Genomic DNA, 97,947 nt, shown 5'->3' with positions numbered 1-97,947 from the left:
GCTGGTCTGGGAACACAAGAAACTGGACGCCCACCGGTGCTGTGACACTCAACCCCGAGCGCGACTCGGTGGTGGCGGCCCATGTCGGCGCCACGCTTATTCAGCCATTGGCTGCATGACTGAGGCGACAACTACCTTGACACGCGCCGATTGGCTCCGTGCCCATGACAGCTACTGCAGCTGCAGTGGTACGCCGTACTGCACAAACGCGGCCCAGATGCGCGGATCGCGGTTTTTTTCCCCGTACCGGCCCGCGGCAAAGTCGCGCTTGGTAAGGTTGAGGGCGGTGACAAGGTCAACCCCGCCGCGCGCCTTGGAAAGGAAGGCCGGCATGAAGGCCGCCGTGCCCGCATCGTCCACCGGCCACAGTGACATCAGTGTGTTGATGTTGCCCGCCAGCATGAAGGCGTAGGGCAGTCCCACCACGCCTTCGCCTGACTGGCTGCGGCCCAGGCCGGTGTCGCAAGCCGAAAGCAGCACCAGGTCGGTCCTGAGCTCGAGTGTGCTGATGTCCGAGTCGAGCAGGTAGGCCTGCTGCAGGCCGTCGCGTGTGGAGAGCACCAGGCTGCTGCGCCGGTCGTCCACATAGCCGTGTGTGGCGAAGTGCAGGATGCGAAAGTCCCGGAGTTCCTTGCTCTCCTGCATGGCCAGCACACGGGAACGTGCTGCATCGGTGCCGGTGAGCTGTCGCGCATCGGGAAAGAGCGGCTTGAGTGCTTCGGCTTCGCTGCGTGTGCCCGGCAGGGCGTTCCAGCGCAGCGATGCCATCCACGAGGGTACCGGGCCTGCCCCTGCAACGGCGGCCGCCGCATAGTCCGGGTCGGCGAACGACAGCAGACTTTTGCCACCGGCACGCGGCTGCCCGGCGCGGCGCGCCAGCTCTGCATGCACCTCCAGCGATTGCACATAAGAGACGTCAATCACGTCCAGCAACGGCCGTTCGCCAGCCCACAAGGTTTCAAACGGCAGCCGGGTCAGCAAACCATCCGGGCTCAGCAGCAGGCGCTTCGCCGGACTCCACTGCGCGTGCAGGGGCTCCAGCAGCACGCGGTACAGGTACTGCCCGATTTCCCGGAGGTCTTGCGCACGTGTAGCACCGGCCGGGGCAGAGGCCTGCGCCAAATAGCTTCCGTCGGCTGTCCGCCAGACCGGCAAGCTGCGCAGGCGCAAGCCAGCACCGTCGGTAAGCGGCACATCCACCCGGCTGGCGCCGCGGTTGGTGGCAGCGCCCGACATCAGGAGCGCGCGGTACAGCCCGAGGGTTTCTTCCTGGGCTGCAGACACGGCGATAAAGCGGCTGGACTGCCGGTGTCCACCCTTCACGCCAGGAGCCTCTGGCGGGTAGTGCTCGGCGTCGAAGCTGGCTACGCTGGCCACATAGCCGCCGGGCACCTGCAACCAGCTCAGATAGGCGGTATCGTGCGGCAGCGACATCAGGTCGCGTCGGACGCCTGTCGGGTTGGCCTTTCTCTGCAGCTCGGTGATGGCGGCAGAGCCGCCCAGCTTGCGTAGCCAGCTCTGCCCGGGTTTGCCGCCGTCGAGCTTGCGGGCCGCCAGGGTTTCCAGCAGGACCAGCCGGGCATCGACGGCGGCGTCGTCCAGCATCCGGTCCGCCAGTGCGATGATGGCCTGCGCTCGGGCGTCGGCGCCTCCGATCGCACCGAGCTTTCGCCGGCTGTCCTGCGCGGCCGCAACCACCTCGCGGTAGTGCAACTCGGCCGGGGCGTCGCGCACGCCAGCGAGTTCGCCCGCCAGGCTGCTCAGCCGCAGGCGCCGCAGCAGCGTCTGCGCCCGCATCGCTTCCAGCCGCCCAAGCTCGAGCTGGGTGCCTTGCTGCACCGCTGCCAGGGCGGCACTGCGGTGCAAGGCGTCGAAACGTGAACGGTTCTGCTGGGCGCCGAAAGAGCTGAAGTTGTCGGAGTCGTTGCCTGCAAGAAGATGGGTCTGCAGCGACGTCAGGAGCTCCAGACCCTGACGCTTCAGCGCCGGTTGGCGCAGCACCACCGCCGCCGTGGCCCAGCTCAATTGAACGTCGGTCTCCAGAAAACCGCCGAATTGGTCCAGCCGGGTCTGTGCCGCCCTGGCATGTGCCGCCAGCTCTTGCGCCTCTGGCTGCGCGAGAGCTTGCAGCACGCGCAGCGTCTCCAGGCGTGCGGGCGCGCAGTTGCCCTTGCACGCCGCGCTGCCGACGGCAAGCATCCTTGTCAATGGGGCGGAAGCGCCGACCATTGCCGGATCGGCGACCAGGGTGTCGGTGCCGTATTCAGCCAGGGCTTGGGAATATGCGCAATCCGCGGCGATCAATGCACCCAGCGTCTCCGACGCTTTGGCCAAGGGCTCGCGCAGGGCTTGCGAGCGGGCGATATCGATTCGCCATTGCTCATGCCGCTCCCAGCATGGCAAGGCCGCTTCGCCAGCCTTTCCTGGCAGCCCCGCCAGATACTGCTGCCAGCTCCGCGCAAGCTCGTCATCTCCCAGGCGCCAGGACAAACGCGCCAGCCGGTAGGCTGCCATGCGTTCCTGATTGGCATTGGGTTTGTCGCTGCCAACGGCTTCGATCAACGTCGTCAGCCAGAGTTCGCGCGCGGCGCTGAACTTGCCCGTCAGCTCGAAATAGCCGGCACGAATCCAGGCGGGCAGCTGGGGCAGGGCGGCCAGCGTGGAGGCCGATGGCGGTGTGCCCTGCGTCTTGAGCCATTCCAGGTACTGGTTGCGCTGGCCATCGTAGCGATCGAGGTAGGCCACAAAAAGCGCATCGTGGCCCAGTTGCATCCAGCGTATGGCTGTCTCGTGCAAGTACGCACTCAGCGGGCAATCGCCTGTGACGCCGCTCATGCCGCACAGTTCGGACACGGCGCTCAAGGTCGCGGCGCTGGCTTTGCTGGCGGGGGCATCGGCGCTTTCCCGCAGTGCGCGGGTCATGGTCCGGATCTGTGCGGCGAGCAGAGGCGCGCAGGCGGGCTTGTCGGCGGCACACACCTTGCCAAATTTTTGCAGGGCCTCGCTCCAGATACGTTCACGAAAGTAGGGCTTGCCGTCGGGGCTGTGCCCGCGTTCGGTCCAACGCAACGATGTGGCTGCCGGCAGGCGGTCCTGGTAGTCGCCCAGCACCTCGCGCAACAAGCCTGGCAGCTCACCCGTGACCTGTGCGGCCTGCGCGAGGGGAATGCGTTCCAGCGGCGCTGCGGCGTACGCCGGCGTCAGCAGGGGCGCAAGCAGCAGTGCAGTGAGCCAGGAGAGATGCTTTTTCATGGTTTGGATCGCTCCTGTCAACGGGCCGTGCAACTCATCAGCGCCGGCTGCTGGTTGGACCAGCTCGCAAAGCCACCCATGTGGCCCTCGCCGCCGCGGTCAAATTCAAGGCCCGACCAGAGCAGCGAAAGGGTGCCGACCTCGGGGCGAGCCGGGTCTGCCCAGTACAGGTTGAGGTATCGGGCACGGCAATTCTCGCAGGCGTCGCTGCGCTCCAGCGCAAGGCGGCGCGATCGGCCCCCGGGGTCCGTGTAGTCGGCGCCAATGCCGCCGGCGAACGACAGCTGGTGAAAGCCTGCCGCATCCTGCCAGCGGCATTGCAGCGGTTTGCAGCGGTTTCCCTGGCAGGCGAGGGTGACGCGGTCTTTGGCATTCACCGCCGATGGATGGACAGCCAGTTCACCGGCGCGCCAGGGCGTCGCGCTTGCTTGCGCGAAGGCAGGCAAGGCTGCCAAGGTCAAGGCCAGGGTGATGCCTATGATGGCGCCACGTGTTGCTGGGTTCATGCAGCCATCCTCCGTCTCGTTTTCTGTATGTTTCAGAGCCAGTCGCCGCTGAGCGTGAAGGGTGCCCAGAAATAGGGATGGGCCCAGGGCCGCGCTGGATCCGCGTCTTCGTAGGTTCTGGCCGCTTCGGCATAAGCACCCATGCGGTAGTGCAGGGCGGCCAGGTTGACGGTCAGGGTAGCTGTCAACGCATCATCCTGTCCACCCTCAAGCAGGGGCAGGGAACGACGATAAAAAGCCAGGGCGACGGTGTAACGGCCCAGTTTTTCACTGATCACGGCGGCGTCATTGAGCGCAAGCGCCAGGTCTTTTCGCTGTGCCGGTGTATCACGCGCGGCAACGTCAATCAACGTCTGCGTGTGCTGCAAGGCCGCATCGTGGCAACCCATCGCGAACAGCGTGGCCGTGCCGCTGCGGCCGGGCACCGCGGACTTGCCCGCCTGATCGCAGGCAGGGACGGCCGCGATGCCGGCGCCTTGCGCCAGCGTGCAGCACAAGGCAAGCGCCGCCGCAACCCGGCATCCGGGCTTGCTCACGGCTCGCATGACGGTGCAGCCGGGGCGCTGGCGGTCATTACTCGGAAGCGGTGATTTTCGCGCTGACCGCGACGGTCGTTCCAGGACTGGCGCATTCCAGTTTTTTGCGTGCCGCAGCCGTGGCGCTCCTGCACTCCGGCGGCATCTCCCAGGTGCGTTGCAGCGTGGCGGTGGTCGTGATTTTTTCGTGCGGCAAACCGTGCATTTCCAGCAACCTCGCGAGGCGCTCCGCGCGCTGGCCCGCCAGTGCCAGCCGGTACTTGTCGCTGCCGGTCTCATCGGCATGAGACTCAATGGTGATGGCGGTGATCGTGCCGCTGCGGCGAAGTTGCGCCGCGAACGAGGCGAGATGCTCTTCCCGCTCCGCCGACAGCTTGTTCATGCGTGGGGCAAAAACAAGTGCCATCGCCAGCGTGGTTTGCGCGGGAGGACGTCGGGGTGCAATGACCGTTGTAGGGCGAGGCGCCTCAATGCGGCTGATCAGTGCCGGTGGCGGGATGTCAGGCCCCGGCGAAGGTGGGGGCGCCACGGGTGTGGCGCAGGCAGCCAGCAGCGCAGGCAGGACGCAAAAAAGTGGGCCAAATTTCATGATCGAGGGGCTTTCATCAGCGTTGGGGGACGGCAACAGGTGGGACGCAAACCGACAGACTTGTCAGGACGACAAGCCCTGGCCGGATTCAGCATGCGGGGATCGCCCGGCTGCGGATGACAAAGTAAAAACGTTTGTCTGCGCCGCTCACGGTGAGCCCTGTTTCGGGCCCCAGCGCGGAGTTTTGAGAAAAACGCAGGCGAACCCTGCCCGCCGCGGCTTCGGCAGCCTTGTCGGTGGTCACGGCTTCTACCGCAACCAGCTTCAGTCCTCGGGCATCAGCAGGCGCGATGGTCCAGCCATCGCCCGGCGAACCGGGGAGGTCCAGCTCCAGACTGTCAAACATGGTGATGAACAGCGGCTCCGCCTGGTTGTTCTCGTTGCCACGGACAGTCTGGCCGCGCGGGGTCACCTTGGGGGGCTGGACGTCCAGCCGGATCAGGCCTTCGCGGCCGGCATGGCTGAGCTGGATATAAACCAGACCGCTGCCCTGCGCGCCGAAGCGGCGCCAGCTCATGGCGTCGGCACGGTTGCCACCCATCACGGCATCGGTCTCCGGCGCCACCCTGCCGCCGCCCTGGGCCGCCAGGGTGCGAAAGCGCGCTTCATCGAGAGCGAGAAGCACCGGCTGGGGCCGGTCCCGGGGCTCATCCACCAAGGTCAGAACCGCCCGGGCCGGCGCCAGCACCGAGATCAGGTCACCAGCCCGCAGGCTGCGCTCTTGGGGCAGATGGGGCGTTCCCGGCTTGCGGGAAGCCAGGCTTTCGAAGAGGACGACCTGTCCCCGGGCCGGCGGGTCGGCCATACAGGCGAACGCCGGTGCCGTGAGCATCGCGGCCCCCATGGTGATCAGCAAGGGAAGCAGCGATGTCTGGAATGTCATGGGTGTTTGCGGCGCTGCAGGATCGCGAGAATCCCCAAGGCCATGATGAAACAGTTTGTAAGATGACGGAGCTTAACGCCTTTTTTCACCCGCCGGGGTCGTCGCACCTCACATGCTTTGGTGCGCTGGAGCCCTAGGCGGAGTAGCCCAGCAGCGGCACTTCCAGCTGCGCCTGCCGCGCTACGCGAATGCAGTCTTTCATGTGTTCCTCGCCCAGATAACGGATGGCCGCATAACCGACGGTAGCGGCCACGATCTGGCCGGCGAAAGGCACATACTTGGCGAGCTGTTTGGTGGTCAGCCGCATGCCGATTTTGGTGGCGGCCTTGAGGACGAGGTCGCGTCTGATGAACTTGCCGATCAGCACCGAGCCGACCAGGGTGACCGCTTTCTGGACCTGGTCGCGCTTGGTTGGGTCGAGCTGCTCGAGCTGCTGCGGCGTGAGGCCAAACTCCCGGTTGATTTCAGGAATCAGCCGGGACAGCATGGCGGCATCGACCGCCCAGTCGAGACCGGGCACCGGCACGGCGCTGGCCGCGGCGGCGACCATGGCGCGTTTGTTGAGCAGCTTGCGGCTGCGGATCACCGCGGCCGCAAGGGACGCGTCGTCGGAGGCCATCTGGAGGGCGGTGGGCATGATTGCACTTTAGCGCGAAATGCCCAATGGGGTTAGAGCCGCAAGCCAAACCCCATTCACTCAACGCCGGCTCCATGCCGGCGTAACCCCGACTCAGGCCAGCGAGGTTTCGATCTGCTCGGTCAGTTCCAGCCAGCGCTCTTCCAGCGTGCCCAGTTCGGTGTCGATCACCTTCAGGCGCTTGCCGGACTGCGCCATTTCCGCCGGCTCGGTGGTGGTGGCCAGCGAGGCCTGCAGGCTGTCGCGTTCCGCGCTCAGCGACTGCATGCGGGCGTCGATTTTTTCCAGTTCCTTGCGCAGCGGTTTGGTCGTGTCCGACTGCTGCTGCCGGCGCTGCGCATCGTCCTTCTTGTTGGCCGGTTTTTTTGCATCAAAAGGGGCTGAAGCCGCCGCCACTGTTGCGCTGGAAGCTACTGTTTTGGTAGCAACTGCAGCCGGCGTCGCGGTGCTGGTGGATTTTTTGGCTTCTTCGCGCTGGCGCTTGGCTTCGTCGAGCAGGTAACGCTGGTAGTCGTCGAGGTCGCCGTCGAACGGCGCGACGCCGCCGCGCGAGACCATCCAGAACTCGTCGCACACGGCTCTCAAGAGGGCGCGGTCGTGGCTGACCAGCATGACCGTGCCTTCAAACTCGTTGAGCGCCATCGACAGCGCCTCGCGGGTGGCCAGGTCCAGGTGGTTGGTCGGCTCATCGAGCAGCAGCAGGTTGGGGCGTTGCCAGACGATCATGCACAACACCAGGCGCGCTTTTTCGCCGCCGCTCATGCTGCCGACGGCCTGCTTGACCATGTCGCCGCCGAAATTGAAGTTGCCCAGAAAGCTGCGCAAGTCCTGCTCGCGGGTTTGCTGGCCGCCGATCTTGCCGGCGGCGGTGACTTCCTTGACGAGCCGGATCATGTGTTCCAGCGGGTTGTCGGCCGGGCGCAGCACGTCGAGCTCCTGCTGCGCGAAGTAGCCGATGTTCAGGCCTTTGCCCTCCAGCATCTCTCCTTGAATAGGCGCCAGCGCACGCGCGATGGTCTTGACCACGGTGGACTTGCCCTGGCCGTTGGCACCCAGGATGCCTATGCGCTGGCCGGCCAGCACCGACTTGCTGACGTTCTGCACGATGACCGTGGGCGGTGTGCCTGCGGGTGCATCGGCCGGCGGCGGATAGCCGAAGTCAACGTGCTGCATCGAGAGCATGGGGTTGGGCAGGTTGGCCGGTTCCTTGAACTCGAAGGTGAAGTCGGCCTCGGCCAGCAGCGGCGCAATTTTCTCCATGCGGTCCAGCGCCTTGACGCGGCTTTGCGCCTGCTTGGCCTTGCTGGCCTTGGCCTTGAAACGTGCAATGAACTTCTGCAGGTGGGCAATCTTGTCCTGCTGCTTGGCATACGCGCCTTGCTGCAGCGCCATCTGCTCGGCGCGCAGGTCCTCGAACTTGCTGTAGTTGCCGCCGTAACGGGTCAGCTTGGCGCTTTCGATGTGCACGGTGACATCGGTCACGGCATCGAGGAACTCGCGGTCATGGCTGATGACCAGCATGGTGCCCTGGTAACGCTTGAGCCAGGCTTCCAGCCAGACCAGCGCGTCCAGGTCCAGGTGATTGGTCGGTTCGTCGAGCAGCAGCAGGTCGGATGGGCACATCAGCGCGCGCGCCAGCTGCAGGCGCATGCGCCAGCCGCCGGAAAAACTGTTGACCGGGTTGTCGAGCTCGCTGAGCTTGAAACCCAGGCCGAGGATCAGCGCCTGGGCGCGGGCCGGCGCGTCGTGCGCGCCCGAGTCGTAGAGTTCCATGTAGGCGTGCGCCATGCGGTCGCCGTCTCCGCTGGCTTCGGCGGCATCGACCTCGGCCTGCGCGGCCTGCAGCACCACGTCGCCTTCAATCACGTAGCTGGTGGCGCTTTGTTCGGTCTCGGGCATGTCCTGGGCAACCTGCGCCATGCGCCACTGGGCGGGGATGTAGAACTCGCCGCCGTCTTCATGCAGCGTGCCGTTGAGCATGGCAAACAGCGAGGACTTGCCCGCGCCATTACGCCCCACCAGGCCGACTTTTTCGCCGGGGTTGAGGGTGACAGACGCGCTGTCGAGAATCACTTTGGCGCCGCGACGCAGCACCACATTTTTAAGGGTAATCATTTAAACCAAGCAGACACAAGAAAAATAGCCAGTCGGCGCGTTGCGCCCCAGTGATGACCCGAGACGCAAGTCTCAAGCCAGTTGTTGGCGCGTGAGGAGCAGAACCTGGTCGGGGCCGGCGCTGGTTTCAAACCAGAGCGGTTCCAGGTGCGGGAAGGCGCGTTCAAAATTCTCGCGCTCATTGCCGATTTCCAGCACCAAAACGCCATTTTCGCTCATATGGCCGGCCGCGTTTAGAAAAAGGCTTCGAATGAAGTCCATGCCGTCCTTGCCACCGGCCAGCGCCAGGGCCGGTTCAGCCCTGAATTCGGCGGGCAGGGCGGCCATGCTGGTGGCATTGACATAGGGCGGGTTGCACAAAATCAGGTCGTAGGGGCCCGGGCAGGCGGCCAGCCCGTCCGATTCGATCAGGGTGATGCGGTCCTGCAACTGGTGCTTGTCCACATTGATGCGGGCCACCGCCAGGGCGTCCGGGCTGATGTCGGCCGCGTCCACCAGCACGTCCGGGTAACACATGGCCGCCAGCACGGCCAGGCTACCGTTGCCGGTGCAGAGGTCCAGCACGCGTTGCGTGTCTTCGCTGAGCCAGGGGTCGATGTTGCCATCCGCCAGCAGCTCGGCAATCAGGGAGCGCGGAATGATCACGCGTTCATCGACGAAAAAGGGCACGCCCTGCAACCAGGCTTCCTTGGTCAGGTAGGCCGCCGGCTGGCGCGTGCGGATGCGGGTTTCCAGAAGTGCCGCAACCTGCGCGGCATCGGCAGGACTGACGGGCTGGTTCTCCACCGCATCGAGCTCGTCCAGCGGCAGGCCCAGCTTCCAGAGCACCAGCCAGGCGGCCTCGTCAAAAGCCGTCAGCGTGCCCTGGCCGAAACCGTTGGTGTGGCTCAGGCCGGCAGCTTCGAGCCGGTCGGCCCAGTGGTCGATCAGGCCCAGCACCGTCGAGGGTGCGCCGGCTGTCACAGCGCGGCCAGGCGCTCCAGGACGCCCTTGTAGATGTTTTTGAGCGGGTCCAGCGAGCTGACCAGCACGTGTTCATCGATCTTGTGGATGGACGCGTTGATCGGGCCGAACTCGATCAGTTGCGGGCAGATGCTGGCGATAAAACGCCCGTCGCTGGTGCCGCCTGTGGTCGAAAGCTCGGTCTGCAGCCCGGTCTCGGCCCGGATGGACTCGCTGACGGCCTGCACCAGCTCGCCGGGCGTGGTCAGAAAGGGCTGGCCGCCCAGGGTCCAGGCCAGCGTGTAATCGAGCTGGTGTTGTTGCAGGATGGCTTCCAGCCGTGCTTTCAGGCTGTCGGCGGTCGATTCGGTGGAAAAACGGAAGTTGAAGTCCACCACCAGTTCGCCCGGGATGATGTTGGACGCGCCGGTGCCGCCATGCACATTCGATACCTGCCAGCTGGTGGCCGGGAAAAAGGTGTTGCCCTTGTCCCATTCGGTCGCCACCAACTCGGCCAGCGCCGGGGCAAAGTCGTGAATCGGGTTTTTGGCCAGGTGCGGGTAGGCGATGTGACCCTGCACACCCTTGACCGTGAGCTTGCCGCTCAGCGTGCCGCGGCGGCCGTTCTTGATCATGTCGCCGAGCTGGTTGACCGAGGTCGGTTCGCCGACGATGCAGTAGTCCAGCACCTCACCGCGCGCCTGCAACTGCTGGACCACCACGGCGGTGCCGTCCACCGACGGGCCTTCCTCGTCGCTGGTGATCAGGAAGGCGATGGAGAGGCTCGGTTGCGGGTTGGCAGCCAGGAACTCCTCGACGGCCACCACCATGGCCGCGATCGAGGTTTTCATGTCGGCGGCACCGCGGCCGTACAACACACCGTCGCGGTGGCTGGGCGTGAACGGCGGACTGGTCCACTGATCCAGCGGACCGGTCGGCACCACATCGGTGTGGCCGGCAAAGACCAGGGTGTGGGGTGCTATCGAATTGGAAGCTGCCTGCGTCCGTGCTGCCTGGGCTGCAGGGCTAAAACCCTTGAATTTTGCCCACAGGTTGGTGACGCGGAAGTGTTCTGGCCCGCTGACGATGGTTTCACATTCAAAACCCAGCGGCTGCAAACGCGCGGTCAGGATGGCCTGGCAACCCGCGTCGTCAGGCGTGACGGACGGGCAGGCGATCAGTTGTTCTGCAAGGCGGAGGGTAGAAGACATGGAACGATGCCGGACAGTATTTACAGGGGGGTGAAGCCGGTGGTGCCGTACTTCGAGTTGGAACCCGAGTCCGGGCGAACGTCGAGCGTGATTTCGGTGAAGGAGGCTTCGTCATCCGGGTCTTCTTCGGGCTCTTCTGCTGCCCTGGCGGCCATGGCAAAGTCGTTTTCCAGTCGCCACATCAGGTTGGTCGGCGAGTCGGAATGCAACAGGCCTTCCTTGCGCGTGACGGTGCCGTCGACGATCAGCTTGGCGATGTCCTGCTCGAAGGTCTGCGAGCCTTCGGCCATGGATTTTTCCATCGCCTCCTTGACGCCCGAAAAATCGCCTTTCTCGATCAGTTCCGAGATCAGCTTGGTGTTGAGCATGACCTCCACCGCCGGCGTGCGGCCGCCCGCCTGCGTGCGCAGCAGGCGCTGCGAGACGATGGCTTTCATCGCCGCGCCGAGGTCGCCGAGCATGGTGTTACGCACCTCGACCGGGTAAAAACTCAGGATGCGGTTGAGCGCCTGGTAGCTGTTGTTGGCGTGCATGGTGGCCAGGCACAGGTGCCCGGACTGCGCATAGGCAATCGCGGCCGACATGGTTTCGCGGTCCCGGATCTCGCCGATCAGGATCACGTCGGGCGCCTGGCGCAGCGCGTTTTTCAGCGCCACCTGCAGCGACTGCGTGTCGCTGCCGACCTCGCGCTGGTTGACCACCGACCTCTTGTTGGTGAACAAAAACTCGACCGGGTCTTCGATCGTCAGGATGTGGCCGGACTGGGTCGCGTTGCGGTGGTCCATCATGGACGCCAGGGTGGTGCTTTTGCCGGCGCCGGTGGAGCCCACCATCAGCAGCAGTCCGCGCTTTTCCATGATCAGGTCGGCCAGGATGGGGGGCACGTTGAGGCTGTCGAGCGGCGGAATTTCACCGGGCACATAGCGGATCACCACCGCATAGGTGCTGCGCTGCCTGAAGCCGCTGATGCGGAAATTGCCGACGCCGGCCAGCGGAAAGCCCATGTTGAGCTCGCCGAGTTCTTCCAGCTCCTCGATGCGCTCGGGCGGCAGCACCTCGGCCAGCAGGTTGCGCGGTGCCTCGGCCGGCAGGATCTGGCTGTTGATCGGAATCGCCTCGCCATTGATCTTGATGAGGGCCGGCGAATGGGCCGACAGATACACGTCGGAGGCCTTTTTATCGGCCATCAAACGCAGGATACGTTCCATCGTGCTCATGGTCTGCGCAGTCATCGTTGGTTCCGATCAGTCAGTCATTCAAAGGAGACAAAAAGCACAGCGGCGGCGTTTCCCCGCCTTCCCCAGCAGGGGCCGCGGGTCCGGCCTTGGCCTGTCCTGAGCCTGTCGAAGGGCCGGCCCGCAGGCGCAGCGCCCCCTCGGGGGGCAGCGAACTACGCGAAGCGAGGAGCGTGGGGGCCATTAATCCCGCAGGAGGTCGTTCAGGCTGGTGGTCGCGCGGGTTTTGGCGTCCACCTTTTTGACGATCACGGCGCAGTACAGGCTGTATTTTCCGCCGGCCTTGGGCAGGTTGCCCGACACGACCACAGAACCGGCCGGAATGCGGCCATAGGTCACGGTATCCGCCTCGCGGTCATAAATCGGTGTGCTCTGGCCGATGTAGACACCCATCGAAATGACGGAGTTTTCCTCGACGATCACGCCTTCCACCACCTCGGAGCGCGCGCCGATGAAGCAGTTGTCTTCAATGATGGTGGGGTTGGCCTGCAGGGGTTCGAGCACGCCGCCGAGACCGACGCCGCCGGACAGGTGCACGTTTTTGCCGACCTGCGCACAGCTGCCGACGGTGGCCCAGGCGTCCACCATGGTGCCTTCGTCCACATAGGCGCCGATGTTCACATAGCTCGGCATCAGGATCGCGCCCTTGGCGATGTAGCTGCCGCGGCGCGCCACGGCCGGCGGCACCACACGCACGCCGCTTTCCTTCATTTCCTGCTCGCTCAGGTGCGAGAACTTGGTCGGCACCTTGTCATAAAAGCCCAGGTCGCCGGCGCGCATCAGCACGTTGTCTTTCAGGCGAAAGCTCAGCAGCACGGCTTTCTTGATCCACTGGTGCGTGGTCCACTGGCCCACACCCTGGCGCGTGGCCACGCGCAGGCGGCCGCCGTTGAGTTCGGAAATCGTGTGCTCGACCGCATCCTGGATCTCTTTGGACGCAGCCTGCGGCGAGAGGTTGGCGCGGTCTTCCCAGGCGGCGTTGATGATGCTTTGGAGTTGGTCTTGATTCATTTTTTTTAGATCAGGTGGATTGGATAAATTGAACGATTCTTTCGGCAGCTTCCACACATTCTGCAGTTTCAGCCACCAGCGCCATGCGGATGCGCCCGGTACCAGGGTTGTGGCCCCGGGCTTCGCGGGCCAGGTAACTGCCGGGCAACACCACCACATTGTAGAGAGCGAGCAGTTCGCGTGAAAACGCAGGGTCGTTGTTGTCAAAACGTGCCGGAATCTGCGCCCACAGGTAGAAGCCGGCATCGGGCAGGGCCACGTCCATGACGCGGGCGAGCAGGGGGGTGACCTGGGCAAACTTTTCGCGGTACAGCGCGCGGTTCTCGATCACATGTTTCTCATCGTTCCAGGCGGCGATGCTGGCCGCCTGCACGATGGGGCTCATGGCGCTGCCGTGGTAGGTGCGGTAAAGCAGAAAAGGCTTGATCAGCGCCGCGTCGCCGGCGACAAAGCCGCTGCGCAGGCCCGGCACGTTGCTGCGTTTGGACAGGCTGGTCAGCGCGATGATGTTTTTGAAGTCGTGCCGGCCCAGCTGCGCCGCGGCCTGCAACGAGCCCAGCGGCGGCTCGTCGCGGAAATAGATCTCGCTGTAACACTCGTCCGAGGCAATCACAAAGCCGTACCGGTCGCTCAGTTCAAACAGCAGCTTCCACTCGTCCAGACCCATGACCGCGCCGGTCGGGTTGCCCGGCGAGCAGACAAACAGCAGCTGCGTTTTTGCCCAGACCTGCTGCGGCACGGCGGCCCAGTCCACTGCAAAGTTGCGCGCCGGGTCGCTGGGCGCAAACCAGGTGTCGGCGCCGGCCAGCAGCGCCGCGCCTTCGTAGATTTGATAGAACGGGTTCGGGCTGACCACAAGAGGTCGCGCCAGCCCGCCGCCGGGCCGCCCCAAGGCGGGCGACGCCCCCTCGGGGGGCAGCGACGCACACGAAGTGGCGAGCGTGGGGGCACTTCCCGTCGGGTCGATCACGGTCTGCGCCAGCGCGAACAGCGCCTCGCGCGAGCCGTTGACCGGCAGGATCTGCGTGGCCGGGTCCAGCGCCAGGCCGTAACGGCGCTGCAGCCAGTCGGCCATGGCCTGCCGCAGTTTGGGTTCGCCGGCGGTGGCCGGGTAGCTGGCGAGTCCGGCCAGGCTGGCGCTCAGGGCGGTCTTGATCAGTTCCGGCGTGGCATGCCGGGGTTCGCCAATGCCCAGGCTGATGGGGCGGTAGGCCGGGTTCGGCGTCACGTCGGCGTGAAGCTGGCGCAGCCGCTCGAAGGGGTAGGGCTGCAGGCGTTTCAACAATGGATTCATCGCCCGGATTATCCCGTGTGAACGCCACGCGGGCGGCGGCCGGCCAGCCTCCAAAGCTGCTTTGCTACGAAAAGGATAGCTTTCTTTGCACGACAGACAAGGGCTGGAGGCCATTTTGATGCATCAATTCCGGCACGACCCGGCCACGAAAGGGGGTGCCGCCGCCGCCACTGTGGCCCGCGTGGCGCCGGTCACCATTTTTTACAGCGGTCCGGGCGTCGGGCTCGGGTAACATTGCGGCCTGTGCATTGCCTGAAGCAAGCCGGGCATTCCAGAAAAATGCCATACAAATCAACAGCTTAGCTTCAAAGGTCTCCCAGCGCCAGGAAAAAAAACAGGGTCCGCCGTGCGTCTCAATTCAATCAAGTTATCCGGCTTCAAGTCGTTCGCGGAGCCGACCAATTTCGTGCTGCCGGGCCAGCTGATCGGTGTGGTCGGCCCCAACGGCTGCGGCAAGTCCAACATCATGGATGCCGTGCGCTGGGTGCTCGGCGAAAGCAAGGCCAGTGAGCTGCGCGGCGAATCCATGCAGGACGTGATCTTCAACGGCACCAACCTGCGCAAGCCGGCCAGTCGCTCCAGCGTCGAGCTGGTGTTCGACAATGCCGACCACCGTGCCGGTGGCCAGTGGGGCCAGTTCGCCGAAATTGCCGTCAAACGCGTGCTCACGCGTGACGGCACCTCCAGCTACTACCTGAACAACCAGCCGGTGCGCCGGCGCGACGTGCAGGACGTGTTCCTCGGCACCGGCCTGGGTCCGCGCGCCTACGCCATCATCGGCCAGGGCACGATCAGCCGCATCATCGAATCCAAGCCCGAAGAGCTGCGCCTGTTTCTCGAGGAAGCGGCCGGCGTGTCCAAGTACAAGGAACGCCGGCGCGAAACCGCCAACCGCCTGAGCGACACCCGCGAAAACCTGACCCGCGTCGAGGACATCCTGCGCGAGCTTAATGCCAACCTCGAAAAACTCGAGAAGCAGGCCGAAGTTGCGCTGCGCTACAACACGCTGCACGCTGACGCCACGCTCAAGCAGCATCAGCTCTGGTTCCTCAAACGCGCCGAAAGCGAGGCCGATCAGGCCAAGGTCAAGGCCGACGCCGCCAAGTCGGTCAACGACCTGGAAAGCCGCATCGCCGACCTGCGCCATATCGAAGCCGACCTGGAAACCATCCGCCAGGCGCATTACGCCGCCGGTGACCAGGTCAACCAGGCCCAGGGCAAGCTCTACGAAGCCAGCGCCGAAGTAGGCCGGCTCGAAGCCGAAATCCGTTTTGTGGTCGAAGGCCGGCAACGTGTCGAGCAGCGGCTGGCGCAACTCAAGGAACAGACCAGCCAGTGGGCCGCGCGCAAGGAAGAGGCCGCACTGGAAACCGAAACCCTGACCGAGCGTGCGATTCAGGCCGAAGAGCAGGCCGAGCTGCTGGCCGCGCAGAGTGAAGACCAGGCCGGCCAGTTGCCCGCGCTGGAAGAAGCACTGCGCGCCGCACAATCCAAAGCCAATGAGCAGCGCAGCAGCGTGGGCCAGGTGCAGCAGCAGATCCAGGTGCTGGCCGCCGACCAGCGCAACATCGAGGAACAGTCGCGCACCCTGAGCCTGCGCCACGAGCGCTTGACGGCCGACAAAAATGCCCTCAATGCGCCCGACGAAGCGCGCCTCGTCAACCTGAACACCCAGTTCGCCGCGGCCAAGGAAGCGCAGGACGAAGCCGAGGCCCGCCTGCACGAGCTGACCGACAGCGTGCCGCAGCTCGACGAAGACCGCCGCAACAAGCAGCACGCCGTCAACACCGAATCGGCGAAACAGGCCGACCTGTCGGCGCGCATGGAAGCCCTCAAGGCGCTGCAGGAGAAAGTCAAGACCGACGGCAAACTCAAGCCCTGGCTGGCCAAACATGGCCTGGACGGGCTGCAGGGCCTGTGGAGCCGCATCCACATCGAGCAGGGCTGGGAAAATGCCCTGGAGGCCGCGCTGCGCGAACGGCTTGGCGCGCTCGAAGTCTCGCGCCTGGACATGGTGCGTGGTTTTGCGGGCACGGACGGGCGCAGTGACAGTGAAGGGCCGCCGGCCAAACTCTCGTTTTATTCGCCGCCAACGGCCGCCGCACCGGCCAGCGCTTCCGCCAGCGGCCTCAAACCCCTGGCCGACCTGCTGCGTCTGGGCGATGCCGGCCAGACGGCGCTGCTCGGCGACTGGCTGCACGGCTGCCTGACCGCCGCCAGCCTCGACGAAGCCCTGGCGGCCCGCCAGAAGCTGCAGGCCGGTGAAGTCATTTACGTGAAAAGTGGCCATGCGGTCACACTGCACAGCGTGAGTTTTTACGCCCAGGATTCCGAGCAGGCCGGCCTGCTGGCCAGGGCCCAGGAAATCGAAAACCTCGAAAAACAGCTGCGCGCCCAGGCCCTGATCAGCGACGAAGCCCGCAGTGCCCTGATTCGCGCCGAAGCGGCCTATGCCGATTCCGCCCAGCGTCTGGCCACGGCACGCCGCGAGGCCGCCGAAGGCCAGAGCCGCACGCACGAGCTGCAGGTCGAGGTGCTGCGCCTGACACAGCTGGCCGAACAGACCCGCGCGCGCAGCGAGCAGATCGCCGGCGACCTCGCTGAAATCGACGCGCAGATGAACGACCTGCAGGAGCGCAGGGTGACGGCCGAAGGGCGCTTTGAAGAGCTGGACATGCAGCTGGCCGACAGCCAGGAGCGCCACGCCCAGCTCGACGACCGCGTCATCGAGGCCGAACGCAAACTGAACGAATCACGCGAGCAGCAGCGCGCGCTGGAGCGCCAGTCGCAGGAAGCGCAGTTTGCGCTGCGCAGCCTGGCCTCGCGCCGCGACGAACTGACGCGCTCCATCGACATCGCCGCGCAGCAGGCCGCGTCGATTGCCGGCGAGGAAGAACGCGCCAAAGAGGAACTTTCGCGCCTGACGGATGCCGCGGCCCAGGCCGGGCTGCAGGACGCGCTCAACGTCAAGCTCGAGCGCGAGGCCGACCTGGGCGCCAAGCGCAGCCAGTACGACGACCTGACCACCAAACTGCGGGCCAGCGACGAGCGCCGCTTGCAGCTGGAGCGCGAACTCGAGCCGCTGCGCCAGCGCATCACCGAGTTCCAGCTCAAGGAGCAGGCCGCGCGCCTGGGCTTCGAGCAGTACGCGCAGCTGCTGGCAGATGCGCAGGCCGACTTGGCTGCCGTCGAGTTGTCCATCCAGACCGGCAATGTGCGCCTCTCGGGCCTGCAGGGCGAAATTGACCGCATCAACCGCGACATCCAGTCCCTGGGCGCCGTGAACCTGGCCGCGCTGGACGAACTCAGCAGCGCCCGCGAACGCAAGCAGTTCCTCGACGCGCAGTCGGCCGACCTGAACGAAGCCATGACGACGCTGGAAGATGCGATCAAGAAGATCGACGCCGAAACGCGCGACCTGCTGTCGAGCACCTTCGAGACGGTCAACCGCCATTTCGGCGAGATGTTCCCGCGCCTGTTCGGCGGCGGCAACGCCAAGCTGATGATGACCGGCGAGGAAATCCTCGACGCTGGCGTGCAGGTGCTGGCCCAGCCGCCGGGCAAGAAAAACCAGACCATCCACCTGCTGTCGGGCGGTGAAAAGGCCCTGACCGCGATTGCGCTGGTGTTTGCGATTTTTCAGCTCAATCCCGCACCGTTCTGTCTGCTCGACGAGGTCGATGCGCCGCTGGACGACGCCAACACCGAGCGTTATGCCAAGCTGGTGGCCAGCATGAGCAAGGAAACGCAGTTTCTTTTCATCAGCCACAACAAGATCGCCATGGAAATGGCCGAACAGCTGATCGGCGTGACCATGCAGGAGCAGGGCGTCTCGCGCATCGTGGCGGTCGACATGGAAGCAGCGCTTGGTTTCGCGGAGGCGGCATGACGAATGTCTGTAAAGCACGCACACTGAGGGTTTCCCAGTCAAGCAGGGGCCGCGGAACCGGCTTCGCCGGGCCGCAGGCGCAGCGGCCCCCGAGGGGCTGGAGCCTGAGGCTCAAAAGCTGCTTGAGCAGCTTTGGACAGGCGACAGAAGCGAAGCGTCTCGCGAGCTGCGGCCTGCAAGGCCTCGAGAGCCACACGCAGTGGGCGAACGTGGGGGCCATGTCTTGAGCACACTCCAGATCAGTTTGGCCATACTCGGCGGTTTGATTCTTGCGATCGTGGTGGTCCACAGCACCTGGTCCGCCCGCAAAAACCTGCCGCGGCGCGCCACGCCCGACCCGGCGGCTACTACTCCGGTGGAGCCGGTCGGCGAGCCGGCCTTTGACACCGAGCCGGAGCGCCAGGAACCTGGTTTTGACCGCGACTCCGGCCTGGACGCGCTGACCGCCATGACCGTGCCCGAGAAAAAACCCGGGCTCGATGCGCTGATTGACGTTATTGCGCCGATTCTGGTGGACGCGCCGGTTTCGGGCGAAGCCGCGCTGGCAGCCATGCCCGCCACGCGCCGTGCCGGCAGCAAGCCGTTTGCGGTGGAAGGCCTGAATGTTGCCACCGGTGCCTGGGAAACCCCGTTCGCGGGCCAGCGCTACAGCGCCTTCCAGTCCGGCGTGCAGCTGGCCAACCGCACGGGCGCACTGAACCAGATCGAGTTTTCGGAGTTTGTCATCAAGGCGCAGGCCTTTGCCGATGCGATTGACGGCCAGCCCGAGTTTCCCGACATGCTCGACGAGGTCGCCCGGGCCCGTGAACTGGACAACTTTGCCAGCGCCCATGATGCGCAGCTGAGCTTCACGCTGCGCGCGAAAAACACCGCCTGGAGCCCCGGTTATGTGCACCAGAGCGCCGCCAAGCTCGGTTTTGTCACCGGCTCCATCCCGGGCCGCATGGTGCTGCCGGCCAGCGAGTCCGGCCATGCGCCCATCCTGGGCCTGGCCTTCGACACGCAGGCGGCCATGGCCGAAGACCCGGAGCAGACCGCCCTGCGCGAGTTGACGCTGTCGCTGGATGTGCCGCAGGTGCTGCGTTCCGAGCAACCGTTTGTGCGCATGTGCGAGGCCGCGATCGCGCTGGCCGCCAGCATGGACGGTGTGATCATCGACGACCAGGGCCAGCCTATCCGGCCCGAGGCCATGGAAATCATCCACGCCGACCTCGAGCAGCTCTACGACACACTGGAAGGCCGCGACATGCCGGCCGGCTCCGCGCTGGGCCGGCGCCTGTTCTCCTGAATTTTCTTCCCATGGTCACTCCTGACATGTTTGCGCCGACCGAGCCGCGGAAAGCGCCGGCGCCCGCCGAACGCATCGCGACCCTGCGCGACCAGCTCAACGAACACGCGCACCGCTACTACGTGCTCGACGAGCCGGCCATTCCGGATGCCGAGTACGACCGGCTGTTCCAGGAACTGCAGGCGCTGGAAGCACAGCACCCCGAACTGGCCAGCCCGGATTCGCCGACCCGCCGGGTGGGCGGCAAACCACTGGACCAGTTCGCCAGCGTGCGCCATGCCGTGCCGATGTTGAGCATCCGCACCGAGACCGACACAGAGGCGACGGGCGCGAAAAATTTTGATCTGCGCGTGCGCAAGGAGCTTGGCCTGGGGGAGGGTGATCCACCGGTGGAATACGTGGCCGAACTCAAGTTCGACGGCCTGGCGATCAATCTGCGTTACGAACATGGCGTGCTGGTGCAGGCGGCGACACGCGGCGACGGCGAAACCGGCGAGGACGTGACGCAGAACATCCGCACCATCCGCCAAATTCCGCTGCGGCTGCCCAAGGATGCCCCCCGTATATTGGAAGTACGCGGCGAGGTCTACATGCGCCGCGACCATTTCGAGGCGCTCAATGAGCGGCAGCGTGAAAAAATCGCCAAGGGCGCCAAGGGCGAAAAAACCTTTGTGAATCCGCGGAATGCCGCCGCCGGCGCAGTGCGGCAGCTGGACCCGGCGATCGCCGCGCAGCGCCCCCTGAGCTTTTTTGCCTATGGCGTCGGGGAAGTCACGCCGCCGGGAGAGGGTGGGCCGGACTTCGACACCCACTTCCAGCTGTTGCTGACCCTCAGATCATGGGGTTTTCCGGTCGCAGCCCAGACACAGACTGCGCAAGGCGCTTCTGAATTGATAGCATTTCACGAGAAGACAGGCCGTGCGCGCGACCAGTTGCCCTATGACATCGACGGCGTGGTCTACAAGGTCAACAGCCTGGCGCTGCAGAAAAAACTGGGCTTTGTGACGCGCGAGCCGCGCTGGGCGGTGGCGCACAAATACCCCGCCCAGGAACAGATGACCAAGGTGCTGGCGATTGACGTGCAGGTCGGCCGCACCGGCAAACTCACGCCGGTGGCCAAGCTGGCGCCGGTGTTTGTTGGCGGCGTGACGGTGACCAACGCCACGCTGCACAACGAGGACGAAGCCCGGCGCAAGGACGTGCGCATCGGCGACACGGTGATCGTGCGCCGCGCCGGCGACGTGATTCCCGAGGTGGTCAGCGTGCTGCTGGACAAGCGGACGCAGCACGCGCCGCAGTTCACCATGCCGCGCACCTGCCCGGTGTGCGGCTCTGCCGCCGTGCGGGAGGAGGGCGAAGCCGACTACCGTTGTACCGGCGGCCTGTTCTGCGCGGCCCAGCGCAAGGAAGCCATCCTGCATTACGCACACCGCCGCGCGGTCGAGATCGAGGGCCTGGGCGACAAGCTGGTCGAGCAACTGGTCGACGCCGGCGTGGTCCGCACCCTGCCAGACCTGTACCGGCTGGGCCTGACGGCGCTGGCCGGGCTGGAGCGCATGGCGGACAAATCCGCCAACAACCTGCTCGACGCCCTTGAAAAGTCCAGGCAGACCACTTTGCCGCGTTTCCTGTTCGGCCTGGGCATCCGCCATGTCGGGGAGGCCACGGCCAAGGAACTGGCGCGCCATTTCGGCAGCCTCGACGCGGTCATGGACGCGCGCGAAGAGCAACTGCTCGAGGTCAGCGATGTCGGTCCCATCGTCGCCCAGAGCCTACGCACCTTCTTCGACCAGCCGCACAACCGCGAGGTGGTCGAGCAGTTGCGTGCCTGCGGCGTGACCTGGCCAGAGGGGAAACCGGCGGCACGCGCGCCGCAGCCGCTGTCGGGCAAGACCTTTGTCATCACCGGCACGCTGCCGACGCTGAGCCGCGACGAGGCCAAGGACAGGGTCGAAGCTGCGGGCGGCAAGGTGGCCGGCTCGGTCAGCAAAAAAACCGACTATGTGGTCGCTGGCACGGAAGCCGGCAGCAAACTGACCAAGGCGCAGGAGCTTGGTGTGGCCGTTATCGACGAAGCAGCCCTGCTGGCCATGCTGGCCGCTCCCGCGGCCTGACACCTTCAAGTTTCCGGCGGCGCAGCTTCGTCGCTGAGGTGTTCCGGCCGGCGCCATAGCCAGGCCAGCACGCCGGCCATGCAGCCGATGGCGAGCAAGGCCACCCAGCGGGTTGGCACCATCACCAGCATGAAGGCGGCGCTCGCGCCCATGACCGCCGTGGCGGTCCATTTGGCGCGCCGGCGCACCACCCCGCCGCGGCGCCACTCGATCAGCATGGGCCCGAAGGAGGTATGGTTCTCCAGCCAGGCCAGCAGACGCGGCGAGCTGCGCGCGGCGGCCCAGGCCGACAGCAGCACAAAGGGCACGGTGGGCAACACCGGCACAAAGATGCCTATCACGCCCAAGGCCAGGCTCAGCAGCGCCAAAACCAGCAGCGCCCAGCGCGTCACCAGGGGCAGCGGGGCGGTCGGCTCGGCGGGAAGATCAGGCTGGTGGCGGGAGGGCTCGGACATGCCTCATTTTGCCGTGCCGCAGGCGGCATGACCGCCCCGCCTTCCTTCTGTTTCTGTATGCTCGATGGTTTGACGACAGAGCACACAGGATTTTCATGACCGTACGCGACATTCTCAAAATGGGGGACCCGCGCCTGCTGCGGGTGGCCCCGCCCGTGACCGGTTTCGACACCGATGAACTGCACCTGCTGGTGGCCGACATGTTCGAGACCATGCGCGCGGTCAACGGCGCCGGCCTGGCCGCGCCGCAGATCGGCGTGGACCTGCAGCTGGTGATTTTCGGCACGGATGCGGTGAACCCGCGTTACCCCGATGCGCCCCTGGTGCCGCGCACGGTGCTGCTCAACCCGGTCATCACGCCCTTGTCGGACGACGAGGAAAACGGCTGGGAGGGTTGCCTCTCGGTGCCCGGCCTGCGCGGCTTGGTGCCGCGCTTCTCACGCATCCGCTACACCGGCTTCGACCCTTACGGCGATCCGATTGACCGGACGGTGGACGGCTTTCACGCACGTGTGGTGCAGCACGAGTGTGATCACCTGATGGGTGTGCTGTACCCGATGCGGATCCGGGACTTCACGCAGTTCGGCTACACCGAGGTGCTGTTCCCGGGCCTGGATGCGTCTGAAGACGATTGAGTCCGCCCGTACGCGGTTTCAACCAGCCTGGGCCCCCGGGCGGTCCGCCGGCAGGCGCGCCTTGCCGCCGGAACCGAACACCGAGCGCCACCAGGCGGCAGAACCGTCGGGCGGCACCGGCGGCGTGGTCGCTATCCGGGCGTCCAGGTAGTCCAGCGTGACACGGCGGCGGTACTGCGCGACCTCTTCACCGGCCAGTTCGATCAGTGGCCGGGCCGCGCCCCGGCTCTGGATCAGCACCTGCTTGTGCCCGGCGCCAGCCTTGATCAGCGCCGAACGCACGGCCATGGCACGGCGGTCGCCCATCAACCAGAAAAAGCGGTGGCTGCCGGTGCCGTAGCTGTGGCCGGACACCAGCACCCGCTGCTCGGGCCGGTCGGCCAGCCAGGCCGCATGGGCGGCCAGCAGGTCGTCATAACCCTCGGGCACCAGCCAGTTGTCGGGTTCAAAAAAGACCTGGCGGGCCAGGGGCCGGCCGTCGTCGTCGCATTCGCCCGAGGCGTGCAACTGCTGCTCACGGGTCAACAGGGTTTGTGTCTGGGCATGCATGGCAAGCTCCTTGGGTGAAATGTCCGGTTGCCGGACCGGCCGCCATTGCTTTCTGGTTGCCAATCCGCAGTTCGTTCATTGTCTGCTTCTGGCAACCCATCACAAGCCTCAAACGGTGATCATGTGTAACATGAGAAAAGACGTTTAACTTGTTGATTTAAATAAATAAATATTTTTTTACTTCAAGACTGACGGGGATCGGCCGGCCCCGGCCTGTCGCGGCTTGCGTTCAGGCCGCGAGGGCTTCGAGCAGTTCGGTCTCGATGGCGATCTGCGCCTTGTTGTGCTGCAGTTCCGGCCCGTCGATCAGGAAGGTGTCTTCCACCCGTTCACCCAGGGTCGTCACCTTGGCCAGTTGCAGGTTGATGCGGTGGCGGGCCAGCACGCGGGCGATCGAATACAGCAGGCCGACGCGATCGCTGGCCGAGACGCTGAGCAGCCAGCGCTGGGCTTTTTCGTCGGGCCGCAGGTCCACGCGCGGCGTGACCGGGAAACTCTTGACGCGGCGCGACACGCGGCCTTTGCCCGGCGGCGGCAGCGGGCCGTTTTCTTCAATGGCCCGGTCCAGGTCGGCTTCGACCATGGCCACGAGTTCGCGGTAGTGGTCGGCCAGCGTCGGGCTGACCACCTGGAAGGTGTCCAGCGCGTAACCGGGTGAGCCTTTGGCGGGCTTGGCCGTGTGGATCTTGGCGTCCAGGATGCTGAAACCGGCTTCCTCGAAATAACCGCAGATGCGGGCAAACAGGTCGGGTGCGTCGGGTGTGTACACCAGCACCTGCAGGCCTTCGCCGGCGGCCGAGCGGCGCGCCCGCACAATACATTTGGCCGTGCCCACATGGCGTGACAGGTGGCGCGCATGCCAGGCAATGTCGCCGGCCTCATGGCGCATGAAGTAGCTGACGTCCAGCGAGTCCCACAAGGCCTTGTGCGCCTCGAAGGGTTCGGCATGCAGGGCCAGGATGGTCAGGGCCTCGCGTTTGCGGGCCTCGACCTCGGCGTCTGCATCGGGCGCCCGCCCGCCCAGCACACGCAGCGTGTAGCGGTAGAGGTCTTCGAGCAGCTTGCCTTTCCAGGCATTCCACACCTTGGGGCTGGTGCCGCGGATGTCGGCCACCGTGAGCAGGTAAAGCGCGGTCAGGTAACGCTCGTTGCCGACGCGTTTGGCAAAACCGGCGATGACCTGCGGATCGCTCAGGTCTTCCTTCTGGGCAATGCGGCTCATGGTCAGGTGTTCGCCCACCAGGAACTCGATCAGCTTCGCGTCTTCGGCGGCAATGCCGTGTTGCCGGCAAAACACCCGCACGTCCTTGCGGCCGAGCTCGGAATGGTCGCCGCCACGGCCCTTGGCAATGTCGTGGAAAAGGGCCGCGACGTACAGGATCCAGGGCTTGTCCCAGCCGGCGGCCAGTTGCGAACACGCCGGGTATTCGTGCGCGTGTTCGGCCATGAAAAAGCGCCGTACATTGCGCAGCACCATCAGGATGTGTTGGTCCACCGTGTAGACGTGGAACAGGTCGTGCTGCATCTGCCCGACGATCTGGCGGAACACCCAGAGGTAGCGGCCCAGCACCGAGGTCTGGTTCATCAGGCGCATCGCGTGGGTGATGCCCGTGGGCTGCTGCAGGATGCGGCGGAAGGTGTCGCGGTTGACCAGGTCGCGCCTGAACCGGGCGTCCATCACGCCGCGTGCGTTGTACAGCGCGCGCAGGGTGCGGGCCGACAGGCCCTTGACGCCCACCGTGGTCTGGTAAACCAGAAAGGTCTCGAGGATGGCGTGCGGGTTGGCCAGGTACAGGTCGTCGCTGGCCACCTCGATCATGCCGGCCTTGTTCAGGAAGCGTTCATTGATCGGCTGTGGCGCCTGCCCGCTGGGGTGGAGCCGCTCCTCAATGTTGAGCAGCAGGATCTGGTTGAGCTGGGTCACCGCCTTGGCGGTCCAGTAAAAGCGCTTCATCAGGGCTTCACTCGCACGCGAGACCACCCGTCCGGTGTCGCTGTGGGTCACCGTTGCATAACCGAAGGACTCGGCCACCACGGTCTGCAGGTCGAACACCAGGCGGTCCTCGCGCCGGCCGGCCAGCAGGTGCAGGCGGGCACGTATCAGGCTCAGCAGGGCTTCGTTGGCCTTGATCTGGCGGACCTCGAAGGCGGTGGCAAGCCCGCGCTGCGCCAGGTCGTCCCAGGACTTGCCCAGCCCGGCCGCGCGCGCCACCCAGAGGATGACCTGCAGGTCGCGCAGGCCGCCCGGGGACTCCTTGCAATTGGGCTCCAGGGAGTAGGGCGTGTCTTCAAACTTGTTGTGGCGCTGGCGCTGCTCCAGCGTCTTGGCCACGAAAAAGGCCTGCGGGTCCAGCACGCCTTCGAGTTGCGTCAACAGGTCAGCAAACATGCTTCTGGAGCCCGCCAGCAGGCGCGCTTCGAGCAGCGAGGTCTGCACCGTCACGTCCTTGGCGGCTTCCTCGACACAGTCGCCGACCGTACGCACGCTGGAGCCGATCTCCAGGCCCGTGTCCCAACAACTGCCGATGAAGTTCTCGATCCGGGACTTCAGCGCCGCATCGCTGTCCACCCGGGCGTCGTCGGGCAGCAGCAGCAGGACGTCGACGTCGGAATGCGGAAACAGCTCGCCCCGGCCAAACCCGCCGACCGCCACCAGGCAGTAGCCGGCCGGGAATCCGGCACGCAGCCAGAGCTGGCGCAAGGTGTCGTCGGTGTGCCGGGCCAGCTTGCGCAGCAGGCTGCGGATGCCGCGCGTGGACGCGCCGCTGCCGGCCAGCGAGGTCAGCAGCGCATTTTTGCCGGCCCGGTACTGCTCGCGCAATTGGGCCGGTTCGGTGGGGGGCAACGAAGCAGGAGGCAGCGCGGAAAGCATGGGCAGCAGGCGCTGTGGGCGCGGGAGGGCGCGGGGCGCAGCCGGCTCAGGCGGCTGAATCGGCGGTCGAGGGGGTCTCGGCCTTCGCCGTGGCCGCCTGCGGCGCTGGCTGTGGCACAAAGTCCGGGATGGCCGGGCTGCCGGCCGACAGTGTCAGCACTTCATAACCGGTTTCGGTCACCAGGATCGTGTGCTCCCATTGCGCCGACAGCGAGTGGTCGCGCGTCACGATGGTCCAGCCGTCTTTTTCGGGGCCGTCCTTGATGTCGCGCTTGCCGGCGTTGATCATGGGTTCGATCGTGAAGGTCATGCCGGGCTTGAGCTCTTCGAGCGTGCCGGGGCGGCCGTAATGCAGCACCTGCGGCTCTTCGTGGAAACGCTGGCCGATGCCGTGGCCGCAGAACTCGCGCACGATGGTGAAGCCCTGTTTTTCCGCGAAGGTCTGGATCGCATGCCCGATGTCGCCCAGCCTGGCGCCGGGTTTGACTCGCATGATGCCGTGCCACATGGCCTCGTAGGTGACATTGCACAGACGCCTGGCCGCAATCGACACGTCGCCAATCAGGTACATGCGGCTGTTGTCGCCGAACCAGCCGTCCTTGGTGATCACGGTGACATCGATGTTCATGATGTCGCCTTTGCGCAGGGGCTTGTCGTTGGGAATGCCGTGGCAGACCACGTGGTTCAGCGAGGTGCACAGCGAGGCCGGGTAGGGCGGGTAACCGGGCGGCTGGTAACCCAGCGTGGCCGACACGGTGCCCTGCACGTTGACCATGTAGTCGTTGGCGAGCTGGTCGATTTCCCGGGTGGTGACCCCGGCCTTCACGAAGGGCGTGAGGTAGTCCAGCACCTCGGAAGCCAGTTTGCAGGCGACCCGCATGCCCTCGATGCCTGCTGCGTCTTTGTACGTAATACTCATGGGGCGATTATCCCACTGCCACACCGGCGCTGCATGGCACCCCTCTTTGCCCGGTCTTTGGCGGGCCCGGCCGGCCGCGGCCCGGCACCGACTCACTGATAAAATTGCGGGTTAACGCGACTCCCCAGCCTTCTGCGCCTGCAGGCGGTGTTAAACCCCAAAACAGCTTGTGAGCTGCCCACCTCCCACTACAAGGCCACCGCCACCGTGACCCTGCATCTGACGACTTTCGAGGGCGAACCCCAGGGGATCAACGCCCTGAGCGACTTTCGCGTCCAGCAACTCCTGCCGCGCCTGCAAGCCATCGAGGGCAAGATTGCGGGCATCAGCGCCCGCTTCGTGCACCTGGTGGCCACCGAGGCACCGCCTGACGACGCGCTCAAAACCCGGCTGGCGGCGCTGCTGACTTACGGCGATCCCTGTCCGGAGAGCACCGCCAAGGGGGATGAATCGCTGCTTTTCATCGTCACGCCGCGTTTCGGCACGGTCTCGCCCTGGGCGTCCAAGGCCACCGACATTGCCCACAACTGCGGGCTGGCCATCAAGCGCATCGAACGCCTCACCGAATACCGGCTGACCCTCAAGTCGGGCTTTTTCAGCCCTTCGACCTTGCTCAGGACAGGCAAGACGGCACTGAATGACACCCAGCGCGACCAGGTTGCCGCCTTGCTGCACGACCGCATGACGGAAAGCGTGATGACGGACCGGGCGCAGGCCGCCGGCCTGTTCACGGAGCTGCAGGGCGCGCCGCTGCAGACCATTGACGTGCTGGCTGGCGGCAAGGCCGCGCTGGAAGCAGCCAATACGGAATTCGGCCTGGCGCTGGCGCTTGATGAAATCGACTACCTGGTGACCGCTTTCACCCAGCTCAAGCGCAACCCGACCGATGTCGAACTCATGATGTTCGCCCAGGCCAACAGCGAACACTGCCGCCACAAGATTTTCAACGCCGATTTCACCATCGACGGCGTGGCCCAGAACCTGAGCCTGTTCGGCATGATCCGCAACACCGAAAAGCTCAACCCGCAACACACGGTGGTGGCCTATTCGGACAACGCCTCGGTCATGGAAGGCCTGCCGGTCCAGCGTTTTTATGCCAAATCGGCCTCCAGCCCAGCAGGGTCGGGCGCCACAAGCTATCAAAGTTATAGCGCCACGAACGACGTGCTGATGCATGTGCTGATGAAGGTGGAGACGCACAACCACCCGACGGCGATTTCCCCGTTCCCCGGCGCCTCGACGGGGGCCGGTGGTGAAATCCGCGACGAAGGCGCGACCGGGCGCGGCTCCAAACCCAAGGCCGGCCTGACCGGCTTCACCGTGTCCCGCCTGTTTGATGGCAACTACGGCAAGCCGGAGCACATCGCCAGCCCGCTGCAGATCATGACCGAGGGCCCGCTGGGCGGCGCGGCCTTCAACAACGAATTCGGCCGGCCCAACCTGGCCGGCTACTTCCGCGAGTACGAACAAACCGTGGGCGGCCAGCGCTGGGGTTACCACAAACCCATCATGATCGCCGGCGGCGTCGGCACGATTGACGCCAGCCTCACGAAGAAAATCCTGTTCCCGGCCGGCACCTTGCTGATCCAGCTGGGTGGCCCCGGCATGCGCATCGGCATGGGTGGCAGCGCGGCCAGCTCCATGGCCTCGGGCGCCAATGCGGCGCAACTCGACTTCGACTCGGTACAGCGCGGCAACCCGGAGATCGAGCGGCGCGCCCAGGAAGTCATCAACCAGTGCGCCCAGCTCGGCAGCGCCAACCCGATCCTGGCGATCCACGACGTGGGCGCCGGCGGCCTGTCCAACGCCTTTCCCGAACTGGTCAACGACGCCGGGCGCGGCGCACGGTTCGACCTGCGCGCCGTGCCGCTGGAAGAAAGCGGCCTTTCTCCCAAGGAAATCTGGAGCAACGAAAGCCAGGAACGTTATGTGATGGCGATTGCGCCGGAATCGCTGCCGCAGTTCCAGGCTTTTTGCGAGCGCGAGCGTTGCCCGTTTGCGGTGATTGGTGTCGCCACCGAAGAGAAGCAGCTGGTGGTGTCGGATGCAGGAGAGCCCCTCTCCCCGGCGGGGCGAGGGAGCGATCCGCAATTTCCCCCTCTCCCTCGGGGAGAGGGTTGGGGTGAGGGCCTGCCCGCTGCCATCCCCGTAGATATGCCCATGAACGTGCTGCTGGGCAAGCCGCCCAAGATGCACCGCGACGTGACAAGCGTGGCCCGTAGCGTCAAGCCGCTGGATTTGACCGGTGTGGACCTGCAAAAGAGCGCCATCGCCGTGCTGAGCCACCCCACGGTAGCGTCCAAGCGCTTCCTGATCACGATTGGCGACCGCACGGTGGGTGGCCTCACGCACCGCGACCAGATGGTCGGGCCCTGGCAGGTGCCGGTGGCCGACTGTGCGGTCACGCTGGCCGATTACCAGGGTTTTGCCGGCGAAGCCATGAGCATGGGCGAACGCACGCCGCTGGCCGTCGTCAATGCCGCCGCTTCCGGTCGCATGGCGGTCGCCGAGGCCATCACCAACCTGCTGGCCGCGCCCATCGAACTTCCGCGTGTGAAGCTTTCGGCCAACTGGATGGCCGCTTGCGGTGAACCGGGCCAGGACGCCGCACTGTATGAAACCGTCAAGGCGGTTGGCATGGAACTGTGCCCTGCCCTGGGCGTGTCGATTCCGGTCGGCAAGGATTCGCTGTCCATGCGCACGGTCTGGAGCGAAGGCGAGGGCGGCAAGAAGGTCACCTCGCCGGTGTCGCTGATTGTCAGCGCGTTTGCGACGCTGCCGGACGTGCGCGGCACGCTGACGCCGCAGCTCGACGCACTGGAGGCCGACAGCACGCTGATCCTGATCGACCTGGGCAAGGGGCAAGCGCGCATGGGCGGCTCCATCCTGGCGCAGACGCTGGAACGGGAAGACGGCGCCGTGCCCGACCTCGACAACCCCCAGGACCTGGTGAACCTGGTCAACGCCATCAATGCCTTGCGCGCCCAGGGGCAGGTGCTGGCCTACCACGACCGCAGCGACGGCGGCCTGCTGGCCACGGTGTGCGAAATGGCTTTTGCCGGCCATGTGGGCGTCTCGCTCAACATCGACATGCTGCTGGTCGAAGGCGACGGTATTTCCGACAGCCGCATGGACACCGGCGACAGCAAGAACTGGGCGTCGCAGGTCGGCGCGCGCCGGGAGGATCTCACGCTCAAGGCGCTGTTCAACGAAGAGCTGGGCGCCGTCATCCAGGTGCGGACCGAGGCACGCAATGCCGTGATGCAGACCCTGCGCGAACACGGCCTGTCCAGATTCAGCCACTTCATCGGCAAGACCCGGCCGCAACATGCCTCGCTCGAAGTGGGCAAGGGCGAGATCCAGGTCTGGCGCGATACCAAGGCGGTCTTCAGCGCGAAGCTGCAGGACCTGCATCAGGTCTGGGACGCCGTGAGTTGGAAGATCAACCAGCAGCGCGACAATCCCGCCTGCGCCGATGCCGAACACGCGGCGGCCGGCGATCCGCTGGACCCGGGGCTGCACGTATTTTTACCGCAGCCCCTCACCCCAGCCCTCTCCCCAGAGGGGCGAGGGAGCAACCCTCTGGCGCTCCCTCTCCCGCTGGGAGAGGGCAGGGGTGAGGGCTCCCCGGCTTTGAACCTGTCGCGGCCCCGGGTCGCGGTGCTGCGCGAGCAGGGCGTCAATTCGCATGTGGAAATGGCTTACGCCTTCACCCAGGCCGGCTTCGAGGCCTGCGACGTGCACATGACCGACCTGCAGACCGGCCGCGCGCAGCTGGCCGACTTCACCGGCGTGGTGGCCTGCGGCGGTTTCAGCTACGGCGACACCCTGGGCGCCGGCATAGGCTGGGCCCGCTCCATCACCTTCAACCCGGCGCTGTCGGATCAGTTCAAGGCGTTTTTCGCACGCACCGACACCTTTGGCCTGGGCGTGTGCAACGGCTGCCAGATGTTTGCCGAGCTGGCCGACATCATTCCGGGCGCCGAGGCCTGGCCGCGTTTCACCACCAACCGCAGCGAGCGTTTTGAAGCCCGCCTGAGCCTGGTCGAAGTGCTCGACTCACCAAGCCTCTTCCTGCAGGGCATGGCCGGCAGCCGCCTGCCGATTGCCGTGGCGCATGGCGAGGGGTATGCGAATTTTGCGTACCGTGGCGATGCCGGGAAGGTGATTGCCGCGATGCGTTTCACCGACCACCACGGCCAGCCGACCGAAGCCTACCCGGCCAACCCCAACGGCAGCGCCGGTGGCCTGACCGCGGTGACCACCGCCGACGGCCGCTTCACGGCGATGATGCCGCACCCCGAACGCGTGTTCCGCAATGTGCAGCTGAGCTGGACAGACCAGGACATCAGCGCGCCCAGCGCCTGGATGCAGCTCTGGCACAACGCCAGGAAATGGGTGAAATAGGCTTCCAGCCATTTCCGGATATGCGCTGACAGCTATCTAAAAGATAGCAAAAAGGAAAACCACCCGAGACTCGCACCGGGTTGGTCCTGATGCGCGGAGACGGTACACGCGGTTCAATGCCTCATGAACGCCTCTGCCCATCCCCCCGAGTCCTCCACCGAAGCCCTTGCCACGCCGCCAGTGCCGCAGGTTCGCGTGTTGCAGCCGCTGCGCCTGAGCGACCCCGTGCGCTGGTTGCGCGCCGGCTGGCATGACCTGATGGCGGCGCGCGGCATTGCCCTGTTTTATGGCATCTGTTTCTGGCTCATGGCCGTGGTGCTGGGCGCGGTGTTCCGCAACCTGCCGCAGTACACCATGTCCTTTGTATCCGGCTGTTTTCTGGTCGGCCCCTTCCTGGCCATGGGGCTGTACGAGTCCAGCCGGCGGCGCGAGCAGGGGTTGCCGCAGAGCCTGGGCGCCTCGCTGACCTGTTGGGACAGCCATCTGGGCAGCATGGGCATGCTGGTGCTGGTGGTGATGCTGCTGGAGCTGCTGTGGGGTCGGGCCTCGCTGGTCGTTTTTGCCGTGTTTTTCAACACCGGCATGCCGAGCACGGCCGGCGTGCTGAAGGCGGTGTTCAACCCCCAGAACTGGCAGTTCATCGCGGTGTACACCGTGGTGGGTGGCGTTTTCGCCGGCCTGGTGTTTTCCACCTGCGTGGTGTCCATCCCGATGATCCTGGACCGGGACACCGATGCCATCACCGCCGGCATTGCCAGCATCCAGGTGGTGGCGGGGCGCACCGGCCCCATGCTGGTCTGGGGGGCGCTGATCGTGCTGCTGGTCCTCGGCGCGATGCTGCTGCCCTGGGCGCTGGGCCTGCTGGTGGTCGGCCCCTGGCTGGGGCATGCGAGCTGGCATGCCTACCGCGGCAGCTTCGCCTGGGAGACGCCAGCGCCGGCCGCACCCGCCTGACGCAGGGGCCGGTCGCCGCAGCTCACCACCGGGGTCAGCGTGCGGCAGGCGCCACCGCCGCACCCTCGATCCTGTGCCGTGCCAGCGCGGCGGCCACAAAGCCCGAGGACTTCATTTCCTCGATGAAGGCCGACAGGTAGCGGGCCCCAGCATCAAGGCCTTTGGGCAGACCCTGGGCCGGCTGGATCGTCGTTCGGGCCAAAGGGCACGATGGTGCCGCCCTTGCCGAAGCGCGGTGCCAGTTTGACCGGCAGGATGCCTATCGTGGACACCGTCCGGTGCCTGCCGGCGGGCCCGTACATCGGGCATTGTTCGCCAGCGCCGGCGCATCGGCAAAGTGGTCGAAATGGGCATGGGTGACCAGGACCAGGTCGACCTTTCCCCGGGAAGCCCGCGGGCCGCCGGTTTTCCGTCCTGTGCTCAGGATCGCGTCCTACATAACGCAGCGCGGCGCAATCTTAGGGTGATTGGTGGCGATTTTGCCTCTACCCACTTTCTCAAAACCATGCCCAAAACCAATCCGCCGGCCGACATGCGCAAGCCGGGCGCCCAAGCCGCCGCACGCAACACCGACAGTGGCCCCGCGCACCGGCCATCCGACACCGGTGCCGACCTGCCCGCCGAAAAGATGGCCCAGGTGGAGGCCCTGGTGGCGGCCATGCCGCACAACCCGACCAAAGCTGCCGAGCATGGCTTTGCCAACGCCATTGCCCCTCAGCGCGGGGCCACGGTGAAGCCCGAATCGAGGCTGCCCGGCGGCAGCACCCTGACCGAGGAAAACGGTTCCGAAAAAACCGGCAGCGTTGCGCCGGAAGGCCTCAATGCCACCATCGAGCCGCTGGACCGTGTGCGCGTCGATTCCGCTGGCCGCGTCCTCACCACCAACCAGGGGGTGGCCATCGCCGACAACCAGAACTCCCTCAAGTTCGGCCTGCGTGGGCCGGCCCTGCTGGAAGATTTTGTGCTGCGGGAGAAACTCACCCACTTCGACCATGAGCGCATTCCCGAGCGCATCGTGCATGCCCGCGGTTCGGCTGCGCACGGTTTTTTCGAAGCCTATGAACCGCAGACGCGTTTCACCAAGGCGGCGCCGTTCAAGGAAGCCGGCAAGATAACACCGGTGTTCGTGCGCTTTTCGACGGTGGCCGGCGAGCGCGGCTCCAAGGACACGGCGCGCGACGTGCGTGGCTTTGCCGTCAAGTTCTACACGGACGAAGGCAACTGGGATCTGGTCGGCAACAACATGCCGGTTTTTTTCATCCAGGACGCGATGAAGTTCCCCGACCTGGTGCACGCCGTCAAACCCGAGCCTCACCACCAGATGCCGCAGGCCGCCAGCGCGCATGACACCTTCTGGGACTTCGTCTCGCTGATGCCCGAGTCCACGCACATGCTGATGTGGGTGATGTCCGACCGCGCCATTCCACGCAGTTACGCCACCATGCAGGGCTTCGGGGTGCACAGCTACCGCTTTGTCAACGAGGCGGGCGAGTCGGTGTTCGTCAAGTTCCACTGGGAGCCGAAATACGGCACGCACTCCCTCGTGTGGGACGAGGCAGTGAAGATCTCCGGTGCCGACCCGGATTTCCACCGCCGCGACCTGTGGGAGCGCATCGAGTCGGGCGCCTACCCCGAATGGGAACTGGGCGTGCAGATCTTCACCGAAGCGCAGGCGGAGAAATTCAGCTTCGACATCCTGGATGCCACCAAGCTCGTTCCGGAAGAACTGGTGCCAGTGCAGAAGGTGGGCCGCATGGTGCTGAATCGCAACCCCGACAACTTTTTCGCGGAGACCGAGCAGGTCGCTTTCTGTACGGCGCATGTGGTGCCCGGCATTGATTTTTCCAACGACCCCTTGCTGGCCGGGCGCATCCATTCCTACGTAGACACCCAGATCTCGCGCCTGGGCGGGCCCAACTTCCATGAGATCCCGATCAATGCGCCGATTGCCCAGGTGCACAACAACCAGCGCGACGGCATGCACCGCCAGGCCCTCCACCGCGGCCGGGTCTCTTATGAGCCCAACTCGCTGGCCGGCGGCTGCCCCTTCCAGGCGGGCGCGGCCCAAGGGTTTGTGTCGGTGGCCGCGCGACTGCAGGCCAAAGAGGAGCAGGCCAAGGTGCGCGGCAAGCCCGAGAAGTTCGCCGACCACTACACCCAGGCCACGCTGTTTTACGACAGCCAGACGCCGGTCGAGCAGGCACACATCGCGGCCGCCTTCCGTTTCGAACTGAGCAAGGTCACCGTGCCCGCCATCCGCGAACGCATGGTGGCCTCGCTGCGCAATGCCTCGGAAGCGCTGGCCCGCGAAGTGGCCGAGGGCCTGGGCATGGACGCTTTGCCCGCAGCGCTGCCGCGGGCACTCGCCAAGCCGGCCAAGCCCGAGGTCACGGTGTCGCCGACGCTGTCCCTGCTGGCCAGACCCGGTGACGGCTCCATCCAGGGCCGCAAAGTGGTGGTTCTGGTCGCGCCCGGCGTGGCCGGCGACTCGATCGCCCAAGTGCAGGCGGCGCTGTTTGCGCAGGGCGCCGTCCCGCGCCTGGTGGCGCCACGTATTGGACCGGTGACCACCCTGGAAGGCGACACCCTGGAGGCGGACGCTTCCCTGGAAAATGAACCCGGCTTCCTGTTTGACGCCCTGGTACTGCCTGACGGCGAGCAGGCCGTGGCGGCGCTGGCCAGGGACGGTCACACCATGGAGTTCATCCGTGACCAGTACCGCCATGGCAAATCCCTGCTGGTGCTGGGCGCCTCGCGCGCCCTGATCGACAAGGCAGGCCTGCCCGCCACCTTGCCGGGTGGCAAGGCCGACCCCGGCCTGTTGATGGCCAAGGCCGGCAACGTAGCCGGCGCGATCGAGGCGTTCATCGCCGCAGTGGCCGGACCCCGGCATGCAGAAAGGGAAACTGATCCGCCCGCGGTCTGAAACCCGGGGCAGAAATGAAAAAGCAGCTCAAGAGCTGCTTTTTTTTGCGATGGCAGACGCTCCGGCCTGCCCCGCTGATCACTCGACCTTGGCCTTTTCGCGCAGCCCTTGCTGGAAGGCGCCGAGTTTTTGCTGCTGCATCTGCTGCGCGATCTGCGGCTTGAGTTCCTCGAACGGTGGCAACTGGGCGGTGCGGATGTCGTCCACGCGGATCACGTGGTAACCGAACTGGGTTTTCACCGGCACGTCGGTCAGCTGGCCCTTGTTCATCTTGGTCATCGCTTCGGCAAACTCGGGCACATAGCTGCTCGGGTTGGCCCAGTCCAGGTCGCCGCCGTTGGCGCCGGAGCCGGCGTCTTTGGAAGACTTCTTGGCGATGTCTTCAAACTTGCCGCCTTTTTTCAGACTGGCAATGATGGCCTTGGCTTCGTCTTCCTTTTCCACCAGGATGTGGCGCGCCTTGTATTCCTTGCCGCCGTTGGCTGCAACGAACTTGTCGTACTCGCCCTTGAGATCGGCATCGGTCACCGGGTTTTTCTTCTGGAAATCGGCGAACAACTCGCGGATCAGAATGGCCTGGCGGGCCAGTTCCATCTGCGTCTTGAAGTCGTTGCTGGCCGACAGGCCGAGTTTCTCGGCTTCCTGCATGAACACTTCGCGGGCGATGACTTCTTCCTTGATCTGGCCCTGCATTTCGGGGGTGACCGGACGGCCGGAGCGCGCCAGCTGCTGCGCCAGCGCGTCAACGCGGGCCTTGGGCACGGCCTTGCCGTTGACGATGGCAATGTTCTGGGCAAAGGCACCCGATGCGCCCAGCGCCATCAGGCCGGTGAGGGCGCCTGCCAGTAAGACTTGCTTTTTCATGGGGTTTCCTTGGGTAGTCGTTGATGGAGGAACGGCGCCGCTCTGGGCGTAGGCCGAAAATCAGGGGGGTGGAAGGATTTCAATGGCCAGCGCGTGCAGGCCCTGATCAATGAAATTTTGCAGTGCATCATACACAAGCCGGTGGCACGCGACGCGGCTCTTGCCCGCAAAGGCGGGGCTCGCAATCCGCACGCGAAAATGGCTGCCGAAACCCTGGGCATTGGCGCCTGCGTGGCCGGCATGCGCCGCGCTTTCGTCGATCACTTCCAGCAGGCTCGGGCTCAGGCGCTGGCGCAGCTGTTCCTCGATCCGGGCCGCGTGGACGGGCAGGGCGGTGGTGGGGGCCGCGGGCATCATGGTTCGGTCTTGACGTGTTTGTTCAGGAAAACAGCCTGCGCCAGCACAAAAACCAGCATCAGGCCCAGGCCGCCGAACAGCTTGAAGTTGACCCAGGTGGCCGTCGGGAAGTTGAACGCCACCCACAGGTTGAGCACACCCATGACCGCGAAAAACGCGATCCAGCTGTAGTTGACCTTGCGCCAGATCGCGTCGGGCAGGGCCATCTGCGCGCCCATCAGCGACTGGATGCCGTTTTTGCCGAACACCAGCTGCCCGACCAGCAGCGCGCCGCCCATGACCCAGTAGAGCACGGTGGGCTTCCACTTGATGAAGCTTTCACTGTGGAAATAAATCGTGGCACCGCCGAGCATGGTCACCAGCCCCAGGCTGACCCAGAGCATGGTGTCTATCTTGCGGCCGCGCGCCACCAGCCAGAGGATCTGCCCCAGGGTGGCCAGGATCACCACCACCGTCGCCAGCAGCACCGGCGCCTCGGCGATTCCCACCACGCCACCGGAGACCATGAAGCCGAGCCAGTCGGTCGCCGTCTGGGCCGACCACGCGGTGTTGGCCTCGGCGTACTTGAACATGCCGAAGAAAAGAACAATGGGCAGGAAATCGAACAGAATTTTCATGGGTTGATTATCGGTGGCAAAAAGGATGGCAAGAGCAGGCGTCACTTCGTTGCGTGCCGCTTTTTCAAGCAGGGGCCGCGGGACTGGTTTCGCCAGACCGCAGGCGCAGCGGCCTCCCAGGGGGGCAGGGAGCTACACGCAGTGAGCGACCGTGGGGGCTGTTTTTCCGCAGGGCCGCCCCAAGGAAAAATGCGCCCCCGTGGGGGGGCAGCGCAGTACGCGAAGCGACAAGCGTGGGGGCTGATCACTTTTTCTTGAAATCCAGCGAGGCGGAGTTCATGCAGTAGCGCAGGCCGGTGGGTGTGGGCCCATCCGGGAACACATGGCCCAGGTGGGCGCCGCAGTTGGCGCAGACGGTTTCTGTGCGTGTCATGCCGTAGGCGCGGTCCACATGTTCTTCAATCGCGCCCTCCCGGACCTCTTGCGAAAAACTGGGCCAGCCGCAGCCTGCGTCAAACTTGGACGAAGCGTCGAACAGTTCGGCGTCGCAGCAGATGCAGCGGTAAGTGCCCGGTGCAAAATTCTTGTCGTACTTGCCGGTGAAGGCGCGTTCGGTGGCCGCCTGGCGCGTCACCTGGAAAGCGCCGGGTTCGGCCCCTTTCTCGGCGAGCAGGGCTTTCCACTCGGCATCGGTTTTCTGGATTTTCGGGGGCATGGCTTTACCTTTGGAAATGACTTCTTGAGTCTGCTTACGAACTGCAGCTGATTTCGATGGAGGCCGCCCAGTCGGGCGGAAAACCGGCATGGCTGTCATGGTCCGGGTGTTCTTCAAATGGGGCCTGCAGCAGGGTCAGCAAGGTGTTGACCCCTGAAAAATCTTTTAGTTTCGCGGCCTGGATCGCCTGTTCGCCGATATGGTTGCGCAACACATACTTCGGATTGTTCTTCAGCATCAAATCGGCCGCCAGCCCAGTATCTGCGTACGCCAGGCGCTCCGAATACTGTAGCGCCCAGGCATCGAAGGCGGCCCGGTCCAGAATCAGGTCGCGTACCGCTTCACGCCCCTGCGGCGTGCCGAAATGGCACAGGCGGCGCCAGAAGATGGTGTAGTCCACCTTGTCCGCGGCCAGCAGCTTGAAGGCGGCTTCGATCAGGGCCTTGTCTTCCGGGCGGGCATCCGGCAGGCCCAGCTTGGCGCGCATGCGGGCCTCCAGCGCGTCGGGAAACACGGTCTTGTAGGACTCCAGCGCGGCCAGCGCCTGGTCCTGCACCTCGATCAGCGGCAACAGGGCCTGCCCCAGGCAAAACAGGTTCCAGTAGGCAATGTTGGGCTGCTTGTTGTAGGCGTAGCGGCCCTGGGTGTCCGAGTGGTTGCAGACGTGGCCGGGGTCAAACGCATCGAGAAACTGGAAAGGGCCGTAATCGATGGTCAGGCCCAGGATGCTCATGTTGTCGGTGTTCATCACGCCGTGGCAAAAGCCGGTGGCCTGCCAGGCCGCCATCAGGCGGGCGGTGCGTTCGCTGACGGCCTGGAGCAAGGCGGCATAAGGCTGGCTGCTCTCGCGGCAGGCGGGATAAAAGTGGTCGATCACGAAATCGGCCAGCACCTTGAGCTGCGCGTGTTGGTCGCTGTAGCTGAAATGCTCGAAGTGCCCGAAGCGGATGAAACTCGGCGAGGTGCGTGTCACCACGGCAGCCGTTTCGATCTCCTCCCGGCGGATCCTGGCATCAGACCCGGTGACACACAGGGCGCGCGTGGTCGGGATGCCCAGGCCATGCATGGCCTCGGAGCAGAGGTATTCGCGGATCGAGCTGCGCAGCACGGCGCGGCCATCACCCATGCGGGAGTAAGGCGTCATGCCGGCGCCCTTGAGCTGCACTTCCTGCGGCCCGCCCGGGGTGGCCAGCTCGCCCAGCAGGATGGCGCGGCCGTCACCGAGCTGGCCGGCCCACTGGCCGAACTGGTGGCCGCTGTAGACGCTGGCCAGCGGCTGCAAGCCCTGGGCTAGCTGGTTGCCGGTGAACAGCGCCAGCGCTTCCTGCGATTCAAACCAGGCATGGTCCAGACCCAACTCGCGGGCCAGGGCCTGGTTGCGGCTGACCCAATACGGTGCGGGCAGGGGGCTGGGAAGGCGGTCGGTGTAAAAATCCGTGCCCAGACGGGCAAAGCGGTTGGCCCATTTCAGGCCTGGGATCGCAGCAAGCGGCTCGCCGATGACAGAGTTCATGCGGTCATTGTCCTATGCGGCCCGCAGCCCTGTGCCGGTGGGGTTAAGCCGTTTTGGCCAGCCGGGGCCGCGGAACCGGCTTCGCCGGGCCGCAGGCGCAGTGCCCCCTCGGGGGGCAGCGCAGTACGCGAAGCGACAAGCGTGGGGGCCCTATCCTCCCTCGGGCCGGACGGCATACGCGGCCAGGGCCTGTTCATCGAGCATGGCGACACGGCCAAACTCCAGCGACACCAGGCCTTCCTGCTCCAGCGTCTTGAGGGCGCGGTTGACCGTCTGCCGCGACAGCCCGGCCAGGTGGCCGAGTTCTTCCTGCGACAGCACCAGCCGGCGCCGGCCCTGCCAGAACACGCGGGTCAGGTACAGGGCCACACGCTGCTCGGGGGAGCGCAGGCGCTCCGCCTCGATGATGGTCATGGCCTGGCCCAGGCGCCGGTTCAGGTGCGCCACCAGAAAGTGGTTGAAGGGCAGGCTGTGGGCCAGCAATTCATCGAACTGGGCGCGCGGCAGGCACAGCAGCAAAGTGTCGCGCAGGGCAATCACGTCATAACGGCGCGGCTCGGTTTTCAGGACCGAGCCCTCGCCAAACCACTCGCCGTCCGGCACCCCGAGAAAAGCCGACACCCGACCGGTGCAGGAGGTGCTTTGCAGCTTGACCAGCCCCGACAGCACGGCATACCAGCCCTTGACCGGCGAACCCGCCGCCAGCATGACCTCGCCTTTGCGGCCCGACAGCGTGAGGGTGCGCTCCAGCAGTCGGGTCTGGGTGTCGGCAGGGAGGGCGGCAAACCACGGCTGGCTGCGCAAAAAGCGGTGGTGCGGGAAAACGGCTTCTTCAAGGGACATGGAACGATTGTCTCCGCAGCCGCGGGGCACGACCTGGCCGGTTTGGAATGTCCGAGCGCCACGGGGAGTGGCATGGGGTTTGTACCTACAAACTGTCGGAGCAACGACATCTCTTGCCGGCACCGGACGCAGCGGCGCACAGTGCGGCATGGTGGTTCGCGTGGCGGGCCCGGCACCTGGCCGACCGTGATGCACGTCAAGAAAAACAAAGACACCGTCCCTGCGCTGTCGCCAAGGTGCTGATTGAGGCGCTGGTGGGTCCAGAACTCGCTTCACGGGCGTTACCATGCGCTTACCAGGCTGCCGAACGGCACAGAATTTTTAGCGGACAAGAAAGGAAACAAAACCATGTTGGGTTTGATGCAAAACCAGCCACTGCTGATTTCATCGCTGATCGATTTTGCGGAGCGCCATCACGGCGATGCAGAGATTGTTTCGCGCCGTGTGGAAGGCGACATTCACCGCTACACCTACCGGGATGTGGCGCGCCGCTCGCGCCAGGTGGCCGGCGCGCTGGATGCGCTCAAGCTGCAGTTCAGCGACCGGGTCGCCACGCTGGCATGGAACGGCTACCGCCACCTTGAGCTGTATTTCGGCGTCAGCGGCTCCGGCCGTGTGCTGCACACGCTGAACCCGCGCCTGCACCCTGACCTGGTCGCCTGGATCGCCAACCACGCCGAGGACCAGGTGCTGTGTTTTGACATGTCCTTCCTCCCGCTGGTCCAGGCCTTCCATGCGAAGTGCACGACCATCAAGCATTACATCGCGCTGTGTGATGCGGACAAGCTGCCCGCGGACAGCGGCATCCCCAATCTGAGCAGCTACGAAGCCTGGATCGCCCCGCACCCGACCGACTACCGCTGGCCCAGTTTTGACGAGAACTCGGCCTCGAGCATGTGTTACACCAGCGGCACCACGGGCAACCCGAAAGCGGCGCTGTACAGCCACCGCTCGACCATCCTGCATGCCTACGCCGCGGCGCTGCCCGACGTGATGTGCCTGAGCGCACGCGATTCCATCCTGCCCGTGGTGCCCATGTTCCACGTCAACGCCTGGGGCATTCCGTACTCGGCCGCGCTGACTGGCGCCAAGCTGGTGTTTCCCGGTCCGGCACTGGACGGCAAGTCGATTTATGAACTGATCGAAGCCGAGAAGGTGTCCTATGCCGCCGGCGTGCCCACCGTTTGGCAGATGATGCTGGGCCACATGAAGCCCGCCGGCCTCAAATTCTCCACGCTCAAGCGCACGGTCATTGGCGGCTCGGCCTGTCCCCCCGCGATGATCCACGCCTTCCAGGAGGACTACGGCGTCGAGGTGCTGCACGCCTGGGGCATGACCGAGATGTCGCCGCTGGGCACGCTGTGTACGCTGAAGAACAAGCACCTGAGCATGTCCAAGGACGAGCAGATGAAGATCCGGCTCAAGCAGGGGCGGGCGATCTACGGTGTGGACATGAAAATTGTCGACCCCGAAGGCAAGGAAATCGTCTGGGACGGCAAGGCATTCGGCGACCTGCATGTCAAGGGCCCCTGGATCATTGCCGAGTACTTCAAGGGCGAGGGCGGCAATCCGCTGATCGACGGCTGGTTCCCGACCGGCGACGTCGCCACCATCGACCCCGATGGCTACATGCAGATCACCGACCGCAGCAAGGACGTGATCAAGTCGGGCGGCGAGTGGATCAGCTCCATCGACATTGAAAACATCGCCGTGGCGCATCCCGCCGTGGCCATGGCGGCCTGCATTGGCGTGAGGCATCCCAAGTGGGACGAGCGACCCATCATCGCGGTGGTGAAAAAGCCGGGCGCCGAAGTCACCCGCGAGGAATTGCTCAGTTTCTACGAAGGCAAGACGGCCAAGTGGCAGATTCCCGACGACGTCGTGTTTGTCGATGCGATTCCCCTGGGCGCGACCGGAAAAATGCTCAAGACACGCCTGCGCGAGCAGCTCAAGGACTACACCTTGCCCGGCGTGTGATGCCAGCCTTGCCGTGGCCGGCAACGGGCCGGGCAGCGCGGTTCATTCCGCGCTGCGGAATGCCCGGATTTTTCTGCCACGGTACTTTGTCACCTGCGCGATAGCCAGGCCGGTTTTTACGGGCAATCCCCTACGCTGCAGCGCACAAAAACTTGTACTCTGCCCTTATCAGTTAACAAGGAGACATTTGATGAAATTGACCATGAAAATTGTTGCAGCGACGGCCATGATGATGGCTGCCGGTGTGTCCTTCGCCCAAAAGGGCGAGACCGTCAAGATGGTCCGAATTGACCCTCTGACCGGGTTGCTGGGACCGGTGGGCGTCAGCCAGATCAAGGGCTACCAGTTCTTTGCCGAAAAATTCAGCGGCGCCGGCAACCCGGCTGGCGTGAAGTTTGAAATCACCCCCATCGACAACAAACTCAGCCCCGCAGAAAGCCTGAACGCGCTGAAAGCCGCCATCGACCAGGGCGCGCGCTACATCATTCAGGGCAACGGCTCTTCGGTGGCGGTGGCCCTGTCAGATGCCATCACCAAACACAATGAACGCAATCCCGGCAAGGAAGTGCTGTACCTCAATGACTCGGCGGTGGACCCGGACCTGACCAACAGCAAGTGCAGCTACTGGCACTTCCGGTTTGATGCCGACACGTCGATGAAAATGGAAGCCATGTCCAGCTTCATGGTGGACCAGAAGGACATCAAAAAAGTCTACCTGCTGAACCAGAATTACTCCCACGGTCACCAGGTCGCCAAATACGCCAAGGAATCCCTGGCGCGCAAGCGTCCTGATATCCAGATCGTGGGCGAAGACCTGCATCCGCTGGCACAGACGCGCGACTTCGCACCGTACATCGCCAAGATCAAGGCCTCGGGCGCCGACACCGTGATCACCGGCAACTGGGGTTCCGACCTGTCCCTGCTGATCAAGGCCGCCAACGAAAACGGCTACACCGGCAAGTTCTTCACCTACTACGCTGGCGTCACGGGCACCCCCACAGCGTTGGGCACCAATGGTGCCGGCCGCGTCTACCAGATCGCCTACAACCACTACAACATGGGTGGGCAGATGGACAAATGGATGAAGGAGTTCAACGCCAAGTACAACGACGACTTCTACACCGGCTCCACCATCCGCATCTATGAAATGCTGGGCGCGGCCATGGCCAAGGCCAAATCCACCGATCCGGTGAAAGTGGCTGCCGCGATGGAGGGCCTGAAGGTCAAGAGCTTCAACGGTGAAGTCGAAATGCGCAAGACCGACCACCAGTTGCAGCAACCGCTGTACATGTCGGTCTGGCAGAAAGCCGACGCCAAGTATCCCTACAGCCCCGAGAAGACCGGCATGACGATGGCTCCGCTGAAGGAATACCCCAACTATGTCTCGAGCACGCCGACCAGCTGCCAGATGAAACGTCCGTAAGCGAGTCATCCTGAACCAGGAGCCCGAGCGGGTCTGCCGTATCGGGCTTTTTTACTTTTTACCGATGAGGAAGGTCGACAGGAATGGAGTTTTTCATCATCTCGATGCTGAACGGGCTGAGCTACGGGCTTTTGCTGTTCATGCTGAGTTCCGGGCTCACGCTGATTTTCAGCATGATGGGCGTCCTGAATTTTGCGCACGCCAGCTTTTACATGCTGGGAGCCTATGTGGGCTACACCGTGGCCCAGTTCGTCGGGTTCTGGCCGGCACTGGTCGCCGCGCCCCTGGTCGTCGGCGCGCTGGGCGCCCTGTTTGAGCGCCAGTTTTTGCGCAAGGTGCACAAGTTCGGGCACGTCCCCGAGTTGCTGATCACCTTCGGCCTGTCTTATGTGATTGTCGAGCTGGTGCAACTGATCTGGGGCCGCATTGCCGTCGAGTTCCACCCGCCCGCAGTACTTCAGGGGCCTGTTTTCACCCTGATCAACGATTCCGTCAAGGGCCTGAGCATGGTCTGGGGCACCGCGCCTGCGGAGCTGTGCAGCGCGGCCGATGCCGCCGTGCGCATCGTCTGCTCGCCGTTTCCCGCGACCCGGGGCTTCATGATGCTGGTCGCCCTGGTGATGCTGGCTTCCGTCTGGCTGCTGCTGACGCGCACCCGCATCGGCATGGTGATCCAGGCCGCGCTGACACATCCGGAAGCGGTGGAGTCCCTCGGCCACAACGTTCCCCGCGTGTTCATGATGGTGTTCGGCGCGGGCTCCGCCCTGGCAGGGCTGGCGGGCGTGATCGGCGGCAGCACCTTCCTCACGGAGCCGGCCATGGCCGCCACCGTGGGCTCCGTCATCTTCGTGGTGGTCGTGGTCGGCGGCATGGGCTCCCTGTCGGGGGCGTTCGTGGCGTCCTTGCTGATCGGCGTCATCCAGACCTTCGCCGTGGCTTTTGACTATTCGCTGGCGACCCTGGCGCAACAGATCGGCTTGCCGCTCAGTGCGGGCGTGGCCGGCAACTCCTACATCAAGCTCACGCTGTCGCAGGTGGCGCCCATCCTTCCCTACCTGTTCCTGGTGCTCATCCTGATCTTCAGGCCCCGCGGCCTGCTGGGCAAGCGGGAGAGCTGATTCATGAAAAACCATTACCAATTTGCGCCGCTCAACATCGGGCGCTGGCTCACATGGGGGCTGTTCGCCCTGGTTCTTGCCGTCGCGCCGCTGATGTTTGGCAGCGGGCTGGCCATGACCGTGCTGTCCCAGATGGGCATTGCCATCATTGCCTGCCTGTCCTACAACATGCTGCTGGGGCAGGGCGGCATGCTGAGTTTCGGCCATGCGGTGTACACCGGCCTGGGCTCGTTTCTGGCCATCCATGCGCTCAACAGCGTCGCCAGCGGCTCCTTGTCGCTGCCGGTATCACTCGTGCCCATGGTGGGCGGACTGGCCGGCGTGGGTTTTGCGGTGCTGTTCGGTTATGTCACCACCCGCAAGTCCGGTACAACCTTTGCCATGATCACGCTGGGCCTGGGTGAACTTGTCTTTGCACTGTCGCTGATGATCCCGGAATTTTTTGGCGGGGAGGGTGGCGTGTCAGGCAACCGGGTGACCGGCACTGCCCGGCTGGGCATCACCTTCGGTCCGCAGATCCAGGTGTATTACCTGATCGCCGCCTACACCTTCGTCGCGGTCGCGGCCATGTTCGCCTTCACCCGAACGCCGCTGGGCCGCATGCTCAATGCCGTGCGCGACAACCCGGAACGCGTGGAGTTCGTGGGCTACGACACCCAGAAGGTCCGCTACATCGCCTTCATCATTGCCGGCTTTTTTGCCGGCATCTCGGGCGGACTGGCCGCGCTCAATTTCGAGATCGTCACCGCGGAAGTGGTCGGCGCCGCACGCTCGGGGGCCTACCTGCTGTTCACCTTCCTGGGCGGCGCCACCTTCTTTTTCGGGCCCATCATTGGGGCCATCCTGATGGTGCTGGCCTTTGTGCTGCTGTCCGAGTTCACCAAGGCCTGGCTGCTTTACCTTGGCCTGATTTTCCTGTTCATGGTCATGTACGCCCCCGGCGGCATTGCCAGCCTGATCATGATGAACCTGCGCGTGGCACTGTATGGCAAGCTCAGGCAACTGTGGGGCAGCTACCTGGCGCTGGCGGTCACCGCGCTGGTCCTGCTGCTGGGCGCCGGCGCCATGATCGAAATGGTCTACCACCTGCAGCTCAATACCACGCTGGGCTCCAAGCTGGAGTTTCTGGGCGTGCCGCTGGACGCCAAGAGCGTCAACAGCTGGTTCGGTGCGGCACTTGTCATGCTGACCGGACTGGGCCTGTTCGAGGTCACGCGCCGGCAGTTCCTGCACGAGTGGGGCGAGATCCAGGAATACATTGAAAAAGAAATCAAGCGCAGGGAGGCACTATGAGCCCCCACGCTCGTCACTTCGTGTACTGCGCTGCCCCCCGGGGGGGCGCTGCGCCTGCTGCCCGGCAAAGCCGGTTCCGCGGCCCCAGTTGGTACAGACGGTACCTTGGCCCCGCCGTGTACGGTGCACTGGCTGGGTGGAAAGCAATATGACCTACGCACTTGAACTCAAAGACCTGCGCAAGAGTTTCGGCAAGACCGAAATCATCCGCGGGGTGAACCTGACCGTGAATGCCGGCGAGCGGATTGGCATCATCGGCCCCAACGGTGCCGGCAAATCCACGCTGTTCAACCTGATCAGCGGGCGCTTTGCGCCCACCAGCGGCGAGGTGTTGCTCAACGGCCAGCGCATTGACGGCAAGAAGCCGTTCGAGATCAACCGGGCCGGCCTGTCGCGCAGCTTCCAGATCACCAACATCTTCCCCAAGCTCAGTGTCTTCGAGAACCTGCGCTGCGGCGTGCTGTGGAGCCTAGGCTACAAATACACCTTCCTGAAGTTCCTGGCCGACCTCGATGACGCGAACCAGCGCGCTGACGAACTCATGCAGATGATCAAGCTCGACAAAAAGCGCGACGTGCTGGCCATCAACCTGACCTACGCGGAGCAGCGCGCGCTGGAGATCGGCATCACCATTGCCGGCGGTGCCAACGTCATCCTGCTCGACGAGCCGACCGCCGGCATGAGCCGCAGCGAAACCAGCCGCTTCATCAGCCTGATCAAGGAGGTCACGACAGGCAAGACCTTGCTCACAGTGGAGCACGACATGGGGGTGGTGTTCGGATTGGCCGACAAGATCGCGGTGGTGGTTTACGGAGAGGTTCTGGCCTTTGACGTGCCCGAAGCGGTACGCGCCAACCCGCGGGTGCAGGAGGCCTACCTGGGCTCTGCCGTGGCCGATTCCCAGGCGGGAGGACACTGAACATGCTCAAAATAGAAAATCTCCACGCCTACTACGGCAAGAGCCATGTTCTGCACGGGGTCCACTTTGAGGTCCAGCCCGGTGAAATCGTCGCCCTGCTGGGCCGCAACGGCTCGGGTCGGTCGACCACGGCCAAGGCCATCATGGGCCTGGTGGAATGCGAAGGCGACATCCAGTGGAAAGGCCAGCGGATCACCGGGCAGAAGGCCTACGAGATAGCGCACCTGGGCATTGGTTATGTGCCGGAAAACCGCGACATCTTCCCGACGCTCACCGTGCACCAGAACCTCATGCTCGGGCAAAAAGGCAAGGGCAAAGGCAGCCGCTGGTCGTTTGAAGACATGTACCAGATGTTTCCGCGCCTGAGGGAAAGGCAGCACACCGAAGCCGGCGTGTTGTCCGGCGGCGAGCAGCAGATGCTCACGCTGTGCCGTGCGCTGATGGGCGACCCGGACCTGATCATCATCGACGAGCCGACCGAGGGGCTGGCGCCCAAGATTGTCGAACTCGTGGGCCAGTACCTGCAGACCCTGAAGGCCAAGGGGATTTCAGTGCTGCTGATTGAGCAGAAGCTGACCATTGCCATGGCGATCTCGGACCGGGCGCTGGTCATGGGCCATGGCAGCATCGTGTTTGAGGGCACGCCGGAAAGCCTGCGCGCCGACGCCTACACCCGCAAGGAGTGGCTGGAAGTCTGAGGCAGACTTTGTCACGGCAGGGACAAGCTCGGCGCCGGCCAGGCTTGCAGTGTCCCGCCAGCCTTCTACAATGACAAATAGAACGGTCGTACTATTTTTGGACGCCCAGCCGTTTGAGAATCACCACCTGATCCCGCCCATGGTCGGGTAACACGCAACAAAGGAAAAGCAAATGACAGCCAAATACGAAGTCCACGGCAGTGTCGCGGTGATCACGCTCGACAACCCCCCGGTCAATGGCCTGGGTCATGCCACCCGCGTGGGCATCACCGACAGCCTGCAAAAAGCCAATGCCGATGCGGCCGTCAAATCCATTGTGCTGACCGGTGCAGGCAAGGCCTTTTCCGGCGGTGCCGACATCAAGGAATTCGGCACGCCGAAAGCACTGGCCGAGCCCAACCTGCTGAGCGTGATCCTCGCGCTTGAGAATTCTCCCAAGCCAGTGGTTGCGGCGGTTCATTCGGTCTGCATGGGCGGTGGGCTGGAGCTCGCGCTGGGCTGCCACTACCGCATTGCAGCGCCTGGCTGCAGCGTGGCACTGCCTGAAGTCAAGCTCGGCCTGATCCCCGGTGCCGGCGGCACGCAGCGGCTGCCGCGCGCGCTCGGCGTCGAGCCGGCCCTGAACATGATTGTCAGCGGCGAGCCGGTCAAGAGCGAACTGCTGGCCCAGATCCCCGGCCAGAAGCTGTTCGACAAGATGGCGGCGTCCGCTGAATCACTGGCCCAGGAAGCGCTGGCCTTTGCCCAGTCCGTGTCCGACACGCGCCCCTTGCCGCTGGTGCGCAACCTGCCCTGCAAACACCCGGGCGGCGACGCCTACTTCCAGTTTGCGCGCAACATGGTCAAGGGCATGGCCAAGAATTTTCCGGCCCCCGTCAAGTGCGTGGATGCCGTGGAGGCCGCGACCAAGAAGAAATTCGACGAAGGCATGCTGTTTGAGCGCGAGATCTTCATCAACCTGATGTGGACGCCGGAGAGCAAGGCGTTGCGCCATATTTTCGCGGCCGAGCGCGCTGCGTCCAAAATTCCGGACGTGCCGGAAGACACGCCCAAGCGCGAGATCCAGTCCGTCGCCGTCATTGGCGCCGGCACCATGGGCGGCGGCATTGCCATGAACTTCCTGAACGCCGGCATTCCCGTCAAGATGCTCGAAATGAAGCAGGAGGCGCTGGACAAGGGCATTGCCACCATCCGCAAGAACTACGAAGCCCAGGTCAAGAAGGGCAAGCTCAAGCAGGACAAGTACGAGCAGCGCATGGGCCTGCTCAGCACCACGCTGAGCTACGATGAGCTCAAGGATACCGATATGGTGATCGAGGCCGTGTTCGAGGAAATGGGTGTCAAGGAAAAAGTGTTCAAGGAACTCGACCGCGTGATGAAACCGGGCGCTATCCTGGCCTCCAACACCTCGACGCTGGATGTCAACAAAATCGCGGCCTTCACCAAGCGTCCCCAGGACGTGGTCGGCATGCATTTCTTCAGCCCGGCCAATGTGATGAAGCTGCTCGAAGTCGTGCGCGGGGAAAAAACCGCCAAGGACGTGCTGGCCACGGTGATGGCCGTCAGCAAAAAAATCAAGAAAACCGCCGTCGTGTCCGGCGTCTGCGATGGCTTCATCGGCAACCGCATGATCGAGCAGTACGGCCGCCAAGGCGGCTTCCTGCTCGACGAGGGCTGCACGCCCGCGCAGGTGGACAAGGCGATGGAAAAATTCGGCATGGCCATGGGCCCGTTCCGCATGGGCGACCTGGCCGGCAACGACATCGGCTGGGCCATCCGCAAGCGCCGCTACCAGGAAAAGCCGGACATGAAGTACAGCAAGACTGCGGATCTGCTGTGCGAGAAGGGCCGCTTCGGCCAGAAGACCGGTGCCGGCTGGTACGACTACGTGCCCGGCAAACGCGACGCGATTCCAAACGCCGAGGTGGTCAAGATGATTGAAGACCACCGCGCATCGCTGGGCATCACACCACGCAAGATCTCCGACGAGGAAATCGTCCAGCGCCTGGTTTACGCGCTGGTCAACGAAGGCGCGCACATTCTGGAAGAGGGCATTGCGTCCAAAGCCAGCGACATCGACATGGTCTACCTCATGGGTTACGGTTTCCCGATCTACCGCGGCGGCCCCATGAATTACGCCGACCAGGTGGGCCTGTTCAATGTGGTGCAGAGCATGAAGCGTTTTGCCCAGAACCCGCTGGACGACGCCAAGTTCTGGCAACCGGCGCCCTTGCTTGCCAAGCTGGCCGCCGAAGGCAAGACGTTCAATTAATTTCCGGAGATTTTCATGACTTCAGCTGTAATCGTTTCCACCGCCCGCACCCCCCTGGCCAAAAGCTGGAAGGGCTCTTTCAACATGACCCACGGGGCCACCCTGGGCGGCCACGCGGTCGAACACGCCATCCAGCGCGCCGGCATCGAGGCTGGCGAGGTCGAGGACGTGATCATGGGCTGCGCCAACCCCGAAGGCGCGACCGGCGCCAACATTGCGCGCCAGATCGCGCTGCGCGCCGGGTGCCCCATCACCGTGTCGGGCATGACCGTCAACCGTTTCTGTTCGTCCGGCCTGCAGACCATTGCCCTGGCCGCCCAGCGCATCATTGCCGGCGAAGCCGACATCTATGTGGCCGGTGGCGTTGAAAGCATTTCCTGCGTGCAGCAGGAAATGAACACCCACATGCTGGCCGACCCGTGGCTGGTCAAGAACAAGCCCGAGATCTACTGGAACATGCTGCAGACGGCCGAGCAGGTCGCCAAGCGTTATGGCATCACGCGCGAGCAAATGGACGAATACGGTGCCGCCAGCCAGCAAAAAGCCTCGGCGGCCCTGGCTGCCGGCCTGTTCGACGCCGAAATTGCACCGATCACCGTCACCATGGGTGTGGCCGACGCCGTGATGGGTCTGACCACCAAGCAGGTGACGGTCAGCAAGGACGAAGGCATTCGCGAAGGCACGACCAAGGAAGGCATCAGCGGCATCAAGCCGGCCGTTCCCGGCGGCGTGATTTCGGCCGGCAATGCCAGCCAGTTCTCCGACGGCGGCGGCGCTGTCGTGGTGATGGATGAAAAAGTGGCCGAGAAAAAAGGCCTGGCGCCGCTGGGCCGCTTCCTCGGTTTTGCGGTCGCCGGCTGCGAGCCTGACGAAATGGGCATCGGCCCCGTGTACGCCATCCCCAAGGTGCTGGCCCGCCTGGGCCTGAAGGTCAGCGACATCGACCTGTGGGAACTCAACGAAGCCTTTGCGGTGCAGGTCATTTACTGCCGCGACAAGCTGGGCATTCCGATGGACAAGCTCAATGTCAACGGCGGTGCGATTGCCGTGGGCCACCCCTACGGCGTCAGCGGCCAGCGCCTGACCGGCCATGCGCTGATCGAAGGCAAGCGTCGCGGCGCCAAACGTGTCTGCGTGACCATGTGTATTGGCGGCGGCATGGGCGCGGCCGGCATTTTCGAAGTCCTGTAACAGGCATTCACTCGCATGGATGAAACCCTGCTCCTTCAGAAAGGGCAGGCGTTTCTGGCCCTGCAGCCTTTCAGCGTGTTGATAGGCGCCGAGCTGCATGCCTTGTCCCTGGGCCGGTGCGAGCTGCAGGTGCCCATCACGCCGAACATCCTCCAGCAGAACGGTTTTGTGCATGGCGGGGTGGTCAGTTACGCGGCCGACAATGCGCTGACCTATGCCGGCGGCACGGCCCTGGACTGGGCCGTCGTCACCTCCGAATTCAAGATCAACTACCTGCGGCCCGCGGTCGGCGAGCGCCTGATTGCGCGCGCCGAAGCCGTGCATGCCGGCAAATCGCAGGCGGTGTGCCGCTGCGACGTGTTTGTCCTGGTGGACGGCCAGGAAAAACTCTGCGCCGTGGCCCAGGGCACCATCGTCCGGCTGCCGGGCAAAAGCAGCGCCACCTGAACTTCCTCCAGATCGGATCCCCATGAGCCTGAGACCCACCCTTGATTTCCTGCTCTACCAGTGGCTGGCCGCCGAGTCGCTGAACCAGCGCGAGCGTTTTGCCGATCATTCGCGCGAGACCTTCGACGCGGTGTTCGACACCTGCGAACGCATCGCGCGTGAAAAATTTGCGCCTTTCAACCGGCTGGTTGATACCCAGGAGCCGCAGTTCGACGGCGAAAAAGTGATCCTGCCGCAGGCCACGCACGAGGCGCACAAGGCCTACGCCGGCTCCGGCATGCTCAGCGCCGCGCAGGACTACGACGAAGGCGGCATGCAGCTGCCTTACACCATCGAGGCCGCGGCCAACTGTTTTTTCGCCATGGCCTCGGTCAGCATAGGCTCCAGCCTGCTGACCAAGGGCAATGCCAACCTGCTGCTGGTGCACGGCACCGAAGCGCAGAAAGAGGTGTTCGCGCGCAACGAGTTTGCCGGGCGTTTTTCCGGCACCATGTGCCTGTCCGAGCCGCAGGCCGGTTCCTCGCTGAGCGACATCACGACACGCGCCGTGCCGGACGGCGACGACTTCGAAGCCGAGCCGCTGGGCCCGCGCTACAGGCTCAAGGGCAACAAGATGTGGATCTCGGCCGGCGAGCACGAGCTCACCGAAAACATCATTCACCTGGTGCTGGCAAAAATTCCCGGGCCGGACGGCAAACTGATCCCCGGCACGCGCGGCATCTCGCTGTTCATCGTGCCCAAGAAAATGGTGGGCACGGATGGCCAGCTGACCGGCGAACGCAATGACGTGGCACTGGCTGGCCTGAACCACAAGCTCGGCTGGCGCGGCACGACCAACACGCTGCTCAATTTCGGCGAGGGCAAGTACCCGGTCCCTTCGACAGGCTCAGGACGACCGGTGGCCGGTGCCGTGGGTTACCTGGTCGGCAAGCCGCACGAAGGCCTGCGCTGCATGTTCCACATGATGAACGAGGCCCGCATCGGCGTGGGCACGGCGGCCGTCATGCTGGGCATGGCCGGGTACTACGCCTCGCTCGACTACGCGAAGAACCGGCCGCAGGGCAGGCCGGTCGGACCGGCGGGCAAGGATTCGGCCCAGCCGCAGGTGCGCATCATCGAACACGCCGATGTCAAACGCATGCTGCTGGCGCAAAAAGCCTACTGCGAAGGCGCGCTGGCGCTGGAGCTGTACTGCGCCCGCCTGGTGGACGAGCAGCACACGGCCGAGGCCGGTCCGGCGGACGATGCCCGCCTGCTGCTGGAGGTGCTGACGCCGATTGCCAAGAGCTGGCCCAGCGAATGGTGCCTGGAGGCGAACTCGCTGGCGATCCAGATCCACGGCGGCTACGGCTACACGCGCGACTTCCCGGTCGAGCAGTACTGGCGCGACAACCGCCTGAACATGATCCACGAGGGCACCCACGGCATCCAGGCCACCGACCTGCTGGGCCGCAAGGTGCTGATGGAGGGCGGCAAGGGCCTGCAGCTGCTGGCGGCGCGCATCCACAGCACGATGGAGCGGGCGAGCCAGGTGCCGGAACTCGCGGACTATGCCAAGGCGCTGGGCCAGGCGCTGCAGCAGGTCGGGGCGACCACCCAGGCCGCCTGGGCCACCGGCAACCCGCAGGATGCGCTGGCCAATGCCGTGCCCTACATGCAGGGCTTCGGCCATACCGTGCTGGCCTGGATCTGGCTGGACGTGGCGCTGGCCGCGCTGCAGGCCGATGCTACAAAATCAATAGCAGTTACCGCCGGTAAATTGGGCGCGGTCCGCTACTTTTATCACTACGAATTGCCTAAAATCGACGCTTGGCTCCAGGTGGTCGCAGCCCGCGATCTGACCTGCGCCGACTTGCCGGAGGAGGCGTTCTGATGGGTTTTTTCAAGGAATCAGGGAGTACCACGTCGAGCAAGTTGATTGCCCGGCTGCAGCAGCTGATCTGGATCCTGATCTACGGCGGGCTGCTCACGCTGGTGCTGGGCCTGTCGGTGCAGCGCATGGATGACGCCCTCGGCTGGTCCATGGTGGTCGGCGGCAGCGTCGTGGCGGCCATCGGGTTTGTGCTGATCTACGTGCGTTCCCGCCTCACCAGCAGCGACTGACCCGTCCGCCCTGCGACAGCCGGCAGGCGCACTTTGCGCGACACTCGTTCCCACCTTTCCCAACAACAAGGAGCCCCCTCATGACCCGTACCATCCAGCAGCTGTTCGACCTCACCGGCAAGACCGCCCTCGTCACCGGCGGTTCGCGCGGCCTGGGCCTGCAGCTGGCGCAGGCGCTCGGCGAAGCCGGCGCCAAAATCATGTTGAGCTCGCGCAAGGCCGAAGACCTGCAGGAGTCTGCGGCCGAACTCAAGGCCGCCGGCATCGACGTCGACTGGATCGCTGCCGATTGCTCCAGGGAAGCGGACATCCGCGCGCTGGCCGATGAAACCATCCAGCGCTTCGGCCACGTGGACATCCTCGTCAACAATGCGGGCGCCGCCTGGGGTGCACCGGCCGAAGACCACCCGGTCGAAGCCTGGGACAAGGTCATGAACCTGAACATCCGCGGCTACTTCATCCTGAGCCAGCACATCGCCAAACACAGCATGATCGCGCGCCGCTCCGGCCGCATCATCAACGTGGCCTCCATCGCCGGCCTGGGCGGCAACCCGCCCGAGATGACCACGGTGGCCTACAACACCTCCAAGGGCGCGGTGATCAACTTCACGCGCGCGCTGGGCTGCGAATGGGGCAAGTACAACATCACCGTCAACGCCATCTGCCCGGGTTTTTTCCCGAGCAAGATGACCATGGGCACGCTCAAGGCCCTGGGCGAGGAAAAACTGGCCGCCCACGCGCCGCTGCAGCGACTGGGCGACGACGAAGACCTCAAGGGCCTGTGTGTGCTGTACGCGTCGGACGCCGGCAAACACATCACCGCGCAGTGGCTGGCAGTGGACGGCGGCGTGTCTGCAGTCACCGGTGGCTAGAAATGAAGCCCCCACGTTCGCTCGCTTCGCGTAGCTCTCTGCCCCCCGAGGGGGTGCTGCGCCTGCGGCCCGGCAAAGCCGGTTCCGCGGCCCCGGCTGGTCAGGGGAGAGCCCCCGCCCTCATCGCTTTGCGTGCTGCTCTGCCCCCACTGGCGATATGTCTATGAGCTTCGGCGTCGACATTCCCTTTGTCAACCACCTCGGTTTCGAGCTCGTGCTGTTCGAAGGCGGGGCGTCGCAGATCGACTACACGCCCCTGGCCGAGCACCTGAACTCGTTCCATGTCACCCACGGGGGCGCACTGATGACGCTGCAGGACGTGGTCATGGCGACGGCGGCGCGCAGCGTGCAGCCAGACATGGGCGTGGTCACCATCGAGATGAAAACCAGCTTCATGCGCCCGGCGCCCGGTGACGGCAGCAAGCTGACGGCCAAGGGCCGGCTGATCCACCGCACCGCAACCATGGCCTTCACCGAAGGCTCGGTGTACGACGACCAGGGCCGGATTTGCTCGCATGCCACCGGCACCTTCAAGTACGTCAAACGCCTGGCCGTGGGCTCAAAAGGGGTAAACGCCCTCCAGACCGTCATTTCGACGGATTAGTGGGCAGAACGTATTTTTACAAGACAAATCGTGCTCCAGCCCTTATTGCGCTTGCTTCAGCAGCTCTTAAATCAATAGCAATCCACATTCCCCCAGGAGACACCGCATGCCAGTCAATCAGCAAATCCTTCTCGACAACCGTCCCAGCGGCGAAGCCGTCGCCAGCAACTTCAAGCTGGTCAGCAGCGACACGCCCGCGCTGGCGGACGGCCAGGTGCTGGTGCGCCACCACTACCTGAGCCTGGACCCCTACATGCGCGGCCGCATGAACGACGCCAAGAGTTATGCCCAGCCGCAGGCGCTGGGCCAGGTCATGGGCGGCGGCACGGCCGGCGAGGTGGTCGAGTCGAAAAACCCCAAGTTCGCCGTCGGTGACAAGGTGGTCGGCATGGGCGGCTGGCAGGAGTACAGCGTGGTCGATGCGACCCAGCCCGGCGCCCTGCGCAAGGTCGACACCACCCATGTGCCGCTGTCGCATTACCTGGGTGCCGTGGGCATGCCGGGCGTCACCGCCTGGTACGGTCTGGTGAAAATTATTGAACCCAAAGCCGGCGAGACCGTGGTGGTCAGCGCCGCCACCGGCGCCGTGGGCAGTGCCTTCGGCGCTTTGGCCAAGGCGCGCGGCTGCCGCGCGGTCGGCATTGCCGGCGGACCGGACAAATGCAAATACGCGGTGGAAGAACTCGGCTTTGACGCCTGCATCGACTACAAGCAGCACAAGGACGCGGCGTCGCTGTCGAAAGCGCTCAAGGAAGCCTGCCCCGACGGCATCGACGGCTACTTCGAAAACGTCGGTGGCATGGTCCTGGACGCCGTGCTCTCACGCATGAACGCCTTCGGCCGCATCGCGCTGTGCGGCATGATCGCCGGTTATGACGGTCAGCCGCTGCCCATGACTTACCCGCAACTGATTTTGACCAATCGCCTGAAAATCCAGGGCTTCATCGTCAGCGAACACATGGAAATCTGGCCCGAGGCCCTGAAGGAACTCGGCACCCTGGTCGCCACCGGCAAGCTCAAGCCGCGCGAAACCATTGCGCAGGGCATTGCGGCTGCGCCGGAATCCTTCCTGGGTTTGCTTAAAGGCAAAAACTTTGGCAAACAACTGGTCAAACTGATTTAGGTATGTGGCCCCCACGGTCGCGCACTGCGTGTCGCTTCCTGCCCCCCGAGGGGGCCGCTGCGCCTGCGGCCCGGCAAAGCCGGTTCCGCGGCCCCGGCTGGCGTGAAGAGTTCCCGCGTTCGCGCATTGCGATCAAGTCATGGTGAAAGGGAAAACGATGGAAACGACCCATGAAGTCTTCAACCAGCCCGAGCCGCTGGCCGACTACAACCTGTTCGACACCAACCAGGGCCTGCGCGACGCGTTGAAGTTCAATGCGCCGCAGCTGGCCACGGCGGAACTGAGTGCGCTGGGGGCAAGCCTTGGCAGCACCGCCATGCAGACCCATGCGCGGCTGGCCAACACCCACACGCCGCAGCTGCACAGCCATGACCGCTTCGGCCGGCGGGTGGACCAAGTGGAGTTCCACCCGAGTTATCACGTGCTCATGGATGCCGCAACCAGGGCCGGATTGCACGGCACGCCGTGGAACGGCGAAGGGCCATCGCCGCACGTGCGCAGGGCTGCCGGTTTCATGCTGTTCACCGAGCTGGAACCCTCCATCCTGTGCCCGATCTCCATGACTTACGCGGTCACGCCGGCGCTGCGCAGCAACGCCGCCATCCACGCCGACTGGGCGCCCCGGCTCACCAGCCGCGCCTACGATCCGGCACTCAAGCAGTTCTCGGAAAAAACCGGTGTGACCATGGGCATGGGCATGACCGAGAAGCAGGGCGGCTCCGACGTGCGCGCCAACACGACGCAGGCGGTGCCCGATGGCAGCGACGGTTGGGGCCGGCGCTTTCGCCTGACCGGCCACAAATGGTTCTTCTCGGCGCCCATGTGCGACGCCTTCCTGGTGCTGGCGCAGGCGCCCGCGGGCTTGAGCTGCTTCTTCATTCCGCGCGTTCTTCCGGACAAGAGCCTCAACGCGATCCGTATCCAGCGCCTGAAAGACAAACTCGGCAACAAGGCCAACGCAAGCTCCGAAGTCGAGTTCGACAGCGCCACCGCCTGGCTGGTCGGCGAGGAAGGCCGCGGCGTGCCGCAAATCCTCGAGATGGGCACCATGACGCGACTGGACTGCGCACTCGGCACCAGCGGCCTGATGCGCCAGGCGCTCAGCATTGCGCTCAACCATTGCGCCCAGCGCGAGGCCTTCGGCCGGCCGCTGATCGTCCAGCCGCTGATGCGCAACGTGCTGGCCGACCTGGCGCTCGAATCCGAAGCAGCCACCGCGCTGGCCATCCGGCTGGCCCGGGCCTTTGACCACAGTGCCGACCCGCACGAGCAGGCGATGGCGCGCCTGCTCACGCCGGTCGCCAAGTTCTGGATCTGCAAACGCGGCAGTCACTTTGCGCAGGAAGCCATGGAGTGCCTGGGCGGCAATGGGTATGTGGAGGAGGGTGGCGAAGGCATCATGGCCCGCATCTACCGCGAGATGCCGCTCAACTCGATCTGGGAGGGCGCCGGCAACATCATGGCGCTGGACCTGCTGCGCGCCTTGCGCAAGGCCGATGCGCCCGCCGCGCTGGCGCAGGAACTGGCACCCGCCCAAGGTGCACACCCGGCGCTGGACCGGCTGGCCGCGGCCTTGCCAACCCGTGTCGAGGAGATGGCCACAGAAATCGAAGCCCGGCGGCTGGCGCAAGACGTGGCGCTGGCCGTGCAGGCCGCGCTGCTCTACCAGAGCGCACCCGCGGCCGTGTTCGAGGCTTTCTGCGACTCACGGCTGGGCGGCGACTGGGGCCAGGCTTTCGGCACCCTGGGCGCCGATGTGGACTTCGACGCCCTGATCACCCGCGCCATGCCGCGATGAACACGTGTTCTTGTCATTGCGGACTTGATCCGCAATCCCTCCCTGGCACGCCGTCATGGATCCCGGGTCAAGCCCGGGATGACGGTCAACTGGAGCTCCCATGGCCGACCTGATTCTTCACCACTACCCGACCTCGCCGTTTTCCGAGAAGGTCCGACTGATCCTCGGCTACAAGCAGCTGGCCTGGAAGTCGGTGATCATCCCCAGCATCATGCCCAAGCCCGACGTGCTGGCGCTGACCGGTGGCTACCGAAAAACGCCCTTCCTGCAGGTTGGCGCCGACATCTATTGCGACAGCGCGCTGATCGCCGATGTGCTGGAGCACCTGCAGCCCGTGCCATCCCTTTACCCCGAGCCGGGCAAGGGCCTGGCGCGCACGCTGGCGCAGTGGGCCGACAGCACGCTGTTCTGGGCCGCCATGGCCCACAACCTGGGCCCCAAAGGCGCGGCGCACATGTTTGCCGGCGCGCCCTCCGAAGCCGCCAAGGCTTTCGGCGAAGACCGCAAGGCCATGAGTTTCAACATGACGCGGCTGCGCCCGGCCGATGCAGCCGCGGCCTACAAATCGTATTTGCGGCGCCTGTCGGATATGCTCGACGAGCAGCCTTTCCTGCTGGGCCAGGTGCCCTGCATCGCCGATTTTTCCGCCTACCACCCGCTGTGGTTCACCCGGGTGCGCACGCCCGTGGTGGCCGACATCCTGCAGCTCACACCGGCCGTGCTCGACTGGATGGACCGCATGAACGCCATCGGCCACGGCACCATGGAAAAATTCGATGCGGCCCAGGCCATCGCCGCCGCGGCAGCCGCCGACCCCATGCCGGTCGGCCACGGCCTGTTGACTGACAGCACCTTCCAGGACGAACACGGCATCCCTCTAGGCAGCCGCGTCAGCATCACGGCCGAAAGTTTCGGGCCCGAGCCCACCGAAGGTGAGCTGATCGCCGCCACCCGTACGCACTACACCTTGAGCCGCAGCGACGAGAGAGCCGGCACCGTGCATGTGCATTTTCCGCGCATCGGGTATGCAATGAAGGCTGTCGCCCAGGCATGAGCGGGATCGCCTGGCGGGCTGTCCCATTTGCTGCGCTGACCACCCCCGAGCTTTATGAAGTCCTGCAGCTTCGCACGGAGGTTTTCGTGATGGAGCAAGCCGGCATCTATCAGGACATGGACGGTTCCGACCACGAGGCCGTGCATGTTCTTGGCGTATCCGGTGGCCAACTCGTGGCTTATGCACGCTGCTTTCCGGCCGGCGTCAAGTTTGCCGAAGCCAGCATAGGGCGCGTGATCACCCGCGAGATGCTGCGTGGAAGCGGCATGGGTCATGAACTCATGCGGCAGGCCATCGCCTGTGTTTTCGGGCACTGGGGTGCGCAGCCCATACGCATAGGCGCGCAGGCGCGGCTTGAAAAGTTTTATTTACAGCACGGTTTTTTGACTGCGGGCTTGCCTTATATCGAAGATGGCATTCCCCATGTTGAGATGCTGCGCCCTTAGGGCCTGTTCACACTATGGATGCAAGATGCGTTGCGAGTCAAAAAGGTCATGCGCGAGGCGCAAAATGCAGCCGGGCTGGCGCCCGGCAAGGCTTTGCAACGCTGCGCATGGCCTTTTTGGCCGCAACCCGGAGGGAACGTGGTGAAAACAGCGCCACTCGTCGTTGCACTCCTAGCCCAGCCGCCCAGGCTGGGCGTCGTCGCGCGCCTAGATTGGCGTTGTTTTCACCACGTTCGCACTTGCATCCATAGTGTGAACAGGCCCTATTCAAGGAGTTACTGATGATCACGAATTTCAAAGGCAAAACCGCCGTTCTCACCGGCGCCGGCTCGGGCTTCGGCCTCGAGTGCGCACGCATAGGCGCCCGGCTCGGCATGAACCTCGTGCTCGCCGATGTGCAGCAGGATGCGCTCGACAAGGCTGCCGCTGAAATGACGGCCGCCGGCGCGCAGGTACTGGCTTTCCGCCTCGACGTGTCCAAGGCCGCCGAGGTCGAAGCGCTCGGCGCCGCCGTGCTGGCACGTTTCGGCGCGCCGCATTTTGTCTTCAACAACGCCGGCGTCGGGGCAGGGGGACTGATCTGGGAGAACACGCTCAAGGACTGGGAATGGGTCATCGGCGTCAACCTGATGGGAGTGGCGCACGGCGTGCGTGTGTTCACGCCCATGATGCTGGAAGCCGCCGGAAAAGACCCGGCCTGGCAGGGCCACATCGTCAACACGGCCAGCATGGCAGGCTTGCTCAATGCGCCCAACATGGGCATTTACAACGTCAGCAAACATGCGGTCGTCAGCCTCAGCGAAACCCTGTACCAGGACCTGGCGCTGGTTACCGACCAGATCAGCGCCTCGGTGCTGTGCCCCTTCTTCGTGCCGACCGGCATCAGCCAGAGCCAGCGCAACCGGCCCGATGATCTGCCTGCCGCCAAGCCGACCAAAAGCCAGCTGATCGGCCAGGCCATGAGCGACAAGGCGGTCGGGTCCGGCAAGGTAACGGCGGCCGACGTGGCGCAAAAGGTGTTCGACGCGATCGCCGCCAACCAGTTCTACATCTATAGCCACCCCAAGGCGATTGGCTCGGTGCAGACGCGGCTGGAGGACATCCTGCAGGCGCGCAACCCGACCAACCCGTTTGCACACAAGCCGGAAATCGGCGAGCAGCTGAAAAAAGCCCTTCGCGAAGCCTAGGCACGGAGCCTGGCTACGCTCAGAAGCTGAAGGGGAACTTGACCCCGATGGTGATGTCCGGCGCGTCGGCGGTGACGCCGATGCCGAGGTTGAACACCATGGACCGCCGGTCCGACAAGGCATAGGTCACGCCGAAGTTGAGCACGCCGGCGCTGGAGTCGCTGCCATTGACGGTTTGCCAGTCCTGGCCCTGCTGGCGGACACGCGCCTTTCTTGCAAAGCGGTGGGAATACGAGGTGCTCAGGCTCATGCGTTCGTTGAGCGCAAAGGCAAAACCCGCGCCCAGCGAAAACTGGTCCCCCAGCCTGACGCTGCCCGGTGTTCGCGTGTTCGGGTCCGAGCTGATGTCGCTGAAGCTGCGGTCAAAGTGGTGCGTGTAGCCCAGGTTGGCGAACAGGATGGCCGGATCCACCGTCTTGATGAAGCTCACCCCGGCCGAGGCGGCCCACACGCCATTGCCGGTTGGCAACTTCGCGGGAATCTTCAGGTTGCCACCTGAATCCGGCGAATCCTCGAACTTGATGCCATAGGGGCTGGTTCCGGTCGGCGCCTTGACGCGGAAGTTGAGCACGGTGTCGGGGCTGTCTGCGCTTTCCTGGATCAGGCGGTAGAACACACCAGCACTGACGTCACCCACATTGCCGTTCGAGACATTTCTCTCGGCCACGGCAGAGGTGCTGAAACCCGCGCCAACCGACGAAAAGGCGGAATAGCGGTACAGGTAGGGCACGTTGAGATCGAACTGGAGCCGGTCCGTGGGCGCATAACGCCCCGTCAGGTCAAAGGTCAGGGTGTCGGCCTTGATGCGGTCAAGATTGATCTGCCCGAGAAAGATCGCATCCAGCGCCAGAAAACCATTGAGGAAAAGGTCCCGCCGGTTCGAGTGGGAGTAACTCACGCCGGTTTCCAGGGTGAACTTGCGGTCGAACATGGCGCTCTGTTCCCGGTACACCGCCTCGGCACTGCGCGAAGGCGGTGCTTCCCTGACCACCTTCTCTCCACCGCTACCCTCTGCGGAGGCGGGCTCCCGGCTTGCGGACCCATCGGGCTGGACGGCATCGGTCGTTCTCACCATGCGCGCCTGGCCCGGGCCTGCCGCCTCAAGCTGCTGCAAGCGCGCGGCCAGCACCCGCAGAGACGACTGCTGCGTGTCAACGCGCTGGGTCAACTCCTGTACCTGCCGGCGCAGGTCGGCCACTTCGTCATCGTTGTCTGCCAGGCAAGCCAGGGGGAGGCCGGCTGCCATCATCAACACCAGGGGCCGCAGCGGAAAAAAACGTCGCATAAGATCTCCCTCATCAGTTTTTTTGATTGCCAAATTTGCCGGCCGCTACAAGGCGGCGCTCCCCTTTTCAGCGCCCAGTGCGGCCCCGAATCTGTGACGGACGGGCGCGGCTGGCCCGTCCGGGCGACTTAAAAAGTACCGCTTTGCGGCATGAGCTTCATCCCCAGCAACAGGTTGCCCGACGGGGATGCCGGTCCGGACGCGGAATTCATCTGGACATTGAGGTTGATCCGGTTGTGAATCTGGTTGACGTCGCCGCCCAGCTGTACCGACTGCAACACCTGCCCCCCGCCCATGCCCACCTGGCGAATCTGTTGCATCGCCCGGCCCTGGTCCGGCACGGCGACGGCGACACTCATGCCGTTGCCGCCGAGGCCGACGGAGGCCACGCTGCCGCTGGCTGTGGTGGTGGATGCCGAGAGCGCCCCCTGGGGCTGGGACTGCAGCGCCGGTGGCCCCGACGCGTTCTGGACGTTGATGCCTATGGTGTTGGTGATTCCGTTCGAGGCGCCCGCCACCTGGATGTTCTGCACCACACCAGTGACGTCCTGCAGCCCGCCGCCGCCGCTTGCCACCGCAGAGCCCTGACCTGCAGTACCGCCCATGGCGGCCTTTTGCTCGACGGTGATGGTCGGTACAAAGCTGACCTGCGGCGTGTTGCCGGCCAGACTGATCTGCAGCACGCCGGAGGCGGTAATCGACTGTCCCGAGGATGCCAGCCACCGTGTCACCATTTCGACGCCGAAGTACATGACTTGTCCGGCCGCCACGAATTTGCCGCGCATGTGGCCGAGCTCACCGTCAGGAATCTCGGACGCATGATCAAACACATTCAGGTCGGGCGGCAGCGCGGCGCGTGCCAGGGGCAGGGTAACCAAAGCGCCTGCCAACGCTGCAACCAGCGCACGCTGTTGCCACGACCTGCAACCGCCCGCAGTGGACGGCGACTTGCCGTGCCACGGTTTTTCCTGTTGCGCCGCGGCAAGCGCCAATGAATAAATGGTTCGTGTCATCACATGTCCCCTCAAACTTCAGGACAGCGTGCTGTCCGTCAACTGAAGACCATCAGCTTGCGCATCTGGTGATTCATCGGGCGCTGCGGATCCATCGCGCAACGCCTCAGAAAAGCTCTGCGCTGGAGAACCCGAACTCCAGCAACTGGGCATCCGTCAGTGGCCGCCACGTGTCCATGGTGCTGCGTGCTGTCAGCGGCTCGCTGGGTCGCAACAGCACGGTGTCACGCTCAAAGCCCTGACCGATCACGGCGAACACCACCCGGTTCCACCCGCTTTCAAACTCCTGCCTGGCAACGACCCGGTTGCCCAGAGCCGGGTCGGCAATGTAGACCTTGTCCGGTGTCGTCTTCTTGAGCACCACAAAATGTTTGTACCCCCGGATATCGAGCAGCACGATGGTCGGGACCTTGACTCTGTCCAGCATCTCCGACGACATGTTGTAGCCACGTCCGCGCATGCCCCTGGCCTGCACGTAGTTTTTCAGGTCGAGCAGGGAAAATCCCTTCTCTCTGACGATGGCGGGATCACTGACCTGGAGCAGCCCCTGGATGACTTCGTCTTCCGTCAGCTTCTGGCCATAGGCGTAATTGAGGATGGTGGCAAGCGCTGCCGCACCGCAGCTGAAGTCGGTTTTCTGCGGAACCATGTCCACATACCGCAGCTCCCGCATGCTCAGCACGTTCTTGTGGATGGGGCCGGCGCCGGGAATCACACCGCCGAGGCCAACCGCGCCGGCCTGGCCCGCCACCAGCAGGCAGGCCAGGGCATGGCCCAGCAGCCACGCTGCAGGCGGGATCCATTTGTGGTTTGCCAGAGGCATGGCGGTTCATCCTTGTCCAGCTGAAAACCTTCGGCCGCCGGGGGAGGGCGGCCGAAGGTTGATCCAGCAACGGGACTTCAGCGGCGCAGTGCCTCGCCGCCGCCGTTGGTGCCACCGGCGTGGGTCGCCGACACCGCCATACCGTTGTATTGCTGGTTGTTGGTGCCCGATGCGATGTTCACGCCGATATTGCCCGCCGCGCCCATCAAGGCGTTGCCGCCCAGGGAAGACGTGTTGGTCGTGGCAATGCTGACACGCGTCACAACGGGAATCATGCCGGTGACCGAGCCGCTCAAGGCGATGTCGCCCTGCTCATTGAAGCTCAGGGCGCCTCCGGCGCTGGAGTCGCCGTTGGGTGTGCCGTTGGCGTTCAGGCCGGACGAGGCCTGGCGATTCTGCGCGCCCTGCACAGCACTGTCGAGGTCCATGTGACCGGTCTGGGTGCCGCCCGGATGGGTGGTGCCGGTCCATGTGTCGGGATACTGGTCACCCTTCTGGTCGGAGATGCCGGCATAGACACCCCGGGACTGGAAGGCCAGGTTCACCGGAACCATGGTCACGACTTCCCGCTGCTTGGGCGTGTTGGACGTGACGTTGTGGTCGTTCATTTGCTTGACCGCCACCGTCGCCGTGGCCATGCGTGCGACCGCGACAGACGCCGCCAAGTCGTTTTTCTGCTGGTTGCTGTTGCCGGCGGAGATGTTGACCCCGATGTTTCCGGTCGCATTCTGCAACGCATTGCCGGCCAATGATGCCGTGTTGGTGTTGCCGAAGTTGATGGCCCGGTTGGCCTGGACATCCTGGCGTGCAAAGATTTCAGCGTCGGACGAACCGAACAGGAAGCTGGCATCGGATGCGGACAGCGCGGCAGAATTCGCCTGCTGGTTGTTGTCGCCGGCCGTGACGTTCAGGCCGATGTTGCCTGCCGCGTTCTGCAGGGCGTTGCCGTTGACCACCGACGAGTTCGTGACTTCGTCATTGGCGACCTCGTTGAGGTAGTTGATCTGCTTGTCGTCAACCACGGCTGCGGAACTCGAGTCGACCCTGATCGCACCGGTGACCTGCACATTGCCGCTGACGTTGACCTCCTGCCGATAACGCAGGTCTTTTTCGATGTTGACCCTGGTGCGGTTCTCCGTGGAACTGCTGTCCGTACTGACGCTGGTCGCCGACGTCGATTTGCTGTCCTGGGTGCCGTCCTGCGAAAAGGCCAGAGGAGCGGCGAACAAAGCGGCCACCGCCAGAGCCAGAGGAGCGGACTTCATTTTGCGTGTTTTCATGGAATGATCTCCAAAAAGTTAAGTACTGTCTTAAGGTTTCGTCCCCAGCTGAAGCTGGAAGGCGAAGTTGTTGGCCGTGCTGTTGCCCGACCCCGCAGACTGGTTGATCTGGACCAGGCCGCGCGAGCCGCGAAAGGCTGCATCGGAGATCGATACCGCCTTCATGTTTGCGCCCCTGGCCGGACCAGCCAGCCCAACACCGGAAGCAGTCGCAGCGAGCACGCTCTCTGAAACTGCTTCCACGTCAAAGCCCACCGCAACCGCCATGCCGTTGGCCTGGGTGTTCCCCACGCCGCTGGTCTGGTTCACAGAGACTGCACCCGAGCTGTTTGCAAAGGCACGGCCCCCGATCACTGCGATGGACAGATCCGGCGTGGTAGCGCGAATCCATCCTGTCGCCTGGTGCACACCGACCAGGGCCGCGGCAGTGCCGCCGTCCAGGCCAATGGCCATGGCGCCCGCATTCGTCTGGGCATTTGAATCTCCTGCTGCCATGTTCACGGCGAATCGCCCGCGAACATTGCTCAGCGCATTGCCGTCGATCACGCTGCGCGTGACGTAGCCCGGCAACTCCGGTCCGGTACCCTGGCTCCAGCAAGGTAGCGAGATCAGCCAGGCCAGCGCCAGAACGGTGTATGACTTGCGTTGAATCTGCATCATGGCCGTCTCCCTACCGGGTGCCGGCGGGGGCAAGGGCGCCGCTCAGGGCCTGGCCCATTGCACCGGTGGCGCGACCGACAGTGCTTCCCGCCTGCATGCCGAAGCCGCCAACCAGCGACCCCATCCCGCCTGCTGGCGCGAAGGCATCACCGCCTGCACCTGTGAATTTTCCCGACGCCAGTCCCGATTGCGCCGTCGCCGTCTGCATGGTGGCAGCGACGCTGCCCATGTGGCCCTGCACGCGTCCTGCGATCGCTGCCGACTCGCGATCCGTCAGCTCAGTGACTGCGCCTGCGCGGACCGCTGATCCGGCACCCAATATCGGGACATCCGGCGCGGTTTGGACGCCGGTGACCTGCCCGGTATGGCGCGGACCGGCTACCGACTGGTAAGGCACATCCCGGGTGATGACCAGGAAGCCATCCCCGGCAAAAACCTGCGCGGCAAAGATAAATTGACCCAACGCCAGCACGCCAGCGCAAGCCCATCTCTCTGGATAGTGAGACATGATTTTCTTCTCCCTTCGCTGTCGGATGAATCCAGCATCACCCGTCTGCTCGACATCGCGTGGCAATGAAGTAGTCCTTGAGACAGGACTTCACATGGCCTGCGTTATCGGGTGTCAGTTTCATCCCCGCCGCCGGGTCTGCCAATCCCTTCAATGAGGTATCCCCGCCTGCACACTTGACGCTGGGTTGGATGCATGCGGCATCCGGAATTCATCAGGCCTAGCTTGGAGAAGGCGTCATTTTTTCGAGAGGCGCAGGGCACGCCAGCGCCTCCATAGCGAGGTGTAAAGCCGGTAACCGGTCGTATAAAAACAGTGAGGTGAAGTATCGGGAAGGGCTGGCGCCGGTCCCGCCGTCCTGGTGCAGTCCGGATCAACCGGTGCATCACCAGGCCGGCGATCGTGGCCCGTCAGGTCAACGGCAGGAACGGGACGGCGAACGCGCGGCAGCGGCCGTCTGAATGGCCGGGCGTGGTCGTGCTTTACCCGGTCGGCGAATGCGTGTTGCGGTTGCGCCGGCGGGGTTCAGGCTGGCTGCAGTGCAAACGTCACCTTGACGTCGGCCGCTGCCGCCGTGCGCCCGGCGCGGCGTGTGCGTGCGCCAGCGGTGGCCACCACCAGGCTCAGCGACGATGGCTTCATCGCGTAAATCAGCGCGCGGCGGTGCTCCGTCGTCAGGAAGCTGCCGCCGGCGTCCACCACGATATCGCGCGGATCGTCATCGAGCGTGACCCACAAACTGCCTTCGTGGCAGGTGATCTGAACGCCTGCGGCGTCGGACACGCTGAACATCGCCCGGTGGGAAAGAGTCAGGTCCAGGGGGCTTGAGTCGGTCATCATGGCACTCCTTTCACATTCGGTGTGAAAATGAATATACTGGCCAGCGCCAGAGTGTTCAAACGGTCATTTGGAATTCTTTGCATGCACCCAAGGAATGTGAAACCGGCTTCGTTAGCGGTCCTGGTCCAGGGCTTTCGCCGCAGCGAACTGCCACGCCTGGACCTCCTTCGCAGCTTCGAGGCCGCCGCACGCACGCTGAGTTTCACGCGTGCAGCCGCCGAACTGTTTCTCACGCAGTCGGCCGTCAGCCGGCAGATCCAGCAGATTGAAGCCGACCTGGGCACCACGCTGTTCGAGCGGCGCCACCGCGCGCTGGCGCTGACCGACGCCGGCAAGCTCATGCAGCGCGCTGTCAGCGACTGCCTGGAGCGGCTGCGCGATGCCACCGCCAGCGTGCGCGCCAGCACGTCGGCGCGGCAGGTGGCCATCACGACCACGCCGGGGTTTGCCTCGCTCTGGCTGATTCCGCGGCTGGCCCGTTTCACGGCAAGCCATCCCGGGGTGGATGTGCGGATTTCCGCCACGCTGGAACTGCTGGACCTCGAACGCAGCGGCATCGATGTGTCGGTACGCCTGAGCCTGACCAACCACGGCGTGGGCAACACGCTGTTCGAGGAAACGGTGTTGCCCGTCTGTGCGCCGCAGTTGCTGAAGAACCGTGCGCTGCCTTTGAAAAAACCGGCCGACCTGGCCGGCCACACCCTGCTGGCCACCGACATGCCGCAAGGCCAGCCGCTCACCATCGACTGGGAGCCTTGGTTCAAGGTCATGGGGCTGCCAGAAGTGCGCATGAAAAACACGCTGCGCTTTTCGCAGTATTCCGATGTGGTGGCGGCGGCCGTGGCAGGGCAGGGCGTGGCGATAGGCCGCCTGCCCCTGCTTGCCGAGTTGCTGCGTGATGGCCGGCTGGTCGCGCCTTTCAGCGGCGTGGCATCCCGCATGGGTTACTTCGTGAACATGTCGCCGCGCGCCGCAGGCAACCCCGACGCCCAGGATTTCGTGCGCTGGCTGATGGCGGAGGCCGAATCCGTCAAGGCACCGGACCCGGCGAAACACCCGTGAATCTGACGCTGCGAAAAACTACCCCGTGCATTGCAGGCTCAGGGCCTGCAGGGTCTTGCCGCTTCGTGGATCGGTCTATAGCGCCAACACCGGGGTGACCAGCGGCCCGGAACCCGCCGCGCACTGGGCTTGCATGCCAAATGTGGCTGTAGCCCCCGTCCATAAAGCGCAAGAAGCTATGAATTTGGGAGTAAAGAGAGCCATGACGGGGTCCTTGTCAAACGGAGACCCCCGTTGGTCGTGCGGCCGCCCGGGTTCTTACAGGCGCCAGATGTACCTCAGGCCTGACCGGCCAGCAGGCTCAAAGCAGGGAAGGTGTATCCGCACGCGCTGGACGCAGCCCGCTCTCGCGGGTTTCGAGGCGGTCTTCCAGCTCGCCGATATAGGCGGCCAGCGTGTTGCCGGACTGCTCGATCTTGCCGATCAGCACCTGCTGGGTCTGGGCCAGCCGTTCCGCCAGCACCGTGCCGTGGGCGGCCTCGCGCTGCTGGGCTGCTACGGCCTGGGCTTCGAGGTACTGGCGCAGCTCCGTGAAACGTGACGCCTCCGCCTTGTCGGCCAGCTCACGCTGGGCTGTCAGCGCCCGGGTGGACTGCCGCATTTCCAGCAGGTGGGTGCTCTGGATGTACAGCGTGGTGGCCAGGAATACCAGCAGCACGGCGGCAAGCAGCACCAGCATGACCAGGCCCAGCGGCGCCTGCACGGTGGTGAAGCCCAGGCTCAGCACGGAGGGCCGGCTGAACTCGTCGAGATTGAGCGCGGCAAAACCGGCCATCAGCACAATGGCGACGATCAACACAATGGTTCGGATACGCATGTTCGGGCTCCAGGAATTGAAGTCCTGATCATGGTGGTCGCTGGAAGGCTTGTCTGTAGGAAAAAAGCCTGTCTGCACGCGCCGGGAAGCTTGTGCTCAGTCGGGCCGCGCGCGGTGTCCGGCCGGTTTTGGCCCGCCTGAAGCGCCGGGACCGGCCGGCTCCAGCGCTTCGGCGGCTTGCTCGTTGAGCGCCTTGCCGGACTGCTTGGGCCTGGTCAGCGGCGCCGGCGTCCAGCGCCCGCCATGCATCAGGTCAATGCCGCTGCTGATGTCGCCGCACAGCTGAAGCTGCAGTCGTTCGGCATCGCGGCGGCGGATGTCTTCGGCGATTTCGGCGACCTCGGCCTCCTGCACGCCCAGTTGGCGCAACGCCGCACTGCTGAAGGCCAGGGCCGACTCCAGGGTTTCCCGCAGCTGGTAATCCACCCCCAGACGTATCAGCTCAATCGCGTGCTGGCGGTCATAGGCGCGGGCAAGCACCGGTGTCAAGGGGAACTCATGCTTGGCCAGCTCCACGATGCGGCTGGTCGCCTCTTTCTTGTCAACACAGACCAGGATGGCACGGGCATGGCCGGCGCCGCTGGCGTGCAGCACGTCCAGCCGCGTGCCGTCGCCGTAATACACCTTGAAGCCGAACCGGGCCGCCGCGCGGATCATGTCGGTGTCGTTTTCGATGAGGGCGATGTCGATGCCGCGCGCCAGCAGCGACTGGCTCGCGATCTGTCCGAAACGGCCGAAACCGATGATGAGTACGCTTCCCTTGAGGCCCTGCGCCTCCTCCACGCTCTCCACGCCGTCCATGTCCTGCCCTGGCTTGTCCGGCATAACCCAGCGCAACGCAAACACGGCCAGCGGCGTCAGCGCCATCGAGATGATGATGGCCGCCGTCAGCACGGCGTTGACACTGGCCTCCACAATGCCGGCCGTGGCTGCAGCCGAATACAGCACAAAGGCAAATTCGCCCCCTTGGGCCATCATGGCGGTGCGTTGCAGGGCATCGCCATGGCTGGACTTGGTGATGCGGGCGACGGTGTAAATGCCCATGCCCTTGAATGCCATGTAGGCCAGCACGCCGCCAAGAATCAGCGGCCAGTCGGCCAGCACCAGCTTGAGGTCCAGCGACATGCCCACACCCATGAAAAACAGGCCGAGCAAAATGCCGCGGAAGGGCTCGATGTCGGCTTCCAGCTGGTGGCGGAAGGTGGATTCGGACAACATCACGCCCGCGGCAAACGCACCGAGCGCCATCGACAGGCCGCCCCACTGCATGGCCAGGGCGGCGCCCAGCACCACCAGCAGGGCGGCCGCCGTCATCACCTCGCGTGCCCTGGCCTTGGCCAGCACGCGAAACAGCGGGTTGAGCAGCCAGCGACTCACCGCCACCAGGCCGATGATGGCCGCCAGCGCCACGCCAATGCTGACCCAGCGCGACACACCCGCGCCGTCGTTCGCCTCCGGCGCCAGAAAGGCCACGATCGCCAGCAAGGGCACGATGGCGAGGTCTTCCAGCAGCAGGATGGACACCATGCGCTGGCCACGCGGTGTGGAGGTGTCGCCGCGTTCTTCGAGCAGCTGCATGACGATGGCGGTGGATGACAGTACAAAACCCATGGCTGCGATGAACGCCACCACCGGTTTCAGCCCGGCGCCCATGCCCAGCGCCGTGAGCAGGGCGCCGCAGACCACCACCTGCGCCAGGCCAAGGCCGAAGATCTGGCGCCGCAGCGTCCAGAGCCGGGTCGGCTGCATCTCCAGCCCGATGACAAACAGGAACATCACCACGCCAAGTTCGGCCAAGTGCAGGATCGTGCCGGCCTCGCGAAACAGGCCCAGGCCGAAGGGACCGATGGCCAGGCCGGCTGCCAGATAACCCAGCACCGAGCCCAGACCCAGCCGCTTGAACAGCGGCACGGCCAGCACGCCCGCGGCCAGCAACACCACCACCTTGACCAGCTCACTGCCTTGTTCGACTGCCATCACATTCCCGTGAACGCGCCCCGCGGGGGCTGATGCTCAGGATGGTAGCGGAGTTTGGCGGCGCAAGGCATGCACGCCATGGGGCCTGCGTGCCTCTTTGCTTTCCCTTCCTGCCTACTTGCGCAGGGAGGCGGGCAGCATGTCAAACAGCGGCGTCGGCTCGCGGCGCAGCGCGCGGCGAACCGTGGTGCTGTCCAGCGCAGGCGCGCCGCTGGACAGGTTCAGATAGGCCAGCTGCTGCATCCAGGCGATATCAACCTGTCCGTCGGGGCCGGGTCGGGAAAAGATCAGCTCCAGCATCCTCTTGGCCGGCTCGCTGCCCTGGTTTTGCGCCAGGCGGTAGAGGCGGATGGCCTCCACGAAATTGGCCGGCTGGCCTTCGCCGCGGTGATTGCGCTGCGCCCGTGCAAAAGTGTCAGCGACGGAGGCGGAACTGCGGGCGGGCGGCGTGACGCGCAGGCGTTCCGACAGCAGTGCCGCGTTGGCAGAAGCCGCTTCCGACCTGGGTGCGGCGGCGCGAAAATGCTCCAGCGCTTCCGCGGGCCGGTTGGCACTGATACTTTCGAAGCCCAGTTCTATCCGGGCATGCACGTTGCCGCCCCGCGCCGCGCTCAGCAGCAGTTGCCGGTCCGGCGCGGGCGTCGCGGGGGCAGGTTCGCCGCGCAAGCCCGGAGTTGCCAGCTGTAGCGGCGACAGCCGTTCGTCAGCCAGCCACTGCAGGTACTGGGCGCGCGGCAGGTCCACCCGGCGCAGCAGCGCGATCCAGCGTTGCGCTGCCGCGGGGTTGGGGGCAGTGCGGCAGCCATCGATCTCGCACCAGGCCAGACCAGCGGCGGCCAGCGGCTCACCCAGCGCACGCGCGCGCTCAAACCACACGGCGGCCTCGCCCGGGCTGGCTGTCACGCCGAGGCCGTGCAGGTACAGCAGGCCGAGCAGCCAGGCGGCGCGGGCCTGCTCCCGCGCGACGCGGCCCGGTTGCGGGTCCACCGACAGGGCCCGTGAGCGCAGGCGCGACACCTCCGCCTCCAGCGCAGAGGGCTGCTCCCTGGCCTGCAGCGGAGCAGGCGGCAATTGGGTGGCGCTGAGCGTCTCGGGCGTCGGGTCCGCCGCACGCAGCGGTGCCGGAGGCGGCGGCGATCCGTCGAACGCCGGCTCCTGCTGGACGCTGCCGGCAGCCTGGACCGACCCCAGCCACAGGCAGCAGCAGATGACACGGGAAATGAACCGCAGCATGGCCGGCTTCCTGCAGCGGACTAACGCGCGGCTGCAGGCGGCGCCGCGGCGGCGGCCGCCGGCGCAACTGCGCGCTTGGGCCCGACCTGCCACTGGACACCGGCAAAGGTGTAGCCATCTGGCCCCAGGCTGCTGGCAAACGCCTTGTTGATGTCATCGAGGCTGGTCGTCTGCCGCAGCGGTGCCAGCGCCGGGGCCTGCAGGTACTGTGGCAGTTTTCCGGCCACGTCGGTATCGGTCGCAAAACAGCCCACGCGCTCGGTGCCTGCGCTGGTTGAATCCATGATGAAGCCGGGCGTCGGGCTCATCCAGTCCGGGATGCGGATCGCCTGGTTGGCGCTCAGCAAGGCGTTCGGATTCGTGGCATTGGGCAGCAGGCGCATCACCTTGCCGCCCGCCTCATGCAGGAAGCAATACATGTAGGACGCGCGTGACAGGCTCGCCGACAGGAAGATCTGCTCGCCCACCTCGAAGGCGGAACGTCCCACCAGCACGTTTTCGATCTGCAGGCTGATCCTTCTGGGGGGGGCCGCGCTGCCATAGGCCGAGGGCCCGTAGGGGTTGGCGCCTCCCGGGCGCTGGTAGTCTGCCGCGTTGGCCAGCGGCGATGCGCTGGTGGAGGACCAGCCGATCTGCACAAGTTTGCCGTCCTTGCCCAGCGACACAAAATGGCGCAGGGCGCGCTCGTAGGTGGGGAAATCCACCAGCCCGGACACCACCATGCCGGAATCGGCCTGGAAGCGCCCCAGTGCCGTGCGGAACTCCGGGCTGTGTTCCTCCAGCTGCGTGCCGTTTTCGCCGAGATAGCCATGGCTGATGAGCGAGCGCTGCACCAGTTTGTTGTGCAGCAGCGGCGAACCCTGGTCGTACCAGTCGCGCAGCTGCCGCTGGAAGTCGGGGTGGGTCTGCTCCAGGGTCAGGCACTGCCAGTAAGGCACACGCGCCCATTTGCCGACCAGTTCGATGGTCGCCAGCTCGACCAGCGTCCGGATGGCCGCACCGGCGCCCTGTGCATAGTCGCGGCCCACATTGAACTGCACGCCGTAGCTGCCGATCCGGCCGGCCAGATCCAGGCCCTGTCCGCCGGACGCGATGATGACTTCATTGGCGGAGTCGAGCCCGGGGATCAGGGTGCGCGAACGGAAGTCGCCGATATGCAGTTCCAGCCCGATGATGGTGGCGTTGCGGTTCTTGCTGTAACCGGTGTCCAGCCGCGACGCAGCGGTGCCCACTTCGAAGCGGTTGTTGATCACGTTCTGGTCGACAAACGCGATCGCGCCGGAGAAATAGAGGGCGGGGCGCTGCAGCTGGATCTGGTTGTTGTTGAGCAGGATGGTGGTCAGGTTCTGCACCGTGTCCTGGCGCGCGATGTCAACCTCGTAGTCGACATAACGGAAGGCATTGCTGAGACGGGACATCTGCGAGAGCGCCGTGATGATCATGTCTTTCGTGGCAACCGGCACGCGGGTCGAAAAATCGGGGATCTGCTTGCTGGTGATCAGCGTGGTGGATATCTCCGCCTCGCGGAACAGGTAGTCCATGCACATCAGCGAATCGGAAAAACTCGAGACCGATCGCACGGGCCGCACCACGGGCCGGTTGGTGGCGCTGGCATAGGACTGGAATTTTGCATCGTCGCGCGGATCGGCCGGCGTCGCGCAGCCCGCCAGCAGGACGGCCCCTGCAAGGCCCAGCACGGTGGCCAGCGAACTGAAGCGGGACCTGACAGGTTCAAGCCGGATGGATGGTTTCATGTTGTTCTCCCCACGACGATTGTGAAAATTTTGAAATGACGGCCTGAAGGCATGCCAGGTCTGCCGCGCGGCAAAGCCAGGGCTACTTGCAGATGTTCACGAGATCGCCCTTGAGCACCACGATCTGCTGGTTGCTGGAAAGACCGTTTTGCCGGGCGCCGGGAGCGGCACTCGCCACCGTCGTGCTGCCAACTTCCTGGATGCAGGTTTTCTTGAATCCGTCGGAACTGGCCGAGCGGATCGCGTCCTCGTCGGTCGAGATGCCGTTGGTCTGGTCGGAATTGGCCTTGGCCTCGTAACGCGCGACCTTGGCCTTCATCCATGCCGGCATGTTGTTCATGGACTCCAGCGGCGAGCTGGGACGTGCGCCGCCAATCGGCGCCATCTGCACCGAGATGCGTTTGGTCAGAATGACCGGGTCCTCGCCGGGCGCATTCTGTGCCCACGCGGACCCCATCAGAAACATGGCGGCCATGGTGGCTACGCCCACTACCTGCGATGACGTTTTCATGACGGAATCTCCACACGTTAAAGGAAAGGAAAGTGCCGGACCAAACACCGCCTGACCCGGCACGCCCCGCCAGGGCCTTCAACCACAGAACCCGTTGCATCAGCCAGGGCTGAAAGCGGATTCGGCGCGAAAGAGGCCCTGGAACGGTGCTCTCAGTGGCCGCCGTGGCCGCCGCCGTGACCGCCGCCGGTTGTGGGGCAAGTGAAGCAGGCATTGTTCGAAGCAATGTTCTGCACCGCTGACGCATCGCGGCCGGTGGCGCTGTTGAGCACATAGCTGTTATGCAGCAGCGTGGCCTGCAGCGAGTTGCCACTCACAGTGACGTCACCGACGTTGGACGACAGGTTCTGCTGGGCCATCGTGTCGGCGTTCGCGGTATTGCCCACATAGCTGCCGCGTGCAGCGACGATCTGCAGCGAGTTGCCGCTGATCGTCACATCACCGGCATTGCTGGCCAGGTTTTGCTGGGCCACAGAATCACTGCCGTTGGCGGTGTTGACAACGCCTGTGGTGGACAGTACCGCGATCTGGGCCGAGTTGCCGCGGATCGTGATTTCGCTGGCAGGTGTCGGGCCGGTAGCCATCGCGGCGGTAGCAACAGCGGACAAGGCGAGGAGTACAAGTTTTTTCATGACAGTTTCCTTAAAAAGTGACTTAAGACCTTCTGGCCACCGGGGAATCCGGTGTCCAGCCACAGTGACTTCGCGGTGGAGGACAGCTTTTTCCTTTGGGAATCGGCCGCTCTTTCGGCGTTGTCGAGGTGGAGTTTGGGTACGGCGCAGGGTTACGCCAATAACCAGTCGTGAGTAGTTCAATCGGGGGAGAAAAGCCTTCTCCCCTTTTCAGGAATCGATGTTGCGACGACGGCCCTTCAAGGAGACAACGCTATCAATTTGTGAGATGCTTCGGTGAATGGGAATAGTTAGTAACAAGTTGTATCCAAGGAAACACGCAGAAATAAACATCAATGGGGTCACCTATTTGGGACCTAATTACTTCGTTGTGTCAAAAAAATCACGGATGTTCGATGTTTCTGCGTCGCGCCCCACGTGACTTGATGTAACGAATCAGCGAAGGTTTTCAGCAAAATTTTGGGAGTGGGCAAACAACCAGGCGCAAGGGTGTTCAGTGAAACCACGGGTCGATGCCAGCGGCACCATCCGGGATTTTTTTGATGCGGGTCATACCGCAACAGGTGTCCGCTCTCCAGACTTGCACCGGTTCCGTTGAAGAGCAGGTAAAAAACAGTACAGGGAAGTTATGCAAAACATCATCCAGACCACGGCTGCGTTGCAGCCCCCGCCCCGCGATATTCGCGGAATTCAGCCAGGCCTGCAGGCATCACACGAGGGCCCCCCCTCCCAGTGGCCCAACTTCCTCCACGGCCAGCCCGGGCAGCCGGTGCGGGTCCTGCTGATCGATGACGATCCCCACATCCGCAAGGTGATCTCGCAGGAATTGCTGGGTGACCTGCGCACCGACGTGGTGGGAGAGGCCAGCAGCATGCGCGAGGGCCGTCGCCTGATTTCGCAGCTTGAGTTCGACGTGATGCTGGTGGACCTCAATCTGGGCGACGGCACCGGGTTCGACCTGATCGACCACATGAAAACCGTCAGGCCCATGGCCGAGGCGGTGGTGATCTCCACCCTGGAAGACGAGGAACACGCCTTGCGCGCCTTCACACTGGGTGCCACCGGCTACTTCGTCAAGAACTCCTGGTTCGGCAACTTTCCCGAAGCCGTGCTGCAGGTGGCCAATGGCGGCGCCTCCATCACGCCCCACCTCGCGCGGCGGCTGCTGCGCAAGCTGCACAATGATCAGGACCCCGGGCATTCCTCCAATGGAACGAGCAACAAGAGGCTGTCGGATCGCGAAAAGGAAGTGCTGAAGCTGGTGGCTGCGGGTTACACCAGCAACGAAATTGGCGCGCGGCTTGCCGTCAGTTGCCAGACGGTCAACTCCCACATCAAGAACATCTACCGCAAGCTCCATGTGCGCAGCCGGGCCCAGGCGGTCAGTTATGCGGCGCATCGCGGCCTGTTCTAGGGGACCATCATGTCCTTGCGCACAGTTCCCGATGGTCTGGTCCATACGCACGCCAAGCCTGTGCGCCCGGCCGCGTCTCCGGCGCGGCCTGAATCCTCCAACCCGGGTCCGTTGCAACGCGGTTTTTTCAGCGCCGCCCTACCCGGGGCTCTGCTGCTGGCGCTGCTGCTATGGCTGACCCATTTTCTGGTCAGCATGGGGCTGGGTTTCAAGGCAGGATCACCGCACGGGGCCTACGTTGCACAGTTGGGGGTTCAGTTCCTGATCATCAGCGCGGCCTACTTCCTGTTCACCGTGGTGCACGTGGCCAGCGCCGGAATTTACTGGATCCTCGGGGTGCAAGCCGTAGCGGGAGCGACGGCGCTGTATTACAACGGCAACGCCGGCGGGGCAGATGTGCCTGTGCCCTGGATGGTACTGAACCTGCTCTCGGCCATGTTGCTGACCATCGCCATCGCTGCCTGCGTCTACCTGCCGCGCAGCTACCCGGGCTGGTTGGCCCTGACAGGCAGCATGCTGGGACTGGGCATCTGTATCCAGCAGGTGACACTGGCAGACACCACCGACGACAGCGCCATCCTTTTCAAGCACTTTTACGTGCTGCTCCTGCTGGTGGTCTGGCAGTGGGTGACGCGACGCGGGCGCCTGAGCGTTCTGAGCGCGGGCGACTCTCCTTGGGCCGGGAGCAGTCACGAGACGGAGGCGACCGCTTCCGCCATTCTCCATGAGCGCCACCGCATTGCGCGGGACCTGCACGATGGTGTCGCCTCCCAGATTGTCAGCATCCTGTCGTCGCTGGACCACTGCGCGCCTGAACAGCAAGCCCTGGGCCTGGCGCTCGAACAATGCCTGCTGGACATCAAGCTGACGGTGGACGGCATCGAGTCGGAGGACCAGAACATCGTCGAAGCACTGGGCTCCCTGCGCTACCGGGTGCAGCGCCCCCTCGACAAGCTGGGCATCCACATGGTCTGGGAGGTTGAGATATGCAGCGCCCTGGAAACCGTTCGCGGCGAGGAGGCACGGCAGGTTCTTCGCATTGCGCAGGAGTGCCTGTCCAATGTCATGCGCCATGCAAAGGCCTCCCGGGTTATCGTGTCCTGCCGCTACGCGGCGGACATGGGCTGCATGGAGTTCGAGGTGCGGGACAACGGCGTGGGCATCGCGCACAACATGGCGTCGGAAGCAATCGGCAAGGGCCTGGAGAACATGCGCCAGCGCGCCCGGCTGATGGGCGGTGAACTGACGATCGCGAGCAAGTTCGGCGGCGGTACCCGCGTGCAGCTGACCTTGCCGCTGGATCCCGAACTCTGCGCCGGACCGGTGGGGCCTGCCGACGTCTAGGAGCCTGTCGGACTTGGGAATCGTCGGCTGCAAATCGACCGCAGCGGTCCATTTTTCACCGTCTTTTTGTCCCATAGCTGGGCTATGGGCCTGCAAATCCGGCAAAAACTGTCCTCGCCGAGGCCGATTTTCGCTTTCGACGCCCCAAGCCCGACAGGCTCCTAGGAACCCGGCCACGCTGCCAGGCCAGGGCTTTCCGCTGTGGGACAATTCCGACCCTTGACGCCGTGGTTTGAGGCCCGGCGCCAACCCGGCCCCCCATTCACAGCCAACGACGAATCGCTTCACTTCATGCAAAAAATCATTCGCCAGATCGCGGCGGAAATCAAGGTCCAGGAACACCAGGTCAAGACCGCCGTCGAGCTGCTCGATGGCGGCGCCACCGTGCCTTTTATCGCGCGTTACCGCAAGGAAGTCACCGGCGGTCTGGACGACATCCAGCTGCGCGAACTCGAGTTCCGTCTCGGCTATCTGCGCGAGCTGCAGGAGCGGCGCGAATCGGTGCTGAAAAGCATTGAAGAGCAGGGCAAGCTGACGCCCGAACTGATCGCCGCGATTGCGGCGGCACCGACCAAGCAGGAGCTGGAAGACCTGTACCTGCCCTTCAAGCAGAAACGCCGCACCAAGGGCCAGATCGCGCGCGAGGCCGGCATCGAACCGCTGGCCGACAAGCTGTTTGCCGATCCGGCGCTCGTGCCGGCGGACGAGGCGGTGGCTTTCGTGAAAGCCGAAAAAAGCGAAAACGGCGACGACTTCACCACCGTGCAGGCCGTGCTCGACGGCGTGCGCGACATCCTGTCCGAGCGCTGGGCCGAAGACGCCGCGCTGCTGCAGTCGCTGCGCCAGTGGCTCTGGAGCGAAGGCCTGCTCTCGTCCAAGCTGGTCACCGGCAAGGATGAAAACAACGCCGACAACAGCAAGTTCCGCGACTACTTCGACTACGACGAGCCCATCGGCCGCGTGCCTTCGCACCGGGCGCTGGCGGTGTTCCGCGGCCGCGGGCTCGAAATCCTGGACGCCAAGCTCGTGCTGCCGGTGCCCCCGGAAGCCGGCCAGCCAAGCATCGCCGAAGGAAAAATTGCCGTGCACCTGGGCTGGAGCCACAAGGGCAGGGCGGCCGACGACCTGTTGCGCAAATGTGTGGCCTGGACCTGGCGCGTCAAACTCAGCCTGTCCATTGAACGCGATCTGTTCAGCCGCCTGCGCGAGGAGGCCGAGAAGGTCGCCATCAAGGTGTTTGCCGACAACCTGCGCGACCTGCTGCTGGCCGCGCCGGCCGGCCCGCGTGTGGTCATGGGCCTGGACCCCGGCATACGCACCGGTGTCAAGGTCGCGGTGGTCGACGCCACCGGCAAGCTGGTCGAAACCGCCACGGTCTTTCCGCACGAGCCGCGCAAGGACTGGGACGGCTCGCTGCACACCCTGGCCAAACTCTGCGAAAAACACGGCGTCAACCTGATCGCCATCGGCAACGGCACCGCCAGCCGCGAAACCGACAAACTGGCCGCCGACCTGATCAAGGGCATGGCCAAGGTTGAACAGGTCATCGAGAAAGTCGTCGTCAGCGAAGCCGGCGCCTCGGTCTATTCGGCCAGCGAATTTGCTTCGCAGGAAATGCCCGACGTGGACGTCAGCCTGCGCGGTGCCGCCAGCATTGCGCGCCGCCTGCAGGACCCGTTGGCCGAACTCGTGAAGATAGACCCCAAGTCCATCGGCGTGGGCCAGTACCAGCACGACGTAAACCAGAGCGACCTGATGCGCAGCCTGGACACCGTGGTGGAGGACTGCGTGAACAGCGTGGGCGTGGACCTGAACACCGCGAGTGTGCCGCTGCTGGCGCGTGTCTCGGGCCTGAGCAACACCGTGGCCAAGGCGGTGGTGCGCTGGCGCGACGCCAACGGTGCCTTTGCCAGCCGCGCCGATTTGCTGAAGGTCACCGGCCTCGGTGCCAAGACCTTCGAGCAGAGTGCGGGCTTCTTGCGCCTGCGCGCCAGCAGCAACCCGCTGGACATGACGGGTGTGCACCCCGAAACCTACCCGGTGGTCGAAAAAATCATGGCCCACACCGGCAAGCCGGTGGCCGAACTCATGGGCCGCGCCGAGATGCTCAAGACGCTCAAGCCCGAGCTGTTTGCCAACGAGCAGTTCGGTGTCATCACCGTCAAGGACATCCTGGCCGAGCTCGAAAAACCCGGCCGTGACCCGCGTCCCGACTTCAAAGTGGCGCGTTTCAACGACGGCGTCGAAGACATCAAGGACCTGAAAGAAGGCATGACGCTGGAAGGCACGGTCAGCAACGTGGCCGCCTTCGGCGCCTTCATCGACATCGGCGTGCACCAGGACGGCCTGGTCCATGTGAGCCAGCTGTCCAACAAGTTCGTGACCGACGCGCGCGAGGTGGTCAAGACCGGCGACATCGTGAAAGTGCGCGTGACCGAGGTGGACGTGGCGCGCAAGCGCATCGCCCTGACCATGAAGCTCGACGCTTCCCCGGCGCGCCGCGACGGCCCGCGCGACAACCGCTTTGAAGGCGCGCGGCCGGGCCAGAACCCCAACCGCGGCGGCAACTATGGTGGCGGGCAGGGCAGGGCGCCGCAGCCGGCTGCATCAACGGCGATGGAATCCGCCTTCAGCAAGCTGGCAGCCCTGAAGAAATAGCGTTTGTCGCGCAGAAGGCTGCAGCGCGCCGGTTTTTGGTGTCAAATCGGCATCTGGATCAATCACCACGGGCGCCAGCAGCTACCAAAACCATAGCAACCGCGATCCGTCCATGCAAGCCCTACGCCTTTACGCCGGCCCCCAGGCCCGACGCCACATCGAAAAACACGGCATGCGTCCGCAGGATGTGCGTGTGGTGCCGGGCGCGGCGGGGGGGCCCAAGGGCCTGGTGCTGGGGCCGCTGGACCGCTTCATCTTCGGCGACTGGCTGGCGGGCAGCAGCCAGCCCGTGCACCTGGTCGGCGCATCGATAGGCGCCTGGCGCATGGCGACCGCCTGCCTGGATGAGCCAGTGGCGGCCTTCCAGCGCCTGGAAGACGACTACATCCGGCAGCATTTCGATTGGCAGCCCGGCCAGAAGCGGCCCAGCGCGCAGCACGTCAGCGAGCAGTTCGGCCAGAGCCTGCAGGACTTTTACGGCGGCCGCGTGCAGCAGGTGCTGCAGCACCCGCGTTACCGCCTGCACATCGTCACCTCGCGCGGGCGCCACCTGCTGAGGCGTGAACACCGCCTGGGCACGCCGCTGGGCTACCTGGGCGCATTCCTCACCAACACCCTGCGCCGCAAGGCCATGGGCGCCTGGCTGGAGCGCGTGGTGTTTTCCAGCCAGGGCGCGCCTTTGCCCTTTGCCACCAGCGACTACCGCACGCGCCAGCTGGCACTGACCGAGGCCAACTTCAACCCCGCGCTGCAGGCCAGTTGCTCGATTCCCTTCATGCTCCAGGCCGTGCACAACATTCCCGACGCACCGCCCGGCGCCTACTGGGACGGCGGCATCACCGACTATCACCTGCACCTCAACTACGCTTCTGATTTGATAGCGTCTGACGCAGATAGCGCGGGGGCTGGAGGCCAAAATGACTCAAAATCTCCGGGTCTGGTTCTGTACCCGCACTTCCAGAAAGCCGTGGTGCCCGGCTGGCTCGACAAGGGCCTGAAATGGCGCCACGGCGCCACGCACTTCCTCGACAACATGCTGCTGCTGGCGCCCGACCCGGCCTGGGTCCAGACCCTGCCTAACCACAAGCTGCCCGATCGCAACGACTTTCTCCGTTATGGCGCCGACCTGCCCGGACGCATCAAGGCCTGGAGCACGGCAGTGGCGGCGAGCCGGCAGCTGGCCGATGAATTTCAGGAATGGCTGCTGCGGCCGGACATGGGGCGGGTGGAGGCGCTTTAACGGGCGCCGCGGCGGCCTCGAAGGGTTTCGGCCACGCCGTAACCCCTGCTGGCGGTACTTGTGATCGACTGAAGGGCAGCGCATAATGTGTACACAATGATTCGCAAAGTGCGAACCACACGCAGCAAGGAGGTATCACCACATGGAAACGACCAAAGTTGGCATTCGGGAGTTTCGTGCTGACCTGGCGGAGTACATCGCCTCCAGCACCCCGGTGGCCGTGACGCGCCACGGCCAGACCGTAGGCTATTTCATTCCGACACAGGGCCAGGTGGGCGCAGACCTTTCGGCATTGAAGCAAGCCAGCGAAGTCCTGGATCAGCTGCTGCAAACCCACGGCGTTGATGTCAATGAGGTGGTCTCAGAGTTCAAGGTAGCCCGTAAAAAAGCAACGCAAGCCAAAAAGGCAAAAGCCAGGACTGCATGAGCAGCAAAGCCATCGTCCTGGATGCAAACATCCTGATCCGGGCCGTGTTGGGAAGGCGGGTGCGGGAGCTGATTCTTGAAAACGCTTCGACCGTCAAGTTCTTCGCCCCCGACGCGGCCTATGCAGATGCCCGAAAGTACCTGCCAGCGTTGCTGGAAAAGCGGGGCGTTATGGGTTCCGCGGCCATGGCTGTTCTGGATGGCCTCGAGGGCATAGTCCAGGCCATTGAGCTAGAACTTTACGCCGGCATGCAGGAGCAGGCCCTGCAGCGAATCGCCATCCGCGATGCCGATGATTGGCCGGTGCTTGCATGTGCCATGACCATTGGTTGTCCGGTATGGACCGAAGACGCGGACTTTTTCGGAACAGGCGTCGCAACGTGGACGACGGACCGTGTTGGGCTTTACTTGTGCAGCCCATGACGCCCGTTGTTCGCCCGATTTACACCGAAGCCGATTACCGAGCTGCGCTACAACTGATTGCGCCGTACTTTGAGAACGAGCCCGAGGTTGGCAGTGATGCCGGATCGCACTTTGAGGCGATGGTCGCGCTTATTCAGGACTATGAGACCAAGCACTGCCCGACCGCTCCCGCCGAGCAGGCTGTGCCGATTACGGAAAGCCGTAGGGCAAAGCACTAGCTTTGCTACCAAAGCTTTAGTGCAGTTATCCTCTGGGCATGGCTATTCCAGACTACCAAACCTGCATGCTCCCATTTCTACGTTTTCTCGGCGATAGCGAGGAACATTCCCTTCGCGACGCTGAGGAATCGCTGGGTGAGTATTTCCAGTTGTCCGCCACCGAGCGCGCCGAACTGCTAGCAAGTGGGCAGCAGAGAGTCTTCAAAAACAGGATCGGCTGGGCAAGAACATACTTAAAAAAGGCATGCCTCATCGAGGCGCCTAAGCGTGGCGTATTCAAGATCACTGATAGAGGACTCAAAGTTCTGTCAACAAATCCAGTCCGAATCGACGGAAAGTTTTTGGAGCAGTTTCCCGAGTTCGTGGAATTCAGGGAAATCTCCAAGAAAACAAACGAGAACACAACGGCTTCGGAGCCGACTGCGCTAAATGCATCCCCTACTGTCACCCCAGAGGAGGAAATCGAGCGTGCCTACCAAGGTTTGCGTGAGCAACTCGCGCAGGAACTGCTTGCTGTAATTCTGAGTTGCTCTCCAGTATTTTTCGAGCAGCTTGTTGTTGATGTGCTTGTGAAGATGGGTTATGGCGGTTCCAGGCGCGATGCGGGTGAGCGAATTGGGCAGACCGGCGATGGCGGTATCGACGGAATCATCAAGGAAGATCGTCTTGGCTTGGACACGATCTTCATTCAGGCAAAACGCTGGCAAGGATCGGTCGGACGCCCTGAAATTCAAAAGTTTGTTGGTGCACTTCAAGGCCAGCGCGCGAGGAAAGGCGTCTTCATCACTACATCAACTTTCACAGCCGATGCGATTGACTATGCCTCAAGAATCGACACAAAGGTGGTACTCATTGATGGCAAGGCGTTGTCTGCGTTAATGATCGATTTTGATGTGGGTGTTTCGGCGTCAGCTTCTTACGTGGTCAAGCGTGTTGACTCTGATTACTTCGAGGAGGGTTGATTTTTTCAATGAGTCTTTGACACACACGGGCGGGTGAATGCCACCAGTTTTTAGCAGCATATGCGAACGTGACGCTTTCCGGAAGGCAACTATGAAGACCTCAACGTGTTGTCTACCGAAGTTGAGCGGTCTGCCAGTCTTACGCGAGCACCGCTCAAAGCGAATCCCCCAACATCTCCGCATACTCCTGCGCCGTCGCAATCCGCGGATTCGTCTTGTGGCAATGGTCGGCCATCGCGCCCACGATGATCTGGTCGAACTGCTCGCGCTGAACGCCCATCTCGGCCAAGCCCTTGGGCAGCCCCAGGCGGGCGTTCATGTCCCGGATCGCTTCGGGAATATCGCTGCCTGAAGCCAGGCCCATGACCTGCGCCATGCGGTTCAGGCGGTTTTCCTTCTGGATCGACTCGGCGCTCGCGTTGAAACGCACCACGGCCGGCAAAAACATGGCGTTCAGCGTTCCGTGGTGCAGGCGCGGATCGACGCCGCCCAGGCTGTGGCTCAGGCTGTGCACGCAGCCCAGGCCTTTCTGGAAGGCCATGGCGCCCTGCATGGATGCGCTCATCATGTTGAGCCGGGCCTCGCGGTCGCTGCCGTCCTTGGTGGCGCGCTCGATGTGGGCCCAGCCGCGCTGCAGGCCGTCCAGGCCAATGCCGTCGGCCGGCGGGTTGAAGGCGGGCGCCATGAAGGTTTCCATGCAGTGCGCAATCGCGTCCATGCCGGTGGCCGCCGTCAGTTTGGCCGGCAGGCCCAGTGTCAGTTCGGGGTCGCAGATCGCGGTTTTTGGCACCAGATGCCAGGAGTGGAAGCCGACCTTGCGGTGGTCGTCCAGGATGATGATGGCGCCGCGCGCCACCTCGCTGCCGGTGCCGCTGGTGGTGGGCACGGCAATCAGCGGTACCGCGCGGTCGGTGATCTTGAGTGAGCCGCCCTCGATGGTGGCGTAGGTCTTGAGCGGGCCTTCATGGGTGGCGGCGATCGCCACGCCCTTGGCGCAGTCGATCGCCGAGCCGCCGCCGACGGCGATCAGGCCGTCGCAGCCCTGGGCCTTGTACACGGCGACTGCGGCGCGCACGGCGGCTTCGGTCGGGTTCGAGGGCGTCTGGTCGAACACCGCCACGGTCATGCCGGGCAGGGCGTCGAGTGCTTTTTGCAGGACGCCGGCCGCCTTGACCCCGGCGTCGGTGATGACCAGCGGCTTGCTGATGCCCACACGTTCACATTCCTGCTTGAGGAGCTTGACCGCGCCATACTCGAACTGGATCTGGGTGACGTAGTAAATGAAGGCCATGGTTTGCTGTCTTTCGGCGTTGTACGATGCAGGGCGGTTGGCGTATTTCTGCCCCAACCTGAATACGCTACTTTACCGGCTGGAGACTTTCTTGACTTGCATGCAGACCCGGATGATGGTCACTTTGGCGATAGCGGGCGCCCGGCCGATGTTTCTGGCCTTCCGGTAAATGCGGGGACAGGCTGCACACGCCCTGCTGACACCCGCCATGCGCGACGTGATCAGCCGCATGGGGCGGGCAGGGCACCCGGCGTTTCACACGCTGACGGCTACCCAGGCCCGCGCGGCCTACGAGGCCGGTGCCGGCGTGCTGGAAATTCCCAGACCGGCACTGGTGCGTATCGAAGACTTCAGCATCCCGGCGCGCGACGGCCATGCCTTGCCGGCCCGGCTGTACGCGCCTTTGGCCGAGGTGTTGCCGGTGCTGCTGTATTTCCATGGCGGCGGGTTCACCATAGGCAGCATCGCGACGCATGACATTTTGTGTCGCCAGCTCAGCCACCTGGCGGGCTGTGCGGTGGTGTCGGTGGACTATCGCCTCGCCCCCGAGCACAAGTTTCCGACGGCTGCCCATGACGCTGAGGATGCGCTGCAGTGGTTGGCAACCCACGCGAACAGGCTTGGGCTGGACAGTGAGCGGTTGGCGGTGGGCGGCGACAGCGCCGGTGGCACGCTGGCTGCCATGTGTGCGGTGCTGGCCCGCGATGCCGGTCTGCCGCTGGCCCTGCAGCTGCTGTTTTACCCCGGCTGCTCGGCGCACCAGGACACGCCCTCGCACCGCCAGTTTGCACGCGGCTTTGTGCTCGAGGAGCGCGAGATCAACTGGTTTTTCAGCCGTTATGTGCGCGGCCCGGCCGACCGCGACGACTGGCGTTTCGCGCCCCTGAATGCGCCCGATGTGGACGGCGTGGCGCCGGCCTGGGTGGGTCTGGCCGAATGCGACCCGCTGGTCGACGAAGGCGTGATGTATGCCGACAAACTGAGAATGGCCGGCGTGGCGGTCGACCTGGAAATTTACCGCGGCGTCACCCACGAGTTCATCAAGATGGGCCGCATCCTTCCCGAGGCGCGGCAAGCCCATGCCGACGCGGCCGGTGCCTTGCGCCGTGCTTTTTTGAAAGAGATTGACTCATGAACCGACAGGATTTCCGATTTTTTCACCGCCTGCGTGTGCGCTGGGCCGAAGTGGACATGCAGAAAATTGTCTTCAACGCGCACTACCTGATGTACTTCGACACGGCGGTCACCGACTACTGGCGCGCGCTGGCCCTGCCGTATGAACAGGCCATGCAGCAGCTGGGCGGCGAGTTGTATGTCAAGAAAGCCACCGTCGAATTCCATGCGTCGGCCCGTTGTGACGACCAGCTCGACGTCGCCATGAAGTGCTCGCGCATCGGCACCTCGTCCATGGTGTTCACCGGCGCCATCTTCCGTGGCGAGCAGTTGCTGATCACCGGCGAGTTGATCTACGTGTTTGCCGATCCGGTCACGCAAACCTCCCGGCCGGTGCCCGACGGGTTGCGCCGCATTTTGACCGCCTACGAAGCCGGCGAGCCCATGGTCACGCTCAAGCTGGGCTCCTGGGCCGAACTCGGCACCCATGCGGGGGCCATCCGCTCCGAAGTGTTCATAGAAGAGCAGGGCATTCCGCTGGAGATGGAATGGGACGAAGCCGACCACAGTGCCGTGCATGCCGTGGCCTACAACGGCCTGGGCCAGCCGGTGGCCACAGGCCGGCTGCTGCAACACGCCCCCGGCACCGGGAAAATCGGGCGCATGGCCGTGAGCCGGGTGCTCCGGGGTACCCGCCTGGGACGCGAACTGCTGCACGCCCTGATGGCCCAGGCCCGGCAGCGCGGCGACACCGAGGTGCTGCTACACGCCCAGCGCAGCGCCGAGGGTTTTTACAGCCGGCTGGGTTTCACACCGCGCGGCGAGCCTTTCGATGAGGTGGCCATTGCCCACATCGAGATGTTTCGCCAACTCTGAGGCCTGCGCATGGCCCGGTGACAATACAGAGCAGAGGGGGCAAGGTACTTTCCCCTTCGCACCCCATAAGCACGAAAACTGACGTTCCATGGCCAAGAAAAAGAGAGCTTCCACCGGCAAACCGGCCGCCCTCACGGCGGGGGCCGATGTGCTGCTTTCCCTGGACCAACCGTTGTCGCACAGACAAGCGATCACTTCCCCGGCGACCAGTGAGGTTCGGAGCGGCGCCGCGGTCGCCGTGTTGGCGGCCATGCTGTTTCTGGTGCCGGCCATCGGCGTTCCTTTTCAGGAAATGGTGCAGGACACCCTGAAATCGATGGTGGTTTCGCTGATGACCCTGGCCGCAGCGCTGCTGTTTTTCTGGCACCAGCGCAAGCGCCAACAGCCTTTGCGCTGGCATGTCCTGATGTGGTTTCCGCTGATCCTGATGGCTTATGCCCTTGGCAGCATGGCCTGGTCCCATACCTATCTGGCCGGCGTGGAGGCGATACGCTGGTTTGTTTTCAGCCTGCTGCTGTGGCTCGGGTTGAACACGTTTTCACCGGCTGCGCTGCCCTTGCTGGCCCGGGGCATCCACTGGGGAGCCGCCATGGCCTCGCTATGGACAGCATTGCAGTTCTGGGTGAATTTCAGCTATTTTCCGCAAGGCCCCAACCCCGCCTCGACCTTTGCCAACCGTAATTTTTTCGCGGAAATGGCGGTGTGCGCCATCCCGTTTTCCGTCTATCTTCTGGCCCAGTCGCAGCGCCTGTCGCAGATTGTCCTGATGGCCTTCAGCACAGGCTTTATCGTGGTCGCCCTGTTAATGACCGGCACCCGCTCGGCGCTCATCACCTTTTGGTTCATGCTCTTTATGGTCTTGCCGGCGATCGGTTTCATCTACCGTCGGCAGTTCAATTTTTCGCGCTGGTCCCCCGTCTGGCGTGCGCTGGCACTCATGGTTCTGTTCGGCACGGTGGTCGGTCTCGGCCTGATCGACACCGGCAACCCAAGCATTGCGGGCGAACAGCGCGGGAGCAACGCTCTGGAACGCAGCATCTACCGCAGTGCCTCGGTGGCCCACGAACTCAGTAACGAGCAGGCGTTTGCCACGGGCTCTGTCTCGGTGCGACTGATCATGTGGAAGGCCACAGGGCGCATGATTGCCGACCGGCCTTTCAGCGGGGTCGGGGCAGGGGCGTGGGAAGTCGACTCCCCCCTTTACCAGACTGCAGACTCGCCGCTGGAAACCGACTACTACGCACACAACGAAAGCCTTCAGCTGATCGCCGAATACGGCCTTGTCGGCTGGATCACCTTGATGGGCTTGTTCGGCTACCTGCTGCTCTCGGCTTGGGATACATTTCAGGACCGGAGAGCCGGTGGCCCCTCCGATGCTGGGGCACGCGCCATTTTGCTCACCAGTTTGCTGGCGCTGCTGCTGGTCAGCAACGCCGGTTTTCCATGGCGGCTGGCGTCGACGGGTGCCATTTTTGCCACGGGTCTGGCCCTGCTTGCCGCTTCCGATGCTCGGCGGGGTGCGTCCCGATGGGGCTGGAGCAGCCCACTGCCCTGGCGGCCGGCATTTTCACGGGCAGGCTTTTTTGCCAGCATTTTTTGCCTGATGCTTGCCGGCTATATCAGCCAGCAGGCAGCCGCGAGTGAATACAAGATCATCACCGCCGTCAAGCGGGCTCTCATGATCTCGCAGTCCGGCGACCCCACGAACCCGCGCTGGAATAAAAGCAAAAACGAGATGCTGATTCTGATGGATGAGGGCACCAGGATCAACCCGCATTACCGCAAGATCACCCCCATGGTCGCGGACCATCTGGCGCGCTGGGGGGACTGGGACAACGCAATCTGGATCTGGGAGTCGGTGGTGGAGTCCAGGCCGCATGTGGTGGCAATGTTGTCCAATCTCGTGCGCGGTTATTCCCAGCTTGGCCAACACGCCAAGGCACTGGAGTTTCTGGAGCGCTGCAAGAAACTGCAACCAGAGTCCCCGGCCGTGCGTGGGCTGGAGTTGCTGGTGCTGGCCCATGCCGGACGCGAACCGGAAGCCGCGAAGCTGGCGCGTCGCTACCTGGACGAAGGCTTCTACGACTACAACCTCGTCAATGCCGCGGTGAGCCTGGGCCTGCGCACGCAGGACTACGACCTTTCCATCAACGGATTGACTCTGCGCAACCAGGGCTGGCCGGAGGGGCAAGTGGAGGCGTTGCTGGAGCTGGGACGGATCTACGCCGAACACAAGAAGAACGACGCCCTGGCGCTGGAGGCCTACCGCGCAGCGCTGGCGGCCAGCCCCGACGCGACCAGGGAAAAGGAAGCGACCCGGCAGAAAATTCCGGCTGCGTACCTGACACGGCTTTAAGCCGCTGCGCTCCAGTGCAGGCGAAAAGCTGCCTGCGCGGGAGCATCGGCCAGACCACCGGGCCGCAGGTGAGTCTGTTCCTGAATCAGCACGTCGTGGCGGTGGCCGTCATCGCCGGTGCCGCCGCGGCTCACCACCAGCTGCGTGCTGCTGCGCGTTCCATAACCGTGCTCGGGGAATTCGACAAACACACTCGACAGCGCGCGCTCCAGGGCCAGCGGCACCCCCGTGCGCGGCAGTTGCTCGTCGCCGGGGCGTTGCCTGTTCTGCAGGGCGGACCAGAGTCCGGCCTGCAGGTCCTCCTGGCTGTCGGAATCCAGCGCTTGGCGCAGCGCTGTTTTCAGCGCGCGGGTTTTGGGCCAGGGCGTGTCCAGCGCGCCGTTGGACAGGCCGTAAACACCGGGCTGGAGCGCGCACGACTGCCAGCCCTCAACCGGCCTGCCGTTAGCGTCGGACTGGTTGGTGAGCCAATGCCAGGCCGACGACTGGAAGTCACCGAGCACGAGGTTGAAGGCGCCATACAGCGCGCTGTCGGTCTGCGCCATGAACTGGCTGGCATCCATCCCGCCTTCGAGCCAGCGCATGACCAGCTCACCGCGGGACCGTTCGCCGGCCACCGGGTGCGGCTCGCGCACATTGGTCAGCATCGCCATCCGCCCGCCGGGGTTCAGGCCCAGCCAGGTGCCACCGGCGCGCAGGTCGCGACCGGAGATCACTTCCTTGCCCGCATCGGTGGTCCAGCGCGCCAGCGGCCCCGTGGGCCGGTTCAGGAATTCATCGCGGTTGGCAGCGATTACCAGCGGCCAGCGCGGCGAAGCGTCAATGGCAAAGGCGATCAGGCACATTCATGGCCCCCACGCTTTTCGCTCCGCGTAATACGCTGCCCCCCGAGGGGGCTAATTTCCCTTGGGGCGGCCCGGCGGAAAATTCCGGCGTAAGCGCGACGCACTAGATGTCTTCAAGCAAAGGGTAGGGCAGGGGCAGCAGCGCCAGCGCTGGACCGGTGGCATTGCCCAGGGTCAGTCGGCCGCCGTCGGCATCGGCCGCAGCGGCGGTCTGCATGGACACGATCAGATCAAAACCTGCCGCCGGGTGCGGGGCACAGGCCGCGACCAGGCCGCAAGGTTGTTCCGCGTCGGCGGCATGAAACACCTCCTGGCCCACCTGCGGCGTGCCGTCGGTGTGCGCCAGGTAAGCGCGGCGCTTGAGCGTGCCGCGAAACTGGCTGCGCGCCACGATTTCCTGGCCGGGGTAACAGCCTTTCTTGAAGCTCACGCCGCCGACCGACTCGTAGTTGAGCATCTGCGGCACAAAGGCTTCGAAAATCGGCTGCGTGATCATGGCGATGCCCGACTGCACATCGAGCCAGTGCCAGCGCGCCAGCGGCAACACCGGGCCCGCAGGCGCCGGGGTGCCGGCCGGGGCGCACCACAGGGCGCGCGGCTGGCCGGCGCCGGGATACAGGAACACCAGGTTTGCCGCATCCAAATCAAGCTTGGCCCAGGCAGGATGTGCGCCGCCAGCTATGGTTTCAATAGCATCACCAGCCAGCCCGCAAAGGGTGTACTCCGCCGTGGCATCGCTCAACCGGGCCTTGGCACGCAGCACAAACATGGACAGGCGCTTGAGGGTGGCGGGCAGGATGTCGCGGCTGCAGGCCAGCAGGATCTCGTGCTCGCTGCGTTTGAAAACAATGAAGCTGGCCTGCATGCGGCCCTTGGCATTGCAGAAAGCGGCCAGGCGCGCTGCGGTCAGCCCCAGCAGCGCCACGTCCTGCGTCAGCTGGCCCTGAAGGAATTTGGCGGCCTCCTCGCCGGCAACACGGATCACACCCAGGTGCGTCAGTTCGGCAACGCCGGACGGCAGGGTGGCCAATGGCAGGGAAACAGGAGGGGAATCGGAAGGGAGGGTCAACATGGGCTGAATTATCATAGACCCATCGTTTTCCGGAAGGTAACAGGGTTGTGCGTCGTTTCTTGATGAGTTTGCTCGTGCTGGCGTTTCTCGCCGGTCTGGTGGTGTTTGGTGCCGTCGGCTGGTGGCTGCACGAACCCTTGACCCTGAAGCCGCAGCCCGGCAGCCTGGTGCTGGACCTGGAGATCGAGCCCGGCACCTCCGCCCAGCGCGTGGCCGGCGTCGTGGCCGCCAGCGGCGTCGATGTGCAGCCGGTGTTGCTTTATGCCTGGTTTCGCCTCTCGGGTCAGGCGCGCCAGATCAAGGCCGGCAGTTACGAGATCACGCCGGGCACCACGCCACGCAAGCTGCTGAGCATGCTGGTCCGCGGCGAGGAAAGCCTCAAAAGCGTGACCCTGGTCGAAGGCTGGAATTTCCGCCAGGTGCGCGCAGCCCTGCAAAAGGCCGAAGCCCTCAAACCCGACACCCAGGGGCTGGGCGCGGAAGCCGTCATGGCGCAGCTGGGCAAGCCCGGTGTGCATCCCGAGGGACGGTTTTTCCCCGACACCTATACCTATGCCAAGGGCTCCAGCGACCTGGCCGTCCTCAAACGCGCGGCCCGCGCGATGGACAAACGCCTGGAAGCGGCCTGGGCCCTGCGCAGCGCGGACACGCCCCTGAAGACGCCCGATGAAGCCCTGGTCCTGGCCAGCATTGTTGAAAAGGAAACCGGCAAACCCTCGGACCGCCCGGAAATCGGCGGGGTTTTCAGCAACCGCCTGCGCATCGGCATGATGCTGCAGACCGACCCGACCGTGATTTACGGCATGGGAGAACAGTTCGACGGCAACCTGCGCAAGCGCGATCTGCTGGCCGACACACCGTACAACACCTACACCCGCACCGGCCTGCCCCCCACGCCGATTGCCATGCCCGGCAAGGCGGCCCTGCTGGCCGCGGTGCAGCCAGCCCAGACCAAGGCCCTGTATTTTGTCGCGCGCGGCGACGGCACCAGCCATTTCAGCAGCAGCCTGGACGAGCACAACCGCGCCGTCAACAAATACCAGCGCTGAAATATGGCCCCCACGCTTTTCGCTTCGCGTAATGCGCTGCCCCCCGAGGGGGCGCTGCGCCTGCGGCCCGGCCCTTCGACAGGCTCAGGACAGGCCAAGGCCGGTTCCGCGGCCCTGGCTGATTGGGAGAGCGCCGCCTCGCGTGTCGCTCCTGGCCTCTTCATCAGCTTCGAAGGCATAGACGGCGCCGGGAAATCGACGCACATCAGCGCGCTGGCCGACGCTTTCCGGGCGCAGGGCAGGGCCGTGACCCTGAGCCGCGAACCCGGCGGCACGCCGCTGGCCGAGAAGCTGCGCGCCCTGATCCTCAACGACGTGATGGACCCGCTGACCGAAGCCCTGCTGATTTTTGCGGCGCGGCGCGACCACCTGACCACCGTGATCGTTCCGGCACTGGCACGCGGTGATGTGGTGCTGTGCGACCGGTTCACCGACGCGACCTTTGCCTACCAGGGCGGCGGGCGCGGCTTCGACCTCGACGTGCTATCAAAACTGGAGCTATGGGCGCAGGATGCACGGGGGCTGGGGCGTGATTTTGTTCATGAACTTGGCCAAAAGGGAGAAGCTGCGGCGATTGTCCAGCCCGACCTGACGGTCTGGTTCGACCTGCCGCCCGAAAAAGCCGCCCAGCGCCTGGCCGGCGCCCGCGTGCCGGACAAGTTCGAAGCCCAGCCGGTGGAATTTTTCCGCCGTGTGGCCCAGGGCTACGCCGACCGCATGGCCGCCGACCCCGGACGTTTTGCCCGCATTGACGCCGACCGGACACGCGAGGCCGTGTGGCAGTCGGTGCATAGTGTGTTTACCGGCAAGGGCTGGCTCTGATGACCAGCGATTCCGTCGCGCCCAGCCCCCCCCTGGCCCCCTGGCTGCAGACCCAGCTGCAAACCCTGCTGGCCCAGCGCGGCCATGCCTGGCTGCTCAGCGGTCCGTCCGGCCTGGGCCAGTTCGACCTGGCGCTGGCACTGGCACGGGCCTGGCTGTGCGAGCAGGCCACGGCGCAGGGCGCCTGCGGCGTGTGCGGCAGTTGCCATGCCGTCGATGTCCACACCCATGCCGACCTCTGCATGCTCATGCCCGAAACCCTGTCGCTGGCACTCGGCTGGCCGCTGGACGAAAAAACCCAGGACGACCTGGACAGCAAGAAACGCAAGCCCAGCAAGGAAATCAAGGTCGACGCCGCGCGCGAGGCCGTCACGTTCACGCAGTTCACACGTTCGCGCGGCAGTACCAAGGTGGTGCTGGTCTACCCGGCCGAACGCATGAACGCGATCACCGCCAACACGCTGCTCAAGACGCTGGAAGAGCCGCCGGGTGCGGTGCAGTTCATCCTCGCCACCGAGGCCGCGCACCAGTTGCTCCCCACCATCCGCAGCCGCTGCCAGGGCCACACCATGCACTGGCCGGATTTTGACCAGGCACTGGCCTGGCTGGCCGGGCGCGCGGGGCCGGAAGGCAAGGCCGGCAAATTGCCGGCCGCCGCCGACCTGCACACCCTGCTGGCCGCCGCCGGTGGCCGGCCCGCCGATGCGCTGGAACGCGCGCAGGCCGGACCGAGCAGCGCCATCGCCCAGCACTGGCAGGCCCTGCCCAAAGCCATGGCCCGGGGCGAGGTCGGGGCGCTCAGCGACTTCGGGCCGACCCAGGCCGTCGATGCATTGCAAAAGCTCTGCCACGACATGCTGGCCACCCGGGCCGGCGCCGAACCGCGGTTTTTTCGCCACGGGGACTTGCCGGTGCAGCCAGCCGGCAAACCCGGTGCGGCTGGCGCGGGCGCCGGCCCCGGCTTTGCCGCGCTGGGCGCCTGGGCCAAGGAGCTGGCCGCCACGGCGCGTACCGTGGAGCACCCCTACAATCCCGGCCTGATGCTCGAAGCGCTGGTCAGCCGCGCGCAGCTGGCTCTCAATGCAAAATAAGCGCTGTTTCTTGCTGACAGCCCGGCGGTCAACCCGATAAACTAGGCGCATGAGTACAACGCCTCCTGCTGGTTCTCCCGGTGCTGCCGGTGCCACCGCCACCAGTTCCAGCGCCGCCCGGCCCAGCGTCATCCAGCTGGCGATCCGCGAAAAAGCCGCACTCTACGCCGCCTACATTCCGCTGTTCACCGAAGGCGGCGTTTTCATCCCCTCTGCGCGCGACTACAAGCTGGGCGACGACGTTTATGTGCTGCTGACCTTGCCCGAAGACACGCAGCGCTACCCGGTGGCGGGCAAAGTGGCCTGGGTCACCCCGGCGCGGGCCTCCGGCAACCGGACCCAGGGCGTGGGCGTGCGTTTCCCCAACGACGAAAAGTCCCGCCTGCTGAAGATCAAGATCGAGGAAATCCTCGGTGCCCACCTGGCCTCCGACCGTCCGACGCAGACGATCTAGGCCCTTGCAGGCCCTGCCCGGGCTGCTTTATTTTTGATAGCTGACTGCGCCCGTCTGGTATGGGCTACAGCCATTTTTCACACCCAACAAAGCCTTGCCGATGTTCACCGATTCCCATTGCCACCTGAGTTTTCCCGAGCTCCAGGCCCAGTTGCCGCAGATACGCGAAGCCATGGCGCAGGCCCAAGTGGACCGCGCGCTGTGCATTTGCACCACGCTCGAAGAGTTCCCCACCGTTCATGCGCTGGCCACCACCTACGACAACTTCTGGTGCAGCGTCGGCGTGCACCCCGACAACGAAGGTGTGACCGAGCCCAGCCTGGCCGACCTGGTGCAGCGCGCCGCCTTGCCCAAGGTGGTGGCCATTGGCGAAACCGGGCTTGACTACTACCGCCTGGGCGAGCGCAGCATCGCCGACATGCATTGGCAGCGCGAACGCTTTCGCACCCACATCCGCGCCGCGCGCCAGACCCAAAAGCCGCTGGTGATCCACACCCGCAGTGCCTCCGCAGACACGCTGGCGATCCTGAAGGAAGAGGGTGAAACCGTCGGCGGAGCAGGGCGGGCCGGCGGGGTTTTCCACTGCTTCACCGAAACCGCCGAAGTGGCCCGGGCCGCGCTGGACCTGGGGTTTTACATCTCGTTTTCCGGCATCCTGACCTTCAAGAATGCCGCCGACCTGCGCGAAGTGGCCCGTTTTGTGCCGCTGGACCGCACCCTGATCGAAACCGACAGCCCTTACCTGGCACCCATGCCTTACCGCGGCAAAACCAACAATCCGTCCTATGTTCCTTACGTGGCCAGGCAGGTCGCCGAGATCCGGCAGATGCCGGTGGAAGCCATTGCCGAGGCCACCAGCCGCAACTTCGAACGGCTTTTTTCGGGAGTCATGGCATGAAAACATACCTCATCAATCACTTTAAAAAAATCGTCTATCTATTTGTCGTTACTGGGTTTATTACAGTCAATGCCGGCTCGTATGAAGACTTTTTTGCAGCCATCACGCAGGACAACCCGGGCGTCATCCGCCAGTTGCTGACCCGTGGTTTTGATGCCAACACCGTCGACCCCAAAGGCCAGCCTGGCCTGTACCTGGCGATCCAGGAGCCATCGCTGAAGGCCGCCCAGGCCCTGCTGGACTGGCCCAAAACCAACGTCAACGCGCTCAATGCCAATGGCGAAAGCCCGCTGATGCTGGCCGCGATCAAGGGCCAGCTTGAAATGGTGGCCGCTTTGATCAAGCGGGATGCCGACGTCAACAAGACCGGCTGGACACCGCTGCATTACGCCGCCAGCAAGGGGCACCTGGCCATCATGAACCTGCTGCTGGAAAACCACGCCTACATCGACGCCGAATCACCCAACGGCACCACACCGCTGATGATGGCCGCGCAATACGGCACCACGCCCGCGGTCAAACTGCTGCTGGACGCCGGCGCCGATCCCTTGCTGAAAAACCAGCAAGGCCTGACCGCCATCGGCTTTGCCCAGCGCGTCAGCCGCACTGAATCCATGGATATCATCGCGACAGCCGTGCGCAAGCGGCAAGCCACCGGCAAATGGTGAATCGGAGAAGGCGTTGAAACAGCAGCCGGACCAAGTTTTGCTGTTTTGGATCTGCCTTGTATATTCCACGATGTATAGTTTTGTAAGGTGTTGATTTCATTGGAAATTTCTTCACTTTGAGTTAAATTTTTTGGCAGTTGTCCACACCAGAATGCAAGTTGTTCTGGTTTTCGTAACTGAGTTACCGGTTTGACATGGCACGAAGGAGGGCGGGTTTAAGCGCACAGCCGCAGCCGCGTCCAAACATCCGATGTGCGCCCTGAGCCTTAAGACGGGACCCGTTTCGCTTTGCTCCCATGGGGGCCTGCCCCCATACCCTGGGCCGGTCACTGGATGCCACCTTTGGGCATGTGGCCAGTCGCCTGGAGCTGAGCAGCGCAGGCCATCCCGAGCCGTTCCAGCCAGTCCGCAACGCCCTCAGGAGCCGTCCCGAGCGACTCTGAGTCCACCGCGATCCCATGCAGCCAGGCGCAGGCCCCACGGGTTTCTTCCAGAACGTCCGGCGCCACGCCAGCCAGGCCACTCATACCGAAACCCCCTGTTTTTCATGATGTGGAATTCCGTGGGCTATTTGCCATGCGATGGTTTTGGAGGTTTCCCCAATGGTGGAGGCCCGGTTTGACGTGTTATGTCCAGTAGTGTTCTTAAGATAAATTAAGCGGGGCGGCTGCGCCGCCCCACCGGCCATGCCGGTGGGCTCGACCAGCTCGCCCCGGCCGTCTGGCGAGCCTTCGGCCACCGCCTGCCGGACCGGTGCGTCTGTCCGTCCCGCCCGCAAGGCTTGGCGCATGGCTGATTCCCGCTCATAGATGGTTCTGAAGGAACGGGCCTGGCGGACCAGCAAGGACCACCAGTTGGCGTCGTGAGGCTCGAATCCGTGGCCCTCAGGCGTCCAGAGCTTGCCGCTATGGAAGTGCCAGCCGCGCCACGCCGGCCCCGGCAGCTCAAACCAGCGCAGCACCCGCACCAGCTTGTAGGCCGCATACGGGACCGTGACTTTCCCGGAAAACCAGTACCGCACGGTCCGGGGCGTGACGTGAAGAAGCTTCGCGGCCTCGTCGATGGACAGGCCAGCGTCAGCGCACAGGACTTTGAAGCGAGAGCTAAGCATGGCGCGGGTTTCACGGGCTTGGCGGGTTTTGGGCGGGAGCTGTGGACCTTGATTGTATGTTCCACGATGTATATTATGTTAAATGTCACCATCCAAGTTATTCACTCGATCACCACGGCTATCGTCCGGCGAAATGAAGTTGACAACATTTTGGAAATGAAAGTGTCAACACTCAGTCCCTTTCCTTAATCCATGCGGGTTCCGAGGCACCATTGCAATCCGTCGATTTCGAAAATTCCGCAGCTCGCTGGCTTTTTTCGGCCTTTTCTATGAAATGAAAGTGTCAACAGGCCTCGCCCAAGCTCAGGTTCAGTGAGGCACCGTCTTGTCGGTGCTTCGTTGGGGTAACAAGGCTGGCCTTGTTTGCTGTACAGCTAATAAGCGCGTTTGACCTAATCAACGATGTTGAAACTCAGGACTTAGCCCTTGCATTTTCTAATGTGCTGTATGAAAATAAGGGGTATCCGCTTAGCTCCACTAGGTCATTTCAGCGGCTTTTTCGGCGGGCAGCACGATGTCGGCGTAGGTCACCGGATCGGTGACCACGGCTTGTTGCATCAGCCTGTAGAACAGCATCCCGCGAGAGCTGGAGGTGCGGCGGTTGAAGCGGAAGACGAACTCGTCCAGG

The 97,947-nt window shown here is 64.3% G+C and carries 84 protein-coding genes and 2 pseudogenes; 43 read left to right on the top strand and 43 right to left on the bottom strand.

The annotated features are described in order from the left end of the window. Positions 1-171: 171 nt before the first annotated feature. From B7G52_RS08320 to dapC, 12 genes are all read right to left on the bottom strand, one after another. Positions 172-3,252: a CHAT domain-containing protein gene (locus B7G52_RS08320; protein WP_096697151.1), complete on the bottom strand. Its 3,081-nt coding sequence runs from the start codon at positions 3,250-3,252 to the stop codon at positions 172-174. Between the two features lie 17 nt (positions 3,253-3,269). Beyond that, positions 3,270-3,758, bottom strand: a complete 489-nt coding sequence (locus B7G52_RS08315; protein ID WP_096697150.1) for a hypothetical protein — start codon at positions 3,756-3,758, stop codon at positions 3,270-3,272. Positions 3,759-3,790: 32 nt separating this feature from the next. Beyond that, on the bottom strand, positions 3,791-4,294 hold the full coding sequence (locus B7G52_RS23580; RefSeq protein ID WP_170954717.1) for a tetratricopeptide repeat protein: 504 nt from the start codon (positions 4,292-4,294) through the stop codon (positions 3,791-3,793). A gap of 37 nt (positions 4,295-4,331) precedes the next feature. After that, entirely contained in the window at positions 4,332-4,676 is a 345-nt protein-coding gene (locus tag B7G52_RS23575) for an OmpA family protein (RefSeq protein ID WP_170954716.1), read from the bottom strand. Positions 4,677-4,971: 295 nt separating this feature from the next. Next, positions 4,972-5,766: a hypothetical protein gene (locus tag B7G52_RS08300; protein ID WP_096697147.1), complete on the bottom strand. Its 795-nt coding sequence runs from the start codon at positions 5,764-5,766 to the stop codon at positions 4,972-4,974. A gap of 133 nt (positions 5,767-5,899) precedes the next feature. Continuing rightward, positions 5,900-6,403 (bottom strand): hypothetical protein, encoded by a 504-nt coding sequence (locus tag B7G52_RS08295; RefSeq protein WP_096697146.1) that lies wholly within the window; start codon positions 6,401-6,403, stop codon positions 5,900-5,902. Between the two features lie 93 nt (positions 6,404-6,496). Beyond that, positions 6,497-8,518, bottom strand: a complete 2,022-nt coding sequence (locus B7G52_RS08290; protein ID WP_096697145.1) for an ABC-F family ATP-binding cassette domain-containing protein — start codon at positions 8,516-8,518, stop codon at positions 6,497-6,499. Positions 8,519-8,590: 72 nt separating this feature from the next. After that, positions 8,591-9,481 carry a 50S ribosomal protein L3 N(5)-glutamine methyltransferase gene (gene prmB / locus B7G52_RS08285; protein WP_096697144.1) on the bottom strand — a complete coding sequence of 297 codons (891 nt, stop codon included), beginning with the start codon at positions 9,479-9,481 and terminating at the stop codon, positions 8,591-8,593. Continuing rightward, positions 9,478-10,671 carry a succinyl-diaminopimelate desuccinylase gene (gene dapE, locus B7G52_RS08280; protein ID WP_096697143.1) on the bottom strand — a complete coding sequence of 398 codons (1,194 nt, stop codon included), beginning with the start codon at positions 10,669-10,671 and terminating at the stop codon, positions 9,478-9,480. The genes prmB and dapE overlap by 4 nt, the downstream gene beginning before the upstream one ends. Positions 10,672-10,691: 20 nt before the next feature. Then, positions 10,692-11,888, bottom strand: a complete 1,197-nt coding sequence (locus B7G52_RS08275; RefSeq protein WP_096697157.1) for a PilT/PilU family type 4a pilus ATPase — start codon at positions 11,886-11,888, stop codon at positions 10,692-10,694. Between the two features lie 201 nt (positions 11,889-12,089). After that, on the bottom strand, positions 12,090-12,917 hold the full coding sequence (dapD, locus tag B7G52_RS08270; RefSeq protein ID WP_096662426.1) for a 2,3,4,5-tetrahydropyridine-2,6-dicarboxylate N-succinyltransferase: 828 nt from the start codon (positions 12,915-12,917) through the stop codon (positions 12,090-12,092). A 10-nt stretch (positions 12,918-12,927) separates the two neighbouring features. Then, complete coding sequence (gene dapC, locus B7G52_RS08265) at positions 12,928-14,211, bottom strand: succinyldiaminopimelate transaminase (RefSeq protein ID WP_096697142.1); 1,284 nt, start codon at positions 14,209-14,211, stop codon at positions 12,928-12,930. A 346-nt stretch (positions 14,212-14,557) separates the two neighbouring features. On the opposite strand from dapC, the gene smc reads away from it, so the two are divergent. The 3 genes from smc (at position 14,558) to ligA (ending at position 21,502) form a co-directional block, all read left to right on the top strand. Then, complete coding sequence (gene smc, locus B7G52_RS08260; protein ID WP_096697141.1) at positions 14,558-18,100, top strand: chromosome segregation protein SMC; 3,543 nt, start codon at positions 14,558-14,560, stop codon at positions 18,098-18,100. Positions 18,101-18,323: 223 nt separating this feature from the next. Beyond that, positions 18,324-19,388, top strand: a complete 1,065-nt coding sequence (locus B7G52_RS08255; RefSeq protein WP_096697140.1) for a cell division protein ZipA C-terminal FtsZ-binding domain-containing protein — start codon at positions 18,324-18,326, stop codon at positions 19,386-19,388. An 11-nt stretch (positions 19,389-19,399) separates the two neighbouring features. Continuing rightward, complete coding sequence (gene ligA, locus B7G52_RS08250; protein ID WP_096697139.1) at positions 19,400-21,502, top strand: NAD-dependent DNA ligase LigA; 2,103 nt, start codon at positions 19,400-19,402, stop codon at positions 21,500-21,502. 5 nt (positions 21,503-21,507) lie between these two features. On the opposite strand, the gene B7G52_RS08245 is transcribed toward ligA, so the two are convergent. Next, complete coding sequence (locus B7G52_RS08245) at positions 21,508-21,957, bottom strand: YbaN family protein (protein WP_096697138.1); 450 nt, start codon at positions 21,955-21,957, stop codon at positions 21,508-21,510. Between the two features lie 95 nt (positions 21,958-22,052). Between B7G52_RS08245 and def the strand changes: the two genes are divergently transcribed. Continuing rightward, on the top strand, positions 22,053-22,592 hold the full coding sequence (gene def / locus B7G52_RS08240; protein WP_096697137.1) for a peptide deformylase: 540 nt from the start codon (positions 22,053-22,055) through the stop codon (positions 22,590-22,592). A gap of 18 nt (positions 22,593-22,610) precedes the next feature. Here def and B7G52_RS08235 read toward each other — a convergent pair whose 3' ends face one another. The 3 genes from B7G52_RS08235 to map all read right to left on the bottom strand — a co-directional run bounded on the left by B7G52_RS08235 (position 22,611) and on the right by map (position 26,932). Continuing rightward, complete coding sequence (locus B7G52_RS08235) at positions 22,611-23,141, bottom strand: OmpA family protein (protein ID WP_096697136.1); 531 nt, start codon at positions 23,139-23,141, stop codon at positions 22,611-22,613. Positions 23,142-23,370: 229 nt separating this feature from the next. After that, positions 23,371-26,013, bottom strand: coding sequence for a [protein-PII] uridylyltransferase (locus B7G52_RS08230; protein ID WP_096697135.1), 2,643 nt, complete (start codon positions 26,011-26,013; stop codon positions 23,371-23,373). A gap of 46 nt (positions 26,014-26,059) precedes the next feature. After that, the gene (gene map, locus B7G52_RS08225) at positions 26,060-26,932 is read right to left on the bottom strand and encodes a type I methionyl aminopeptidase (protein ID WP_096697134.1); all 873 of its coding nucleotides are present in this window, start codon (positions 26,930-26,932) and stop codon (positions 26,060-26,062) included. A gap of 207 nt (positions 26,933-27,139) precedes the next feature. Between map and purL the strand changes: the two genes are divergently transcribed. Both purL and B7G52_RS08215 read left to right on the top strand, forming a co-directional pair. Then, positions 27,140-31,339 carry a phosphoribosylformylglycinamidine synthase gene (purL, locus tag B7G52_RS08220; RefSeq protein WP_096697156.1) on the top strand — a complete coding sequence of 1,400 codons (4,200 nt, stop codon included), beginning with the start codon at positions 27,140-27,142 and terminating at the stop codon, positions 31,337-31,339. Positions 31,340-31,462: 123 nt separating this feature from the next. Beyond that, a complete protein-coding gene (locus B7G52_RS08215; RefSeq protein ID WP_096697133.1) occupies positions 31,463-32,293 on the top strand; it encodes a DUF2189 domain-containing protein in 831 nt (276 codons plus the stop codon). A 34-nt stretch (positions 32,294-32,327) separates the two neighbouring features. Here the strand turns inward: B7G52_RS08215 and B7G52_RS23570 are convergent. Beyond that, positions 32,328-32,480, bottom strand: a pseudogene (locus B7G52_RS23570) (ABC transporter substrate-binding protein); the annotation flags it as partial. A 72-nt stretch (positions 32,481-32,552) separates the two neighbouring features. Continuing rightward, complete coding sequence (locus B7G52_RS24005; RefSeq protein ID WP_240523368.1) at positions 32,553-32,657, bottom strand: hypothetical protein; 105 nt, start codon at positions 32,655-32,657, stop codon at positions 32,553-32,555. A gap of 141 nt (positions 32,658-32,798) precedes the next feature. On the opposite strand from B7G52_RS24005, the gene B7G52_RS08205 reads away from it, so the two are divergent. After that, positions 32,799-35,219: a catalase gene (locus B7G52_RS08205; protein WP_096697132.1), complete on the top strand. Its 2,421-nt coding sequence runs from the start codon at positions 32,799-32,801 to the stop codon at positions 35,217-35,219. 78 nt (positions 35,220-35,297) lie between these two features. Here B7G52_RS08205 and B7G52_RS08200 read toward each other — a convergent pair whose 3' ends face one another. The 6 genes from B7G52_RS08200 to B7G52_RS08170 form a co-directional block, all read right to left on the bottom strand. Beyond that, positions 35,298-36,083 carry a peptidylprolyl isomerase gene (locus B7G52_RS08200; protein WP_096697131.1) on the bottom strand — a complete coding sequence of 262 codons (786 nt, stop codon included), beginning with the start codon at positions 36,081-36,083 and terminating at the stop codon, positions 35,298-35,300. A gap of 60 nt (positions 36,084-36,143) precedes the next feature. Continuing rightward, the gene (locus B7G52_RS08195; protein WP_096697155.1) at positions 36,144-36,437 is read right to left on the bottom strand and encodes a BolA family transcriptional regulator; all 294 of its coding nucleotides are present in this window, start codon (positions 36,435-36,437) and stop codon (positions 36,144-36,146) included. Next, the gene (locus B7G52_RS08190; RefSeq protein WP_096697130.1) at positions 36,437-37,057 is read right to left on the bottom strand and encodes a septation protein A; all 621 of its coding nucleotides are present in this window, start codon (positions 37,055-37,057) and stop codon (positions 36,437-36,439) included. Before B7G52_RS08190 ends, B7G52_RS08195 begins: the two co-directional genes overlap by 1 nt. Positions 37,058-37,301: 244 nt before the next feature. Next, entirely contained in the window at positions 37,302-37,712 is a 411-nt protein-coding gene (msrB, locus tag B7G52_RS08185) for a peptide-methionine (R)-S-oxide reductase MsrB (protein WP_096697129.1), read from the bottom strand. 34 nt (positions 37,713-37,746) lie between these two features. After that, on the bottom strand, positions 37,747-39,225 hold the full coding sequence (locus tag B7G52_RS08180; protein ID WP_096697128.1) for a YdiU family protein: 1,479 nt from the start codon (positions 39,223-39,225) through the stop codon (positions 37,747-37,749). A gap of 150 nt (positions 39,226-39,375) precedes the next feature. Then, a complete protein-coding gene (locus B7G52_RS08170; protein WP_096697126.1) occupies positions 39,376-40,068 on the bottom strand; it encodes a Crp/Fnr family transcriptional regulator in 693 nt (230 codons plus the stop codon). Between the two features lie 348 nt (positions 40,069-40,416). On the opposite strand from B7G52_RS08170, the gene B7G52_RS08165 reads away from it, so the two are divergent. The 18 genes from B7G52_RS08165 to B7G52_RS08080 all read left to right on the top strand — a co-directional run bounded on the left by B7G52_RS08165 (position 40,417) and on the right by B7G52_RS08080 (position 60,593). Continuing rightward, positions 40,417-42,045, top strand: a complete 1,629-nt coding sequence (locus B7G52_RS08165; RefSeq protein ID WP_096697125.1) for a 3-(methylthio)propionyl-CoA ligase — start codon at positions 40,417-40,419, stop codon at positions 42,043-42,045. A 190-nt stretch (positions 42,046-42,235) separates the two neighbouring features. Further along, positions 42,236-43,468 (top strand): branched-chain amino acid ABC transporter substrate-binding protein, encoded by a 1,233-nt coding sequence (locus B7G52_RS08160; protein ID WP_096697124.1) that lies wholly within the window; start codon positions 42,236-42,238, stop codon positions 43,466-43,468. A gap of 83 nt (positions 43,469-43,551) precedes the next feature. Beyond that, complete coding sequence (locus B7G52_RS08155; protein ID WP_096697123.1) at positions 43,552-44,586, top strand: branched-chain amino acid ABC transporter permease; 1,035 nt, start codon at positions 43,552-43,554, stop codon at positions 44,584-44,586. 3 nt (positions 44,587-44,589) lie between these two features. After that, positions 44,590-45,879: a branched-chain amino acid ABC transporter permease gene (locus tag B7G52_RS08150; RefSeq protein ID WP_096697122.1), complete on the top strand. Its 1,290-nt coding sequence runs from the start codon at positions 44,590-44,592 to the stop codon at positions 45,877-45,879. A 148-nt stretch (positions 45,880-46,027) separates the two neighbouring features. Next, the gene (locus B7G52_RS08145) at positions 46,028-46,798 is read left to right on the top strand and encodes an ABC transporter ATP-binding protein (protein WP_096697121.1); all 771 of its coding nucleotides are present in this window, start codon (positions 46,028-46,030) and stop codon (positions 46,796-46,798) included. 2 nt (positions 46,799-46,800) lie between these two features. Continuing rightward, a complete protein-coding gene (locus tag B7G52_RS08140; protein ID WP_096697120.1) occupies positions 46,801-47,496 on the top strand; it encodes an ABC transporter ATP-binding protein in 696 nt (231 codons plus the stop codon). A gap of 172 nt (positions 47,497-47,668) precedes the next feature. After that, positions 47,669-49,768, top strand: coding sequence for a 3-hydroxyacyl-CoA dehydrogenase NAD-binding domain-containing protein (locus B7G52_RS08135; protein WP_096697119.1), 2,100 nt, complete (start codon positions 47,669-47,671; stop codon positions 49,766-49,768). 15 nt (positions 49,769-49,783) lie between these two features. Next, positions 49,784-50,959 carry an acetyl-CoA C-acyltransferase gene (locus B7G52_RS08130; RefSeq protein WP_096697118.1) on the top strand — a complete coding sequence of 392 codons (1,176 nt, stop codon included), beginning with the start codon at positions 49,784-49,786 and terminating at the stop codon, positions 50,957-50,959. 15 nt (positions 50,960-50,974) lie between these two features. Further along, on the top strand, positions 50,975-51,406 hold the full coding sequence (locus B7G52_RS08125) for a PaaI family thioesterase (protein ID WP_096697117.1): 432 nt from the start codon (positions 50,975-50,977) through the stop codon (positions 51,404-51,406). 22 nt (positions 51,407-51,428) lie between these two features. Next, positions 51,429-53,279 (top strand): acyl-CoA dehydrogenase, encoded by a 1,851-nt coding sequence (locus B7G52_RS08120; protein ID WP_096697116.1) that lies wholly within the window; start codon positions 51,429-51,431, stop codon positions 53,277-53,279. Then, positions 53,279-53,509, top strand: a complete 231-nt coding sequence (locus B7G52_RS08115) for a hypothetical protein (protein WP_096697115.1) — start codon at positions 53,279-53,281, stop codon at positions 53,507-53,509. Before B7G52_RS08120 ends, B7G52_RS08115 begins: the two co-directional genes overlap by 1 nt. An 80-nt stretch (positions 53,510-53,589) precedes the next feature. Next, positions 53,590-54,381, top strand: coding sequence for an SDR family oxidoreductase (locus tag B7G52_RS08110; protein WP_096697114.1), 792 nt, complete (start codon positions 53,590-53,592; stop codon positions 54,379-54,381). A gap of 163 nt (positions 54,382-54,544) precedes the next feature. Beyond that, on the top strand, positions 54,545-54,985 hold the full coding sequence (locus B7G52_RS08105) for a PaaI family thioesterase (RefSeq protein WP_096697113.1): 441 nt from the start codon (positions 54,545-54,547) through the stop codon (positions 54,983-54,985). Between the two features lie 106 nt (positions 54,986-55,091). Beyond that, a complete protein-coding gene (locus B7G52_RS08100; RefSeq protein ID WP_096697112.1) occupies positions 55,092-56,108 on the top strand; it encodes an NADP-dependent oxidoreductase in 1,017 nt (338 codons plus the stop codon). Positions 56,109-56,265: 157 nt separating this feature from the next. After that, complete coding sequence (locus B7G52_RS08095) at positions 56,266-57,906, top strand: isovaleryl-CoA dehydrogenase (RefSeq protein WP_096697154.1); 1,641 nt, start codon at positions 56,266-56,268, stop codon at positions 57,904-57,906. Positions 57,907-58,006: 100 nt separating this feature from the next. After that, positions 58,007-58,960, top strand: a complete 954-nt coding sequence (locus B7G52_RS08090; RefSeq protein WP_096697111.1) for a glutathione S-transferase family protein — start codon at positions 58,007-58,009, stop codon at positions 58,958-58,960. Next, positions 58,957-59,406, top strand: a complete 450-nt coding sequence (locus B7G52_RS08085) for a GNAT family N-acetyltransferase (protein ID WP_096697110.1) — start codon at positions 58,957-58,959, stop codon at positions 59,404-59,406. The genes B7G52_RS08090 and B7G52_RS08085 overlap by 4 nt, the downstream gene beginning before the upstream one ends. A gap of 281 nt (positions 59,407-59,687) precedes the next feature. Next, the gene (locus tag B7G52_RS08080) at positions 59,688-60,593 is read left to right on the top strand and encodes an SDR family oxidoreductase (RefSeq protein WP_096697109.1); all 906 of its coding nucleotides are present in this window, start codon (positions 59,688-59,690) and stop codon (positions 60,591-60,593) included. A gap of 19 nt (positions 60,594-60,612) precedes the next feature. On the opposite strand, the gene B7G52_RS08075 is transcribed toward B7G52_RS08080, so the two are convergent. The 7 genes from B7G52_RS08075 to B7G52_RS08045 form a co-directional block, all read right to left on the bottom strand. Further along, positions 60,613-61,878 (bottom strand): transporter, encoded by a 1,266-nt coding sequence (locus B7G52_RS08075; RefSeq protein ID WP_205853037.1) that lies wholly within the window; start codon positions 61,876-61,878, stop codon positions 60,613-60,615. Between the two features lie 128 nt (positions 61,879-62,006). Then, positions 62,007-62,891 carry a hypothetical protein gene (locus B7G52_RS08070; RefSeq protein ID WP_141397407.1) on the bottom strand — a complete coding sequence of 295 codons (885 nt, stop codon included), beginning with the start codon at positions 62,889-62,891 and terminating at the stop codon, positions 62,007-62,009. Positions 62,892-62,997: 106 nt separating this feature from the next. After that, a complete protein-coding gene (locus tag B7G52_RS08065; protein WP_096697107.1) occupies positions 62,998-63,714 on the bottom strand; it encodes a C39 family peptidase in 717 nt (238 codons plus the stop codon). Between the two features lie 77 nt (positions 63,715-63,791). Beyond that, positions 63,792-64,994 carry a hypothetical protein gene (locus tag B7G52_RS08060; RefSeq protein WP_141397406.1) on the bottom strand — a complete coding sequence of 401 codons (1,203 nt, stop codon included), beginning with the start codon at positions 64,992-64,994 and terminating at the stop codon, positions 63,792-63,794. A gap of 30 nt (positions 64,995-65,024) precedes the next feature. Beyond that, on the bottom strand, positions 65,025-65,654 hold the full coding sequence (locus B7G52_RS08055; protein WP_096697105.1) for a hypothetical protein: 630 nt from the start codon (positions 65,652-65,654) through the stop codon (positions 65,025-65,027). 10 nt (positions 65,655-65,664) lie between these two features. Continuing rightward, positions 65,665-66,162: a hypothetical protein gene (locus B7G52_RS08050; RefSeq protein WP_096697104.1), complete on the bottom strand. Its 498-nt coding sequence runs from the start codon at positions 66,160-66,162 to the stop codon at positions 65,665-65,667. Between the two features lie 525 nt (positions 66,163-66,687). Further along, on the bottom strand, positions 66,688-67,002 hold the full coding sequence (locus tag B7G52_RS08045) for a DUF2917 domain-containing protein (RefSeq protein ID WP_096697103.1): 315 nt from the start codon (positions 67,000-67,002) through the stop codon (positions 66,688-66,690). A gap of 81 nt (positions 67,003-67,083) precedes the next feature. Between B7G52_RS08045 and B7G52_RS08040 the strand changes: the two genes are divergently transcribed. Next, positions 67,084-68,064, top strand: a complete 981-nt coding sequence (locus B7G52_RS08040) for a LysR substrate-binding domain-containing protein (RefSeq protein ID WP_096697102.1) — start codon at positions 67,084-67,086, stop codon at positions 68,062-68,064. Between the two features lie 301 nt (positions 68,065-68,365). Here the strand turns inward: B7G52_RS08040 and B7G52_RS08035 are convergent, their stop codons facing one another. From B7G52_RS08035 to B7G52_RS08010, 6 genes are all read right to left on the bottom strand, one after another. Next, on the bottom strand, positions 68,366-68,881 hold the full coding sequence (locus B7G52_RS08035) for a hypothetical protein (protein WP_096697152.1): 516 nt from the start codon (positions 68,879-68,881) through the stop codon (positions 68,366-68,368). A gap of 96 nt (positions 68,882-68,977) precedes the next feature. Next, positions 68,978-70,858, bottom strand: coding sequence for a monovalent cation:proton antiporter-2 (CPA2) family protein (locus B7G52_RS08030; protein WP_096697101.1), 1,881 nt, complete (start codon positions 70,856-70,858; stop codon positions 68,978-68,980). Between the two features lie 114 nt (positions 70,859-70,972). Further along, positions 70,973-72,091, bottom strand: a complete 1,119-nt coding sequence (locus tag B7G52_RS08025; RefSeq protein ID WP_096697100.1) for an SEL1-like repeat protein — start codon at positions 72,089-72,091, stop codon at positions 70,973-70,975. A 20-nt stretch (positions 72,092-72,111) separates the two neighbouring features. Next, positions 72,112-73,845 (bottom strand): DUF4384 domain-containing protein, encoded by a 1,734-nt coding sequence (locus B7G52_RS08020; RefSeq protein WP_096697099.1) that lies wholly within the window; start codon positions 73,843-73,845, stop codon positions 72,112-72,114. An 82-nt stretch (positions 73,846-73,927) separates the two neighbouring features. After that, positions 73,928-74,356 (bottom strand): hypothetical protein, encoded by a 429-nt coding sequence (locus B7G52_RS08015; protein WP_096697098.1) that lies wholly within the window; start codon positions 74,354-74,356, stop codon positions 73,928-73,930. A gap of 152 nt (positions 74,357-74,508) precedes the next feature. Further along, the gene (locus B7G52_RS08010; RefSeq protein ID WP_096697097.1) at positions 74,509-74,988 is read right to left on the bottom strand and encodes a hypothetical protein; all 480 of its coding nucleotides are present in this window, start codon (positions 74,986-74,988) and stop codon (positions 74,509-74,511) included. 628 nt (positions 74,989-75,616) lie between these two features. On the opposite strand from B7G52_RS08010, the gene B7G52_RS08005 reads away from it, so the two are divergent. The 8 genes from B7G52_RS08005 (at position 75,617) to B7G52_RS07970 (ending at position 83,673) form a co-directional block, all read left to right on the top strand. Further along, the gene (locus B7G52_RS08005) at positions 75,617-76,402 is read left to right on the top strand and encodes a response regulator transcription factor (RefSeq protein ID WP_096697096.1); all 786 of its coding nucleotides are present in this window, start codon (positions 75,617-75,619) and stop codon (positions 76,400-76,402) included. A 9-nt stretch (positions 76,403-76,411) separates the two neighbouring features. After that, positions 76,412-77,746: a sensor histidine kinase gene (locus tag B7G52_RS08000; protein WP_096697095.1), complete on the top strand. Its 1,335-nt coding sequence runs from the start codon at positions 76,412-76,414 to the stop codon at positions 77,744-77,746. A 291-nt stretch (positions 77,747-78,037) separates the two neighbouring features. Beyond that, complete coding sequence (locus tag B7G52_RS07995; RefSeq protein ID WP_096697094.1) at positions 78,038-80,404, top strand: Tex family protein; 2,367 nt, start codon at positions 78,038-78,040, stop codon at positions 80,402-80,404. A 112-nt stretch (positions 80,405-80,516) separates the two neighbouring features. Then, entirely contained in the window at positions 80,517-81,644 is a 1,128-nt protein-coding gene (locus B7G52_RS07990; protein WP_096697093.1) for a patatin-like phospholipase family protein, read from the top strand. A gap of 142 nt (positions 81,645-81,786) precedes the next feature. Then, positions 81,787-82,071: a type II toxin-antitoxin system Phd/YefM family antitoxin gene (locus B7G52_RS07985; protein WP_096697092.1), complete on the top strand. Its 285-nt coding sequence runs from the start codon at positions 81,787-81,789 to the stop codon at positions 82,069-82,071. Then, a complete protein-coding gene (locus B7G52_RS07980) occupies positions 82,068-82,493 on the top strand; it encodes a PIN domain-containing protein (RefSeq protein WP_096697091.1) in 426 nt (141 codons plus the stop codon). The genes B7G52_RS07985 and B7G52_RS07980 overlap by 4 nt, the downstream gene beginning before the upstream one ends. Continuing rightward, the gene (locus B7G52_RS07975; protein ID WP_096697090.1) at positions 82,490-82,711 is read left to right on the top strand and encodes a hypothetical protein; all 222 of its coding nucleotides are present in this window, start codon (positions 82,490-82,492) and stop codon (positions 82,709-82,711) included. The genes B7G52_RS07980 and B7G52_RS07975 overlap by 4 nt, the downstream gene beginning before the upstream one ends. A 38-nt stretch (positions 82,712-82,749) precedes the next feature. Next, positions 82,750-83,673: a restriction endonuclease gene (locus tag B7G52_RS07970; protein WP_096697089.1), complete on the top strand. Its 924-nt coding sequence runs from the start codon at positions 82,750-82,752 to the stop codon at positions 83,671-83,673. A gap of 154 nt (positions 83,674-83,827) precedes the next feature. Here the strand turns inward: B7G52_RS07970 and B7G52_RS07965 are convergent, their stop codons facing one another. Then, positions 83,828-84,964: an iron-containing alcohol dehydrogenase gene (locus B7G52_RS07965; RefSeq protein ID WP_096697088.1), complete on the bottom strand. Its 1,137-nt coding sequence runs from the start codon at positions 84,962-84,964 to the stop codon at positions 83,828-83,830. Between the two features lie 208 nt (positions 84,965-85,172). Here B7G52_RS07965 and B7G52_RS07960 point away from each other — a divergent pair, with 208 nt between their 5' ends. The 3 genes from B7G52_RS07960 to B7G52_RS07950 all read left to right on the top strand — a co-directional run bounded on the left by B7G52_RS07960 (position 85,173) and on the right by B7G52_RS07950 (position 89,309). Further along, complete coding sequence (locus tag B7G52_RS07960) at positions 85,173-86,099, top strand: alpha/beta hydrolase (RefSeq protein WP_240523366.1); 927 nt, start codon at positions 85,173-85,175, stop codon at positions 86,097-86,099. Further along, positions 86,096-86,953, top strand: coding sequence for a YbgC/FadM family acyl-CoA thioesterase (locus B7G52_RS07955; protein ID WP_096697086.1), 858 nt, complete (start codon positions 86,096-86,098; stop codon positions 86,951-86,953). The genes B7G52_RS07960 and B7G52_RS07955 overlap by 4 nt, the downstream gene beginning before the upstream one ends. An 88-nt stretch (positions 86,954-87,041) precedes the next feature. Then, positions 87,042-89,309, top strand: coding sequence for an O-antigen ligase family protein (locus B7G52_RS07950; RefSeq protein WP_096697085.1), 2,268 nt, complete (start codon positions 87,042-87,044; stop codon positions 89,307-89,309). On the opposite strand, the gene B7G52_RS07945 is transcribed toward B7G52_RS07950, so the two are convergent. Together B7G52_RS07945 and B7G52_RS07940 are read right to left on the bottom strand one after the other, a co-directional pair. Next, a complete protein-coding gene (locus B7G52_RS07945) occupies positions 89,306-90,154 on the bottom strand; it encodes an NRDE family protein (protein WP_096697084.1) in 849 nt (282 codons plus the stop codon). The two genes, B7G52_RS07950 and B7G52_RS07945, sit on opposite strands and share 4 nt — an antisense overlap. Before the next feature lie 103 nt (positions 90,155-90,257). Continuing rightward, entirely contained in the window at positions 90,258-91,226 is a 969-nt protein-coding gene (locus B7G52_RS07940) for a folate-binding protein YgfZ (RefSeq protein WP_096697083.1), read from the bottom strand. A gap of 47 nt (positions 91,227-91,273) precedes the next feature. Between B7G52_RS07940 and mltG the strand changes: the two genes are divergently transcribed. The 6 genes from mltG (at position 91,274) to B7G52_RS07910 (ending at position 96,208) form a co-directional block, all read left to right on the top strand. Further along, on the top strand, positions 91,274-92,275 hold the full coding sequence (gene mltG, locus B7G52_RS07935) for an endolytic transglycosylase MltG (protein WP_170954714.1): 1,002 nt from the start codon (positions 91,274-91,276) through the stop codon (positions 92,273-92,275). A 3-nt stretch (positions 92,276-92,278) separates the two neighbouring features. Continuing rightward, positions 92,279-93,097 (top strand): dTMP kinase, encoded by an 819-nt coding sequence (gene tmk, locus B7G52_RS07930; RefSeq protein ID WP_096697081.1) that lies wholly within the window; start codon positions 92,279-92,281, stop codon positions 93,095-93,097. Further along, a complete protein-coding gene (locus B7G52_RS07925; protein ID WP_096697080.1) occupies positions 93,097-94,188 on the top strand; it encodes a DNA polymerase III subunit delta' in 1,092 nt (363 codons plus the stop codon). The genes tmk and B7G52_RS07925 overlap by 1 nt, the downstream gene beginning before the upstream one ends. Positions 94,189-94,237: 49 nt before the next feature. After that, complete coding sequence (locus tag B7G52_RS07920; protein ID WP_096697079.1) at positions 94,238-94,642, top strand: PilZ domain-containing protein; 405 nt, start codon at positions 94,238-94,240, stop codon at positions 94,640-94,642. Between the two features lie 100 nt (positions 94,643-94,742). Further along, on the top strand, positions 94,743-95,540 hold the full coding sequence (locus B7G52_RS07915) for a TatD family hydrolase (protein ID WP_096697078.1): 798 nt from the start codon (positions 94,743-94,745) through the stop codon (positions 95,538-95,540). Further along, positions 95,537-96,208, top strand: coding sequence for an ankyrin repeat domain-containing protein (locus tag B7G52_RS07910; protein ID WP_096697077.1), 672 nt, complete (start codon positions 95,537-95,539; stop codon positions 96,206-96,208). Before B7G52_RS07915 ends, B7G52_RS07910 begins: the two co-directional genes overlap by 4 nt. A 326-nt stretch (positions 96,209-96,534) precedes the next feature. Here the strand turns inward: B7G52_RS07910 and B7G52_RS07905 are convergent, their stop codons facing one another. The 3 genes and pseudogenes from B7G52_RS07905 to B7G52_RS07895 form a co-directional block, all read right to left on the bottom strand. After that, positions 96,535-96,735: a hypothetical protein gene (locus B7G52_RS07905; protein WP_096697076.1), complete on the bottom strand. Its 201-nt coding sequence runs from the start codon at positions 96,733-96,735 to the stop codon at positions 96,535-96,537. Further along, on the bottom strand, positions 96,732-97,319 hold the full coding sequence (locus B7G52_RS07900; RefSeq protein ID WP_096697075.1) for a VC1465 family Xer recombination activation factor: 588 nt from the start codon (positions 97,317-97,319) through the stop codon (positions 96,732-96,734). Before B7G52_RS07900 ends, B7G52_RS07905 begins: the two co-directional genes overlap by 4 nt. A gap of 477 nt (positions 97,320-97,796) precedes the next feature. Then, positions 97,797-97,947, bottom strand: a pseudogene (locus tag B7G52_RS07895) (IS1595 family transposase); the annotation flags it as partial.

Origin of the sequence: Polaromonas sp. AER18D-145 (assembly GCF_002379095.1) — a bacterium.
GTDB lineage: Bacteria > Pseudomonadota > Gammaproteobacteria > Burkholderiales > Burkholderiaceae_C > Polaromonas.
Note: the sequence above shows the minus strand (reverse complement) of the source record. Positions and strands in the feature narration are given on the sequence as shown.

Excerpts from the sequence above, each read along its gene's own strand:
- B7G52_RS07925 (WP_096697080.1), top strand. The coding sequence starts at position 93,097 with ATGACCAGCGATTCCGTCGCGCCCAGCCCCCCCCTGGCCCCCTGGCTG.
- B7G52_RS08115 (WP_096697115.1), top strand. The coding sequence starts at position 53,279 with ATGGGTTTTTTCAAGGAATCAGGGAGTACCACGTCGAGCAAGTTGATT.
- B7G52_RS07975 (WP_096697090.1), top strand. The coding sequence starts at position 82,490 with ATGACGCCCGTTGTTCGCCCGATTTACACCGAAGCCGATTACCGAGCT.
- def (WP_096697137.1), top strand. The coding sequence starts at position 22,053 with ATGACCGTACGCGACATTCTCAAAATGGGGGACCCGCGCCTGCTGCGG.
- B7G52_RS08025 (WP_096697100.1), bottom strand. The coding sequence starts at position 72,091 with ATGCTGCGGTTCATTTCCCGTGTCATCTGCTGCTGCCTGTGGCTGGGG.
- ligA (WP_096697139.1), top strand. The coding sequence starts at position 19,400 with ATGGTCACTCCTGACATGTTTGCGCCGACCGAGCCGCGGAAAGCGCCG.
- B7G52_RS08075 (WP_205853037.1), bottom strand. The coding sequence starts at position 61,878 with ATGCGACGTTTTTTTCCGCTGCGGCCCCTGGTGTTGATGATGGCAGCC.
- B7G52_RS07990 (WP_096697093.1), top strand. The coding sequence starts at position 80,517 with ATGCAAGCCCTACGCCTTTACGCCGGCCCCCAGGCCCGACGCCACATC.
- B7G52_RS07980 (WP_096697091.1), top strand. The coding sequence starts at position 82,068 with ATGAGCAGCAAAGCCATCGTCCTGGATGCAAACATCCTGATCCGGGCC.
- B7G52_RS07960 (WP_240523366.1), top strand. The coding sequence starts at position 85,173 with ATGCGCGACGTGATCAGCCGCATGGGGCGGGCAGGGCACCCGGCGTTT.
- B7G52_RS07915 (WP_096697078.1), top strand. The coding sequence starts at position 94,743 with ATGTTCACCGATTCCCATTGCCACCTGAGTTTTCCCGAGCTCCAGGCC.
- B7G52_RS08090 (WP_096697111.1), top strand. The coding sequence starts at position 58,007 with ATGGCCGACCTGATTCTTCACCACTACCCGACCTCGCCGTTTTCCGAG.
- B7G52_RS07985 (WP_096697092.1), top strand. The coding sequence starts at position 81,787 with ATGGAAACGACCAAAGTTGGCATTCGGGAGTTTCGTGCTGACCTGGCG.
- B7G52_RS08145 (WP_096697121.1), top strand. The coding sequence starts at position 46,028 with ATGACCTACGCACTTGAACTCAAAGACCTGCGCAAGAGTTTCGGCAAG.
- B7G52_RS08170 (WP_096697126.1), bottom strand. The coding sequence starts at position 40,068 with ATGTCCCTTGAAGAAGCCGTTTTCCCGCACCACCGCTTTTTGCGCAGC.
- B7G52_RS07910 (WP_096697077.1), top strand. The coding sequence starts at position 95,537 with ATGAAAACATACCTCATCAATCACTTTAAAAAAATCGTCTATCTATTT.
- B7G52_RS08110 (WP_096697114.1), top strand. The coding sequence starts at position 53,590 with ATGACCCGTACCATCCAGCAGCTGTTCGACCTCACCGGCAAGACCGCC.
- B7G52_RS08245 (WP_096697138.1), bottom strand. The coding sequence starts at position 21,957 with ATGTCCGAGCCCTCCCGCCACCAGCCTGATCTTCCCGCCGAGCCGACC.
- B7G52_RS08050 (WP_096697104.1), bottom strand. The coding sequence starts at position 66,162 with ATGTCTCACTATCCAGAGAGATGGGCTTGCGCTGGCGTGCTGGCGTTG.
- B7G52_RS08000 (WP_096697095.1), top strand. The coding sequence starts at position 76,412 with ATGTCCTTGCGCACAGTTCCCGATGGTCTGGTCCATACGCACGCCAAG.
- B7G52_RS08030 (WP_096697101.1), bottom strand. The coding sequence starts at position 70,858 with ATGGCAGTCGAACAAGGCAGTGAGCTGGTCAAGGTGGTGGTGTTGCTG.
- B7G52_RS08045 (WP_096697103.1), bottom strand. The coding sequence starts at position 67,002 with ATGATGACCGACTCAAGCCCCCTGGACCTGACTCTTTCCCACCGGGCG.
- B7G52_RS08105 (WP_096697113.1), top strand. The coding sequence starts at position 54,545 with ATGAGCTTCGGCGTCGACATTCCCTTTGTCAACCACCTCGGTTTCGAG.
- B7G52_RS08020 (WP_096697099.1), bottom strand. The coding sequence starts at position 73,845 with ATGAAACCATCCATCCGGCTTGAACCTGTCAGGTCCCGCTTCAGTTCG.
- B7G52_RS08120 (WP_096697116.1), top strand. The coding sequence starts at position 51,429 with ATGAGCCTGAGACCCACCCTTGATTTCCTGCTCTACCAGTGGCTGGCC.
- B7G52_RS08235 (WP_096697136.1), bottom strand. The coding sequence starts at position 23,141 with ATGCATGCCCAGACACAAACCCTGTTGACCCGTGAGCAGCAGTTGCAC.
- B7G52_RS07965 (WP_096697088.1), bottom strand. The coding sequence starts at position 84,964 with ATGGCCTTCATTTACTACGTCACCCAGATCCAGTTCGAGTATGGCGCG.
- B7G52_RS08300 (WP_096697147.1), bottom strand. The coding sequence starts at position 5,766 with ATGACATTCCAGACATCGCTGCTTCCCTTGCTGATCACCATGGGGGCC.
- B7G52_RS08315 (WP_096697150.1), bottom strand. The coding sequence starts at position 3,758 with ATGAACCCAGCAACACGTGGCGCCATCATAGGCATCACCCTGGCCTTG.
- B7G52_RS08290 (WP_096697145.1), bottom strand. The coding sequence starts at position 8,518 with ATGATTACCCTTAAAAATGTGGTGCTGCGTCGCGGCGCCAAAGTGATT.
- B7G52_RS08165 (WP_096697125.1), top strand. The coding sequence starts at position 40,417 with ATGTTGGGTTTGATGCAAAACCAGCCACTGCTGATTTCATCGCTGATC.
- B7G52_RS08065 (WP_096697107.1), bottom strand. The coding sequence starts at position 63,714 with ATGCCTCTGGCAAACCACAAATGGATCCCGCCTGCAGCGTGGCTGCTG.
- B7G52_RS07995 (WP_096697094.1), top strand. The coding sequence starts at position 78,038 with ATGCAAAAAATCATTCGCCAGATCGCGGCGGAAATCAAGGTCCAGGAA.
- B7G52_RS08230 (WP_096697135.1), bottom strand. The coding sequence starts at position 26,013 with ATGCTTTCCGCGCTGCCTCCTGCTTCGTTGCCCCCCACCGAACCGGCC.
- B7G52_RS08190 (WP_096697130.1), bottom strand. The coding sequence starts at position 37,057 with ATGAAAATTCTGTTCGATTTCCTGCCCATTGTTCTTTTCTTCGGCATG.
- B7G52_RS08135 (WP_096697119.1), top strand. The coding sequence starts at position 47,669 with ATGACAGCCAAATACGAAGTCCACGGCAGTGTCGCGGTGATCACGCTC.
- B7G52_RS23575 (WP_170954716.1), bottom strand. The coding sequence starts at position 4,676 with ATGAACAAGCTGTCGGCGGAGCGGGAAGAGCATCTCGCCTCGTTCGCG.
- dapC (WP_096697142.1), bottom strand. The coding sequence starts at position 14,211 with ATGAATCCATTGTTGAAACGCCTGCAGCCCTACCCCTTCGAGCGGCTG.
- B7G52_RS07920 (WP_096697079.1), top strand. The coding sequence starts at position 94,238 with ATGAGTACAACGCCTCCTGCTGGTTCTCCCGGTGCTGCCGGTGCCACC.
- B7G52_RS08275 (WP_096697157.1), bottom strand. The coding sequence starts at position 11,888 with ATGAGCACGATGGAACGTATCCTGCGTTTGATGGCCGATAAAAAGGCC.
- B7G52_RS08130 (WP_096697118.1), top strand. The coding sequence starts at position 49,784 with ATGACTTCAGCTGTAATCGTTTCCACCGCCCGCACCCCCCTGGCCAAA.
- B7G52_RS08055 (WP_096697105.1), bottom strand. The coding sequence starts at position 65,654 with ATGATGCAGATTCAACGCAAGTCATACACCGTTCTGGCGCTGGCCTGG.
- B7G52_RS08140 (WP_096697120.1), top strand. The coding sequence starts at position 46,801 with ATGCTCAAAATAGAAAATCTCCACGCCTACTACGGCAAGAGCCATGTT.
- B7G52_RS08015 (WP_096697098.1), bottom strand. The coding sequence starts at position 74,356 with ATGAAAACGTCATCGCAGGTAGTGGGCGTAGCCACCATGGCCGCCATG.
- map (WP_096697134.1), bottom strand. The coding sequence starts at position 26,932 with ATGAGTATTACGTACAAAGACGCAGCAGGCATCGAGGGCATGCGGGTC.
- B7G52_RS08125 (WP_096697117.1), top strand. The coding sequence starts at position 50,975 with ATGGATGAAACCCTGCTCCTTCAGAAAGGGCAGGCGTTTCTGGCCCTG.
- B7G52_RS07905 (WP_096697076.1), bottom strand. The coding sequence starts at position 96,735 with ATGAGTGGCCTGGCTGGCGTGGCGCCGGACGTTCTGGAAGAAACCCGT.
- B7G52_RS08160 (WP_096697124.1), top strand. The coding sequence starts at position 42,236 with ATGAAATTGACCATGAAAATTGTTGCAGCGACGGCCATGATGATGGCT.
- B7G52_RS07970 (WP_096697089.1), top strand. The coding sequence starts at position 82,750 with ATGGCTATTCCAGACTACCAAACCTGCATGCTCCCATTTCTACGTTTT.
- B7G52_RS08215 (WP_096697133.1), top strand. The coding sequence starts at position 31,463 with ATGAACGCCTCTGCCCATCCCCCCGAGTCCTCCACCGAAGCCCTTGCC.
- B7G52_RS08005 (WP_096697096.1), top strand. The coding sequence starts at position 75,617 with ATGCAAAACATCATCCAGACCACGGCTGCGTTGCAGCCCCCGCCCCGC.
- msrB (WP_096697129.1), bottom strand. The coding sequence starts at position 37,712 with ATGCCCCCGAAAATCCAGAAAACCGATGCCGAGTGGAAAGCCCTGCTC.
- dapE (WP_096697143.1), bottom strand. The coding sequence starts at position 10,671 with ATGTCTTCTACCCTCCGCCTTGCAGAACAACTGATCGCCTGCCCGTCC.
- B7G52_RS08085 (WP_096697110.1), top strand. The coding sequence starts at position 58,957 with ATGAGCGGGATCGCCTGGCGGGCTGTCCCATTTGCTGCGCTGACCACC.
- B7G52_RS08150 (WP_096697122.1), top strand. The coding sequence starts at position 44,590 with ATGAAAAACCATTACCAATTTGCGCCGCTCAACATCGGGCGCTGGCTC.
- B7G52_RS08010 (WP_096697097.1), bottom strand. The coding sequence starts at position 74,988 with ATGAAAAAACTTGTACTCCTCGCCTTGTCCGCTGTTGCTACCGCCGCG.
- dapD (WP_096662426.1), bottom strand. The coding sequence starts at position 12,917 with ATGAATCAAGACCAACTCCAAAGCATCATCAACGCCGCCTGGGAAGAC.
- B7G52_RS08205 (WP_096697132.1), top strand. The coding sequence starts at position 32,799 with ATGCCCAAAACCAATCCGCCGGCCGACATGCGCAAGCCGGGCGCCCAA.
- B7G52_RS08295 (WP_096697146.1), bottom strand. The coding sequence starts at position 6,403 with ATGCCCACCGCCCTCCAGATGGCCTCCGACGACGCGTCCCTTGCGGCC.
- B7G52_RS08095 (WP_096697154.1), top strand. The coding sequence starts at position 56,266 with ATGGAAACGACCCATGAAGTCTTCAACCAGCCCGAGCCGCTGGCCGAC.
- tmk (WP_096697081.1), top strand. The coding sequence starts at position 92,279 with ATGGCCCCCACGCTTTTCGCTTCGCGTAATGCGCTGCCCCCCGAGGGG.
- B7G52_RS08040 (WP_096697102.1), top strand. The coding sequence starts at position 67,084 with ATGCACCCAAGGAATGTGAAACCGGCTTCGTTAGCGGTCCTGGTCCAG.
- B7G52_RS08180 (WP_096697128.1), bottom strand. The coding sequence starts at position 39,225 with ATGAACTCTGTCATCGGCGAGCCGCTTGCTGCGATCCCAGGCCTGAAA.
- B7G52_RS08035 (WP_096697152.1), bottom strand. The coding sequence starts at position 68,881 with ATGCGTATCCGAACCATTGTGTTGATCGTCGCCATTGTGCTGATGGCC.
- B7G52_RS08155 (WP_096697123.1), top strand. The coding sequence starts at position 43,552 with ATGGAGTTTTTCATCATCTCGATGCTGAACGGGCTGAGCTACGGGCTT.
- B7G52_RS07900 (WP_096697075.1), bottom strand. The coding sequence starts at position 97,319 with ATGCTTAGCTCTCGCTTCAAAGTCCTGTGCGCTGACGCTGGCCTGTCC.
- B7G52_RS08200 (WP_096697131.1), bottom strand. The coding sequence starts at position 36,083 with ATGAAAAAGCAAGTCTTACTGGCAGGCGCCCTCACCGGCCTGATGGCG.
- B7G52_RS08080 (WP_096697109.1), top strand. The coding sequence starts at position 59,688 with ATGATCACGAATTTCAAAGGCAAAACCGCCGTTCTCACCGGCGCCGGC.
- B7G52_RS07955 (WP_096697086.1), top strand. The coding sequence starts at position 86,096 with ATGAACCGACAGGATTTCCGATTTTTTCACCGCCTGCGTGTGCGCTGG.
- B7G52_RS08320 (WP_096697151.1), bottom strand. The coding sequence starts at position 3,252 with ATGAAAAAGCATCTCTCCTGGCTCACTGCACTGCTGCTTGCGCCCCTG.
- B7G52_RS08195 (WP_096697155.1), bottom strand. The coding sequence starts at position 36,437 with ATGCCCGCGGCCCCCACCACCGCCCTGCCCGTCCACGCGGCCCGGATC.
- B7G52_RS08100 (WP_096697112.1), top strand. The coding sequence starts at position 55,092 with ATGCCAGTCAATCAGCAAATCCTTCTCGACAACCGTCCCAGCGGCGAA.
- B7G52_RS07945 (WP_096697084.1), bottom strand. The coding sequence starts at position 90,154 with ATGTGCCTGATCGCCTTTGCCATTGACGCTTCGCCGCGCTGGCCGCTG.
- B7G52_RS08060 (WP_141397406.1), bottom strand. The coding sequence starts at position 64,994 with ATGAAAACACGCAAAATGAAGTCCGCTCCTCTGGCTCTGGCGGTGGCC.
- B7G52_RS08070 (WP_141397407.1), bottom strand. The coding sequence starts at position 62,891 with ATGACACGAACCATTTATTCATTGGCGCTTGCCGCGGCGCAACAGGAA.
- B7G52_RS07950 (WP_096697085.1), top strand. The coding sequence starts at position 87,042 with ATGGCCAAGAAAAAGAGAGCTTCCACCGGCAAACCGGCCGCCCTCACG.
- B7G52_RS07940 (WP_096697083.1), bottom strand. The coding sequence starts at position 91,226 with ATGTTGACCCTCCCTTCCGATTCCCCTCCTGTTTCCCTGCCATTGGCC.